The sequence below is a fragment of the Paenisporosarcina sp. NPDC076907 genome, from assembly GCF_050269735.1.
Classification (GTDB): Bacteria; Bacillota; Bacilli; order Bacillales_A; family Planococcaceae; genus Paenisporosarcina.
In genome coordinates this window covers 1-115343 of the sequence record NZ_JBNNIX010000005.1, presented here as the reverse complement: position 1 = coordinate 115343, position 115343 = coordinate 1, and the positions used below count along the sequence as shown (strand labels likewise).

122 protein-coding genes, 8 tRNA genes, 1 rRNA gene, 4 pseudogenes, 1 riboswitch and 2 other annotated features (1 of these 138 running past the window's edge) are annotated in these 115343 nt (G+C 40.0%); of the genes and pseudogenes, 40 read left to right on the top strand and 95 right to left on the bottom strand.

Features of this window, described 5'->3' with window-relative positions:
* The 6 genes from ACQKEV_RS14890 to ACQKEV_RS14865 form a co-directional block, all read right to left on the bottom strand.
* Positions 1-154, bottom strand: the 5' end (the start) of a protein-coding gene (locus ACQKEV_RS14890) for an MmcQ/YjbR family DNA-binding protein (RefSeq protein WP_427447263.1). Its footprint begins 206 nt before the window's first position; the window shows 154 of its 360 coding nt (coding positions 1-154); its start codon is at positions 152-154; the stop codon falls past the left edge of the window.
* Between the two features lies 1 nt (position 155).
* A complete protein-coding gene (locus ACQKEV_RS14885) occupies positions 156-1016 on the bottom strand; it encodes a GNAT family N-acetyltransferase (protein WP_427447265.1) in 861 nt (286 codons plus the stop codon).
* 231 nt (positions 1017-1247) lie between these two features.
* Positions 1248-2078 carry a twin-arginine translocase subunit TatC gene (gene tatC, locus ACQKEV_RS14880; protein WP_427447267.1) on the bottom strand — a complete coding sequence of 277 codons (831 nt, stop codon included), beginning with the start codon at positions 2076-2078 and terminating at the stop codon, positions 1248-1250.
* A gap of 12 nt (positions 2079-2090) precedes the next feature.
* Positions 2091-2291, bottom strand: coding sequence for a twin-arginine translocase TatA/TatE family subunit (gene tatA, locus ACQKEV_RS14875; RefSeq protein WP_269925885.1), 201 nt, complete (start codon positions 2289-2291; stop codon positions 2091-2093).
* 18 nt (positions 2292-2309) lie between these two features.
* Positions 2310-4022 (bottom strand): GMC family oxidoreductase, encoded by a 1713-nt coding sequence (locus ACQKEV_RS14870; RefSeq protein WP_427447269.1) that lies wholly within the window; start codon positions 4020-4022, stop codon positions 2310-2312.
* Positions 4023-4039: 17 nt separating this feature from the next.
* Positions 4040-4789: a gluconate 2-dehydrogenase subunit 3 family protein gene (locus tag ACQKEV_RS14865; protein ID WP_427447271.1), complete on the bottom strand. Its 750-nt coding sequence runs from the start codon at positions 4787-4789 to the stop codon at positions 4040-4042.
* A 138-nt stretch (positions 4790-4927) separates the two neighbouring features.
* Between ACQKEV_RS14865 and ACQKEV_RS14860 the strand changes: the two genes are divergently transcribed.
* The 6 genes and pseudogenes from ACQKEV_RS14860 (at position 4928) to ACQKEV_RS14835 (ending at position 9364) form a co-directional block, all read left to right on the top strand.
* Positions 4928-5572, top strand: a complete 645-nt coding sequence (locus ACQKEV_RS14860) for a hypothetical protein (RefSeq protein ID WP_427447273.1) — start codon at positions 4928-4930, stop codon at positions 5570-5572.
* Between the two features lie 156 nt (positions 5573-5728).
* The gene (locus ACQKEV_RS14855) at positions 5729-6316 is read left to right on the top strand and encodes an RNA polymerase sigma factor (RefSeq protein WP_427447275.1); all 588 of its coding nucleotides are present in this window, start codon (positions 5729-5731) and stop codon (positions 6314-6316) included.
* Entirely contained in the window at positions 6297-7058 is a 762-nt protein-coding gene (locus ACQKEV_RS14850; protein ID WP_427447277.1) for an anti-sigma factor, read from the top strand. Before ACQKEV_RS14855 ends, ACQKEV_RS14850 begins: the two co-directional genes overlap by 20 nt.
* 54 nt (positions 7059-7112) lie before the next feature.
* Entirely contained in the window at positions 7113-7253 is a 141-nt protein-coding gene (locus ACQKEV_RS14845; RefSeq protein ID WP_427447278.1) for a hypothetical protein, read from the top strand.
* A 103-nt stretch (positions 7254-7356) separates the two neighbouring features.
* Positions 7357-8718 (top strand): annotated as a pseudogene (locus ACQKEV_RS14840) (copper amine oxidase).
* A gap of 4 nt (positions 8719-8722) precedes the next feature.
* Positions 8723-9364: a class F sortase gene (locus tag ACQKEV_RS14835; RefSeq protein ID WP_427447280.1), complete on the top strand. Its 642-nt coding sequence runs from the start codon at positions 8723-8725 to the stop codon at positions 9362-9364.
* A 16-nt stretch (positions 9365-9380) separates the two neighbouring features.
* Here the strand turns inward: ACQKEV_RS14835 and ACQKEV_RS14830 are convergent, their stop codons facing one another.
* The 5 genes from ACQKEV_RS14830 to zupT form a co-directional block, all read right to left on the bottom strand.
* Positions 9381-9929, bottom strand: coding sequence for a DNA topology modulation protein (locus ACQKEV_RS14830; RefSeq protein ID WP_427447283.1), 549 nt, complete (start codon positions 9927-9929; stop codon positions 9381-9383).
* Positions 9910-10281: a VOC family protein gene (locus tag ACQKEV_RS14825; protein WP_427447284.1), complete on the bottom strand. Its 372-nt coding sequence runs from the start codon at positions 10279-10281 to the stop codon at positions 9910-9912. The genes ACQKEV_RS14830 and ACQKEV_RS14825 overlap by 20 nt, the downstream gene beginning before the upstream one ends.
* 43 nt (positions 10282-10324) lie before the next feature.
* Positions 10325-10666, bottom strand: a complete 342-nt coding sequence (locus tag ACQKEV_RS14820; protein WP_427447286.1) for a DUF6054 family protein — start codon at positions 10664-10666, stop codon at positions 10325-10327.
* Positions 10667-11166: 500 nt separating this feature from the next.
* On the bottom strand, positions 11167-12384 hold the full coding sequence (locus ACQKEV_RS14815) for an MFS transporter (RefSeq protein ID WP_427447287.1): 1218 nt from the start codon (positions 12382-12384) through the stop codon (positions 11167-11169).
* Positions 12385-12661: 277 nt separating this feature from the next.
* Complete coding sequence (zupT, locus tag ACQKEV_RS14810; RefSeq protein ID WP_427447413.1) at positions 12662-13471, bottom strand: zinc transporter ZupT; 810 nt, start codon at positions 13469-13471, stop codon at positions 12662-12664.
* A gap of 167 nt (positions 13472-13638) precedes the next feature.
* On the opposite strand from zupT, the gene ACQKEV_RS14805 reads away from it, so the two are divergent.
* On the top strand, positions 13639-13764 hold the full coding sequence (locus ACQKEV_RS14805) for a hypothetical protein (RefSeq protein WP_427447290.1): 126 nt from the start codon (positions 13639-13641) through the stop codon (positions 13762-13764).
* A gap of 152 nt (positions 13765-13916) precedes the next feature.
* On the opposite strand, the gene ACQKEV_RS14800 is transcribed toward ACQKEV_RS14805, so the two are convergent.
* On the bottom strand, positions 13917-14567 hold the full coding sequence (locus tag ACQKEV_RS14800) for a uracil-DNA glycosylase (protein WP_427447292.1): 651 nt from the start codon (positions 14565-14567) through the stop codon (positions 13917-13919).
* Positions 14568-14623: 56 nt separating this feature from the next.
* Positions 14624-15244, bottom strand: a complete 621-nt coding sequence (locus ACQKEV_RS14795) for a phosphatase PAP2 family protein (RefSeq protein ID WP_427447294.1) — start codon at positions 15242-15244, stop codon at positions 14624-14626.
* Positions 15245-15419: 175 nt separating this feature from the next.
* On the opposite strand from ACQKEV_RS14795, the gene ACQKEV_RS14790 reads away from it, so the two are divergent.
* Entirely contained in the window at positions 15420-15764 is a 345-nt protein-coding gene (locus ACQKEV_RS14790) for a general stress protein (RefSeq protein WP_427447296.1), read from the top strand.
* 60 nt (positions 15765-15824) lie between these two features.
* Here ACQKEV_RS14790 and ACQKEV_RS14785 read toward each other — a convergent pair whose 3' ends face one another.
* Both ACQKEV_RS14785 and ACQKEV_RS14780 read right to left on the bottom strand, forming a co-directional pair.
* Entirely contained in the window at positions 15825-16682 is an 858-nt protein-coding gene (locus ACQKEV_RS14785) for a DUF6612 family protein (RefSeq protein WP_427447298.1), read from the bottom strand.
* A gap of 477 nt (positions 16683-17159) precedes the next feature.
* Positions 17160-18647, bottom strand: a complete 1488-nt coding sequence (locus ACQKEV_RS14780) for a peptide MFS transporter (protein WP_427447301.1) — start codon at positions 18645-18647, stop codon at positions 17160-17162.
* A 259-nt stretch (positions 18648-18906) separates the two neighbouring features.
* Here ACQKEV_RS14780 and ACQKEV_RS14775 point away from each other — a divergent pair, with 259 nt between their 5' ends.
* Positions 18907-20619 carry an ABC transporter ATP-binding protein gene (locus ACQKEV_RS14775; protein ID WP_427447302.1) on the top strand — a complete coding sequence of 571 codons (1713 nt, stop codon included), beginning with the start codon at positions 18907-18909 and terminating at the stop codon, positions 20617-20619.
* A gap of 49 nt (positions 20620-20668) precedes the next feature.
* On the opposite strand, the gene hflX is transcribed toward ACQKEV_RS14775, so the two are convergent.
* The 6 genes from hflX to ACQKEV_RS14745 form a co-directional block, all read right to left on the bottom strand.
* Positions 20669-21940, bottom strand: coding sequence for a GTPase HflX (gene hflX / locus ACQKEV_RS14770; RefSeq protein ID WP_427447305.1), 1272 nt, complete (start codon positions 21938-21940; stop codon positions 20669-20671).
* 289 nt (positions 21941-22229) lie between these two features.
* Complete coding sequence (locus ACQKEV_RS14765) at positions 22230-23765, bottom strand: solute symporter family protein (protein ID WP_427447307.1); 1536 nt, start codon at positions 23763-23765, stop codon at positions 22230-22232.
* A complete protein-coding gene (locus tag ACQKEV_RS14760) occupies positions 23762-24121 on the bottom strand; it encodes a DUF485 domain-containing protein (protein ID WP_427447310.1) in 360 nt (119 codons plus the stop codon). Before ACQKEV_RS14760 ends, ACQKEV_RS14765 begins: the two co-directional genes overlap by 4 nt.
* A 156-nt stretch (positions 24122-24277) precedes the next feature.
* Positions 24278-24952, bottom strand: coding sequence for a VOC family protein (locus ACQKEV_RS14755; RefSeq protein WP_427447312.1), 675 nt, complete (start codon positions 24950-24952; stop codon positions 24278-24280).
* Between the two features lie 118 nt (positions 24953-25070).
* Positions 25071-26555 carry a sodium/proline symporter PutP gene (gene putP / locus ACQKEV_RS14750; protein WP_427447313.1) on the bottom strand — a complete coding sequence of 495 codons (1485 nt, stop codon included), beginning with the start codon at positions 26553-26555 and terminating at the stop codon, positions 25071-25073.
* 157 nt (positions 26556-26712) lie between these two features.
* Positions 26713-28347, bottom strand: a complete 1635-nt coding sequence (locus ACQKEV_RS14745; RefSeq protein ID WP_427447315.1) for an AMP-binding protein — start codon at positions 28345-28347, stop codon at positions 26713-26715.
* Between the two features lie 172 nt (positions 28348-28519).
* A riboswitch (FMN riboswitch) is annotated at positions 28520-28664 on the top strand.
* A gap of 608 nt (positions 28665-29272) precedes the next feature.
* On the opposite strand from ACQKEV_RS14745, the gene ribE reads away from it, so the two are divergent.
* From ribE to ACQKEV_RS14720, 5 genes are all read left to right on the top strand, one after another.
* Positions 29273-29902 carry a riboflavin synthase gene (ribE, locus tag ACQKEV_RS14740; protein WP_427447317.1) on the top strand — a complete coding sequence of 210 codons (630 nt, stop codon included), beginning with the start codon at positions 29273-29275 and terminating at the stop codon, positions 29900-29902.
* Positions 29903-29914: 12 nt separating this feature from the next.
* Entirely contained in the window at positions 29915-31108 is a 1194-nt protein-coding gene (locus tag ACQKEV_RS14735) for a bifunctional 3,4-dihydroxy-2-butanone-4-phosphate synthase/GTP cyclohydrolase II (RefSeq protein ID WP_427447318.1), read from the top strand.
* A 12-nt stretch (positions 31109-31120) separates the two neighbouring features.
* Complete coding sequence (ribH, locus tag ACQKEV_RS14730; RefSeq protein WP_427447320.1) at positions 31121-31588, top strand: 6,7-dimethyl-8-ribityllumazine synthase; 468 nt, start codon at positions 31121-31123, stop codon at positions 31586-31588.
* Positions 31589-31666: 78 nt separating this feature from the next.
* Positions 31667-32197 (top strand): histidine phosphatase family protein, encoded by a 531-nt coding sequence (locus ACQKEV_RS14725; protein ID WP_427447321.1) that lies wholly within the window; start codon positions 31667-31669, stop codon positions 32195-32197.
* Positions 32198-32475: 278 nt separating this feature from the next.
* Positions 32476-33636: a class I SAM-dependent methyltransferase gene (locus tag ACQKEV_RS14720; protein ID WP_427447322.1), complete on the top strand. Its 1161-nt coding sequence runs from the start codon at positions 32476-32478 to the stop codon at positions 33634-33636.
* Between the two features lie 84 nt (positions 33637-33720).
* Here the strand turns inward: ACQKEV_RS14720 and ACQKEV_RS14715 are convergent, their stop codons facing one another.
* Genes ACQKEV_RS14715 through ACQKEV_RS14705 form a run of 3 tightly spaced genes read right to left on the bottom strand, consistent with a single transcriptional unit; the run spans position 33721 to position 35857 of the window.
* Positions 33721-34374, bottom strand: coding sequence for a diphthine--ammonia ligase (locus tag ACQKEV_RS14715; RefSeq protein WP_427447324.1), 654 nt, complete (start codon positions 34372-34374; stop codon positions 33721-33723).
* A gap of 3 nt (positions 34375-34377) precedes the next feature.
* A complete protein-coding gene (locus tag ACQKEV_RS14710; RefSeq protein ID WP_427447326.1) occupies positions 34378-34869 on the bottom strand; it encodes a DNA topology modulation protein FlaR in 492 nt (163 codons plus the stop codon).
* Positions 34859-35857, bottom strand: a complete 999-nt coding sequence (locus ACQKEV_RS14705; protein WP_427447327.1) for a GNAT family N-acetyltransferase — start codon at positions 35855-35857, stop codon at positions 34859-34861. The genes ACQKEV_RS14710 and ACQKEV_RS14705 overlap by 11 nt, the downstream gene beginning before the upstream one ends.
* A gap of 104 nt (positions 35858-35961) precedes the next feature.
* On the opposite strand from ACQKEV_RS14705, the gene ACQKEV_RS14700 reads away from it, so the two are divergent.
* Together ACQKEV_RS14700 and ACQKEV_RS14695 are read left to right on the top strand one after the other, a co-directional pair.
* Positions 35962-36216, top strand: a complete 255-nt coding sequence (locus ACQKEV_RS14700) for a hypothetical protein (protein ID WP_427447328.1) — start codon at positions 35962-35964, stop codon at positions 36214-36216.
* A 116-nt stretch (positions 36217-36332) separates the two neighbouring features.
* On the top strand, positions 36333-37388 hold the full coding sequence (locus tag ACQKEV_RS14695; protein ID WP_427447330.1) for a GtrA family protein: 1056 nt from the start codon (positions 36333-36335) through the stop codon (positions 37386-37388).
* A 162-nt stretch (positions 37389-37550) separates the two neighbouring features.
* On the opposite strand, the gene ACQKEV_RS14690 is transcribed toward ACQKEV_RS14695, so the two are convergent.
* The 4 genes from ACQKEV_RS14690 to ACQKEV_RS14675 form a co-directional block, all read right to left on the bottom strand.
* The gene (locus ACQKEV_RS14690; protein WP_427447332.1) at positions 37551-38489 is read right to left on the bottom strand and encodes an HD-GYP domain-containing protein; all 939 of its coding nucleotides are present in this window, start codon (positions 38487-38489) and stop codon (positions 37551-37553) included.
* A gap of 149 nt (positions 38490-38638) precedes the next feature.
* Positions 38639-40180, bottom strand: a complete 1542-nt coding sequence (locus ACQKEV_RS14685) for an SPFH domain-containing protein (RefSeq protein ID WP_427447333.1) — start codon at positions 40178-40180, stop codon at positions 38639-38641.
* Between the two features lie 15 nt (positions 40181-40195).
* Positions 40196-40720 carry a hypothetical protein gene (locus ACQKEV_RS14680; RefSeq protein ID WP_427447334.1) on the bottom strand — a complete coding sequence of 175 codons (525 nt, stop codon included), beginning with the start codon at positions 40718-40720 and terminating at the stop codon, positions 40196-40198.
* A 284-nt stretch (positions 40721-41004) separates the two neighbouring features.
* Positions 41005-42084 carry a DUF2087 domain-containing protein gene (locus tag ACQKEV_RS14675; protein ID WP_427447336.1) on the bottom strand — a complete coding sequence of 360 codons (1080 nt, stop codon included), beginning with the start codon at positions 42082-42084 and terminating at the stop codon, positions 41005-41007.
* 266 nt (positions 42085-42350) lie between these two features.
* On the opposite strand from ACQKEV_RS14675, the gene ACQKEV_RS14670 reads away from it, so the two are divergent.
* The gene (locus ACQKEV_RS14670) at positions 42351-42971 is read left to right on the top strand and encodes a DUF47 domain-containing protein (protein ID WP_269925927.1); all 621 of its coding nucleotides are present in this window, start codon (positions 42351-42353) and stop codon (positions 42969-42971) included.
* A gap of 14 nt (positions 42972-42985) precedes the next feature.
* Positions 42986-43984, top strand: coding sequence for an inorganic phosphate transporter (locus tag ACQKEV_RS14665; protein ID WP_427447337.1), 999 nt, complete (start codon positions 42986-42988; stop codon positions 43982-43984).
* A gap of 40 nt (positions 43985-44024) precedes the next feature.
* On the opposite strand, the gene ACQKEV_RS14660 is transcribed toward ACQKEV_RS14665, so the two are convergent.
* The 5 genes from ACQKEV_RS14660 to ACQKEV_RS14640 all read right to left on the bottom strand — a co-directional run bounded on the left by ACQKEV_RS14660 (position 44025) and on the right by ACQKEV_RS14640 (position 47406).
* Positions 44025-44663, bottom strand: a complete 639-nt coding sequence (locus ACQKEV_RS14660; protein ID WP_427447338.1) for a pentapeptide repeat-containing protein — start codon at positions 44661-44663, stop codon at positions 44025-44027.
* Positions 44664-44696: 33 nt separating this feature from the next.
* Entirely contained in the window at positions 44697-45083 is a 387-nt protein-coding gene (locus ACQKEV_RS14655; RefSeq protein WP_427447339.1) for a YobA family protein, read from the bottom strand.
* A gap of 4 nt (positions 45084-45087) precedes the next feature.
* Positions 45088-46389 (bottom strand): RNA-binding domain-containing protein, encoded by a 1302-nt coding sequence (locus ACQKEV_RS14650; RefSeq protein ID WP_427447340.1) that lies wholly within the window; start codon positions 46387-46389, stop codon positions 45088-45090.
* An 88-nt stretch (positions 46390-46477) separates the two neighbouring features.
* Positions 46478-46939, bottom strand: coding sequence for a GNAT family N-acetyltransferase (locus ACQKEV_RS14645; RefSeq protein ID WP_427447341.1), 462 nt, complete (start codon positions 46937-46939; stop codon positions 46478-46480).
* The gene (locus tag ACQKEV_RS14640; RefSeq protein ID WP_427447343.1) at positions 46936-47406 is read right to left on the bottom strand and encodes a hypothetical protein; all 471 of its coding nucleotides are present in this window, start codon (positions 47404-47406) and stop codon (positions 46936-46938) included. Before ACQKEV_RS14640 ends, ACQKEV_RS14645 begins: the two co-directional genes overlap by 4 nt.
* A 104-nt stretch (positions 47407-47510) precedes the next feature.
* Positions 47511-47713, top strand: a binding site (T-box leader).
* Between the two features lie 43 nt (positions 47714-47756).
* On the opposite strand from ACQKEV_RS14640, the gene proS reads away from it, so the two are divergent.
* Positions 47757-49187 (top strand): proline--tRNA ligase, encoded by a 1431-nt coding sequence (proS, locus tag ACQKEV_RS14635; protein ID WP_427447344.1) that lies wholly within the window; start codon positions 47757-47759, stop codon positions 49185-49187.
* Between the two features lie 196 nt (positions 49188-49383).
* Here proS and ACQKEV_RS14630 read toward each other — a convergent pair whose 3' ends face one another.
* Positions 49384-49806: an NUDIX hydrolase gene (locus ACQKEV_RS14630; RefSeq protein WP_427447346.1), complete on the bottom strand. Its 423-nt coding sequence runs from the start codon at positions 49804-49806 to the stop codon at positions 49384-49386.
* A gap of 20 nt (positions 49807-49826) precedes the next feature.
* Positions 49827-50561, bottom strand: coding sequence for an SDR family NAD(P)-dependent oxidoreductase (locus tag ACQKEV_RS14625; protein WP_427447347.1), 735 nt, complete (start codon positions 50559-50561; stop codon positions 49827-49829).
* 214 nt (positions 50562-50775) lie between these two features.
* Here ACQKEV_RS14625 and ACQKEV_RS14620 point away from each other — a divergent pair, with 214 nt between their 5' ends.
* Positions 50776-51720, top strand: a complete 945-nt coding sequence (locus ACQKEV_RS14620; protein ID WP_427447348.1) for a 3-hydroxyacyl-CoA dehydrogenase NAD-binding domain-containing protein — start codon at positions 50776-50778, stop codon at positions 51718-51720.
* A gap of 431 nt (positions 51721-52151) precedes the next feature.
* Here the strand turns inward: ACQKEV_RS14620 and ACQKEV_RS14615 are convergent, their stop codons facing one another.
* The 11 genes and pseudogenes from ACQKEV_RS14615 to ACQKEV_RS14565 all read right to left on the bottom strand — a co-directional run bounded on the left by ACQKEV_RS14615 (position 52152) and on the right by ACQKEV_RS14565 (position 60866).
* Positions 52152-53819 carry a hypothetical protein gene (locus ACQKEV_RS14615; RefSeq protein WP_427447349.1) on the bottom strand — a complete coding sequence of 556 codons (1668 nt, stop codon included), beginning with the start codon at positions 53817-53819 and terminating at the stop codon, positions 52152-52154.
* A gap of 96 nt (positions 53820-53915) precedes the next feature.
* Positions 53916-54860, bottom strand: coding sequence for a dipeptidase (locus tag ACQKEV_RS14610; protein ID WP_427447351.1), 945 nt, complete (start codon positions 54858-54860; stop codon positions 53916-53918).
* On the bottom strand, positions 54857-55477 hold the full coding sequence (locus tag ACQKEV_RS14605) for an NUDIX hydrolase (RefSeq protein ID WP_427447352.1): 621 nt from the start codon (positions 55475-55477) through the stop codon (positions 54857-54859). Before ACQKEV_RS14605 ends, ACQKEV_RS14610 begins: the two co-directional genes overlap by 4 nt.
* Before the next feature lie 6 nt (positions 55478-55483).
* Complete coding sequence (locus tag ACQKEV_RS14600) at positions 55484-55963, bottom strand: tetratricopeptide repeat protein (protein ID WP_427447353.1); 480 nt, start codon at positions 55961-55963, stop codon at positions 55484-55486.
* Between the two features lie 9 nt (positions 55964-55972).
* Complete coding sequence (locus ACQKEV_RS14595) at positions 55973-56476, bottom strand: N-acetyltransferase family protein (RefSeq protein WP_427447354.1); 504 nt, start codon at positions 56474-56476, stop codon at positions 55973-55975.
* A gap of 12 nt (positions 56477-56488) precedes the next feature.
* Positions 56489-57109, bottom strand: coding sequence for an FMN-binding negative transcriptional regulator (locus tag ACQKEV_RS14590; protein WP_427447415.1), 621 nt, complete (start codon positions 57107-57109; stop codon positions 56489-56491).
* Between the two features lie 37 nt (positions 57110-57146).
* Positions 57147-57758, bottom strand: a complete 612-nt coding sequence (locus ACQKEV_RS14585) for a Type 1 glutamine amidotransferase-like domain-containing protein (RefSeq protein WP_427447355.1) — start codon at positions 57756-57758, stop codon at positions 57147-57149.
* A gap of 32 nt (positions 57759-57790) precedes the next feature.
* Positions 57791-58186, bottom strand: a pseudogene (locus ACQKEV_RS14580) (nucleoside 2-deoxyribosyltransferase).
* On the bottom strand, positions 58183-58395 hold the full coding sequence (locus ACQKEV_RS14575; RefSeq protein ID WP_427447356.1) for a YwbE family protein: 213 nt from the start codon (positions 58393-58395) through the stop codon (positions 58183-58185). The pseudogene ACQKEV_RS14580 and the gene ACQKEV_RS14575 overlap by 4 nt, the downstream one beginning before the upstream one ends.
* Positions 58396-58514: 119 nt before the next feature.
* Entirely contained in the window at positions 58515-59675 is a 1161-nt protein-coding gene (locus ACQKEV_RS14570) for a PstS family phosphate ABC transporter substrate-binding protein (RefSeq protein WP_427447357.1), read from the bottom strand.
* Between the two features lie 243 nt (positions 59676-59918).
* Positions 59919-60866 carry an ABC transporter substrate-binding protein gene (locus ACQKEV_RS14565; protein WP_427447358.1) on the bottom strand — a complete coding sequence of 316 codons (948 nt, stop codon included), beginning with the start codon at positions 60864-60866 and terminating at the stop codon, positions 59919-59921.
* A gap of 117 nt (positions 60867-60983) precedes the next feature.
* On the opposite strand from ACQKEV_RS14565, the gene ACQKEV_RS14560 reads away from it, so the two are divergent.
* The 4 genes from ACQKEV_RS14560 (at position 60984) to ACQKEV_RS14545 (ending at position 64478) form a co-directional block, all read left to right on the top strand.
* A complete protein-coding gene (locus ACQKEV_RS14560; protein WP_427447359.1) occupies positions 60984-61982 on the top strand; it encodes a FecCD family ABC transporter permease in 999 nt (332 codons plus the stop codon).
* Between the two features lie 3 nt (positions 61983-61985).
* Positions 61986-63023, top strand: a complete 1038-nt coding sequence (locus ACQKEV_RS14555; RefSeq protein ID WP_427447360.1) for a FecCD family ABC transporter permease — start codon at positions 61986-61988, stop codon at positions 63021-63023.
* Positions 63023-63688 (top strand): (2Fe-2S)-binding protein, encoded by a 666-nt coding sequence (locus ACQKEV_RS14550; RefSeq protein ID WP_427447361.1) that lies wholly within the window; start codon positions 63023-63025, stop codon positions 63686-63688. The genes ACQKEV_RS14555 and ACQKEV_RS14550 overlap by 1 nt, the downstream gene beginning before the upstream one ends.
* A gap of 151 nt (positions 63689-63839) precedes the next feature.
* The gene (locus tag ACQKEV_RS14545) at positions 63840-64478 is read left to right on the top strand and encodes a YIP1 family protein (RefSeq protein ID WP_427447362.1); all 639 of its coding nucleotides are present in this window, start codon (positions 63840-63842) and stop codon (positions 64476-64478) included.
* Between the two features lie 266 nt (positions 64479-64744).
* Here ACQKEV_RS14545 and ACQKEV_RS14540 read toward each other — a convergent pair whose 3' ends face one another.
* Positions 64745-65518: a LysM peptidoglycan-binding domain-containing protein gene (locus tag ACQKEV_RS14540; protein ID WP_427447363.1), complete on the bottom strand. Its 774-nt coding sequence runs from the start codon at positions 65516-65518 to the stop codon at positions 64745-64747.
* A gap of 280 nt (positions 65519-65798) precedes the next feature.
* Positions 65799-66656, bottom strand: a complete 858-nt coding sequence (locus ACQKEV_RS14535) for an STAS domain-containing protein (protein WP_427447364.1) — start codon at positions 66654-66656, stop codon at positions 65799-65801.
* 224 nt (positions 66657-66880) lie between these two features.
* Between ACQKEV_RS14535 and ACQKEV_RS14530 the strand changes: the two genes are divergently transcribed.
* Positions 66881-67327: an OsmC family protein gene (locus ACQKEV_RS14530; protein ID WP_427447365.1), complete on the top strand. Its 447-nt coding sequence runs from the start codon at positions 66881-66883 to the stop codon at positions 67325-67327.
* A gap of 14 nt (positions 67328-67341) precedes the next feature.
* Positions 67342-68133 carry an SDR family oxidoreductase gene (locus ACQKEV_RS14525; protein ID WP_427447367.1) on the top strand — a complete coding sequence of 264 codons (792 nt, stop codon included), beginning with the start codon at positions 67342-67344 and terminating at the stop codon, positions 68131-68133.
* Positions 68134-68245: 112 nt separating this feature from the next.
* Here the strand turns inward: ACQKEV_RS14525 and ACQKEV_RS14520 are convergent, their stop codons facing one another.
* From ACQKEV_RS14520 to ACQKEV_RS14505, 4 genes are all read right to left on the bottom strand, one after another.
* A complete protein-coding gene (locus ACQKEV_RS14520) occupies positions 68246-68551 on the bottom strand; it encodes a putative quinol monooxygenase (protein ID WP_427447369.1) in 306 nt (101 codons plus the stop codon).
* An 11-nt stretch (positions 68552-68562) separates the two neighbouring features.
* Positions 68563-69630: an ATP-binding protein gene (locus ACQKEV_RS14515; RefSeq protein WP_427447370.1), complete on the bottom strand. Its 1068-nt coding sequence runs from the start codon at positions 69628-69630 to the stop codon at positions 68563-68565.
* Positions 69631-69930: 300 nt separating this feature from the next.
* Positions 69931-70440: a GNAT family N-acetyltransferase gene (locus ACQKEV_RS14510; protein ID WP_427447372.1), complete on the bottom strand. Its 510-nt coding sequence runs from the start codon at positions 70438-70440 to the stop codon at positions 69931-69933.
* A 179-nt stretch (positions 70441-70619) separates the two neighbouring features.
* On the bottom strand, positions 70620-71138 hold the full coding sequence (locus ACQKEV_RS14505; protein ID WP_427447374.1) for a TraR/DksA C4-type zinc finger protein: 519 nt from the start codon (positions 71136-71138) through the stop codon (positions 70620-70622).
* Between the two features lie 126 nt (positions 71139-71264).
* On the opposite strand from ACQKEV_RS14505, the gene ACQKEV_RS14500 reads away from it, so the two are divergent.
* Positions 71265-72446: a YbfB/YjiJ family MFS transporter gene (locus ACQKEV_RS14500; RefSeq protein WP_427447375.1), complete on the top strand. Its 1182-nt coding sequence runs from the start codon at positions 71265-71267 to the stop codon at positions 72444-72446.
* Positions 72433-72804, top strand: coding sequence for a VOC family protein (locus ACQKEV_RS14495; RefSeq protein ID WP_427447376.1), 372 nt, complete (start codon positions 72433-72435; stop codon positions 72802-72804). The genes ACQKEV_RS14500 and ACQKEV_RS14495 overlap by 14 nt, the downstream gene beginning before the upstream one ends.
* Positions 72805-72888: 84 nt before the next feature.
* Here ACQKEV_RS14495 and ACQKEV_RS14490 read toward each other — a convergent pair whose 3' ends face one another.
* The gene (locus ACQKEV_RS14490) at positions 72889-73386 is read right to left on the bottom strand and encodes an N-acetyltransferase family protein (RefSeq protein ID WP_427447378.1); all 498 of its coding nucleotides are present in this window, start codon (positions 73384-73386) and stop codon (positions 72889-72891) included.
* A gap of 94 nt (positions 73387-73480) precedes the next feature.
* Here ACQKEV_RS14490 and ACQKEV_RS14485 point away from each other — a divergent pair, with 94 nt between their 5' ends.
* The 3 genes from ACQKEV_RS14485 (at position 73481) to ACQKEV_RS14475 (ending at position 75542) form a co-directional block, all read left to right on the top strand.
* Positions 73481-73927, top strand: coding sequence for a MarR family winged helix-turn-helix transcriptional regulator (locus ACQKEV_RS14485; RefSeq protein ID WP_424473038.1), 447 nt, complete (start codon positions 73481-73483; stop codon positions 73925-73927).
* A gap of 70 nt (positions 73928-73997) precedes the next feature.
* Positions 73998-75326 carry an NAD(P)-binding domain-containing protein gene (locus ACQKEV_RS14480; RefSeq protein ID WP_427447380.1) on the top strand — a complete coding sequence of 443 codons (1329 nt, stop codon included), beginning with the start codon at positions 73998-74000 and terminating at the stop codon, positions 75324-75326.
* A gap of 18 nt (positions 75327-75344) precedes the next feature.
* Entirely contained in the window at positions 75345-75542 is a 198-nt protein-coding gene (locus tag ACQKEV_RS14475; protein WP_427447382.1) for a hypothetical protein, read from the top strand.
* Between the two features lie 35 nt (positions 75543-75577).
* Here ACQKEV_RS14475 and ACQKEV_RS14470 read toward each other — a convergent pair whose 3' ends face one another.
* Both ACQKEV_RS14470 and ACQKEV_RS14465 read right to left on the bottom strand, forming a co-directional pair.
* Positions 75578-75823 (bottom strand): hypothetical protein, encoded by a 246-nt coding sequence (locus ACQKEV_RS14470; RefSeq protein WP_427447384.1) that lies wholly within the window; start codon positions 75821-75823, stop codon positions 75578-75580.
* A gap of 25 nt (positions 75824-75848) precedes the next feature.
* Positions 75849-76253: a GNAT family N-acetyltransferase gene (locus ACQKEV_RS14465; protein ID WP_427447386.1), complete on the bottom strand. Its 405-nt coding sequence runs from the start codon at positions 76251-76253 to the stop codon at positions 75849-75851.
* Between the two features lie 75 nt (positions 76254-76328).
* Between ACQKEV_RS14465 and ACQKEV_RS14460 the strand changes: the two genes are divergently transcribed.
* Positions 76329-76835: a hypothetical protein gene (locus ACQKEV_RS14460; RefSeq protein WP_427447388.1), complete on the top strand. Its 507-nt coding sequence runs from the start codon at positions 76329-76331 to the stop codon at positions 76833-76835.
* Positions 76836-76873: 38 nt separating this feature from the next.
* On the opposite strand, the gene ACQKEV_RS14455 is transcribed toward ACQKEV_RS14460, so the two are convergent.
* Positions 76874-77356, bottom strand: coding sequence for a DinB family protein (locus ACQKEV_RS14455; protein ID WP_427447390.1), 483 nt, complete (start codon positions 77354-77356; stop codon positions 76874-76876).
* A 145-nt stretch (positions 77357-77501) separates the two neighbouring features.
* Between ACQKEV_RS14455 and asnB the strand changes: the two genes are divergently transcribed.
* A complete protein-coding gene (gene asnB, locus ACQKEV_RS14450) occupies positions 77502-79349 on the top strand; it encodes an asparagine synthase (glutamine-hydrolyzing) (protein WP_427447391.1) in 1848 nt (615 codons plus the stop codon).
* A 57-nt stretch (positions 79350-79406) separates the two neighbouring features.
* Here the strand turns inward: asnB and ACQKEV_RS14445 are convergent, their stop codons facing one another.
* Positions 79407-80171 (bottom strand): MerR family transcriptional regulator, encoded by a 765-nt coding sequence (locus tag ACQKEV_RS14445; protein WP_427447393.1) that lies wholly within the window; start codon positions 80169-80171, stop codon positions 79407-79409.
* A 287-nt stretch (positions 80172-80458) separates the two neighbouring features.
* Here ACQKEV_RS14445 and ACQKEV_RS14440 point away from each other — a divergent pair, with 287 nt between their 5' ends.
* Positions 80459-81856 (top strand): amino acid permease, encoded by a 1398-nt coding sequence (locus ACQKEV_RS14440; RefSeq protein WP_427447395.1) that lies wholly within the window; start codon positions 80459-80461, stop codon positions 81854-81856.
* Positions 81857-81915: 59 nt separating this feature from the next.
* Here the strand turns inward: ACQKEV_RS14440 and ACQKEV_RS14435 are convergent, their stop codons facing one another.
* From ACQKEV_RS14435 to ACQKEV_RS14420, 4 genes are all read right to left on the bottom strand, one after another.
* Complete coding sequence (locus tag ACQKEV_RS14435; protein ID WP_427447396.1) at positions 81916-82284, bottom strand: DUF2188 domain-containing protein; 369 nt, start codon at positions 82282-82284, stop codon at positions 81916-81918.
* A gap of 322 nt (positions 82285-82606) precedes the next feature.
* Positions 82607-82759 carry a YjcZ family sporulation protein gene (locus tag ACQKEV_RS14430; RefSeq protein WP_424471785.1) on the bottom strand — a complete coding sequence of 51 codons (153 nt, stop codon included), beginning with the start codon at positions 82757-82759 and terminating at the stop codon, positions 82607-82609.
* Positions 82760-83272: 513 nt separating this feature from the next.
* The gene (locus tag ACQKEV_RS14425; protein ID WP_427447398.1) at positions 83273-83992 is read right to left on the bottom strand and encodes a YebC/PmpR family DNA-binding transcriptional regulator; all 720 of its coding nucleotides are present in this window, start codon (positions 83990-83992) and stop codon (positions 83273-83275) included.
* 180 nt (positions 83993-84172) lie between these two features.
* Entirely contained in the window at positions 84173-84337 is a 165-nt protein-coding gene (locus tag ACQKEV_RS14420; protein ID WP_427447399.1) for a hypothetical protein, read from the bottom strand.
* A 397-nt stretch (positions 84338-84734) separates the two neighbouring features.
* Here ACQKEV_RS14420 and ACQKEV_RS14415 point away from each other — a divergent pair, with 397 nt between their 5' ends.
* On the top strand, positions 84735-86399 hold the full coding sequence (locus ACQKEV_RS14415) for a formate--tetrahydrofolate ligase (RefSeq protein ID WP_427447401.1): 1665 nt from the start codon (positions 84735-84737) through the stop codon (positions 86397-86399).
* Positions 86400-86528: 129 nt separating this feature from the next.
* Here the strand turns inward: ACQKEV_RS14415 and ACQKEV_RS14410 are convergent, their stop codons facing one another.
* The gene (locus ACQKEV_RS14410; protein WP_427447403.1) at positions 86529-87920 is read right to left on the bottom strand and encodes a bifunctional metallophosphatase/5'-nucleotidase; all 1392 of its coding nucleotides are present in this window, start codon (positions 87918-87920) and stop codon (positions 86529-86531) included.
* A gap of 191 nt (positions 87921-88111) precedes the next feature.
* Positions 88112-88252: a DUF3953 domain-containing protein gene (locus tag ACQKEV_RS14405; RefSeq protein WP_427457956.1), complete on the bottom strand. Its 141-nt coding sequence runs from the start codon at positions 88250-88252 to the stop codon at positions 88112-88114.
* A 188-nt stretch (positions 88253-88440) separates the two neighbouring features.
* Between ACQKEV_RS14405 and ACQKEV_RS14400 the strand changes: the two genes are divergently transcribed.
* Entirely contained in the window at positions 88441-88824 is a 384-nt protein-coding gene (locus ACQKEV_RS14400) for a DUF5412 family protein (RefSeq protein ID WP_427447407.1), read from the top strand.
* Between the two features lie 37 nt (positions 88825-88861).
* Here the strand turns inward: ACQKEV_RS14400 and ACQKEV_RS14395 are convergent, their stop codons facing one another.
* From ACQKEV_RS14395 to ACQKEV_RS14385, 3 genes are all read right to left on the bottom strand, one after another.
* Complete coding sequence (locus tag ACQKEV_RS14395; protein ID WP_427447409.1) at positions 88862-89467, bottom strand: histidine phosphatase family protein; 606 nt, start codon at positions 89465-89467, stop codon at positions 88862-88864.
* 291 nt (positions 89468-89758) lie between these two features.
* Positions 89759-90694, bottom strand: a complete 936-nt coding sequence (locus ACQKEV_RS14390) for an IS3 family transposase (RefSeq protein ID WP_427457949.1) — start codon at positions 90692-90694, stop codon at positions 89759-89761.
* 14 nt (positions 90695-90708) lie between these two features.
* Positions 90709-91020 (bottom strand): transposase, encoded by a 312-nt coding sequence (locus ACQKEV_RS14385; protein ID WP_269925120.1) that lies wholly within the window; start codon positions 91018-91020, stop codon positions 90709-90711.
* A gap of 271 nt (positions 91021-91291) precedes the next feature.
* Positions 91292-91553 (top strand) — a binding site (T-box leader).
* Between the two features lie 61 nt (positions 91554-91614).
* Between ACQKEV_RS14385 and ACQKEV_RS14380 the strand changes: the two genes are divergently transcribed.
* On the top strand, positions 91615-92823 hold the full coding sequence (locus ACQKEV_RS14380; RefSeq protein ID WP_427448145.1) for an MFS transporter: 1209 nt from the start codon (positions 91615-91617) through the stop codon (positions 92821-92823).
* 108 nt (positions 92824-92931) lie between these two features.
* On the opposite strand, the gene ACQKEV_RS14375 is transcribed toward ACQKEV_RS14380, so the two are convergent.
* Positions 92932-93654, bottom strand: a complete 723-nt coding sequence (locus ACQKEV_RS14375) for a ZIP family metal transporter (RefSeq protein ID WP_427448144.1) — start codon at positions 93652-93654, stop codon at positions 92932-92934.
* Between the two features lie 122 nt (positions 93655-93776).
* Here ACQKEV_RS14375 and ACQKEV_RS14370 point away from each other — a divergent pair, with 122 nt between their 5' ends.
* Positions 93777-94394 (top strand): DUF899 family protein, encoded by a 618-nt coding sequence (locus ACQKEV_RS14370; RefSeq protein WP_427448143.1) that lies wholly within the window; start codon positions 93777-93779, stop codon positions 94392-94394.
* Between the two features lie 68 nt (positions 94395-94462).
* On the opposite strand, the gene ACQKEV_RS14365 is transcribed toward ACQKEV_RS14370, so the two are convergent.
* The 6 genes and pseudogenes from ACQKEV_RS14365 to ACQKEV_RS14340 form a co-directional block, all read right to left on the bottom strand.
* On the bottom strand, positions 94463-94804 hold the full coding sequence (locus ACQKEV_RS14365; protein WP_427448142.1) for a zinc ribbon domain-containing protein YjdM: 342 nt from the start codon (positions 94802-94804) through the stop codon (positions 94463-94465).
* A 245-nt stretch (positions 94805-95049) separates the two neighbouring features.
* Entirely contained in the window at positions 95050-95955 is a 906-nt protein-coding gene (locus tag ACQKEV_RS14360) for a hypothetical protein (protein ID WP_427457946.1), read from the bottom strand.
* A 73-nt stretch (positions 95956-96028) separates the two neighbouring features.
* Entirely contained in the window at positions 96029-97480 is a 1452-nt protein-coding gene (locus tag ACQKEV_RS14355) for an MBOAT family O-acyltransferase (protein ID WP_427448139.1), read from the bottom strand.
* A 241-nt stretch (positions 97481-97721) separates the two neighbouring features.
* Complete coding sequence (locus ACQKEV_RS14350) at positions 97722-99119, bottom strand: AMP-binding protein (RefSeq protein WP_427448138.1); 1398 nt, start codon at positions 99117-99119, stop codon at positions 97722-97724.
* Entirely contained in the window at positions 99112-99360 is a 249-nt protein-coding gene (locus tag ACQKEV_RS14345) for an acyl carrier protein (protein ID WP_427448137.1), read from the bottom strand. The genes ACQKEV_RS14350 and ACQKEV_RS14345 overlap by 8 nt, the downstream gene beginning before the upstream one ends.
* Before the next feature lie 119 nt (positions 99361-99479).
* Positions 99480-99620, bottom strand: a pseudogene (locus tag ACQKEV_RS14340) (Fe(3+) ABC transporter substrate-binding protein); the annotation flags it as partial.
* Positions 99621-99957: 337 nt separating this feature from the next.
* Between ACQKEV_RS14340 and ACQKEV_RS14335 the strand changes: the two are divergent.
* A pseudogene (locus tag ACQKEV_RS14335) lies at positions 99958-100128 on the top strand (cytochrome c biogenesis CcdA family protein); the annotation flags it as partial.
* Here ACQKEV_RS14335 and ACQKEV_RS14330 read toward each other — a convergent pair.
* The 13 genes from ACQKEV_RS14330 to ACQKEV_RS14270 form a co-directional block, all read right to left on the bottom strand.
* Positions 100089-100226, bottom strand: a complete 138-nt coding sequence (locus ACQKEV_RS14330) for a hypothetical protein (RefSeq protein WP_427457959.1) — start codon at positions 100224-100226, stop codon at positions 100089-100091. The pseudogene ACQKEV_RS14335 and the gene ACQKEV_RS14330 sit on opposite strands and share 40 nt — an antisense overlap.
* A 138-nt stretch (positions 100227-100364) precedes the next feature.
* Positions 100365-102167 carry a glutamine--fructose-6-phosphate transaminase (isomerizing) gene (gene glmS, locus ACQKEV_RS14325; RefSeq protein ID WP_427448136.1) on the bottom strand — a complete coding sequence of 601 codons (1803 nt, stop codon included), beginning with the start codon at positions 102165-102167 and terminating at the stop codon, positions 100365-100367.
* 538 nt (positions 102168-102705) lie between these two features.
* Positions 102706-103236 (bottom strand): chromate transporter, encoded by a 531-nt coding sequence (locus ACQKEV_RS14320; protein WP_427448135.1) that lies wholly within the window; start codon positions 103234-103236, stop codon positions 102706-102708.
* A complete protein-coding gene (locus tag ACQKEV_RS14315) occupies positions 103233-103829 on the bottom strand; it encodes a chromate transporter (protein WP_427448133.1) in 597 nt (198 codons plus the stop codon). The genes ACQKEV_RS14320 and ACQKEV_RS14315 overlap by 4 nt, the downstream gene beginning before the upstream one ends.
* The gene (locus ACQKEV_RS14310; protein WP_427448131.1) at positions 103823-105427 is read right to left on the bottom strand and encodes a gamma-glutamyltransferase family protein; all 1605 of its coding nucleotides are present in this window, start codon (positions 105425-105427) and stop codon (positions 103823-103825) included. Before ACQKEV_RS14310 ends, ACQKEV_RS14315 begins: the two co-directional genes overlap by 7 nt.
* A gap of 106 nt (positions 105428-105533) precedes the next feature.
* The gene (glmM, locus tag ACQKEV_RS14305) at positions 105534-106886 is read right to left on the bottom strand and encodes a phosphoglucosamine mutase (RefSeq protein WP_427448129.1); all 1353 of its coding nucleotides are present in this window, start codon (positions 106884-106886) and stop codon (positions 105534-105536) included.
* Positions 106887-106914: 28 nt separating this feature from the next.
* Complete coding sequence (locus ACQKEV_RS14300; RefSeq protein WP_427448127.1) at positions 106915-108204, bottom strand: CdaR family protein; 1290 nt, start codon at positions 108202-108204, stop codon at positions 106915-106917.
* Entirely contained in the window at positions 108197-109033 is an 837-nt protein-coding gene (cdaA, locus tag ACQKEV_RS14295; protein ID WP_427448126.1) for a diadenylate cyclase CdaA, read from the bottom strand. The genes ACQKEV_RS14300 and cdaA overlap by 8 nt, the downstream gene beginning before the upstream one ends.
* A gap of 225 nt (positions 109034-109258) precedes the next feature.
* Positions 109259-109885, bottom strand: coding sequence for a zf-HC2 domain-containing protein (locus tag ACQKEV_RS14290; RefSeq protein WP_427448124.1), 627 nt, complete (start codon positions 109883-109885; stop codon positions 109259-109261).
* 12 nt (positions 109886-109897) lie between these two features.
* Entirely contained in the window at positions 109898-110461 is a 564-nt protein-coding gene (gene sigW, locus ACQKEV_RS14285) for an RNA polymerase sigma factor SigW (protein ID WP_427448123.1), read from the bottom strand.
* 234 nt (positions 110462-110695) lie between these two features.
* Positions 110696-111601 (bottom strand): arginase, encoded by a 906-nt coding sequence (gene rocF, locus ACQKEV_RS14280; protein ID WP_427448121.1) that lies wholly within the window; start codon positions 111599-111601, stop codon positions 110696-110698.
* Between the two features lie 70 nt (positions 111602-111671).
* Positions 111672-112253 carry a GNAT family N-acetyltransferase gene (locus ACQKEV_RS14275; RefSeq protein ID WP_427448120.1) on the bottom strand — a complete coding sequence of 194 codons (582 nt, stop codon included), beginning with the start codon at positions 112251-112253 and terminating at the stop codon, positions 111672-111674.
* A 31-nt stretch (positions 112254-112284) separates the two neighbouring features.
* Positions 112285-113355: a citrate/2-methylcitrate synthase gene (locus tag ACQKEV_RS14270; protein ID WP_427448119.1), complete on the bottom strand. Its 1071-nt coding sequence runs from the start codon at positions 113353-113355 to the stop codon at positions 112285-112287.
* Between the two features lie 119 nt (positions 113356-113474).
* Here ACQKEV_RS14270 and ACQKEV_RS14265 point away from each other — a divergent pair, with 119 nt between their 5' ends.
* Positions 113475-114341: a LysR family transcriptional regulator gene (locus ACQKEV_RS14265; protein WP_427448117.1), complete on the top strand. Its 867-nt coding sequence runs from the start codon at positions 113475-113477 to the stop codon at positions 114339-114341.
* A gap of 65 nt (positions 114342-114406) precedes the next feature.
* Here the strand turns inward: ACQKEV_RS14265 and ACQKEV_RS14260 are convergent.
* The 9 genes from ACQKEV_RS14260 to rrf all read right to left on the bottom strand — a co-directional run.
* A tRNA-Ala gene (locus ACQKEV_RS14260) sits at positions 114407-114479 on the bottom strand.
* Positions 114480-114501: 22 nt separating this feature from the next.
* Positions 114502-114574: transfer RNA gene (locus ACQKEV_RS14255), tRNA-Lys, on the bottom strand.
* A 12-nt stretch (positions 114575-114586) separates the two neighbouring features.
* Positions 114587-114661, bottom strand: a tRNA-Gln gene (locus ACQKEV_RS14250).
* An 18-nt stretch (positions 114662-114679) separates the two neighbouring features.
* Positions 114680-114763 (bottom strand) — tRNA-Tyr (locus tag ACQKEV_RS14245).
* Positions 114764-114781: 18 nt separating this feature from the next.
* Positions 114782-114857: transfer RNA gene (locus ACQKEV_RS14240), tRNA-Val, on the bottom strand.
* Between the two features lie 95 nt (positions 114858-114952).
* Positions 114953-115027, bottom strand: a tRNA-Glu gene (locus ACQKEV_RS14235).
* A gap of 36 nt (positions 115028-115063) precedes the next feature.
* Positions 115064-115136, bottom strand: a tRNA-Thr gene (locus ACQKEV_RS14230).
* 7 nt (positions 115137-115143) lie between these two features.
* A tRNA-Asn gene (locus ACQKEV_RS14225) sits at positions 115144-115218 on the bottom strand.
* A 20-nt stretch (positions 115219-115238) separates the two neighbouring features.
* Positions 115239-115343 (bottom strand): 5S ribosomal RNA (gene rrf, locus ACQKEV_RS14220); the annotation flags it as partial.

The following is a 115343-nucleotide window of genomic DNA, read 5'->3' as shown; positions in this document are numbered from 1 at the left end:
TCAATGACAGGATTGGTGTACCCGATTGTTCATGACCAAACATAGCAAACATTTTCCCGCCGATTAAATAACGCTCCGCATCCCAGTCCTTCTGGTAATCAAACTTTGCTCCGTTATGTCCAGCACACCATGTTTTCAATTCACTAGTTTTCATCTCAATGCCCTTCTTCCGGTACAAATTCTACGTGAATGGAATCAGCGATTTTCCTGTAGCCGATTTCCTGATAAATTTTGTTAGACGTCGGATTCAACATATCTGTATAAAGCACACAGAAGTCATAGGTTTTGAGCAACTCTTCACTTCCTGCGGCCACCATCGTCCGCGCATATCCTTTTTTACGCTCCTCATGCGGGGTAAAGACGAATGATACTGTGACGCCTCGATCAGAAGGCCGCGATTTTTTCATCATCGATACAACTTTTCCATTGTCTTCCCAGAAGAATACTTCTTGGTCTCCAAGGATTCTCCTTACACTCTCGTTAATCACTTCGTGTGAAGAGTTTTTAAGTCCCGTATCTTGTTCAAAAGCTTTATACCACGTTGCAAGTAATGGAGCTTCGTCTTCCCTCGCATAGCGCCATGAACCCGGACTTTTATCTAAAGATCGATCTACTTTATCCAGTCGGTACAGACCTTGATCCATTAACACTCTCGCTTTACTTTTCGTCAGCTCCTGCCATTTTTCAGAAAAAGCATTTACAACATGCTTCACTCCGACAGCCGACGGTACAGGGATTTCTCTAGTGGAAATTTCTTGTGCTGCAAATGTCAAAATGTCTTCCATTTTTGTTTCATCCATAACAATTAGATTGAGAGGATGAGGGGGTGTCATTTGAAAAAGAGCCACGATTTGATCGTCCAACTCCACCGTAGCCATGAACGGATTTTCATAACGACCCGCTTTAATCCCCTGCAACACTCCGTAAAACAAACTATATAAATCTTCATTTTCCGTTAAATATGGCTTAGCTTTGTCCTCAAAATCCTGAGGATTCAGAAATACATTAAATTTCATCTGACAATATCTCCCTACTGTTTTTAATAGTAGATATTACACAAATCTTCTGTCAATGTCACTATCTTTTTAAGGAAAAAAGGTGGATTTAGGAAATGAAGCTTCATTCATTGCAACTTTTGGGATTTGGTTGCAACTTTCTCGATTTCATTGCAACTATCTTGATTTCGTTGCAACTTCTAGCATTTCGTTGCAACTAACCAATTTTCTCCTAATAAAAAAATCCATCTCCTAGTCTTGGGAGATGGATAATTCTTTTTTAGAAATCAGATTACGTTCTAATTTCATGACAATGATTATACTGATTTCGTACAACAAGATCATTGGAATCAACACCATGAAATCACTAATAAAGTCGGGTGGAGTCATGGTTGTCGAAATAATAGCCAGTATCACATAAGACCATTTTCGAACCTTCTTCATATTTTCTGATGTCAACACGCCTATGGCTGACAAAAACATTGCAATGATTGGCAGTTCGAAAAGGAGACCCAGTGGGACTGTCGTCATTAGTAAAAAGTGAATATATTCATTTGCTGAAACCATCACTTCAAAATTCACTTCTCCAATATTAATTAAAAATTGATAACTTAATGGATTTACAACAAAAAATCCAAAAGAAATACCAACTATAAACAGGACAAGCATGAGAGGAGAGTATAATCCAATAAATCGACTCTCCGTAAAGTTTAATCCTGGTTTAACGAATTGCCAGATAAAGTGAAAGATAAAGGGTAATGAAAATCCGAGAGACAGCGCACTGGAAATCGACATATAAAATTTCACCACTTCAAGTGGCCCTAACACGATTAATTCATTACCTCTAGTCACGTATGGAAACCATAGATTGATGGTTGATAATACAACAATGAAGAAAAATAGAAACACGGCCACACTTTTAATGATTTGTTTTCTCAAATCCGTTAGATGATCCACAAGGGTTCCTTCATCGCTTTCCAACGCACCTTCATCAACCATTTCAGTTGTTGCCCCTACTTCTTCTATGATTTTTTTGTCTAATGGACTAATTATTTTCTTGTTGTGATGTTCGTATGGGTCCATGAATTACACCTTCTATACGATTTCTGATTTCTTTTCTTCTTTTTTCACTGGTTCGTCGTCATCCATTAAACCTCTTGTAGACTTTTTGAATTCAGAAAATGTCTTTCCTACTGCTGATCCGATTTCAGGTAATTTTTTTGGTCCGAATACGATGAGTACAATAACGAGGATAATAATTAATCCTGGTACACCTATACTTCCTAATCCACCCATTGGTATTCCTCCTTTTGGTTATACGAGTGATCCACTCGTTTTACTGTATTTGATGACGCCTTCTGCGGCACGGTACGCAAGTGCGCCGACTGTTCCTGTTGGGTTGTAGCCACCATTGTGGGCAAAGTTCCCTGCCCCGACAACGAATAGATTTTCGGCATCCCAATGTTGCAGATAGTTATTCACTACCCCTTCTTCAGGAGTTAAACTCATGACCGTACCACCCGTGTTGTGCGTCGTTTGATAAGGGACAATATCATATTGATCAATGGCACCTCGATTAACTACTGTTTTCGCGCCCATTTCCTTCATGATCTCTCCCGATTTTTCACTAATGAATTTGTGCAACGCAATATCTTGTTTGGTGAAGTTATACGTAAGCTGCAATAATGGAACACCATACGCATCTTTATATGTGCCATCCAGAGACAAGTAATTCTCTTTGTGTGAAATCGATGCCCCTTGTGCACCTACTGATAAGGTTCTTGTAAAATTATGGATTGACTGTTTCTTAAATTCCGCTCCCCAAGTTGGCGTGTCAGGTAGAGCTACGTTTGTCGCAATAGGTCTGGAACCCGTTTGCGTAATGGAAATATTTCCACCATGAATGAAATCCAGATTACTATGATCGAAACTATCACCATTAAAATCATCAATTGCCATTCCTAATGCCCCAGCTCCCATGAACGTATTGTATTGATCATCGAAGAATCCAGTAGCACCCGGTAGGATTTGATAACAATAATTGCGCCCCAATGTCCCTTTTCCTGTATCAGGATTATATTGCTCACCGATTTTGGATACCATTAATAACTTCGTGTTATTAAATACATAACTCGTCAATACGACCACTTCTGCTGGTTGAATGAATTCTTCACCGGAGATTGTATCGATATAACGAACACCCGTTACTTTGTTGCCACTTTTCAATACTTCCACTACGTTTGATTGGAATCGAACCTCAAAATTGCCTGTTTTTCTAGCGGTAGGCACTACCGTAACTTCAGGAGACGATTTCGCTCCATACTCACAACCAAACCGTTCACAGAAACCACAATACTGACAAGCATTTATTTGTGCGCCATCGGGATTTGTATAAGGCTCGGACAGATTCGCCGAAGGCATCATAAATGGATGATAGCCCAGTTTACTCGTTGCAGATTCAAACTTCTTCAGAATAGGAGTCTTCTTCATAGGAGGGGTTGGATAGTCTGCAGATCGTTTCCCCCAATGCGGGTTTTTATTTTCACCTGAAATTCCTGCCGTTTTCTCGAACTTGTCGAAATATGGTTCCAGCTGATCATAAGTGAGTCCCCAGTCTTGTAAAATATAGTCGCTGGATAATTTATTCGGTCCATATTTTTTGTCCGTCATCGTTTTTATCTGAAAATCGTAAGGAAGAAATCTCCAGTTTTGTCCATTCCAATGCGTACCAGAACCCCCTAATCCCTCACCAAGCAAAAAGGAACCCATCTGTCTCATTGGCAGCGCAGGCATCTTGCGATTATTTCTGAAGGTCACGGTTTCTTTTGATAAGTTTTGCATCAATTCATAACGAATAGCATAACGATATTCGTCATGCACCATGGAAAAGTCTTCGGTTCCACGTTCTTGTCCACGCTCAAGCCCCACTACTTTCAAGCCTGCTTTCGTGCATTCTGCCGCAATGATACCGCCTGTCCATCCTACCCCGACAGTTACAACATCAACTTTTGGTAAAGTTTTCACCATTTCGCTTCCCCCTTTTCCTAGTGCATGCTACCAAGTGACTTTGGCTCGATTTTTTGGAATTTATCACTCTCAATCACATTGATATACGCCATCTGATGACCAGGGAATTCTTTCATTCTCCAACCATCCATATTGTTATTGCCGTTGTAGATCGGATCAGCGTATGCTCCTTCCAGAGTGGCTGCACGTAATAACTGGAAGAAAGCCCCGGAGGTTACACCACTCATGGCGACTTCACCTTTTTGAAATGCAGTCAAGATTTCATCCATTTGTTCGACTTCGATTTTTGAAAATCCGTTTTTAAAGCGTCCCTGGGCCTCTGCCTCTAGTTTCATGACACCTTGCTTGAAAATCTGCGCGCGGGTTAAACGGCTTTGGTACCCTTGTGTAGCCGCACCCACTGCAAAAGGTCCCTGCATATATTCTTTCGAGTTACTACCATACTGACCCGCCAATTGATTATCGATAAAATAAGGTACTCCAAGTTCAATGGCACCAGGCCCCAAGTCATCTTTTGGGAAGATTCGTTCCGTTGCATTAGCCAAGACTTGAAAGTCCCGGTCGTTTGTAAAGAACATACGCCCTTTGTTTAACGCGGCTTCTTGTTTATGTTCGCCAGACTTCTTGTCCGTTGGTGATGTCTTCGAATTGTTTGCATTATAACCGATCAATCCACCAAGGAGACTTCCACCAATCAGCGCTCCCGTTGCCACTCCCGAAGTTTTTAAAAAATCACGTCTTGAAAAATTTTTCGTTTTCTTTGCCATACCTTCACTCTCCTCAATTAAAATAGACTATCTTATAAATTTTTGGGTATATAGGATTGTAAATCTTTTGAATCCCTATTTTACTATTAAAGTAACGAATATTCAGAAATATTAAATCATCATTCAGGAGGATTGCTTATGCACACAAATCTAACGTTAAAAGAAATTCCTTTCTTTTTGAGATGGAAAGATGACAGTTTGGATGTTCAGTTTGAATACGATACTACCACCGCAGATTATGAACTCTCTCAAATATACAATGTCCAAATTGAGGAAGATTTAAACCGTTTTCAAGTAGTAGATTTACCTTCCTGGAAAGTGGCGTATACAGATGAAATAACCGCCATGCAACATCGTGTTTATTTTTATAGATCCACAGCTATTCTAATAATGTCGCTATTGATTCTTATTCCTGCTGTTTTCCTATATTTCTATCAAGATAATATGTGGGTTCTGATTGGCGGAGTTGCCTACACGCTCCTTTCTGTCTTCTTAGTCGAATCTTACAACCAAGCGTTATTAAATAAATTTCAATATCATTTTAAAAATCATTTGCAGCTGGAACAGCTTGTTGCAGCTAAATCGATTCCTTTTGAGCAGTTTGATCTCGACAAGGAGACTACACCTTTAGTTGTTCGGAAAGATTCTTACCCACCCATCAAGATTTCTAAGGTTGAGAAAGGCTCTATGAATGAAGTTCGTTTTACAATGACTGAAGAAGGCATCAAACCCTTTGCTAAGGTTACAGAAAACTTATTCAATACCCTTACTCAAACAACATAAACCTATAAATTGGAAAACCACTGTGGTTTTCCAATTTTTTCTGTTTTAAAGTGATCTTTTTATGGATTCCTTTCGTTTACCAAATGAGAGGAAGTTGTGCACACTTTCGACCTTCTGTATGATGTAAATAGAATGTTTGTACAGAGGGGGGTAAAAATGGATAATTTTACTGATTCGCAGTTGTATGATCGGCTAAGGTCAAAAGACCAATCAGCCCTTGAAGAATTGTATGATCGCTACGAACGGCTCGTTTATTCCTTTGCGTATCGCATGACTCAAAATGCGCAATTGGCTGAAGATACAGTACAAGAAGTATTTATAAAGTTGTGGAAAGATCACGCACCTTATACCGAAGATAAAGGAAAGTTTTCTTCCTGGCTCTTGACCATGACCCGCAACACTTCACTAGATGCCCTACGAAAGAAAGGCAAACAACAAGAAGTTGGCTTGCTCGATAAAGATGCCGAGCAAATGAAAGCACCGATTGATGAACTTCCTGAACAAATGCTGGAATGGAAAGAAAAAGGTACGATTTTGCGAAAAGCCATCGATCGTTTAAAAGACGATCAGCGCTCGATTGTGGAGCTTTTCTACTTCCACGGTTTGTCGCAGGAATCCATTTCAACAAAACTCGATATACCGCTCGGTACAGTGAAAAGCCGTATTCGATTAGCACTACAGCACTTACGAAAACATTTAGAATCAGAAAGGGGGATGTCACCAAATGGACCGTCAGATGTGTAATCAACTCGTTGACTATTTTAATGAACAATTGAGTGAAGTTGAAAAGCATGCTTTCGAAAAGCATCTTGCGAGTTGTGAAGATTGCCAAGTGGAACTGGCTGAGTGGCAAGCATTAACGGAAGATTTACCGTATGTTTCGGCTACAACCAATCCCCCTGAAGGCATGAAAGAGCGTATTTTAAGTGCTGTCTTTGAAGAGGAAACTACAAAAGGACCCGTAGCAAATATTGGACCTGGACCTGTACTTCCTGTTAGAGACATTGATTCACCATTTAAAAAGAATCGTGTTGTATCATGGTTCCCTGCAGTAGCCGCTGTTTTGATGCTATCCCTAGGGACTAATATTTTCTTGGCTTCACTCGTGAAGAATCAACAGGAAGATTTAGTTGCCCAAGGTGAAGCAGTTGATCAACTGCTTGCTTATGTGAACTTAAGCCCAGTAGAGGGGAATGCCTCCGGAACGGCTTCTATTGTAAAACATGGAGATGAAACTCGAGTGGTCGTACAAGCGAGCTCACTACCTGAACTATCCAATGACGAAGTGTACCAGGTATGGTTAATAGATGAAGAAGGACCTAAACGAGCAGGCACGTTCAAGTCTGATTCACAAGAAGGAGCAGTTGTCTTCACGTTGCCTGAAGGAATGGATCGAGATTGGACGCAAGTAGCCGTTTCTCATGAACCGAATGCAGAAAGTGAAACACCATTGGGCAATGTATTGATGGCTTCGAATTTTAAATAAACGTTAAATTGAGTGGGTTTTCGAACCTGCTCAATTTTTTTGTGCTTTTTTTGAATGATTGGGGCAACTTTGAGTCCGATTGGGGCAACTATGCATGCCATTGGGGCAACTATTGGTTTGATTGGGGCAACTTTCACGATCATTGGGGCAACTAACCAATTTCCTCCTAATTATGATGAACAACCCCCTTTTTAAATGGTTTTAAAAAATTTCTGAACAAAAAGTGATCCAAATCAAAACGGCTTTCGTTAGCTATTCGAAACCAAAACAAACCCAAACAAAAAGGAGAGAATTTAAAATGAAAAAACGTACACTATTAGCTGTTCCATTATCAATGAGTTTACTGGTACCAACTGCGGCTTTCGCACACGATCATGAAGGAAAGGCTTCTGAAGGGAATGTGGATACAAGCGTATCGACTCCAGCATCGGAACTTCGTTCATCTTTAGGTCATTTATTCACTGAACATGCTTTCCTTGCAGTTGAAACGTTGAAAAAAGGTGCAGATGGCACGGAAGACTTTGAAGCATTAGCTGGTGCATTAAGTAAAAATACAGATGACTTAACTGCAGCAGTATCTTCAGTTTATGGTGAAGAAGCAGGCGCACAATTCAAGACTATCTGGAGTTCACACATTGGGTACTTCGTAGATTATGCGACAGCAACAAAAGCCAATGACCAAGCCTGAAAAGATAAAGCAGTTGCTAATTTAGACAAATACATTGTGGAACAAGCAGCTTTCTTAGACACAGCTACGGAAGGTCGTTTAAAAGCTGCTGATTTAGAAGCAGGATTAAAAATGCATGTAGAACAACTGGTTTGGGCTTTCGACAGCTATGTCGCTGGAGATTATGAAACTTCTTACATGAACGAACGTGAAGCAATCAAGCATATGACAATGGTGGCAGCTGGAATGGCTACGGCTATTACAGATCAGTTCCCTGACAAATTTGAAAAATCAATGGCTGTAACGCCTGCAGCAGATTTACGCGCTTCACTTGACCAGGTATTTACTGAACACGCAGGACTAGCAGTAATGGCAATGCAAAATGGGGTAGATGGAGATCCTGACTTTGATGCATCTGCAGCAGCTCTACTAGCAAATGCTGATGATTTATCTGCAGCAGTCGCTTCAGTTTATGGTGAAGAAGGCGGAGCGGCATTCGAAGAAATCTGGAAATCTCATATTGGATACTTCGTTGACTACGTAACAGCAACTGCAAATGATGACCAAGCTGGTAAAGACAAAGCTATGGAAGAATTGGATGGCTATATCGTAGAGCAAGCGGCATTCTTAGCAGCAGCAACAGAAAATCGTTTACCAGCAGCAGACCTTGAAGCTGGTCTTACCGAACACGTTGACCAATTATTAGCAGCCTTCGATCAATACGTGGCAGGTGATTATGAAGCATCATACGCTTCACTACGTGAATCTTACGCGCATATGTTGATGCCTTCTAAAGGCTTATCACAAACAATCGTTGATCAATTCCCTGATAAATTCAGTGGACAGTCTATGCCAGACGGTATGCCTAAAACAGGTATGGGTGGCACAGCGGACCAAGATGGATTGCCTTATGAGTGGTTCCTACTTGGTGGTTTAATAGCAGCAGCTTTAGGTGGCGCATTCACATTACGCAGACGTTCAAACGAGGCGTAATCACGTGAAAAAGTTATTAAGTGTTGTACTGGGTACCTCGTTACTTCTATCGGCTTGTCAAGCGGAAGAAGCAAGCCCAGAGCCAGCGGTAGAAAAAGAAGAGGCTTCCAGTGAGGAAGCCTCTTCTTCTACAAAAGCAGCCTTAACTTTAAGCGACGGCCAACTAACTGCTTCCAAACTCATAAAAGATGAAAGACAGGGAATTGTCCCTTCCCGTCTTAAGATTCCAGCCATCAAGGTGGATGCACCCATTAACCCCGCTGGATTGACTGAAGGTGGGGATATGGATGTTCCGAATGATATCGTATCGACTGGTTGGTATAAAGAAGGATATATGCCCGGTCAACCAGGCAACTCAGTCATCGCAGGACATGTGGATGGTAAAAATGGACCTGCGGTATTTTACAACATTGGAAAATTAAAAACCGGTGATGAAATTATCGTCAATGCTGAAGATGGTTCTGAACTTATTTTCGTTGTGGACAGAGTTGAGATTTACCCTTTTGATGAATCCCCGCTAAGAGAAATTTTCGGTTTCAGCACTGGAAGTAGATTAAACCTAATTACATGTACAGGTGAATACAATAAGAAAGGTTCTTATTACGAAGATCGTCTTGTTGTTTACTCTACATTGAAAAATTCCTAAAAAGAGTGAATCGTCCTTAAGCGGATGATTCACTCTTTTCTATGTGCTCGATATGTTGTAACCATTGATTTACTTCTTTAGGTGACTTTAATGTAACGACGTCTGATTCTAATTTGGCTAACATTGATAACATCTCTGGTCGTGCATCTGTTGGATAGCGCCAAATCCATCTTACAAACTCCCAATCTATTTTTTCCGGACAATCTTCCCCCATATCCGGACGTGTTGTCCCGCGATACATCCACGCACGCTTACATGCGCGATAGAGGCAAAGGACATTTGAGAAATCAAGAAAAATGATAAGATTTGCATACTTTGCCCGTAATTCGATGGAAGAATCATAATTTCCATCAATAATCCACTCGGGCTTAGCTAATTCCTTCTCTACCCTATCCATAAATTCAGGGCGTGGCGAAGGTTTCCAGCCAGGTTGCCAAAACATGGCATCCAAATGGACAACAGGTAATCCCAACTTCTCCCCTAATAGACGTGATAACGTGGATTTCCCCGCTCCGCCCGAACCCACAATTAGGATTTTTCTATGATTAAGCTGCGTCTTCTTCAAATGAACAGACTCCAATCGTATTGCCATCTAAATCTTTAAACTGAAAGAATTCAACATGGCCTCCAGTTTGTACCGGTGTCGCATCAACACCCGCATCCAGCATGAAATGATGTGTAGCATGAATATCCGCTGTATAAAGATTAAACCACTCATGTTCTTTTGGTTTACTAGTACCCATTTGCGGGCTTCTCACGAGCGTAAAAGCTGTTTCTCCATTTCCGATATCCATCGCGGCATAACCCTTGACTTCATCGTGCCATCTCAAGGTAAATCCACACTTGTCTTCAAACCATTTGATTGAGCTGTTTGTATCCTGTACAGGCAAAAATACGGTGTCAATTCTTTTGAACATAGCCGACTCTCCCTTATCACAGATATTTGGTAGCTTTATTCTATCAACTAATAATGTGTTGTGCCAGCGCATTTTCCACACTATTCGCAAAACTATCGCCTGCTCCCCAATCAAATCTAAAGAACGGACTTTCTGAACTGCCAGAGGCTACCGCATGGACTTTGGTCACATCACCGAAGTTATCAATGGTTACTGTCATCGATGAGCGATTACCCGTTCGCATAAAGAATTTTTCCAGGACAAATACCACGACTTGATGGTCTCCTGAGTAGCGTTCATAGAAATCGACGAGTTTCCCCGAAATACTGCCCTTTATCACGCCATCATTAATTTTATTCATCGCCTCATCAGGGCTAATATTTATATTAAATTCTCTTATACTCAATTCCGATTCCCCCTTTTACCTGTTATACGGTTCCGGGGAATAAAAGGTTTCTGTACACTTCCACACAGAAAAAGAGATACTTATTTTAAGAATGTGCTGTTTTCAGACGTCAACTCTCGTTTTTTCAGACGTGACGCTTCATTTTTCAGACGTCCTCTCAGTTTTTTCAGACGTGAATGTCTAAAAGTCAGACTGAGATTCCTCAAGCAACCAATGGCAACATTCTTTCACAGAAAAACCCACCAAGTCACGGCGAGGCCACAACTGGTGGGGCCATTTGATGTTAAAACCTTTAATTGGGGTTGTTCGATTTGCTCGACAGCCATTTATGTAGAGTATTTATCTGCATACAACAAAAATACCATGAACACTGAGTTCACGGCATGTATATTTGTATACTTCATCTTCCAAAAAATGGACATCCACGATAGCAGATGCCCTTAACTAATTAGCTTTATTTCAAAAAAGAGGCCTCCTTTTAAAGAGAACCTCCCCACTAATTATTCAAGTTCCAACTGTTTCGTTTCTTTTCCTAAAAGCACAACTGCCAGAACACCAATTACGATTGCGATACAGAATATGCTAAACACCAAACCGATATCGTAACCCTTAGCTACAAGCGTCCCAACCAATAATGGCCCTAAAATCCCTCCGATTCGACCAACAGCTGCAGCCATTCCTGCTCCCGTTGCACGAATAACAGATGGATATTGTTCTGGTGTATACGCGTACAATGCACCCCATGCTCCTAAATTAAAGAAGGACAAAAATGCGCCTGATACAATCAGTAACATTGTCGTATCCGCATTTCCGAATACAAATGCGCTCGCTGCTGTACCCAGTAAGTAAGTGACCAACACAAATTTGCGGCCCGCTTTTTCAATTAGCCACGCAGCAGTGAAATATCCAGGCAATTGTGCAAATGTCATGATAAGCACGTACTCAAAGCTTTTAATTAACGTAAATTCTTTCATCACCATGACACTCGGTAACCATAGGAACATTCCATAGTAGGAAAACACGACAGTGAACCATAAAATCCATAACATTAAGGTCGGTTTCGCATAAGCTTTAGACCAAACCGCTTTAATGTTTTGTCCATAGGTACGTTCCCGCACTCGTTTTGCCGTAAATTGCGGCGAGTCTGGTAAATTCAATCGTAAGTAAATGGCATAAAGTGCTGGCAAAGCCGTGATAATTAAGGCGATTGACCAGCCATACTCTGGAATAACGAAATAAGAAATAATTGCGGCAATCAGCCATCCAGCTGCCCAAAAACTTTCCAACAATACAACAACTCGCCCACGTTCTTTTGCTTCCACACTTTCAGATACTAACGTAGATGCGACCGGCAGTTCCCCACCTAATCCCATTCCTACAAAAAATCTAAAAATCAAAAAGATGGTCAGTGATGTTGAGAATGCGGATAATCCACTTGCCACTGAAAAGAGAACAAGTGTCACGATAAAGATCCGTTTTCGTCCAACGCGATCAGCGAAAATCCCAAAAACAAGTGCTCCTACTGCCATTCCGATGGAGTTAACACTTCCGATCCATCCCATTTGTCCTGGAGTCAGAGCCCATTCATTGGCTAGGGCTACGATAACGAAAGATAAAATTCCAACATCCATCGCATCGAACATCCATCCAAGACCGGCAATTCCTAATAATTTATTACGGGAAATCGATTTATTCTCTTTTTCTCTAACTTTAGTCATTTGAACTCCCCTTGTCTTGACACGTGTCATATTCTATCTTTACACATCAGTATAGTTCTATAAAACCAATACTACAACTCTCTAAAGTGAAAAGTACAACTTTAACTCCCGATGGCTGGTTCTCAGTTTGACTTTCTGGAGTTGACGTCTGAAACTTTCGTTGTGACGTCTGAATTTTATGGGCCGACGTGTGAAAAATTGACTTAGACGTCTGAAAACCATAAAATGCGGATACCAAAAAAGCGAAATGATCTGTGTCATTTCGCTCCTCACCTTATTAAGCAATCAATAATAAACTCAATGCCATCACGGCCATCCCACCTACGACTCCATATATGGATAAGTGGGCTTCATCATACTTCTGTGCAGCCGGCAATAACTCATCCAATGAAATGAACACCATGATGCCCGCTACCGATGCAAAAATCATGCCGAACATGATGTCGTTCAAAAACGGCATTAAAATTAGGAACGCTACAATTGCTCCTACAGGCTCGGCCAATCCAGATAAGAACGACCATTTGAATGCTTTCTTTCGATTTCCGGTTGCATAATAAATGGGTACAGCAACTGCAATTCCTTCAGGGATATTATGAATCGCTACAGCGATTGCGATGGCCACTCCTAGGTTTGGATCTTGTAATGCCGAAACGAACGTAGCAATTCCTTCAGGGAAATTATGAATACCAATGGCCAATGCCGTGAATAATCCCATTCGCATAAGTTTGGTGTACTCTTCATTGGAAGGTTGAATGTCCATCTCTTCTACACCTTTCACATCATGTGGGTTTGTGGATTTAGGCAAAAGTTTATCAATTAATGCGATCAAGATAATGCCACTGAAGAATCCGATGACGGTCATCCAATAGCCTTGCGTAGAACCTAACTCATTAACCAAAGCATCTTTCGCTTTCACAAAAATCTCGATCATGGATACGTAAATCATGACACCCGCAGAAAATCCAAGTGCCAGCGATAAAAATTTAGTATTGGTTCGCTTTGTTACGAACGCTAATAAACTACCAATACCAGTGGCTAACCCTGCAAACAGGGTTAATGCCAAAGCAAATAATACTTGTCCTTCCATACGCTCAACTACTTTCTCTGACAACTGTTGGGTTAATTGTATGAGATAAGTTTTCTAACCGCAACTTCCTTTATGAAGAAACTCGGATAACTCGGATAATAAACTATTACTTAACTTTCTCAACTATAAGAATACCCCACTACGTAAAAACGAAGGATTATATACTCTTGGTTGTAAAAATCGACGTTGACGTAGGAATTATCGGAGTTGACGTAGGAAAAATCGGCGTTCACGTTGTAAAAACATCTTTTCGCGTGTTCTTCGTCTCGGTAAATCCTCGCTTGCACCAATAACTTTCTAATTTCGCGGTCTCATTCCTTAGAAAAGGTTTCTACTTATTGTCTTGATGAGGAGTACCCCTGTGATGAGTACCCTCAGGAGTCAAGATAAAGTAGACTGCGGGAATAGTGAAGTGTCGAAATCCACTCGAACGCACAGTTCGAGATCATACTGTTTTCTCCTTCAAATATTGACCGATTTTTTGCCAGTCCTCTTCAACTTGTTCTCTTAAAGAAGGTCTGTAAAAGACGGAAGCTGGGTGGAATGTGGGGACGATCATATAGGGTTGTGATGTTAAGCTAAACTGTTTGTCCTCAAGTTCATTTAAATATTGGATTGGTTGGATTAATTTTTGTCCATGTAATTCAGTTACCTTCGCTTTCTTTCCCAGTAATCTCTGTAAACCAATCGTACCTAGCGTAACAATTAATTGTGGTTGCAAATGTTGGATTTCATAATCTAGTAATGGTGCATGAGCCAGAATCTCGGCGGGCTTAGGCGCACGGTTGTATGTTCGTTTCACCATCGTGCCATCACGTTCTTTTTTTGTGCCCCATTTGTACGGTCGACTTCTGACAGGGCTGGTCATATAGACATCATCACGTGATAAACCTATACTGTTCAACGATTTCATGAGCTCATCGCCCGCCCGTCCGATAAATGGAATGCCAGTTTCTATTTCATTCTCTCCTGGCGCTTCACCAATCAACAGTAACTTTGGCGTGATGCTCCCGTGACTACGCACAAATCCTTGCACGTCGTATCCTTCAATACGTTTTTGTCCAAGTTCAACTAATTCATCCGGAATCGTAAACACTCCGTACCACCTCTTTCAAAAAGAGTCCTACGCCATTTCTCTGACGTAAGACCCGTTTATTCAGGCTGTGCCACTCTTTTTTTCATGTGACGAGTTCGCCACTCATACCAGATGACCACCAGTATGAAGAGTGAATAGCCACACATCCAACCTGCAACCACATCTGTCCCATAATGGTTATTACCCGCAATGCGCGATAAACCAATTAGCAAAGTAAAAGTTATTGCACTAAGCCAGATTCCGATACGCCATTTAGTAGATGCTCGATTTTCAGTTAAAAAATATGCATATGTAAAAATATATAGTAAACCTACCATTGCATGATTGGATGGAAAACTGAAAGTCGTCAATTGATGGGGAATATCTGGACGAGCCCGTTGAACCCATTCTTTAATGGCGAGATTTATAATATTCCCTCCACCTACTGTAAGAAGCACAAACAACATTCCCCGATAGTTTCTGCTTTTAAATGCAAGATAGACAATCAAGAGAACGGCTGCAGAAACAACCCAAATTGGTTCTCCAAAATAATGGAAGAATCGAATGAATTCATTTCCAATTAGTGCCTCTCCAATTTCCCCGTCAAATTCAATCATTTCATCGTGAGTAAAACTGAAAAACAGAGCAATGAAACCAATAAACGTGACAACCGCTAAAGGATAGAACCATTTTTTCATACCAATCACGCTCCTTATTAAAAGTTATCTTATCATATTCTTATAACTCCTTTCCCGTTAATCAACCTGTCGTCTAAGACTTTCGATTGAAATTTAGTTCATTCCGTTTAATTTTCCCCGAGAGTGGTAAAGTACTGTTGTGTCAGAATTAATGATTTGAAAGGAGATTTTTAAAATGAGTGTAACCTACAAAGAGTATTTAACAGATGATGAAGCAATTCGCGGAATTCAAGAAATTAAAGCCAAAGGTGTACATGAGGACGATATTTACGTACTTACTCATGAAAATCATCGTACAAATCAAGTAGCTGATATGGCAGATGCGAATACAGTCGGTGTTGCTGAACAAGGCTTAGGTACGTCCCTAGCAAATGTTTTCCGTAAAAAAGGAGACGAACTTCGAGCGCAATTTGAAGAGCTTGGTTTTAGTCAGCCGGAAGCCGAACGATTAGAAGAAAAACTTGATGAACATAAAGTGGTAGTGGTGGTTAAAAACTCACCAGCTGGATTTACTTATTGATCAACCAAACTCTATATGAATAAAACAGCCTTCCCGAGATATTCGGGAAGGCTGTTCTTTTTACATTTCTTCTGCGTTATCCAGTACTTCTTGTGGTACAACAATCTTTTTAATGCCATTGTAATTACTAAAAGTAGATTTCATATCTTGATATAGGTTCATTTCTTCCCCATCCATTGCCATCGTCATATCCATTACAACATTTAATGCTGTTGTATTGAATGTTTCTTTATCGATGAAAATTTCGTAATCCACTTGTTTAATAGTTAATTCTTTCAACATTTCCTGTTGATCTGAGCCTAGTTCCGGCATGGTTTCTGCTAATTGTTTTTGAATCAATCTATTAAACTTGTCACCAGAAGCAGACAAATTTAATATGTATTCCTTGTCATTTTGCTCAAATGTAAAGTCGTCCATAAATGTTTCTAAGTCTTTCAGTTGTTGAGACGGGTCTGCTTGTTTTTGTGAGATGGCCATCATCTGCTCGTACATATCCGCCGACAACTTCATCCATTGCTGTGACATGTTATCATGCGTAAAGAATCCATCTTCCGTCATATAGCTTTCCATTTCAATCTCTTGAGGCTGACCTGAAGACTCTTGACCAGGAATCATCGTGGATGTAGTCCCCTTTTGATGCATGCTCAAAGGATCGACAATTAAATCCATTGTCATTTTTGAAGTTGTATCCATCGCTACATCTTGCGCGGGAACTTCAATTTTTTGAACCATTTCTAGATTTGCACTAAGGCTTTCAATAGATTCAGATTGTGCTAATGACTTCTCAAATACTTGTTTCAGTGTTAAATCACTTGTATTTTCTTCTGTCGTATCGGAAGTTGGAGTTGCTGATGAATTACATGCAGCTAAGCTTAGCGCTAATGCGCCAGCAGCCATGAGTGTCATCCACTTTTTCATGTTGTCGCCACCTTTACCTCAATTTTCTTTCTTCTTATACAAGTGTATCTTGAAAAGGTTTCAATTGGAAATCTTTTTTGAGAGAAAGGGATTTTTTTCCTTTTGTTGAATAAATATTTTAAGGAGTGATTTCAATGAAGGATTTGGAAAAGGAATACCCGGTTTTAAAAAAAGACCGACAATATCGAATGCAAAAGCAGAATGAAAAAAGAGGAATTCTAAAATATCTAACAGTATTCTTCGACGTGATATTGAAAGTAATTTTTAGGTAGAAAAATTTTATTTTGCGACGAGTAACCGCAGGAGCAATAACTTTTTTTGCGACGAGTAACCGCAGGAGCAATTTTTCTTGCGACGAGTAACCGCATCTCGCAAGCGCAAATGCACACTACAAAATCAGATTTTTTATATTCCAGCACTCTTCAGTCCATACAAAAAAGCCTACCGATATCTATCGGTAGGCTTTTAACTGTTTGATTAACGTATGCCACGCATGAACTTCTCAATTTTTGGTGAAAGAATGTACATCGCTAAACCGATTAGCATTGCAACCGCACCGATGACACCGAAATAAACGATTTCACTTTCAGGATTGTAGAATTTCACGACTTGCGCATTGATTGCTTGAGCAGAAGCACTTGTTAAGAACCATAAGCTCATTGTTTGAGCCGCAAAGGCCGCTGGAGCAAGTTTCGTAGTTGCTGATAATCCAACTGGAGAAAGAAGTAATTCACCAAGTACTACTAGGAAGAAACTCAATACTAACCACCATGGGCTAACAAGTGTTTCAGTTCCGTTCATGTATGCTGGAATGATCATCACTAGGAATGACATACTCGCAAAGAATAAACCAAGGGCAAATTTCTTCGGAGTTGACGGTTGTTTAACTCCAAGACGTACCCATAACCATGCAAATATTGGGGCTAACCCAATAATGAATAATGGATTTAATGATTGGAACCACGCTGGGTTAATTTCCCATGATCCAAGCATCAAGTCAGTACGCTCATCTGCGTATTGAGCAAGGATGATTGATCCTTGTTCTGCAATTGCCCAGAAGACCATTGCAGAGATGAATAATGGAATGTAAGCGATAACACGAGATTTTTCATCTGCGTTCGTTTTTGAACTGCGATACATAACGATGAAGAAAACCGTAGGAATAACGATACCCAAGATTGAAACAATCATTGTAAAGACATCGATTGTCATGATTCCGTTAGTAATCAAGACATAACCAATAATCAAGATGGCAACTAATCCGATCGCAATACGCGTGAATACAGTTTTACGCTCATCTTTAGACATTGGGTTTGGAACAGACGATCCTGCAAGTCCAAGGTATTTCTTTTTCGTAATAACAAAAACAACTAAACCTAGGAACATACCGATTGCTGCAAGTCCAAATCCTAAATGGAAGCTATAGTCCATTCCGATAGTACCTACAACTAATGGCGCAAGGAAAGCACCCATGTTGATACCCATGTAGAAAATACTGAATCCAGAGTCACGACGAACGTCGTTATCCGAATACAAATCTCCCACGATGCTAGAGATATTCGGTTTCAATAAACCTGTACCAATAATGATTAAGGCCATTGAAATGAATAGTGTCGTAATTCCACCTGGTAATGCCAAGACTGCATGTCCTAGCATGATGGCTACCCCACCATAGAATACGGTTTTAGTTGTACCGAGCAGTCTGTCAGCAATCCAACCACCGATAATTCCAGACATGTATACAAGTGATCCGTATACAGCCATGATTGAGTTCGCTGTCGATTTGTCCAAACCAAGTCCACCTTGGTTTAGTTCATAGTACATATAGTAGAGCAGGATTGCGCGCATTCCATAATAGGAGAAACGCTCCCAAAACTCTGTGAAGAATAAGCTTAATAAGCCTTTTGGATGTCCAAAGAATCCTTTTTGAGGAACCGACTGGACGATTTCTTGTTTTGTCGCCATTCTTTTCCCTTCTTTCTTCTTGATTTTAATATATACACATTTCCTTTTTAGATGAATGTGCAAAATATACTGATAATAAAGGTCCGATTGACTTATCAGTAAAAGACAACTTTTACATTCTAACGTGCACTCTTTTAATTGTCAAAAAACATTCGGAACTTGAAATACTTTGATTTCCTTCGAATTCAGAAGTTTTCTTTCGTCTTTAGGACCTTTTTCCGTTATAATTTCCAGTACTAAGAATACAAGGAGAACTTATATGATTCAGAAATTTTTTTCTTACTATCGACCCCATAAACGACTGTTCATAATTGATTTCACCAGCGCCATTATTGTAGCCATTTTGGAACTAGCATTTCCTCTTGCAGTTCAGTGGTTTATCGACGAATTATTACCTACCGGGGAATGGGAACAGATTGTCACCGTCAGTGTACTCCTGCTTGCCGTCTATTTAATCAGTACCCTGTTGCAATTTATCGTCAGTTATTTGGGACACAAACTTGGTATCAACATTGAAACGGACATGCGTGAACAACTGTTCACCCACGTACAACGCCAATCCTTCCGCTTTTTTGATATTACCAAAACGGGTCATGTTATGAGTCGTATCACAAATGATTTGTTCGATATTGGCGAACTGGCCCACCATGGACCGGAAGATTTCTTTATCGCCATCATGACGTTTATCGGTGCATTTTTCATTATGTACAACATTAATCCTGAGCTTGCAATTATTGCGATTATTATGATTCCATTTTTGATTGTTCTTGTTACTTTCAGCAATATCAAAATGAATCAGGCTTGGAAGAACATGTACATAAAAATTGCTGATGTCAATGGACGTGTAGAAGACAGTGTTTCAGGCGTTCGTGTGGTTCAATCTTTCACAAATGAAGAGTTTGAAATCAATCGCTTCAAGCATGATAATGGGCAATTTAGACTAGCTAAACTTGTCGCTTACAAAGTAATGGCTGGAACACATTCCAGCATTTACATGATGACGCGCCTTATGACATTGGTCGTTTTAGTTGTAGGTGCATGGTTCACAGTCAATGGAAAGTTATCCTATGGAGAGCTTGTCAGCTTTGTCCTATTCATTAATGTACTAATTAAACCAGTGGACAAAATCAGTGCATTACTTGAGCTTTATCCGAAAGGAATGGCTGGATTTAGACGTTTTCTCGATCTAATTGAACAGGATCCAGAAATTGTCGATCGACCAAATGCAAAACAAGTAGACCATTTGCATGGCAATATTTCATTTAACAATGTCCACTTTAATTATGATCAACATCAAGAAGTACTGTCAGATATCAATCTCACTGTTAAGGCGGGAGAAACGGTTGCGTTCGTAGGTCCTTCCGGTGCAGGTAAAACGACCATTTGTTCATTAATCCCACGTTTTTACGATGTCACGGAAGGTGCCATCACAATCGATGGACTTGATATCCGTGACATGACCAAGCAATCATTGCGCGCACAAATTGGAATTGTCCAGCAAGACGTGTTCTTATTTACGGGAACAGTTCGCGAAAACATTGCATATGGAAAAAAAGACGCCACTGATGAAGAAATAATGGATGCTGCTAAAAAAGCGCATTTAGAAGAATTTATTTCCGATTTACCTAATGGTTATGAAACGCAAATCGGTGAACGCGGTCTGAAATTATCAGGTGGACAAAAACAACGTTTAGCTATTGCTCGTATGTTCCTGAAAAATCCACCGATTCTAATACTGGACGAAGCCACTTCAGCGCTTGATACCGAGACGGAAAAAATCATCCAGTCAGCTTTAAGCGAATTGGCCGAGAATCGCACAACACTTATTATTGCCCATCGTTTTGCAACCATACGTGATGCAGATCGCGTACTGGTCGTTACGAAAGAAGGTATTGCTGAAGAAGGTTCATACTCCGATTTAGTGGAAGCTGATGGACTGTTTGCTAGACTGCACAATATCCAATATCAATAAGTTGAATACAAACAAAAACGCATTCCCGGAAAATCGGGAATGCGTTTTTTTACTTATCGAGAACAAAATCATGGTACCGTTCATAATCGGCCTGTTTTAGTTCCACTTTTAATAATGTACCTTCTTCTTCATATTCAGATCCTTGAACAGAGGCTTGTTCGTTCAAATAAGACACGACATCTCCTCGGTCATACGGAATGAGCATTCGACACATCTTGTAGTCGGCAAAAATGTGTGTACGAATCAGTTCAATCAATTCATCCAGTCCTGCATCTTCTTTGGCAGAAATCCAAATATTATTTCCACTCACATGTGGATAATTGACACCTGCTAAGTCAGACTTGTTGTATACCTCAACTGTCGGAACGTTTTCAACCCCAACTGCCTGCAATGTTTCATTCGTAACGTCCATCATGTAACGATACTCTTCATTGGACACATCGACTACATGAAGAAGTAAATCAGCTTCTCTCGCTTCTTCCAACGTAGAGCGGAATGCTTTTACTAAATGCGTTGGCAACTTGCTGACAAATCCAACAGTATCGGTAAGTAAAAACTCTTTTTGATCAGGCAAACGGATTTGACGGACTGAAGTTTCGAGCGTTGCAAATAACATATCTTTTTCAAAAACTTGTTTGTCATCGATTTGCCCTGTCTTTGCAAGCATGCGATTCATGATGGTAGATTTCCCAGCATTCGTATAGCCCACAATCGATACTACTGGTACTTCGTTTTTCTTCCGTTGTTTTCTTTGCGTTTCGCGTTGGTCTTTTACCTGCTCTAGATCACGACGAAGCTTGGCAATCTGATCTTCAATTTTCCGTCGGTCAAGCTCAAGTTTTGTTTCCCCAGCTCCACGGTTTTTAAAGCCCCCACCGGTGCCCCCACCTTGACGACCAAGAGATGCACGCAGTCCTACTAAACGAGGTAGCATGTATTGAAGCTGCGCTAACTCTACCTGCATTTGAGCTTCTCTTGATTTAGCCCGTCGAGCAAAAATATCCAAAATCAACATGGTACGATCGATCACTTTACATTCCAGAGCCGCTTCCAAGTTACGGATTTGAGAAGGCGATAGTTCATCATTGAAAATGACCAGATTCGCATCCGCTTCATCAAAGAAAGCTTTGATCTCGTCGATTTTCCCTTTTCCTACATAGTGCGCAGGGTTAACACGATCCAAGTTTTGAGTTACTTCCCCAACCACTTCCACATTTAATGCGTCAGCTAAGTTGTGTAGTTCTTCCAAGCCATATTCAAAATGTTCGTCTTTGTTTAAATTAACGCCAACAACAATGGCGCGTTCCATTAATTCTTCCATTCATGAATTCCTCCTCATTGTCCTACTGAGAGAAAATCGAAATCATCCTTTTACTACCGTAAATATTAGACAGAAAAAGAGAGCACACGAGTCGCTCTCTTTTTCTGAAAAGTATATTGGTTTTCAAAATGGATAGACCTATCCCGATTAACCTGCCCAGTAGCAGTTCTTTGCTTTATTTAGTTTCATCGCAAAGTGTTCCATCGGAATTTGTAGTCAATCATCTGGAAAACCTCCGTTCCTTAAAGTATGTTTATCGTATCATATTCATTTGATTAGATACAACTTCTTACAATTGTCGGAAGCCACCTGTATTTGCTTTCACAGTTACTTCTGCAAATTTCTTAACGTCCGACTCTTTCGTCAGAAGCGTACCGAGCCATCCACCAATAAATCCAAGTGGTACTGATACAAGTGCAGGATTGGTCAGTGGGAAAATCGGATTCCCAGTAATGATAGCTGCACCTTCAACCGGATTCATGACACTTGGACTGATTGAAACAAGGACTAATGCAGATATGAGTCCTGTTGCCATGGCAGAAATGGCACCTGCCGTATTGAATTTTTTCCAGAAAATCGTATAGACAATTACCGGTAAATTGGCACTGGCTGCAATACAAAATGCGAGCGATACAAGAAACGCAACATTTAGGCTTTGAGCGAACAATGCCAAAATAATGGAGAATACGGCTACACCCACGGAAGCATATCTCGCTGCCAACATCTGTTCTCTGTCTGTCACTTTTCCTTTTTTTATAATCTGCCCGTAAATATCATGTGCAAATGCCGATGCACCTGATAATACAAGTCCTGCAACCACCGCTAAAATCGTAGCGAAAGCAACAGCCGATACAAATGACATCAGGAAATCTCCGCCTAAGTATTGAGCTAAAAGAGGAGCCGCCATATTGCCTGCTGGATTAGTAGAGACGATTAGATCTTGTCCTACGAAAGCTGCTGCACCAAATCCTAAGAAGATGGTCATGACATAGAAAATTCCAACAATCCAAGTCGCCCACATAACAGAACTGCGAGCTGTTTTAGCGTCACGGACTGTAAAGAACCGCATCAGAATATGTGGCAATCCCGCCGTGCCAAGCACAAGTGCAACCATTAAGGAAATGGTATCCAAAGGCATTTTGTACTTAACTCCTGGATTTAAGTAATCTGCGCCATGAGGAGTTGCCGTTTTCATGGACGTAAACATTTCAAATATATTGAAGTTGAATTCCTTCAATACAAGGAATGAAATGATAATAGTACCCGCCATAAGTAAGACTGCTTTAATAATCTGTACCCAACTCGTAGCTGTCATACCTCCAAATAATACGTAAACCGTCATCATGATTCCCACAAGTAACACGGCGACCCAATATGGTATATCAAAAAGCAATTGAATTAGTGCCCCTGCACCAACTAATTGGGCAATCATATAGAAAATAACGATGGTAATAGAACTTATTGCCGCTCCGGCACGAACTTTCTTCGCATTGAATCTGGTATTAATCATATCAGCAAGCGTGTACTTTCCAAGGTTACGCAAAGGCTCAGCAACGATAAAAAGAACGACTAAATATGCAACCAGGTAACCAATTGAAAATAGGAATCCATCAAAACCGTATAACGCAATGGCTCCTGCGATCCCTAAGAAGGACGCAGCTGATAAATAATCTCCTGCAATCGCAAGTCCGTTCTGCCAACCGGTTAATCCTCCACCAGCTGTATAGAATTCACTGGCCGTATTCGTTTTCTTGGCAGCAAAGTATGTAACGACAAGCGTCATGCCTACAATAATTAAAAATAAGATAACTACGATGGGATTCATTGGTTATCCTCCTCCTCGTAATTAAATTCTTTAAGCGTCTCATGAGCCATACGATCAAATTCAGCTGATTTTTTCATGTAAACGGTTACAAGAGTCCATGTCATGATGAATAGTCCAAGAGCATATACCCAACTCCAAGAAATGTCACCGATAAAAGATGCATTCAAAACATTTGTATACGAAATAATAATAGGAAATAAAATATAAAGGCCTAAAAATAATAGAGTACTAGGAATTAAAAATGCTTTTTTCTTTTTCAATAGATTGCGGAAACCGGGAGACTCTTCAATTTTTTTAAAATCGGGTAATGCTTTGCGCTCAATTTTCTTCGAATTTCGCTTTGTTGCTACTACCATTAGAAACACCCCTTTACTTTATTTTAATTTTCAGAATACATATAAAATTAAAACAATATTAAAATAGAATGTCAATCTATTTACTTCCATTCTCGAAGAATCATAGAGATTTAAGTAAAAAAACACATGCTTCGTCAGCATGTGCTTCATTACTCTTCAATTAATTTCAACATAAGAAAGACGTTCCTTGTCTTGAGTGCTTTCCAGGAAAACCAGCTCGGTGTTAGGTAAAATGATGGTGTTCTCCACTCGGTCAGTGCAAAGAAGACTTGTCCACATTTTGCTATGGTACTCGGGATTTTTCACAGCAAATTCACAGCGAGTAATCAGAAGTTGCTCATTGTACTCTTTCAGCGTTCCGTCTGCCCTTAAACTGTTCATTCGATCCTCAAAAGGTTCGTCCCATTCAATGAAGAATGGCATTGGCAATGTGTCTGATACTTCTTGTTCGATGAAAAGCATTTTCCACTTCCGGATAAATCCTGTTGATGTCTCACGTTCCGCATTCAATACTCCAGAGGTGGTCCATCCTTCCTCTTTCAACCTATTATTCAACCCCACAATATCTGTCGTGCGAAAACAAATCGTTCCCCAGCCTTCGCCATTCTCTAAATCATGCAATAATAAATTTGTTAGTGGATGATTCGCCTGTTTGGCAATGCCCATATGTTCCACTGATAGATATTCGATATAACTATTTTTCGTATAGGTTAATGCATTCACCGTTCCCCAATTTTTGTGCCGCCCACCCATTGAAGTACCTTTGCTTTTTCGAACATGCTCTTCCGGGGTTTGCTTACTGAAATATACAACATGATCCAGTTCAATCATTTTCTATACTCCTCTCTTTACTATTTCATATTATAAACAAGAAATATAATGAATTCCTTACCTCAAATGGTCTATTGGATAAAAAAAAATCCCACAACATATGTTGTGGGAAAAGATATTATTTTTCTTGCTTCAATAATGTAATTGTTTCATCGAATTCACGATCAATTTCTGTGTTTTTTCGGTACGTAACAAGACTTACAATAACCGCTACAATCAAGCATAGGATAAATCCTGGAACGATTTCATAAATCAAACCTTTAAGGGTTTCATTATTTCCCCAAATAACCACTGTAGTTGCTCCAACGACCATACCAGCTAAAGCACCCCAAGTAGTAAGCTTTCTCCAGAATAGAGATAGCAAAATAACTGGACCAAATGCAGCCCCAAAACCAGCCCATGCATATGCGACTAAATCAAGAATGGTTGTGCTTTGCTCCCATGCAATGAACATAGCAACTATGGACACAAAGAGTACGGCCAAACGTCCAAGTAAAACAAAATGCTTGTCTGAGCCATCTTTTTTAATAACAGCTTTGTACAAATCTTCAATCAATGCTGAAGAAGTAACAATTAATTGAGAAGAAATCGTGCTCATGACTGCAGCAAGTACTGCTGCCAACATAATACCTGCGATAAATGGATGGAAAATAACTTGTCCTAAAGCAATAAAGACTGCCTCAGGGTCACCAAGTGTTTCCCCAGCATTTTGCTGATAGTAAGCGATTCCAATCAAACCTGTAGCAATGGCACCAGCTAAACTTAAAGCCATCCAACCAATCCCAATACGACGTGCTTGTTTTGTTTCTTTTACAGAACTAATAGCCATAAAGCGTACAATAATATGTGGCTGACCGAAGTAGCCAAGACCCCAAGCGATTGAAGATAGGACACCCAATGCAGTTGCCCCTTCAACTAAACTTAATCGAGCAGGATCAACAGAACGAATGCTCTCTGCTGCTTCACCGAATCCACCAACCATGAATAACCCAATAGTAGGTACCAATATCAATGCCAAGAACATAATTAGCCCCTGAACAACGTCCGTGTAACTTACTGCAAGGAATCCACCGAACAGTGTATAGGCAATAACAACTGCCGAGACAATTAACAAACCTGTATGATAGTCCAAACCGAATGATTCGTCAAAGAAGACTCCACCGGCTACCATTCCTGATGATACATAGAATGTAAAGAATACCAAGATGATAATACCAGAAACAACACGTAATAAACGGGAAGTATCTTTCAAGCGATTTTCCAAGAAACTTGGGATCGTAATCGAATCATTCGAAACTTGAGAATACACACGTAAACGTGGTGCAACTAGCAACCAGTTTAAATAAGCTCCTACTGTCAATCCAATTGCGATCCATGCTTCTACCAATCCAGTTGCATAAATTGCTCCTGGTAGTCCCATTAATAACCAACCTGACATATCGGCTGCTCCGGCACTTAACGCTGTAACCGCAGGTCCTAAAGAACGTCCGCCTAACATGTAGTCTGTTAAATTGGCTGTTTTTCTGTAAGAGTAATAACCAATATACAACATCGCAGCCATATAAATGATAATTGCAATTAATTGATATACATAATCAGTCATGTTTGTTCCTCCTTTAAGAATGTTATGAGTATTTCAAAATTCATCATAACATGCAACTTGCAGAAGAACGAGAATATTTTTTTAGTAAGAATTGTCACAAAACATTGAATTACCAACGTTTTACAGGGTTTTTGTATTTCCCAGGAAATATGACATATTAAACGCTTAAACTCTTCTCTTTCGACATCTCACGCAACAGATACTTTTGTATTTTTCCAGAAGCAGTCATTGGATAGGATTCCGTAAACTCAATATAACGCGGAATTTTATGATGTGATATTTTCCCTTTGCAATATGAACGAATTTCATCAGCATCAACTGTTTCCCCCTCTTTAGCAATAATCCACGCCATTAGCTCTTCACCATATTTCGGATCTGGTACACCCACTACTTGGACGTCCTGTACACTCGGGTGTTGATATAAAAACTCCTCAATTTCGCGTGGATAGATGTTTTCTCCTCCACGAATCACCATATCTTTAATTCGTCCTGTAATTTCCAGATATCCTTCTTCGTCTAAAATAGCGATATCCCCCGTGTGAAGCCAGCCATCCTCGTCGATTGCCTCGCGTGTCGCTTCTTCATTTTTGTAATAACCTTTCATAACAAGATAACCCCGTGCACATAATTCACCTGGCATTCCTGCAGGCAATTCTTCTTTGGTTACAGGATCAATAATTTTCACTTCTACATGAGGATGTGGTTTCCCTACAGTCTTCACGCGTTTTTCAATCGCATCATCCGATTTCGTTTGGGATATGACAGGTGAACATTCAGTAAGCCCATAACAAATCGTTATTTCACTAGCGCCCATATCATCGATTACTTTTTTCATAACTTCAATCGGGCAAGTTGAACCCGCCATAATCCCTGTTCTCAGAGAAGAAGTATCAAATTGTTGATACTCAGGATGATTCAGCTCGGCAATAAACATCGTTGGTACTCCGTGAAGACCAGTACACTTTTCATCCTGTACAATCTGTAGCACCCGCTTAGGTTCAAATTGCTCCACTAATACCATCGTTGTTCCATGCGTGACAGCTGCAAGCGTACCCAACACACAGCCGAAACAATGGAAAAATGGAACTGGAATACATAAGCGGTCTTCCGATGTTAGATTCATATGGTCACCGATAATTTGACCGTTATTGACAATGTTCATATGTGTCAGCATAACGCCTTTTGGAAACCCTGTAGTTCCGGATGTATATTGAATATTTATCACATCATCTACTTCTAACGAGCCCAGTCTTTCGTCAAGATGCTTATCCGTTACGTTTACTGCATGCGCTTCGAACTCACTCCAGGAAAAAATACCAGGATAGTCATTTTCACTCATGACAATCACGCGTTTGAAGTAAGGGAGCTTCGCGCATTGAATATCCCCTTTGATCGATGATTTCAATTCAGGACAAACTGAATTAATAATTTCTATGTAAGACGTTCCTTTAAATTCTTCACCTAAAATAAGGGTGGTTGAATCCGATTGATTCAATAAATATTCTAGTTCTTTTTCTTGATAGTTTGTATTAACCGTCACGAGAACGGCACCCATTTTGCCTGTGGCATATTGACTCAATAACCACTCTCTTTTGTTGTCTGACCAAATGGCAACATGTTCACCTTTAGCAATGCCCATCCCCATGAACGCTTTTGCCAAAAGATCCGTCTCTTCATCAAATTCTTTATATGTTTTGCGTATTTGCTTCTCTGGATAGACGTACGCTTCTGTAGTGGGATACCGTTTCGCCATTTCCCGAACTACTTCCCCAACGGTTTGATGTTTTAACATGTTGCTTCCCCCTTTGAATGTCTTCAACACTATTATGTTATCACAAAATTCAGACGAATTGTAAAAGCAAAATCCATCTTTACCCATTCGTAAGCGATTTAAAAGTCACATGGTTGATGATTTTATGAATGCCTGCTAATTGTGCTACTATAAAAACGATAAGTAGTCGCTTTATATTCTTCGGGGCAAGGTGAAATTCCTTACCGGCGGTGAGCAAATGTAGATTTGTAAGTCCGTGACCCGGTGCTTGAAAAAGTAGCGGTGGAGTTGGTGCGAATCCAACACCGACAGTATAGTCTGGATGGGAGAAGAGTATAGAGAGGTTTATTTGTCATGCTCACGCATCGCTTCTTTTCGATTTGAAAATTCGAAAGGAGGAGCTTGTATCAATCAACAACTAAAGAACACATTTGAATTTCGCTTGGAGTCCAGCTTATCAATCCCGTGCTTGAAGTACATAAATGGCACTAAGTCTGAATTCCATATGACCGCTATTTCAAAAGCACTTGTCTTTTTTACGAAAGACAGGCTTCTTAAAGTTACCCATTTTGAAGTTCGTGCAGGTAAGTTCACACAAGAAGCGAAGCATCATAACCGAGTATTTTCACTTTGCGATACCATACACTATTCTTTTGACACAATCAGCTCAACTGATGCTAAAAACGAGTTTCGTTCTCCGAAATTACGCAATTTGTTACGTAATCGTTCAATAGCTCTTTTGAATTTCGTCAATAGAATCCATCATCATATCCCTTTCCCCACCACCTATCTGCCCCTTGGTGGAAAAAATTCTAATCCTTGTTACGAAAAGCTTTACAAAATATGTCTCTACAGGCGTATAAGATTGGCACCACTAATTAAATAATGGATAACAAAAAGGCTTTGATGTTCGCATCAATTCTCTCTTCATTAGGAGGTTGATTACTTGTTTACAGGAATCATTGAAGAAATTGGCACTGTCACTTCCATCAAACGTAAATCACATGCACTCGAATTATCCATTCGTGCAAAAGTGGTGCTAGTTGATGTAAAAAGAGGCGATAGTATCGCCGTAAATGGTGTTTGTTTGACGGTTTCTTCTTTTACACATGATACGTTTGTTGTGGATGTAATTCCAGAAACCTTCAATTCGACCACTTTAGCCAACTTATCATCGAATGCGCGTGTCAATTTGGAACGAGCCATGGCGGTAAATGGACGATTTGGCGGTCATTTTGTCAGTGGGCACGTTGACGGCATCGGTGTCATTCGCTCAATAAAAAAAGAATCCAATGCCATCACAAAAAAGATTGAAGTAGATAATAGCCTCATGAAATACATGACGCCAAAAGGCTCTGTTGCAGTAGACGGAACTTCACTTACTATTTTTGATGTAGATCGCTCTACGATAACGATTTCTTTAATCCCAACAACGCAATATGATTCGTTAATTGGGGACAAAAACGTTGGAGAAAAAGTGAATATCGAATGTGACATGCTCGCAAAATATACCGAACGTATCCTAACATCTAAAACTGGCATATCAAAAGAATGGCTACAAGATAAAGGATTTTAAAGGAGGTTTCTTATGTTTTATACGGTAGAAGAAGCAGTAGAAGCACTATCCAAAGGACAAGCCATCATTGTCGTTGATGACGAAGACCGAGAAAACGAAGGAGACTTTGTTGCGCTTGCTGAATTTGCAACACCGCAAATCATCAATTTAATGGCCACTGAAGGGAAAGGTCTTATTTGCGTACCAGTGGCAGAAGAAATTGCAAGTCAACTGGACATTGGGTTAATGACAGATCATAACACGGACCCTTTAAGTACTGCTTTTACAATCAGTGTCGACCATATTGACACGACGACTGGTATTAGTGCATTTGAACGTTCACATACCATTCTTCAAATGATCAATCATCAATCGACTCCATCCGATTTTAAACGACCAGGTCATGTATTCCCCTTAATTGCGAAAAAAGGTGGAGTCCTTAAGCGTGCCGGCCATACGGAAGCAGCAGTCGATTTGGCATTGCTTGCAGGTTCAGCGCCTGCGGGTGTGATTTGTGAAATTATGAATGAAGATGGCACAATGGCTAGACTCGATGATTTAGTTACCATAGGGAAACGATTAAATATCGGTATATTAACCATCGCTGAATTGATTGCGTACAAACAAAAGCATGAAAAACTGATTACCCGCGAAGTGGAAACTATATTGCCAACTGAGTACGGTGATTTTAAGGTGTTTGGATATACCGAAAAATTGACAGGTAAAGAACATATTGCCCTTGTCAAAGGCTCAGTTTCTGAAGAAACTCCAATTTTGACCCGGGTACATTCTGAATGTCTGACTGGTGATGTTTTTGCTTCCCGCAAATGTGATTGTGGTTCACAACTCCATGCCTCACTCAAACAGATTGAAGAAGCAGGCTCAGGCATTTTGTTATATATGCGACAAGAAGGCCGCGGTATTGGCTTAATTAACAAATTAAAAGCGTATGCCCTGCAGGATGAAGGGTTAGATACTGTCGAAGCCAATCAAAAACTTGGCTTTGAAGATGATTTAAGGGAGTACGGAATTGGCGCACAAATTTTGCGTGACCTGGGAGTACGTAAAATGATGCTCATGACAAACAATCCAAGAAAAATTGCGGGAATCGATGGTTACGGTTTGGAAGTAACTGAACGTGTGGCAATCGAAATCCCATCTCATACAGATAATGAAGGCTATATGAAAACAAAAAAATCAAAACTCGGGCATTTCCTGAGTTTATAGAGGAGCTTGTATATGACAACACATTTAGAAGGATATTTAGTTGGGCCCGATTTAAAAATCGGTATCGTTGTTGGACGTTTCAATGAATTTATCACGAGTAAACTATTAGGTGGAGCCGAAGACGCACTGAAGCGCCACGGTGTGGATGAAGCAAATGTGACGATTGCCTGGGTTCCCGGTGCTTTTGAAATTCCTCTGGTCGCAAAACAAATGGCGGCTTCCAAAAAATATGATGCCGTGATCACACTCGGCACTGTAATTCGTGGATCCACTCCTCACTTTGATTATGTATGTAACGAAGCAGCTAAAGGCGTTGCCAATGCTGGCTACCAACATGATATTCCAGTAATTTTCGGTGTTCTGACGACAGATACGATTGAACAAGCAATCGAACGCGCTGGAACAAAAGCAGGGAATAAAGGTTGGGAATCTGCCACGGCAGCTATTGAAATGGCAAATTTAATGAAAAAATTAGGTTAATGATTAGCCCTGAAGCTCTTTGCTTCAGGGTTTTTATTTCGTATACTTTTACAAATGGTTAAAAGGAGTGCTCGCCAAATGAAAACCCTATACCTCGTTCGACACTGTTCTGCAACCGGACAAGCTCCAGATGCCGATTTATCCGATTCGGGATTTGAACAAGCTGAAAAGTTATCTGCATTTTTTAGTGGAATTAAGATTGAAAAGATCATTTCAAGCCCATATAGAAGAGCTCAAGATTCAATTAAACCGACAGCAAAAGCAAAAAACCTACCGCTTACTATTGATGATCGTTTGGCAGAACGCACCTTGAGTACGTCTGATTTACCCAATTGGCTCGAGCTTCTTGAAGAGACATTCAACAATCTAGATTTGAAACTGACCGGCGGCGAATCTAGTCGAGAAGCGACAGCCCGTGCCATCGAAGTCTTAAATGAGGCGCCTAACAATACCATCCTCGTCACACATGGCAATTTAATGAGCCTTATGTTGAAACACTTTGATGATTCCATTGGTTTTCAGGAATGGAAATCACTTCGTAACCCTGATGTATATACGGTTACTATTGTCGCTAATGAAAGTAGCTTTGAGCAATTATGGAAAGATTGATTTCGCCCCTCCTATTCACTTCAAGTGATAAGGAGAGGCTTTTTTTCGAGTTTAGAGGGATTTGTGGGTTTCGTCCATTGGTGATAGGTTTATGTCCATTCACATTGGATTTCCGTCCATTCAGGTGGATTTATGACCAGTCACGCTAAGTTTATGTCCACTCACATCGAATTTCCATCCATTCACACTTTTGACATGGACTTTGCCTTCTATTCGAAAAGATATTCTGGCTGATGTGATAAACTAGCGTTAATAAACTTGAAGAGAAGGCGGTCTGTATGGAATATCAACAAATGCTCGACCAGTTAAGTGATTTGATTCATCAAAAACAGCTGATTTCTGCGACGATCAGCCAACCACGTGCCAAATCAGAAGAAGTTAAACGCGTAAAGCTCAAACCCATAGAACTAAAGGGTATCTATCATATTCAGTTTGAATACCAATACGAACGTATATTAAAACACGAGAACCTTGAACTTGATGCAGCAAATGAAAAATTGCATGCCTTACTTCAGCAATACAGACAGGTACAAGCTGATTTCCAGGAAGAAAAAGTGCATATTCAGCTTTCCAAAAAGTTTAAAGTATTGTGGAAGTCAGACCGGGTTGTCTCAAAAAAAGTGGTGAATCTTTCTCATAACCGAAAGAAAAACTATTTACTGGATGAAGATACATCCTACCCGTTTCTTGTTCGTCTTGGTGTTCAGACGCCAGATGGGAAGGTCAAAAAGCAAAAGCATGATAAATTCCGCCAAATCAATCGATTTGTCGAATTCATTGATGATGCACTGGACTACCTTCCGAAAGATCGTCCAGTTCGAATTTTGGACTTTGGTTCAGGGAAATCTTACTTGACCTTTGCGCTCTATCACTACTTGAGAATTGAAAAAGGTCTCGATATTCGTGTCACTGGACTTGATTTAAAAAAAGAAGTCATTGAAGAATGCCAACAAATTGCGGATGATTTGAATTATGACCAACTTGAATTCCTGGTCGGTGATATCAATGATTATAATGAAGAAACGTCGGTGGATATGGTTGTGACACTCCATGCATGTGATGTGGCAACGGATATGGCACTAGCTCGTGCTGTAAAATGGGGAGCAAAAGTGATTCTGAGTGTACCTTGTTGTCAACATGAGCTGAACACACAACTGAACAGTCCTGCTCTGGATGTTATGCTTCAGCATGGACTGGTGAAAGAACGGTTTGCCGCTCTAGCAACAGATTCTATCCGTGCGGAGGTGCTGAAACTTGTTGGTTATGATGCGCAATTACTCGAATTCATTGATATGGAACATACGCCAAAAAACATTTTGATTCGAGCTTATTTCCATGGTAAAAAATCAACACCAGAGGAACAGCAAAAATATCGTGCTTTTGTGGATTTCCTAAAAGCAAAACCGTTTCTTGAGAATGAATTGAAAGAATACCTATAAATCGACATACAAAAAGGCATTGTTTTTAAAAGACAATGCCTTTTTCTTGTATGAAATTACAAACAAATTAACATCTGCACAAACCTATAACTCAACACTCAAGAAAACATATTCTTCATTTTCCCTTACCTCGCCAAACTTTACAGGTACACGTGATGAAAAAATAGGACCATCAATGACGACTGTATGAAACTCCCCATTTTCTCCACATGAATCGATTCCCAGTGCTTCTAATTCATCCATCAGCTCACTTGTGAATGTTCGGCCAATGTAATCCCTGGGCATCATCCTTGTATTAATTACGACAATAACTGCTTCAAATCCAACCTCTAAAAGTTCCTCTAGTATCGACCGTCTCGGTTCTTGCCATAACGGATGAATAGGAATAATCTCTGATTTTGCACATGTTTTTTGTACCCATTCCAGATGTCCTTCAAGGTCGATATCACCAAAGACACCGTGAGTGATTCCCGCAGAACGACACTCGTCCATGGCATCGATAAACTTCATTTCGTAATCTTCCCATCCTGCTCCACGAATCATCAATGGTACATTCAGGCGATCTGCCTGAGCTTGTATCACTTTTAACGGCAGAGCATGTGACTTCGAGATTTCTTCATCTTCCTGGAACATCGTCAGTAATCTCTTGGGAATCATGCCTGACTGGATCGCGCGATAATAGGCCATGGCAGAATCCTTGCCACCACTCCATGAAGCAACAAACGATTTGTTTTCCATCTTTTAAACTCCTACCTCTTTCCCATCGCGAATCTCTACTGCCTTTTCAGGAGTATTGTTTACGATTTTTCGAACTTGTTTTTTATAGATTGTTTCGTATTGGTACGTCCACTTAAACATTCTCCCATACATTCTCCAAGTGGGTGTATAACTGGCTTGTTCAATTCCTCTTTTTTGTCTGAAGAATCTAAGGGAAATCCGATATAGACGGACAGAGAGACGCGGATGCAGGAAAATGATTTGATCCGCTTCCTCGAATGTTTTAAAGGACCATCCAAGGTGCGCGCCTTCGATAATCCATGTTGAATGGCTAAGAATATCCGCTAATTGGGCATCTCTTTTTTCTTCTGAATTTCGAATATCTCCGTCTACACTTCTGGACCATACCACATCATCCAATGAATGCATCTCAATTCCTTTTTGACGTGCAAGTTTTCTGGCGAGTGTGGTTTTGCCACTACCGACTGATCCTACAATACGTATTTTATTTCCCATGAGCCCACGCAATCCGATTATCAACCGTTCTTACCATGCGAATCATAAACGGCTGATATCCAAGCTTCGGCCAAAAATAGGATGCCAAGTGATTTGGCGTATGCCAGTCCGCTAATGCATATCTATAACCCATTTCTTTCAACTGCGCGTGACTCGTATCGGCAAGAGCTTTCCCTACTCCACGTCCACGGTATTGCGGATTAGTAGAAGCCGCTGGAAGATCCACTGTTTGTGCTGGTGTATACATATTGGATGAAGTATCCGCTTCGTAATAGACATGGAAACCTACAGGGGTTCCTTCATGCTCCCCAATCACCACAATTGCTTCTTCATCTTTTGCCAGTGCAGCATAACCACTTTTCACTTCCTGGAGCGATTCTTTCGTAATTGGATTCCAGGAAGGCGCAGCTGCTTGATGAATGCTGTTCCAGCGCGACATGCTTTTAAGCATTTCCGTATCATTCTCTGCCAATCGGCGAATGGTTATTGAATTGATTTCTGTAAGTTTTGCTTTCGGTTCATAATTTTGCAGGTCGAGGATGGCATATTTTTGTTCAAAACGAAAACCTTGTTCCAGCCATTCATAAACCAAGCGGTCGTAGCCTATGGGAACATAAACGATATGCTGGAAATATCCTCCTGCAATCCATTCTGCCCCTGCTTCTGCATACATTAAGCGGATCAACCTTGGATGCGCATCTTCAGCAATGGCCAAGCATGGATAATCGATGGTAATATGTCGGCCAGTTTTTGCATCTTCCTTAAATTCATAAAGCATATACCCGATTACTTGCTCATCACGGATGGCCACTATTCCACTAACGTATGGTTTCTCACCAATTTCACGAAGTAATCTTTCTGTTTCTTTTGGCTGCTCATAACGTTTTGGCAGGAATGGATAGTGATTTCGTTCAACTTGGTGCCGTTTTGCTAAAAGAGTTGCCATTGCCGAGTAATAATGTTCGTCCAGTCCTACAAATTGAATCATCAAAACTCCCCCTCATGTTTATTGTGTGATTCCTTGCCCTGCAGTCCCTTTCTCTCCGGTAAGCTACTTGCTATACTTGATAAAAAATAAAGAGGTGTTAATTCATGGCATTAAAACGTGTTGCTTATGGAGTCATTATGGCCGCTACACTTATTTTTGTAAGGTTCATTGATCATAAAATTTACGATATGCCTATTTTTGTGTCAATGCTTGTTGTAATAGGTATCATGGTTCTAAGTTATAAGCTTGTAGACCGATTTGCATTTTTCGACAGAATAATATCCAGAAATACATACTATTTACTAAATACAATCATCATTTCAGTATTGATACTCACTTTTTATATCATCGAATCCTAAAAGGACATCAGAACTTTTTTCCCTCTTTTAAAGATTCGACGGTATTTTAGAAGTTCCTTTCAAATTCTGCTTAAATTAGAACATTTTTGGGTAGTTATTGGGGAGGGGGAATTTGTGTGGACACTACTTGCGTACTCATCGCAGCTTATAAGCCCGACGATTCTTGTCGTCAAACGATCATTGAGCTAGTCGAAGCTGGCTTTTCAAACATTCTGGTCGTTAATGATGGTTCGGGAAAAAAATTCACTCCTTTCTTCGATAAAATTAATCAAATTCAGGAAGTGACAGTGGTTCATCACGCGGCCAATCAAGGAAAAGGCAGAGCGATTAAGACCGCATTTCATTACATATTAAACGAACAACCTACCATTCAAAAAGTAATTACAGTAGATGCAGACGGTCAACATCTCACGAAAGATATTTGCGCTGTACTACAAACTTCCAAAGAACATGATGGAATTATTCTTGGAGTGCGTAATTTCGACAAGGAAGACATTCCGTTTCGAAGTAGATTTGGAAACAAGTTAACCCGAAATTTGTTTCGCTATGCGACAGGTATTGGAATTACAGATACACAAACTGGTCTACGACTCTTTGCCAGAAAACATCTTGAGTGGCTATTATCAATCAAAGGGGAAGCTTTTGATTATGAACTGAATATGCTTGCCGAAACAAAAGATGCAGGTATTGCGATTCATGAAGTGGAAATTGATACTGTGTATTTAAATGGCAATGAATCTTCTCATTTCCAACCCATCCGATCCTCCCTACAGATTTATAAAGTCTTTCTGAAATTTGCGCTATCAGGTTTAGCTTCCTTTGGCTTAGATATGGGGTTATTCGCTCTATTTATTTGGTTATGGAAAGATGATACACCACAAATGTATATTATTCTGGCAACCATAATAGCAAGGGTCATTTCAGCAAGTTTCAACTACTCGATCAATCGCAAACAAGTTTTTGAAAAAGGCGACGAAAAGTCATTTGTGAAATACATGATTCTTGCCGCACTCATCATGGCACTATCTGCCGGAATGGTTCACGGTCTTTATTTCTTAACCGGAAAAGGCGAAATGATTATTAAGGGCATTGTCGACAGCGTGCTGTTTCTAGTAGGTTTCGTAATTCAACGGGAATGGGTTTTCAAAAAGAAAAAGCCAAAACACGTTTAATGTGTTTTGGCTTCAGACTGATGAAAAAGAAATGACTAATATAACAGTATAAAAGTTCGCGTTCTTCTTCTTTGCGCTCAATCAATAAAGAATGTGGTCGGCTATTTCTTCTTTCGCTTTCCGCGGACGAAACGCCAACCTCGGGCCAAGCGCTTCTACCGTCTATCTCCATTTAAATTGTTGTTCATGCAACAGGTTTAAAAATGCATCCACCACTACTGGATTGAACTGAGTGCCCCTGCCACGAATGATTTCCTGGATGGCTTCTTCAACTGTCAATGAATCACGATAGATTCGATCCGTGGTCATCGCATCGAATGAATCAACGACGGATACAATCGCCGCTTCCAATGAAATCTCATCTTCTTTTAAACCGTAGGGATATCCTTTGCCATCAAAACGTTCGTGATGCTCTTCGACAATAAATGCCGAATCTCTTAACCATTCAATTTCATGCTCTCGCATCATCTGAGCACCTAAAGTTGTGTGAGATTTCATGATTTCCCATTCTTCAGGGGTGAATTTCTCTTTTTTATTTAAAATTTCAAGAGGAATGGCAAGCTTTCCAATGTCATGAAAATAAGCGCCCCATCTGAGCATTCTCACACGTTCAATGGGCTGACCTAGTTTCTTCCATAGCTCAATAGAGTAATCTTTAATTCGCGAGCAATGATGAAAAGTGTAACCATCCACACGCTCTATGGAGGCAGCATCACGTTGTACAATTTCAGTGTTTCTAAAATTCCGTTCGAATATGCTTGCAGTCATTTCTACAAGAATTTCTACAGTCTCTTCCCCATAAAAAGATAATAACTCAGGATAAACGGAAGCATCCAAAGTATCACCTGCATGCAAAAAGAAAGTATCCCCTTCATATTGCACTTCAAGCTTACCTTGAACAACTGTGTACTTTTCTATTGCAGATTCTACATCTTCAGTTGAATAACGTACCCAAAATGACCGACGAGGTAATAAGGAGAATAGACTGTACCCGATTTCGTCAGATTTCCCTATGTAAGTTGATATGGCATGACCTACATTATTTCGGTGAAGAGAAGCTTTTTCTTTAATATCTATGATTTGCTCGATTGATAATGTCATAGGTACCTCCACACCGTACATGTTTATTCATAAATCTACTTATATTAACTTTACAATTTCATCCTCTATTTGTCATTACAAATCGTCCAAATTATCTAATTATTACCTTAAAACACCAAAAAGCTCTCCGCTTATCGGAGAGCTTAAAATTAGATGGATACGTGATCTTCCACTTTTTCTTGCTTTTTCTTGTCTTGCATTTCATAAGAGATTCTGTCTAAACTTGGACGCAATGTGCCTTTTCCTGAATAGTTTTCAAGCATTTCTTTCACATCAATACCTGAAGAAGCTTTCAACGTTTCCTGTAGAGTCGACATTAAATTCGTCGCATACGAAGTGACTTTATTGGCACCGCCACCTTCGCCACCGCCAGTATCTACTACTGTTATCTTGTCGATATTTGCCAATGGACTTGCGATTTGTTTCGCATATTCCGGCATCATGCGTACAATCATATCCAGTACAGCAGCTTGACCATAATGCTCAAAGGCTTCCGCAATTTTTCGTTTTGCTTCCGCTTCTGCAAGACCTTTCAAGCGAATAATATCCGCTTCTGTTTCACCTTGTGCACGTTCTGAGTCAGCTTTCGCCAATCCATCAAGTCGGACTTTTTCAGAATCCGCTTTCGCTCTTGCCTCAATACGATATTTCTCAGCATCAGCTTCAGCCATTTCACGGGATTTTGCAGCTGCAGCATTTTGCTCGATTGCATAACGATCTGCATCGGCTTTCTTTTTAACCTCAGAATCGTATTGTTTCTCGCGACGTAGAATTTCTTTTTCTTCAAGCTCGATTTGCTTTTGACGTTCGATGATGCGAATTTGCATTTCCTGCTCCATTACTTCTTGTTTCGAGACTGCCGTCTGGAGTTCGTATGCTTGGTCAGCACGGGCTTTGGCAACATCTTGTTCGCGACGATACTCTGCCACTTTCAATAAATTCTCTTTTTCTGCCAATGCAATCTCAGTCGCTCTTTCAATTTCGGACTTCTGCGCTTCTTTTGCTGCTTCCGCGCGCTTGATACGTGTTTCTTTGTCTGCTTCTGCTGTTGCAATATCTGCATCACGTTTGACTTGAGCAATACGTGGTTTACCTAGAGAATCCAAGTAGCCATTTTTGTCCCTTACATCCTTAATTGTGAACGAAACGATAATCAGACCCATTTTTGCCAAATCTTGAGAAGCGACACGTTGTACTTCCTGTGAGAATTTATCACGGTTTTTGTAGATTTCCTCCACCGTCATCGATCCTAAAATGGAACGCAAGTGACCTTCTAGTACTTCTTTAGCTTCATTTTCACGATCTTCTTTTGATTTCCCTAAAAATTGCTCTGCGGCCGTTGCGATTTCAGAAATTGAACCGCCAATTTTAATAATTGCCGTTCCATCCGCCATTACCGGAACCCCTTGCTCTGTATATACTTCCGGAGTCGTAACTTCCAGTTTGCTTGAAAGCAAGCTAAGTGGTTGCGCCTGCTGGAACACAGGGAATACAAATGTACCGCCGCCACGAATGATTTTGATTTTATTTCCTGATTCGTCTGTATGCACTGTTTTTGACCCTAAATAACTTCCTGTAACAATCAATGCTTCGTCTGGACCAACTGTCTTGTATTTCGTTACGTACACACCAATAATGGCTACCAATACAAACGCCACTATCCCCACTACAACCAACATATTCATATCCATGTTCATTTCCCCCATCTACTTTTTATTAAAAACGAAAGGTTCGTATTCTCTAACAAGAAACGTTCCTTCCTCTACTTCAATAACTAACACTTCTTTTCCATAGTCAATTTCTTCATTGTCATATCCTACCGCTCGCTTATTTATAAGCCCGCCTACTGTTTCGATGACAATCTCACCGTAACCGTCAGTTGGTATAGGTGTAATGACTTTGCCAACTAAACCGGCTAACGATTCATCCGTATAAGCCATTGACACTTCGGCGGATGACATGGGCAGTAAAATAAAAATGTACAGTAAGTTATCCAAAACCACGCCCGCAACCAGACTTGTAAACAATACAATCCAGCTACCCCAAATGGTGGAGACTTCAAGTACATATCCAGTGGCTGAAACAAAAGTGATGAATGCCATTAAAACAGTCGGATTTAAAAAAGGAATACCTTCCCCAATCCCTTCAGCAACATCTCCAAAAAACACATACAGAATAGTTGCTGCCCCAGCAATGAGGAGTACATACATATAGATTTGTTCAAAGGACATCCAATCACTCCCATTTAATGAATTCTTTAGTGATACTATACTTACGGAGTAAAATAAGAAAAGTTTCATTTTTCCAAATAATTTATTTTGTCGATAGATTTGAATGGATATAGTGACCGTTATTTTATTAAATGGTGGATCGAGCTCGGGGTTTGTTCACCAGCAACAAGAAGTCTCTTGTGTAAGTTGATGATTTCTCTAGTGTGAAACGGATTGAGCCTCACTTGAAGACAAAAATAAAAGCACATGTGCAACTCAATCTAGAGTCCGCGCATGTGCTACTTTCAATTATATCCACGTTCACCGTAAGGCTGCTTCTCAACACACCAGTTTTCTTTAGCTTCTGCTAATTCTTCTTTTAACTGTCGAGCAGATTTCCCTTCCGTTTCAATGGACTCCAACACTTCAAACTGAAATGCATCTTCACCGAATAACTCCCAATCCCTCTGCAAGTCTTTATTCATTAACGTGCCGCCATTCAGTTCGAATTTTAATCCATTTTGTCTTTTTAAGTTAAGTGTTGAAGCAATATACATTTTTCCATTTTCTTTGTTCGTTACACAATATACACCGGCAATCGTCTTTTCTTCCTTAACTTGTTGCTTTAATTCTTTCTTCCGGTCAGCATCCAATCCTTCTTTTTCTTTAACCCAATAAGATGATCCATCTGTTTTTCTCTCTAAAAAGTGATACATAACTAAATATCTTCTAACAAATGTATGATCATCAAACACTTCTTTAATAAGTGCATTTACTTCTCTTTCGGTATAAATTTTACCAGGTTGAAACTTCTTCACTATTTCACACAGAACGATGAAGCGATGCTTTTCCTGTAAGTTGAATGTACGAAGTTTTCCATTGGACCAGTTCTTCTTCAATACTTCCCTATATTCTCGTTCTGTTATATGGAAAGGTTCCTCAGTTAATATTGTATCTTCTTTACTTTGTGCGCTTAGCTTATACCCCTCTTCCATCAGACTCATCAAGGTTAAATACACTTTCGCTTGCCGTTCTTTCTTTTTTAAAGAAAAACGGTGATTCCTTACTGTGGATGCACTTCCTATTTTCAGCGTATCTTGTATTTCACGGTCTGATTTCCCTTCAAATAAGAGGTGAAGCACTGCCTTCTGTTGATCGGATAAACCTGTAATTTCTTTATCTTGTTCCATTAAGTAAGCAAATACTGACTCATGCTCTTGTTTAATATGTAATTGCATAAATTTCAAAGCTTCATAAAAATTTTCTCCTACCGGGTAAATAAGACCTTTTTCGATACTTTTGTTACACATTAGACACATAAATGAGTTTTCAGATTCAATAAACCCATTTTTCATTTCATTTATATTCGCATCTATCAAATTCATTTCATAAACACTTCCTTTAATTGTTTTGTTTATTGTAGATAATAATAACTTTTGTTTAATTAACTTGCAATACTAATAATTCTGGACACTTACTAAAAATTAAGATTCTATTGTATTAAAACTAGTTTCTTCTAGACTTCTTTATATTACGGCATTGTAAAGATTCTCAAAGTTGAGTAAAAAGTGTTTAGATTTATTGAAGATTTTGATATGATGTGTGAGGTTATTCAGATAACCTATCCTATTTAAAGTCCAGGAGGCTTTCTATGTTTAGTTCAAAAAAACAAGACCCATTCTTCACTGCTTTACTTGGAATTGCAGAAACAGTGAGAGAAGCTACACATTACGCGGATGATTTTAAAATTGTCAGTGTTTCAGATTTGAAAGAACTTAGCATCAAATTAAAAAACTATGAAACTGAAGGCGATAAATTAATACATGATTTGATTTTAAAGTTAAATAAATCATTCATGACACCTATTGAGCGTGAAGATATTCTTTATTTAGCCAATAAAATGGATGACATTTTAGATGGCGTAGAAGCATTTGCAGCTTACTTAGAGATGTATTCTTTAATTGACATTGACGATTCAATGCGTACTTTCCTTCATTACATTGTAAAAAGTACGGATGAGATCGTGAAAGCAATGGAATTATTAGCAAATAAAAAACTTCTTCAAATGCGTGAACATGCAATTTTAATTAAAGATTACGAACGCAAATGTGATGAAGTATTACGTACATCTATAAAACAACTTTTCATTAATGAAAAAGATCCAATTCGTATTATTCAATTCAAGGATATTTACGAACAGCTTGAAGACATCGCAGATTATTCTCAAAATGTGGCAAACACAATTGAGACAATCATTATGCGTAATGCATAGGAGCGTAATCAAACATGGATGTAGTACTTATATTAACAATACTGGTTGTCATTTTTGCCCTAGCGTTCGACTTTATTAACGGTTTTCACGACACAGCAAACGCGATTGCGACTTCGGTCTCAACGCGGGCACTATCCCCACGTGTTGCGGTAATGTTAGCTGCTGTCATGAACTTCATCGGCGCATTAACTTTCACAGGTGTCGCTAAGACAATCTCGAAAGATATCGTAGATCCGTTCATGCTTGAAAACGGCTCACTTGTTATTCTTGCTGCACTATTGTCCGCAATTGCCTGGAACTTAATCACTTGGTATTTCGGTATTCCTTCTAGTTCATCGCATGCATTAATTGGTTCGATTGCTGGTGCTGCTGTTTCGGCGGCTGGTCTAGGCATATTAAATTACGATGGATTTTTGAAAATTTTGCAAGCACTATTAATTTCACCATTCTTAGCTCTTGCTGTCGGATTTTTAATGATGTCATTGTTTAAAATATTATTCAAGAAAAACACTCTCTACAAAACAAACAAAGGCTTCCGCTTTTTCCAAATCGGAACAGCGGCATTGCAATCATTTACTCACGGTACAAATGATGCACAAAAAGCAATGGGTATCATAACGATGGCTTTAATCGCTGCTGAGTTACAATCAACAGACGAGATCCAAACATGGGTACGTGTTTCTGCAGCCATTGCAATGGGTCTTGGAACATCTATCGGTGGATACAAAATTATCAAAACGGTTGGTGGAAAAATCATGAAGATCCGCCCGGTTAACGGGGCGGCAGCTGATTTATCATCTGCATTAATTATTTTCGGGGCGACGACAATTCATTTGCCAGTATCAACGACTCACGTTATTTCTTCTGCAATAATGGGTGTTGGTTCTGCTCAACGTGTAAAAGGCGTTAAATGGGGCGTTGCACGTAAAATTGTATTAACTTGGGTTATCACACTTCCAATTTGTGCAATACTTGCCGGTATTTTCTACCAATTCCTAAATTTATTCTTTTAATTTTAAAAAGCTGTCCGCTCAAGTTACGAGCGGACAGCTTTTATTGTTTAACGATTAGTCCCAATGATTTTGCAAAACCGAGCGCTTGTTCAGTTGATACGGTACAACCGGATAATTGATCAACACTTACTGTTACTTGTTCGTAGGTACACGTACTGAGATCCACATCCGCTAAACTCGTATCAGTGAAATTAGCACCGTCCAATGGGCATTCCTCGAATACCACTTTATCAAAAGTACAATTGAAGAAGTCCGCTTTATTCAATGCGGTTTGTTGGAATTTCATTCGCTTCATTTTACTAAAACTAAATACAGTGTAATTTGCTACACAATTATTTACTAAAGTATGTCCAAATCGACTTTCTGTACACTGAACACCAACTAGCTTGGAGTGATGAAATTCTACACGATGAAACACTGAATCTCCAAAATCCACATTAGATAAATCACATCGCTCAAACTTGCAATCAATAAATTCCACTTGATCGAAGCATACCCCTTCAAATGAAACGTCCTGGAAAATAATCTGATCAAAACTGAGTTTGTTTTCAGGTAATTCCAATACATTCCAACACGAAACAATTCCCCGGGAAATAAATCTCTCTTCTTCAACTTCAATTAAAGTCGAAATGTCTAATATTTCGAGTTGCTCAGGAATTTTCGGCTTGTCAATTTTCATTGTTGTGCCCCCTTTACAAATAATTCTACTGCATTATTTTTGAGATTCTTCATCAATGACTAGTACACTAGTAGCACTCGCTTGGCCGGGATAGGTTTCCGACACATGGCTATACGAGATTCGGACAGTATCGAATTCACTTACTTTTTTTGCTTGGTCAATGGATAATGAAAACCAAATGGCCTCACTTGCACCTTCGAGCATTTCTTCCTCAGTTAAATCTTTTAACTCAGCTTCGTCTTTTCCACTGATGACCAAAATACGTGCATCCTCTTTTTGAGCTACTGTGCCTTCAATCCAACTGGCATTTTCATTTTGCGTTTGATTGTTTTGGAAAAACACAGAAATAGATATGACGACAGCTGCTATCGATACGAGCGCAATGGCGACGATCATTAAGACGGCTTTCTTACCTTTCATAACTTTATTCCTCCTGTTTGTTGATGGCTAAGGTATAAATTCTTCCTTTTCTTTCTCCCTCAGCTACCAGTAAATTCTTTGTCACCATATCGCGTACAATTTGAGTCACTCGAGACGGAGAAACACCTAATATTTGTTGGAAATCGATATTTTTCGCTTGTTTGCTTTCCAACAAGTGATTCAAAATCGCTTCTTCATGTGTTAGCTCCTGATGTACTTTTGTTGGGTTGTTTACAATTTCTTTTTGTTCAATACGTTGAAGTCGGATGACTACACTATCTTTTTGAACAGAAAACTTTGGTTTCTCATCTCCATCGTTATAACTATCGAAAATACGACGCATTCCGTCTCCACGGCCCTCTGTCAAACCTAAATCGACAAACAAAGCATGCAACAGTGGATTTCTGCGAACGATTCTGGCTCCTTTTTTTACGGAGTCTATCGACAAGCCTTCCACTAATGTTCCTGGTGATGCCACTTCGACACGGTTTGCAAATAAAATAACCGATACATCACCTTCCATCGAATAATCCCGATGTACGTAAGCATTCACTACACTTTCCTGAAGCAGTATATTTGGATAAGTTGAGTGAACCTCTCTCAACCCTGCCATGATTCGACTGAATTGTGTCAGTATCGAACCTGAAAAATCACTCGCTTGTTGGCAGAAAGAAGTAGATCGATCACCACTGTATTGTAGCAACACTCCACGGGATTGAGAAGAATCCGCCAGCCAAGTACCCAATCTTGTTAAAACAAATTCACCATTATTCCAACGAATTGCATTGTAAGATGCCAATACTTCTTCTAAATTATCTTCTACCTGTGCAAATCTGCCTTTTACACAGTTCAAAGTTTTTACAAAATCGACAAACCCTAAAAAGTCTTCACGACGGAAAGTGATATTGGTTAATGCATTTTCTGTTTCGTCTAGTTGTCGCAAACTGATAAAACGTTGAACTTCTTCTGCTGTTTTCAGTAAGCGTTTCTTGGTTCCATATCGAACATAAAGTTCCTCAAACAACGTGGATCTCTTTCGGTACACATGGCCTGTAGCTTTAACGTTTACTTCTAATATGACATGGTTATCAATATGCACATGATTGACATCAACCATCGGCAAAGGTTCGACCATTCTGCTTAACTGATCATATAGTGCCGTTTCCTCTGCTAAAGGGTTTTCCAATCCAATAATGCTCTTTTCGTCTTCCATTCCAATTTTCAGCGTACCACCGGTTCCATTGGCAAATGCGATAACTTCTCGATACAGCTTGTTCGTTACCTTTTCTTTGTATTCAATATTCAACCTCGTACACCACCTATCGATAATTGTTTCTACTAGTATATCGATAATAGATACATTGTTCCAAAGAAAAAAGAACTAGGAATTTATCCTAGTCCTCAAATGTATAGCAAAGTCGAATCATATCGCGGCACAACAAACCATTTTCAACAATCGGTTCATCGTAATTCCGCGTAAAGTAGTCGAAGTCTATACCGATTATACGAAATCCGCATTGCTGATAAAGTTTCAATTGCTGAATACTTGAATTACCTGTCCCAATTTCAACTTGTGCATACCCTCTTTTGGAGGCTTCGTTTATTGCGTGGGCAATCAATTGTTTGCCATATCCTTTTCCTTGGAAATTTTCATGGACAGCTACATTCATAATTTCAACGACGACTTTCTTCGTTTCCATCAGAACATATGCACCGATGGCTTTGCCTGACTTTTCGCCCACGTAGACGTTTCCACTTTTTAGGTATTCTTCAACAATAGCACGTGAAGGATCCGCCAGCAGCAATAACTCCCACGGCGGCGTTTCCTCTTTTGTTAATTTTCTAATGTCCATCATTTAGTTGATGTGCGGAATCCTTCACTCAACAAATACTCTTCTGCTTCTTCAAATGAACCGTAGCTCTCTTCCAGGTTGTGTGTGTGGTAAATGTTCCACAGTGTATCTTCCTGAATCAGCTTTAATTCCTGGCCTTCACGATTTTTCCATACTTGCTCTACGTTCAGTACTTCTTCTTCATAATGTTCTTCTTCAGATAAAATTCCGATAGAATCTGTAATCATTTCACGAAGCTCAGCTTCAGTCGCTTCACGAATGTTGATCATGCCTTTACTGTCCGATTGATATTTCTTCAAATCCCCTACAAATACAAATCCGTTACCGTTCGGATGCAAATGGTAAACGACCGTTTTTTTATCATATAGACTATCTTCAAAGTGATAGTTCAAACGTTTTAATGATACTTCCTTTTTAGTCAGTTTAGGGTAAGATTCAATGATTTCTTGTTTTTGTTCAAATGTTAGCATAGTGCGCCTCTTTTCATTATGGTTCTTTGGCTCATTATATCACAAGAGCTCATAAAATTTTGTTGACATGTTAAATCATTAGTCGCTATAATCACAGAAATAGTTTAACAACAGTGATAAGGACCAGTATAGAAACGTGTGTTTTTTTAGAGAGGGAGTTGCAAGGTGAAAGACTCCTAAAAACCACTTCTTGAACCTACCTTTGAGTTCGAAGTCGAAAGATATTCGCGGCGACAGCCGTTAACATGTTTGAGTGTGAAGCTTTGCTTCAAATGAGGGTGGTACCGCCATGAACATGGTCCCTCGTTTGTCGCAGAGCTTTTTTTATTCTAATTAAAGGGGTGTTTCTAATGAAAAAAGAGTTTGTACAAAGTGTTACGGCGATGGATGATGACTTCGCTCAGTGGTTTACGGATGTTGTGACAAAAGCGGAGCTCGCGGATTATTCAAGCGTGCGTGGGTCAATGATTATACGTCCTTATGGTTACGCAATTTGGGACAATGTAAAAGAAGCGTTGGATGCACGCATTAAAGCAACGGGTCACGAAAATGTCTATATGCCACTCTTCATTCCAGAATCTTTATTGCAAAAAGAAAAAGATCATATTGAAGGATTTGCACCTGAAGTCGCTTGGGTGACGCATGGCGGCAACGAAAAATTAGCGGAACGTCTATGTGTACGACCAACTTCAGAAGTATTATTTTGTGAGCATTTCAGCAATATCATTCATTCTTATCGTGACTTGCCTAAGCTTTACAATCAGTGGTCCAATGTAGTCCGTTGGGAAAAGACGACGCGTCCGTTCTTACGTACGCTAGAGTTTTTATGGCAAGAAGGACATACAGCGCATGCTACTGATGAGGATGCGCAAGTAGAAACCATCCGTATGTTAGATGAATATGCGATGCTTTGTGAAGAATGGCTTGCCATTCCAGTTGTAAAAGGGCAGAAAACGGATAAAGAGAAATTTTCCGGAGCCAAATTCACATATACAATCGAAACATTGATGCATGATGGAAAAGCGCTACAATCAGGCACTTCCCATCACTTCGGCGATGGCTTCGCACGTGCTTTCGATATTAAATATCTGGACAAAGAAGGCAAGCAACAATATGTTCATCAAACATCATGGGGATTCACAACCCGCATTATCGGGGCCATGATTATGGTGCACGGTGACGATCGCGGTCTTGTCATGCCTCCAAAAATTGCGCCAACACAAGTGATGATTGTGCCAATTGCACAACATAAAGAAGGTGTATTGGATTATGCGTACAGCTTGAAAGACCGATTATCAGGTAGTGCCCGAGTCGGAATAGATGCATCGAATAAAAAACCAGGCTGGAAATTCAATGAATACGAAATGAAAGGAATTCCAATTCGCCTGGAAGTTGGACCAAAAGATATCGAACAAGGTCAAGTCGTGTTGGTACGACGCGATACTGGTGAGAAGCTTGTGGTGTCTGAGAATGAACTGGAAGATAAACTGACGACATTGCTAGAAGACATTCAGAACAATTTATTTAACAAAGCTTTGTCTCACAGGGAACAACATACGTCGGTAGCGAAATCTTTTGATGAATTTAAACGTGTTATCGTAGAAAATCCAGGCTTCATCAAAGCGATGTGGTGTGGAGAGGTGGCATGTGAAGAGTTCATAAAAGAAGAAACTTCTGCAACGTCACGTTGCATCCCATTCGAACAAGAAAAGCTTAGCGATACTTGCGTTTGCTGCGAAAAACCAGCTGAAAAGATGGTTTATTGGGCTAAAGCATACTAAAAACAGTGAAAGCCTTCCCCACTTGAATGTGCGGGAAGGCTTTTTTCATCAAGACCATTCTGTCTTTGATATTTCGTTGCAACTTTTCGGATTTTGGTTGCAACTTTCGTGATTTGGTTGCAACTTTTAGGATTTGGTTGCAACTTTCGTGATTTGGTTGCAACTATCCATTTTTCCCCTAATTACGAGAGCCTACTCAACAAATTTCCGGTGCCTTAACCAGCAGTTCCTTCAAGAACGCCACATCCTCAGGATAACTCATCTCTAACGAATCCAATTCATCCGCAGATTTCCAGGCAATCTCCAGAATAAATTCATCCGGGTCCTGCAAGGTTAACTCACCGCTTACCCGCTTCACCAAGAAATACTGTATATCATAAGAAATCCCGTACTGTGCATTCATTCCGTTTTTGTCCTGAAGTTTAGACACAATTTCAACGGTCAAACCAGTTTCTTCTTCAAATTCTCGGATACAAGCTTCCTCAAACGTTTCATTGCCTTCGATTCCACCTGAAGGAACGGTCCATTTTGGCTCTTCATCTGGTGCAGCTTGCAACACCATTAATAATTGATTTTCTTCATTGATGCACACGCCTGCGGCACCTTTCCACTGAAACATAGACAAACCTCCTAATACATTCAATGTTCGTAGATCATTTTGCGCGTCATGCCGCCGTCCACGACCAAATTAATTCCTGTGACAAAATCGTTTTGTGGATCGGTTAAATACAGACAAGCCTTGGCAATATCGGATGGTTTACCCACCCTACCGGACAGATGTTGTTCATGGTCAATATCGCGAAGTTCGCTGTAATCCCCTGTTTCAATCCAGCCCGGTGAAATTGCATTGACTGTGATACGATGCTCCGCAAGAGATGCTGCAAGCGCATGGGTTACCGCGACAATTCCGCCTTTCGTTGCTGCGTATGCTTCGGAATTCGGTTCAGACATAGACGCGCGAGTAGAGGCAATATTGACGATTGATCCGCCACTTTCCTGCTCACGCATTTGCAGCGCAGCTTCGCGCGAACATAAAAAAACACTGCGTAAATTTGTATTAATTACGTCATCCCACTCCGTTATCGATAATTCAAAAAGCGGTTTGAAGTCGCTCTTCCCTGCATTATTAATGAGGATATCGATCCGACCGAATGCTTTTAATGTTTCTTTCATCAGATTTATAATGTCGGCTTCTTTTCTTACATCCGTTTTAACAAACACACTGCCAACAAGCTGTTTACTGACTTCTCTACCTAGCTTCTCGTTCACATCAGCCAGGACGACCTGGGCACCTTTTGCCACATAAGCTTCGGCAATTCCGCGACCTATGCCGTGTGACGCGCCAGTAACAATAACCACTTGTGATTGATTCATAATAGAATTCCACCTTTCATCTGTAACCTAACGAGTCCACCATTCCGTAAACACAACAATTCCAATGACCACGGCAAATGCCAATATGTAAAACCACTCGGGTACACCACCAAAACTCATCATCATCCACATCCTTTACCCATTCAAAAAATTCTCACAAAGGAACTATTTAAATATGATAACATGGTTTTAGTTAAAACTAGGAGGTTGAGCCATGACGCGCATACATAGTGATTTACACCGTTTCAATCCTGTGACCGTAATTGGGGCAGGAACGATTGGACTTTCGTGGGCGACTTTATTTTTAGCACACGGGCTGACGGTAAGATTATACGATCCACGACCGGATTTGAAAGAAGTGACTGAGCAGCATTTCAAATCCATTGAATCTACATTAGCATTACTCAACCTGCCTCCTAAAGGCTTTGAATCCCGATTAACATTAACGTCTGACCTTCAGCAAGCTGTGACGGGGACATCAGTCATACAGGAAAACGGGCCAGAACAATTAACGCTTAAACAGGAACTTTTCGCCGATATCGAAAAGTATGTGGAACCACATACTCTGTTGCTTTCTTCTTCATCAACCATTCCGGCAAGCGATATTTCAGCATTAATGAAAGACAAAACTCGTATGCTGATTGGGCATCCATTCAATCCGCCACTTGTGATGCCGCTAGTTGAAGTGGTGCCAGGTCAATTCACCTCAACTGAAGCAGTCGAAGATGCACTTGTCTTTTACCGCGCACTCGGCAAAGCTCCTCAACATATCCAAAAAGAAGTCTTTGGTTTCGTTGCCAACCGTTTGCAGTTTGCCATGATGCGGGAGGCGATGTATTTAGTAGATGAAGGCGTCGTCGCAATGGAAGACGTAGACGAAATCGTCAAAGATTCAATCGGGTTACGCTGGGCCGCTACCGGACCGATGCTTGGCATGCATTTAGGTGGGGGGCAGGGTGGTATGGAATCATTCATGCGTCATCTAGGTCCGACCATGGAAAAAAGTTGGGATGCTCAAGGAAATCTCAAGATGGATGAGGAAACCATATCAAGTTTAGCTAAGAAATCACGTGAATCGTACGGCCATTCAACCATAGATGAACTTGCGCAAATACGTGACGAAAAGCAAATGGCCATTTTAAAAACAAGGAATAAATAAGGTAAAGGCTGTCTCAAATTACTGAGACAGCCACAAACTCTAGACAAACAAGAAATTGAGTGTATATAACTGCACTATAGAAAATGCAACAAACTGTTGATTTCCTTTACGGCGGACGCGTTTCGCGGGCACGGCTTCAGTCTCCTCATCACTACGTTCTTGCGGGGCCTTCAGCTCATGCTGTTCCCGCTGAAGTCGCCGCCCACTTCAATTAACAGATCAGCATGTCTCTGCAAACTAGCTAAATAGGCATGTGGTTGGCTATTTCTGAAGACTCCTGCGGAAAAAACGGAACAAGCTTGACCCCACAGGCAGAGCCGAGGAGGCAAGCGTTTCGTCCGCGGAAAGCGAAAGAAATAGCCGACCACCCTCTATTTTGATTGAGTGCAAAAAAGAAAAGGCTGTCTCAAATTACTGAGACAGCCTTTCTATTATTCCAAACTGGTTATCTTCATTGCTTTAACAGGTAAGAAAATTTCGCCTGTATTCAAATAAGTCACGCTCACTTGATCGCCCTCTTTTAGGTAGACCGCCATAGGTTCCACATCTGTGGAAACCAAGTAATTCGCTCCATTCGTCAACATGAACGATACCAGCGTGGAATCACCCACTCGCTCTTTGTATACCCGCTCCACGTTCCCGGTAGTTGTTGCTTCTTCTGCTTTAGAACTTCCATTCACGCTACTACCACCACGTTGCAATGCTGTTTTATATAGCTTCAATGCTTCGTTCGGTGTATTCGCAAAAGCGGAAATTTCCGGATTTGCTGCAGAGACGATAAAGTAGTTTTGTAAAAATCCATTGGCATCCAGTACTGGCGTCAACCAGCTTGCTTCCCCGTAGAAATTGTACAAAATCGGCATTTCACCTGACCACTTTTTCTCGATGAATTTCTTTTCAACGATTTGAAGGGCACCATATGAATCCATATATGATTCTTCCATATTACCTGTATAATAAGTCGCTTTCCCTGTTCGTGCATTCGTCAATGAATACCCGAGCATGGAATCCACGCCTTCTTTTGGACTGGTGAAATCAGTGAAGTAATACATTTCGCCGTCCTCATTAAAAATAGGACTGACATTCGCTTCCGTTCCTTGATCGGAAGGCAATTTCACATCTTTCTTGCCGAATAAACTGTTCCAGAATCCGTGAACGTAATTTCCGAAATAGCCATTTTGCAAACTCACCACTTCTGGCGAAACCGATCCATCAATGAAGGCTGGCGCTTCGTTCAATGCATAGGTTTTGATGTCACCGGATTGTGGATTAACCACAGCTACTCCCCTCACTTCAAAACCATTGCGCGCAGATACGAATTTCCCGAATGAACGGATATAATGCGGTTTACCTTCGTCATCAATTTCAAGCTGCATGTCGCCGTGGAAAATCGTTTCCGGCAGCTCTAGACGTAAATGGCGTGCAACATTTTTTTGGAAGAAGGAAGATGGTGTATACGTCATTTCTGCTTTCACAAACTTCGGATTGTCCGATGAATCAGTTGCACTCATCGTGAAGTAACCTGGGGTGGTGTCCCCATTCACCCATTTAAAGAAACCAGAAAACTCGACTGGCGCAATATAAACAAAGGCATCATCCACTTTTTGAATTTGCAGTCTGCCTAATTCGTAATAACTCGTATTCGGCACTTGACCAAATGCCTTTTTCATTTTGTTGCGTGCGAATTTTGGTGGAACACTTGCAGGTGTTTCCTTTTCATCAAAGGCTTCGATTTCGACTTCTTGTTTCATTTGTGCGGAGTCGAATTTTTCATCTGCGTTAAACAACAAAGCACTTAACATGTAGCCCCCAAATACAAGGGCTGCAAGGAAAAGCACCCCTTTAACTAGACGTACTTTCCCGGTTGCTGAAAATAAGCCAAGACCTGTCGCCAAAATGGCAAGCGGCCAAAGAGCGGACAGATTTCGATCGATATTCGTTACATAATAGAAAGTGAAGATAATAATTACTAATCCAATAGCAGTTCCAACAATACCAGCGACAATTCCTTTGCGTTTTTCTTTAGGCAACGTCAGCGGCATAATCAGTAATGCAGCAACAATCGCAATCACGATGCTATAAAGGAATGTTAATCCCATTTACTTTCCTCTTTTCTTGAATGTTTTCTATTCTTTAATACGATTGAAGCTTTTAAAAGTTTCAAGGAAAGTGCTATCCAAACAAAAAAGCGACTGCTAACTAGTAGCAATCACTTTTTGAATGTAGTTTTTGAAATTGTTTGAGGCAATTCCTCGAACCTCTTCTTCGGTAAAATATTCACTTAGAGTCTTCACCACATTCTGCGTTTCACTTGCATCATGCAACCCTTCGACAAAGACACTAATGCCATCAAAATCTGAGCCCAGTCCTAAATGCTGAACACCTACTAACTTCGAGAAATGAGTAAAGTGATGCATCAAGTGTTCAAGTGTAACTGGATTTGCCTCTTTGTGGATAAACGGTGGATAATACACGATGTGTATGTGTCCTCCTTTATCGACCAAGGCTTTGGCTTGTTCATCGGTTAAATTTCGTGGATGGTCACAAAGGCTTCTTACATTGGAATGGCTGGCAATCAAATGTTTCGCTTTTGCAATTACATCCCAAAATGACTGTTCATTCAAATGGGATACATCAATCAAAACATTATGCTCATTCAATAATTCCACTACTTCACAGCCGAATGGCGTCAAGCCTAAATGAGATGGTTCATCCGCTCCATGTGCCACCGAATTGGCATGATTCCAAGTAAGACCTACGAGCTTCACCCCTGCATTGAGCAAAGCTTTCAACTTTCCAAGGTCTTCTCCAAAAGCATCTGCACCTTCAAGTGTTAGCACAGCACCGATTTCATTCTCTCCTAGTTGATCAATCTGCATCCAATCTGTAATGTGGACCATTTCTGGATTCGGAGCAAGCACATGTGTATGAAACAATTCAACTTGACGAAGAGCAGCCATGAACTTTTCATTTTGAGGTACTTCGGGAGAAATGAATATGGCAAAAAACTGCACTTGGACTTCCCCAGCAATCAATCTATTTTTATTAGCTTGCAGACGTTCTGCATTTTCATAGGGAAGCAATTCATCCGTTATCGATAATTTATATAAAACATCACAATGTAAATCGATGACCTTCATATCATGCCTCCTATATGATTTATTGATTTCAATACTTTTCCCATATATTCTTGGCTATGCGGTACAAAGTCTCCAATCTTCACGTTGAGCGATGAATGGGTAATGGAATTAGAATGTATACAATGCATTGCTATATGGTCAACCTCACGCTTGTATAAACTTATCACATCATTAATAGGTGCTGAATATATGGCACTGACTTCTTCTTCCTGTAAACGGAAAGAAGGACTACCGCGCCCGATAATGTATACATACGTATGCGCAAATTCAATATCAATAAAATTCCTTTGCACAATGCTGTCTTTCAAAATACCTATCGGTCTAAGATCTTCCATACCAAGATCAACACCGAGTTCTTCCTCTACTTCACGAATGCCATCACTTACTTTTTCGTGAGCTAATAGATGCCCAGCTGCTGTTATGTCCAAAAGACCTGGGAAATCTTTTTTCAAATTGCTTCTTAGTTGGAAATATAGGTGGGGCACGCCATTAATCTTTTGGACAAACCAACAATGAAAGGTTTCATGCCATAGCCCCTCTTGGTGAACCATTGCTCTTGTGTTTTCCCCGACCTTTTGATGCTTTTCATCAAAGACTGCCAAAAGTTCCTTTTCCAAGTCATTTCACCACGTTTTATTTAATTTGTCCTTATAAAACTGAATGGCATTTCCATACCGTTCGATGTTTTTATCTCGAGTAGTGGTTGCTACCACGCTTAGCAATGTTTCCATTGCGAGATCATGTTCATTTAAATTATGTAACGTCATCGCAAGGAACACAGGTATTGCCTTATTTTCAGGAAATTCAGCTATACCTCTTTCAAAAACGGACCGGGATTTAGCGTATTCACCAATCACGCGACAAGTACTTCCTAACCCTACAAATGCCCCTTCTCTTTCGTGTCCAATTAATCCATTCTCAAGAGCTTGTTCATAATAGGGAACCGCTTCTCTTTCCAAGCCTTGAACGTCGCAAGTCCACGCACACTGGTATAGAATCGCTGGATTGTTTGCGTCATTCAATAATAAACCTTTCAATATCGGCAAAGCTTCTGATGCTTTCCCTCTCTCTCTTAGTTGAATAGCCCGTTCTAAATTATTCACTTTTCTCACCTACCACTCAAGACTCATATATAATTCGTCGACATACTTATGATCTGTTTTCATTGCATGATGCTCGAGACCAAAAGTTTTAAATCCGGCTTTTTCATATAGTCTAATTGCAGGTGTATTTGTTGCTACAACTGTTAAATTCATTTTTTCGACTCCCGGCCAAGCCTTGGCATGTTCAATCGTTTCATTCAATAACGCTTGACCGATTTTCAGTCCACGAACTCGAGGGGTGACATAGACGGCTACTAAATTCACACGATGACGCAATTTTGGAGCTCCTTCACCTACTACGGTCATCACACCGACCAATTCATTATCGATAAAGGCGCCTAATGATGAACTTCCTGCTGCATCTAAATTGGTAGCTGTCCGTTCGATTGGATTGGTTCGGGACATGGCCTCTTCGTATGTTGTCGCAAAAGCCTCAGGATTTTGCTGCAAAGCTTCCAATCTTAACTGCAAATATTTTAACGCATCTTCACCTGTCAATTTGCGGATTTCCATTTTGGTTCCCCTTTACTCATTGCCAATCATTTTTTTCTTCATCCATTTTGAAATGGCTTTTTCATCAGACTTATTTACTTTACGAAGTGCTTCAATTACACGCTCTACACATTCTTTTGGATGATTTTGACTTAGCTTTGCTTTACCTTCAACTTTATCGATAGAAATGGTAAACCCCATTACTCCTTTCGATAAAGAAGAAATATAAGCAGGGTCTACATCCAATAAGTTATAAGCACTCGTTGGCTCCTCGTACTTTTTAGTTAAAGCCACCATGGAGTGCCATAATCTTGGATCTCCTTCTTTTAGAAGCTTCACTTTCCCTGCAACTTGAACCGTTACATAATTCCATGTCGGCACTGTATTTTGAGTCTCATACCAGGAAGGCGAGATATAACAATGGGGTCCTTGGAAGACAACCAGTACTTGCTGATCTTCAATATCTATCCATTGTTTATTTCCTTTTGCAAAGTGCCCAATGAGCTCCGTTTTATCTTCGCTTAGTAGCAGTGGGAGTTGTGTCGCAGTCAATGAACCTTCATGAATTGAAGTAAGTGTAGCAAATCCATATGCTTCTATTACTTCATTTATTTCTTGCCGATCATTCATTTCAAAATATGATGGAGTGTAAATAATTAGTCCCTACCTTCTATTTGACTTGCGGTGCTAATTATTTCACACCTAAATAGCGGGTCGTTAAAATCGATTCTTTATCTTTGTCCACCCGGTATCCTTTAGCATGCTCGCGTGAACTCACAATTTTATGCAATTCTTCATCTAAAAAGTGTAAAGCAACCCCGTCATAATGCGGACAGTGACTGCCACGTAGAATTCCTAAACAGGATATCGGCTCTAGCTCGGCTCCATAGGAATCTGTAATACCATCTTCAAACCAACAAAGCGATCCTGCACTCAAACCTGCAAGAATTGTTCCTTTTTCATAAGCTTGTCGAATCGCAACATCGATTTCCCACTCACGCCACAAAGTCATTAAGTTCTTGGTATTGCCTCCGCCTACGTACAATATATCCTGTTCCATAAGGAAATTCTTAATATCGCGCGTATGGGGCTTGAACAAGGACAAGTGCGTAGGTTCACACTCCTCCATACGGAAGAAATTATAAAATCGTTCGATATATCCTTCCGCATCACCACTTGCAGTTCCAATGAAACAAACTTTCGGATTCTCTTTCGCACATTGTTCCAGAATATAACGATCTAACAAAGGATTTTCCGGCTCCATTGAGAAGCCTCCGCCACCTAAGGCAATTACTTGTCTCATTTCGTCATCCTCCATCCTATAAATTGGTTTTTCTACAATTTGATACTGTTGCTTAGTATGTTGGAAATTAATTCTTCGACAGAGCCTGCGCAAATCTGCACTTCAGGTAAATGGTAAAACGTACTCGTAGTCTCTATATCCATCGCTTCAAAGTTCGGCGAGTATAGGAAAGTTTTCTTCTGTCATGCAATGGCCATCCCTAGTTCTATATGACTTCCTTTGCCACCCGGTAAGATCACAATTACGACATCTGAATCAGCCACCGCCTGTTTTTCCAGCGTTCCTATTTCCTGCAACGCTTCGAGAGAACAGGCACGATTATTTTGTGTCCAATCATAGGTGTGATGCCATCCATTCTTCATGAGTTTTTCACTTACGACTCTTACAATTTCCTTGTTTTGAAAGCTGGATGCTACATAAAATTTCATACTAATTTATCTGAAGATAAAATATCGCATACTCGTCCAACTTGACCATCTTCTAAACGGACTTTAATGCCATGAGGATGACGTGCCGAATTGGTAAGTAAATCCTTAACAACCCCTTTTGTTTTCACACCTGTACGTTGATCTTTTTTCAAAATCACATTTACTTCAAGCCCAGGTTTCACGTCTGCGCGATTTTGACCGTTTGCCATCTGTCATCACCCTTTCATTTGTTTAATATTTTATCATAAAAAAAGACATACACTCCGACAATTCTGAATTGTCAAAGTGCAAGTCCCTTTTGTTCATTCTTTATACGAAGAATCATCTATTATTTGATCGGTACATACCCTGTTTTCTCTACCAACTCCTGACCTTCCACCGAAAGAATCCAATCAATGAATGCTTGCGCATGTGGGTTGGTCGTTCCAGCAGTAATTGCGTAGAATTCTGCCGTTATCGGATATGATTCAGAGCGAATGGATTCCTTATCAGGATAGATCCCATCCACTTTCAGCAATCGTATATTTTCATTTTTCACCATTTCCGTAGAGAAAAAGCGGAAAGTATAGCCGATTGCATTTTTGTAGTTTTTGTATTCGGCCACTTCATTGATGACCCCGCCCATGCCCGATGCAATATCTTGAGATGGCGCTTCCATCAACTCCTGGTCGCCCATGAATTTTTCAATTGCAGTTTGGCTTCCGCTATCGGCTGGACGCTGGAAGGCACGAATTTTATCGTTTTTCCCACCAACCTCTTTCCAGTTCACCACTTCCCCCGAATAAATACTCCGAATTTGATTACTGGTTAAACCTTCAATCGAATTGTTTGCATGGACAAAAAATACGAATGCCTCACGTCCGATTGGCGTCATGTTTAGTGTGACACTCTTCTCTTTCGCATGTTTAAGTTGCGCATCAGAAGGCCCTGCCACAAAGATTATATCTGCTGTGCGATTGATTAAATTTTTGTATGCCTGATCTGTTTTAGTTGCCCTAACCGTTGGATCAAAAACTTTATAAACTTTTTGGGGATAGGTAGCTTGAACAAATGAAGAATACAAAGGATACAGTGCCGTGGCACCATCCAAACGCAACAAGTTGTCTTTAGGTAATTGCAACGTCGCTTTGTGATCCAACGAAACCGCCTTAGTTCCTGGTGTATTCGGTTCATATTGCTCTAAATCCACTTCTGCATTTACACGATCCATATTCGCATGATATGTATCATAAGCAAGCTTTCCACCAACTACAATCCAGAGGACCACTAATCCAACGAAAAAGAACTTACCTGGATGCTCTCTGTCGGACAATCTAATAAGCAAATACTTCAGCAGCATATATACGGTTGCGCCGCCTGTTAATATAAGTGGGATGTATTGTCCTTTTCCATTCAAAAGAGTGAAGAGTACAAATAAACCAGTGAAAATGACCAACACTATATTAATGAGCAAACTCAAAAATTTATTTGCGGTATGTGAAAATTTCATGTTTTCCCTCCTATTTCCTCTCTTAATCTACCATGTATTTACACATTTTAGTGTAAGAGATTATCTTGGTTGTAGAATTTATGAGTGACGTAGGAAAAAACGGGGACCACGTAGGAATTATCGAGGTTCACGTAGGAAAAATCAGAGTTCACGTAGGAATCAGCTGTAACATAAGCCTAGAATGCAATCTCCATAAAAAAACTGCCCTCCGGATCAGAAAATCCATAGGGCAGTCTAGCTTACTTATTCGAAATGTTTTTCTAAATCGTCCAACATCAATTGAGCAGCCAAGTAGCCACCTGCAGTGTTCCAAATCGTGTCGTTCACTTTGAAGACTTTGTTGGCCTTAGCAACTTCAAGATTTTGGAACAATGGATCGTTAATCCATTCTTCTTCTAATTTCGTTGCCTCTTTGTCGCCCGTTTCATATGTGAAGTAGAACATGATGTCGCCGTCCATTGCTGGAATACGTTCTTTTGTTACGCCTTTTTCAGCGAAGTCCGGTAAGTCTTGCTCAGCAGGACGTGCAAATCCAAGCTGCTCTAAAATAACACCAGAGAATGAATCTTTATGGTAAATACGCACATCACCAGCCATAAAACGTACCATAGAAACTTTTTGTTGTGTTTTCTCGCCTAATGATGCTTTCATTTCTTCAATGCGATTATTATAAGCGTCCAATTTCTCTTGGCCCACTTCTTCTTTATTGATTGCTTTTGAATATAGTTTGAAATTTTCCTGCCAGTCACCGCGCAAAGTTTCTGCAAATACAGTTGGGGCAATTTTGTTTAACTGTTCGTACACTTTTTCCTGACGCATTTTATTACCGATAATCAAATCCGGTTTAAGTGCTGCAATCGCTTCAAGTGAAGGTTCAGACTCATTTCCTACCGGCTTCGTATCTTTTAATTGTTCTGCTGTATGCTCATACCATGTATCTCCCGTGAATGCTTCCACAGCTCCAACAGGCGTTACGCCCATTGCAAGTAAAGCTTCCACGCCTTCGTTCGTCAATACAACGATTCGTTTCGGTTCGCCTTTAATTGTTGTTTCACCCATTGCATGAGTAACTGTATAACTTTCTTCTTTAACCTTATCTTCACCACTTGTCGGTGTTTTTTCATCTGTTTTGCCACATGCAGCCAAAATCATCAGCATGAAAGCCATTAATAAAAGACCAAATTTCTTCATGATCGTTTCTCCTTTTTATCATTCAATTGAGAATGAAAATCATTTACACTGAGTACTTTATATGCTACGATTTTATTTGTCAACTAGTGAATTTAAATAAAATTTCAGGGGTCTTTTATGATACATACAAATAGTAAACGAGGATGGGGCATTGCAATTGGATTGTCTGCCATTCTTTTTCTCATGGGTGCAAGTCTAGTTTATGGTTATACCGATACCACCTGGCGGGATGCCTACCTTTCTTTTTTCAATCCGAGTGGATCAAATGAGCATCTTATTATCAGGGATGTGCGATTTCCCCGTTCTCTAATCGCCGCATTCGTTGGTGCCTGTTTAGGCGTTTCTGGGGCCATTATGCAATCAATCACACGAAACCCCCTATCTTCACCTAGTATTCTTGGTGTAAATGCAGGTGCCAGTTTCTTTGTAGTTGTGGGCGTCGTTTTCCTGTCCGTGCAAAGTCTGCAATCTTATATGTGGCTGAGTTTTGCAGGAGCCAGTTTCGCTTTTCTGCTGGTGTTTTTATTAAGTAGTGCTGGCCGAGAAGGACTGACACCGCTCAAATTGACATTGGCTGGGTCCGCCATTACCGCCTTATTTGCTTCCTTTACGCAAGGATTGTTGGTTCTAAATGAGACTGCACTTGATCAAGTATTATTTTGGCTTGCAGGTTCAGTGGCTAACCGACCGCTCGACTTACTAATCAGTGCATTGCCTTATATGGCCGTCGCATTGACGGCTACTTTCTTGCGTGCAAAAGAGCTGAATGTATTGAGCATTGGTGACGATGTAGCAGTCGGGCTAGGTCAACGTACGATTTGGATTAAGTTTTTCTTTGGTACATGTGCTGTTATTTTGGCAGGGTGTGCCGTAGCTGTCGCTGGTCCTATTGGCTTTGTCGGTATTATTATTCCCCATTTAATCCGTTCATTAGTCGGGCTAGACCATCGTTGGATTCTTCCTTATTCAGCTATAGGGGGAGCTGCACTTCTATTGTTGGCAGATATCGGAGGTCGTTATGTCCTCATGCCTCAGGAATTACCTGTTGGTGTTATGACGGCTCTTATCGGTGTACCGTTCTTTATTTTTGTCGCTCGTAGAAAGCTGGGGATTTAACCTATGAAAATTATGAATCGAATAGATTTTACTCGTCACCCAGTGATTGCGACTGTCCTTGTGTTTGTTGCAGTTGGCATCGTTATGCTGATTTCTGCGGGTTCTGGAGAATTTCCACTCTCACCGTCTAAAGTACTTGCTGCTTTGTTTGGTTACGGGGAAGAGTTCGACCGCATCATATTAATTGATTTTAGATTACCTCGAATTATGATGGCTCTTTTTGTCGGCATGGCACTGGCTGTATCCGGTGCCATTCTGCAAGGCATTACGAAAAACCCACTGGCATCACCTGATCTAATAGGTGTAACAGCAGGTGCATCATTCGCTGTTGTTTTATTTCTAACCATGTTTTCAGATGAAAATAATGCCTTGACCGTCAGTATTCAGTGGTTGCCTTTATTCGCTTTTTTAGGTGCAACTCTGACCGCCTTAATCGTCTTTGCACTTTCATGGAAAAACGGAATCGCCCCGTTTAGACTTCTTTTAATCGGGATTGCTGTTGCCGCTTTCATGCAAGCTGGGACGACCATTTGGATTTTAATGGGTCCTATTTATCAAGCCAGTCAAGCCACGATTTGGACGACAGGCAGTATTTATGGTGCCAATTGGTCTCAAGTTTCGGTGTTGATGCCATGGGCTCTGTTATTGATTATGATTTCTCTCTTGCTCCGTCGACAAATGAATATCTTGGAACTCGGCGATGATATTGCAACTGGCGTTGGATCAATGGTTCAACGAAACCGAATTATTTTACTGTTAATTAGTACAGGATTAACCGGTGTAGCTGTTGCATTCGCTGGTGGCATTGGATTTGTCGGGTTGCTTGCCCCCCATATTGCCAGAAGGATCGTGGGTCCTAAATTTCAATCAATGGTGTTATTTTCAGCGGGAGTAGGTGCACTGTTTGTCCTTATAGCAGACTGGATTGCCCGTGTAGCCTTTGCCCCAATTGAGGTGCCAGCAGGTGTCTGGACAGCAGCAGTTGGTGCACCGTATTTCATTTTCTTATTAATGACGCAACGGAAAAAAGGTGGAGCTTAATGGCAAGCATCCTAACGAATGATATGACATCCAAATTCCGATGGCACACGGACAAAGACGCGTTGTACACGTTAACGCTTGGTCAATTGTTTGATTCCCAAGTTCGTGAGCATCATTTTTTAAAGCTAATGAATGAGTTTGGAAGTCCTTCAATGGCGCATGCCGCTTCCATGACTGCGAAACGAATCGGTTATATGGCGGCTCTCATGATTTATGTACGTATCCAACACCATGTATCGATTAACCCGAAAGAGTGCCGCTTCATCACAATCGCTGATGAAGCGACAAAAGCAGGTTGGTTGCCTGTCTACTCGTTTCCACTAAAGGAATCTGCCTCCTCAGAGACGACGGCACTGGAGTGGATTGTAAAGGTATTATATAATGCGACGCTCATTCCTTTGGTTGATTTGTTGGCAAAGGAAAAAGGGATTTCACGTGTCGTCCTCTTCGAAAATATTTTTACTTATATTAAATGGATCTTTGTAACCCATCTTCAGGATTCCGTTACTTTTCAACAATTGGTTGATATACCAACTGTCGAGTTCGATTCAAAACAGCATCCGTTGTCTTTGTATGCATCTAATGATGAGGACACTCGAAAAACTTGCTGTCTTTATTATCAGACTGTAGGTGCTGTCAAAGCGTGCAAAACCTGCCCACTATAAAAAGCTTGAGCCATCCCGCGCTCAAGCTTTTTATTAACTCAAAGGATTCCCATAATTTGTATCGAATACATATAGGTGGCCTTCGTATAAGTCATAAAATATTTTCATCTGTGTATACATAAAAGATGAGACTCAGAGAGGGTGAACGTTTTTGCAACCTGATCATGTACATAATGGGGAAAAGATACATCCGTTTGTATCAATATGGTTTTCAACAAGAAACACAACTAGGTATGTTTTGGAGAATAGAAATTTGGGCTATGCTGTTACGCTTGCCGCAATTGCCGGAATACCCTTGGTATTGAGCGCGGGCAGTCAATACATGGAACAATATTCTTTCCCTATTTGGATAGTAATAATCGGAAGCTTATTATTAGGTCCACTCTATGGTCTTCTCTCCTGGGGGATATCCACTTTACTTTTCACCTACATTGGCAAGTGGATAGGCGGAGTAGGAACTCTTCAGGGAATGGGAAAGGCAATGGGGGTTGTTTTTATCCCAGCTATTTGGATGACTCCTTTTTGGATACTTGAAACCGCTATATCTTTCAATGAACCCAGCATTCTCAATGGAACGACTGGTGCTTCAGCTACTGGCTTGATTTGGATAGTTTTTTCCACTTTAATTACGCTCGCCTATTCAATTTTCATGATTGTGATTCAAAGTCGAGCGATTGGTGAAGTACATGAATTTTCTAGTTGGAAAGGATTTGGCACTTTAGTTATTCCAGCAGCCGTTACGCTAGGAATCCTTTTTATGATCTCCTCGATTTTTCTCTTGATCGTATAATGGATAAAATAAGGTAAAAAGCTTGAGCCATCTTTTGCTCAAGCTTTTTGTTTGGGTTTTGGGACTTTTAGTGTCTTTTCAGACGTGAACGCTTTTATATCAGACGTGACCTCTTATTTTTCCGACGTGAACACCAAAATTTCAGACGTCACTCGCTATATTTCAGACGTCGCGTTCCTGACAGGAGTCCGTAACCCTACTTTTTCTTCATATTTACTCTTCTCCATAAAAAAAGATGAGCACATGGCTCATCTCTTTTCACACAATTAATCTAAGACTTTAATTTTGACTGTTTTTCGACCCCAATTTAGAGCGTCTTGCTCATTAGGCATGAATAAATCAATGATATTCCCTTTAATAGCTCCGCCAGTATCGCCAGCGATCGCTTCTCCATAACCTTCAACCCATACACGTGATCCCAATGGAATGACAGATGGATCTACTGCAATGACTTTTTGATCTGGGTTTGCACGCAAATCAATACCCGTTGCCGTAGTACCAGAACATCCCGGGCAATAAGCCGTGTATGCTGTTGCTGTTACTGTCATCTCTTTATCTGAAGCTGAAGTTTGTGCGGCAGCTGGTGCCGGAGCAGATGCTTTAGCTGTTGATTGAGATTGAGCCGGAGCTTTTGCTGTATTAGAAGCAGGTTTTACAGTTGTATGTGCAGAAGCAACTTTTGTTCCTTGCAATACTAACTGGTCACCTGGGAAGATTAAATCACCTGAAATATTATTCCATTTCTTTAATTCATCCACTGACAAGTTGTGCTTTTTAGCGATTTGGAAAAGTGTATCACCTTTTACAACAACATGTTGTTCTACTTCGGATTCTACTATAAGTTCTTCTGATGGATATATAAGAGTAGACTCTAAGTCGTTCCAATCTTGTAGATCTTGTACGCTAACATTGTTATCTTGGGAAATCGACCACAATGTATCTCCTGATTTTACCGTATGGACGCTAGATGCAGATGCTTGACCTGCTGCCCCTACTGATAGTACTGCAATTGCAGTTAGTGCAACGATTTTCTTTTTCATAAATGAATTTCCTCCTTTTCACTAACGACCACTAGCATACCACCCGCTCATTGCAGATCAATTGCAAAGCTGTGTTTACCAGTTATCAATTGTGTGACAACATTTAAATTTTTGATACATTTGTAATAAATACATTTATGCCCAATTATTATATACTTTATCCATAATCATCTATTTTTCTTACATTTGACCATTTACATTTTCGTTTTTCACGCTCTAATATCGGGTTTCTTCTATATATAGAAAAAAACATCTTCCCCTTTGGAAAGATGTTTTCGTATTAATTACTTTTTACCAGTGTAAACCCTATCCGTTCGAGTGCACGCTCTAAGGTGGATTCAATGATTATATCTTTTAAATCTGCGTGTACTTGTATAGCATTCAGCGCCATTTTTGGCTGAAATCCTGTAAGTATTGGTTTCACGCCGATAATCCCTAGTATATTTGCCAATTTCAAAAGTGCTTCACTTACAGTAGCGTTAATATGAGTCACTGCAGATAAGTCGATGATTAAATAATCCAAATCATATTCCTGACTCTTTGCTAGTGCAGTATGGATGATGTTTTGTGCCCGGCGCGCTGTAATTTCACCGATAATCGGTAATATCGCCACGCCTTTTGTTACTGGTACTAAAGGGGCTGACAAAGTTTGTATTTGTTGATTAGCTTTATCAAGTTCAAGGACATATGTAAGCAAGGATGCCATAGTCTCAAATATTTCTATATGTTGATCTGAAAAATTAATGTTATTCGTATCTAAACCGCATATGGTTCCGTAGTTATCTCCATTTTCATAATAAATTGGAATACCGATGAATGAACCGCTTCCCAAATTCTCCGTCACTTGTAGAGGCTGAGACAAATCGTTTTTCGTTATATCTTCAATGACTAAAATTTCTCGTCCATGATCTACACTTAATTTACAATAGGTATCTTTAAAAGGGAGTTCATCCCCTTCATCTACTAGAACTTCTTGGTTGTTAACCGCTTTGACAATCCGATTAGTTTTCTTATCGTTCTTCGCGATGAATATGGTATTCATATCCACGATTTTACTAATCATTTTTAGAATACTGTCGGCTGCATCATCAAAGTTTTGGAAACTCTTACCTTTTAATGTTAGCATACGCTCTTCCATCAATTTACAAACCCCTTTATACGAACGAAATGTATAGTAATTGTAACATTGTTTGAGCTAGGGCTATAGCATAAAGATACAGATTAATGATAGAAATTGAAAACCCTCCTTTCCTATTCCCGTCTTACCTCTACTGGTAAATCATCAAATAGCTTCAATTCATTTTCCTGCTATTTTTCATCAATTTCCATTACACTAAAAAAGACAACCTAAGGAGGAAGTACATGGCACTCCATTCTTTTCATTTAACTGCAAATTGGCCGGGTCTTCGTAATGACGTAGGCACACTTAATACTGCAAACTTACATACCAAAATTTCAATTCCACCTGAAATGGATGGTCCAGGTATTGGAACAAATCCTGATGAAATGTTATTAGGGGCAGCCGCTACTTGCTACATTATTACGCTCGCGGCTATGCTCGAACGAAGCAATATTGAAAAAGAAAGTTTGACGATGACGTCTGAAGGCATCGTTGATATTACCAATGGAATCATCACGTATAAAAAAATAATTCATCGTCCCCATCTTGTTTTATGTTTAGAAAAAGATTTGGATGTAGCTCGCAAACTGACGCAGAAAGCCGAAAGCTCTTGTATGATCAGTCGGGCATTAAAAGGAAATGTGGACATTGAATTGGAAACCAACTTGGAAGTAATTAATCACGATTAGAGAAGAGGGATTAGATGGATTTACAGTTACAAGATAAAATTGTTCTCGTAACCGCATCGAGTAAAGGTTTGGGGAAAGCAACAGCTTTGGAATTTGCAAAAGAAGGAGCTACCGTTCTTTTATCGAGTCGAAATGAGGAGACATTGTCTAACACAGTCAAAGAAATCAAGCAGCTGACAAATAATCCGAAAATCTTTTACAAGAAATGTGATATGGCTTCAGATGAAGAACTAGATGCACTTTTCTCATGGATATCAGAAGAGTTCAATGCCGTGGATATTTTAGTAAACAATACTGGGGGACCAACTGCTGGGGGATTCAAAGATGTAACTGATGCGGATTGGATGACCGCCTTTGAGAAAAACTTAATGAGTTATATCCGTACGACTCGTGCTGTCTTACCTCACATGCAATCAAATGACTTTGGACGCATCATCAATATTTCCTCTTCTTCAACAAAAGAAGTGATTGATGGATTGATTCTTTCCAATACGTTCCGCTCCGGTATGGTTGGAATGACGAAAAGTCTCGCACGTGAATATGCAAAACATAATATTTTAATTAATACGATTGGTCCAGGACGTATTGCAACTGACCGTGTCGCTGAACTTGATCAACTGGCAGCAAATCGACAGAACACCTCGATAGATGAGGTTATCAAATATAGCGAAAGTCTTATTCCCATGGGGCGTTATGGACAGCCCGAGGAATTTGCAAAGGTTGTTTTATTCTTGGCTTCCCCTTTAAATACGTATTTGACTGGTCAGTCGCTTGTGATTGATGGTGGTATGTTAAAAGCATTATAATTTTTTCGCACCAGTCTTTCATGGATTGGTGCTTTTTTCATTTAAAATCCTCTTTTTCAAAAAAAAAAAAAAATCCATTCTCAAATTAGAACGGACGGGTGACTGAAATCTATTAAAGGCCTTTTCCACCTAGTGGGGAAAACGTATTCATCGTATTCATTCCCTTAATGAGAGGGCGGCCTTTTTCTATTAAGTTTCTTATTGCATCAAGTGAGAGTGATGATTGATGCGCTTCTGCGTTTTGCCAAACTTCAGTTATCCAAATCCCGTCTGGTACTTCTTCTTTTACACTAACAATATAAAGCTCACACTCTTCTAGTGTATTCATTGCCTCTGCAGCTTCCAACAAAATAGTGACTAATTCATCACGTTTACCTTCAACCGTTGTGATCTCTCCAAACATACCAAATCTGCTCATCGATTACTCCTTTACATACCAACTGGATATTGTGGTAATTTCAAATGGAAGGTTGTCCCTTGACCCACCACACTATTTACAGTCATTTGGCCACCATGGTCATTAATTGTAGTAAAAACTTGTGTTAAACCCAATCCAGTTCCATCACTTTTACTTGAATAGAAAGGAGTGCCAAGTAAATTTAGTTTATCTTTTGGAATACCTACTCCTGTATCACTGATTTTCACATGGACAAGGTCATCTTGAAAGTAATGCTCAATTCGAAGTTTTCCTTTTGATGGCATTGATTCAATTGCATTTTTTATCAAATTAAAAAACGCTTTTAAATATAGATTTTTCTTGCCATATATATGTTTTCTGCAATCCTTAATGTCCATCTCAAGTTCAACGTTGTAAAGCTTGTCCTGAAATAGGAAGACAATTGAATTTAACTCTTTACAGACGTCAATTTCGACTATCTGTTCTTCATACAGATTCGGTCTGGATACTTGAAGTAAGTTTTGCAATGTATCGATTGCCTTTTCCAGTTCGGTTTCCATCGTGAATAAGTATGGATGTGAATTATTTTCTTTCAATAATTGCAGGAAACCTTTTACTGATGTAAGTGGATTTTTCACTTCATGTGCGATTCCAGCAGCAATTTGCCCAATTGAAGCCAATTTTTGTCGGTCGTTTAACATTTTTTCTGTTTCTTTTCGAACAGTGATATCCCGCAAAACGGTTTGAATGGCCCTTCTCTCGCCGAATTGTACCGGATGACAATATAACTCAACATCAACCAGCGTCCCGTCAAACCGTGTAACGGTTTGTTCGATTAAATTCGTCGGTTCGTTCCCAATCATGGCTTTTTGAATTCTTCCCTGAATCATATCCTTCATATCGTCCTGAAAGAAGTTTAAGATGTTCTTGCCAATGAATCCCTCTTTTGGTCCACGAAGAAAATTTGCGCCCGATTGGTTAATGTAAAGAACGGTATGATCAACATGAATAATGATGGTTTCAACGGAGTATTCAATTATCTGACTATACATGATTTCACTATTTACTTTCGATTCCATAGACTCTAACACTTGATTCATGATTCGGCTCCATTCTACATTGGACTGGGCAAATATGTGAAGGATATCTAAAAAAACCGTTACAAAATGGTAATTATTCCAAAAAAGATTCAAATTAATATGAATTTTCACTTAATTATATCCATTGTAACTGATAATTTCATGAATGAAAACATATATTTACCATTTTTAATGTAAATATCAATGATTTTGATCGTTTGCATTTAAAATAATAAGGAGTATGTTCTCAATTTCTAATAATTCCACATTTTTTCAATATATCCTCTATCTTATTACCTAGTAAGGATTATAGGTATTCTACTAGTTTTCCTTAACTGAAATCCAAAATCTTCTTTTCATTAAGCCCTCTTCAGTGATAAATATATCTTCCTCAAATCCTCCGTTGTTCATAATGACTTTTGCAGAACCGATGTTGTCTTCATCACATGTAATAAGAACTTGTTCAATTTGCAGTTCTATACACTTTTTTAAAGCTTCTTGTAATAAACGGGTTGCGTATCCTTTGTTGCGTTCACTTGGACGAATTCCGTAACCGATATGTCCTCCGATTGTCCGCAAAAACTCGTTTAGTTCATGACGAATATCAACCATCCCAACTATTTGATTCTGACTATCTATTAAAAAATAATGGGAGCTTGGAACCCAAGGAATTTCTCCTTTCGCACGTAAGTCCAGTGCGAATAAAAACTCATCATATGTATCAAAACCCGATAACTCCATACTACTTGGAACCATTCGATCGGATCCCCACTCCGTCATGTACTCTTCATGTTGTTCTTTCCACTCAAGCGATGGTCTCACCAATCTCATTAAAGTTCCTCCAAATCAATTAAACGTATAATCCCCAAAATAGTTACAGGATATTTTATGATAATTTAAATATTTTTATTTCTCCCATTATATGTGAAAAGAACCACTTTTGAATAGAGTCAAATCGGTTTACAAATAAATTAAAAAAGCGAGAATTCCTAGGAATTCTCGCTTACATGTTATTTTTTATAAAAGTTTTTTTGATCCTTTTTCACTGCATCCTGCGGTGAGTCAGATGAACCGAAATTCTCAACATCATCGAAACTGTCTTCATAATCTCGGACACCCCCTTGATCTTTTAGAGGATGTTCCGTAGAAGAACCAAGGATGTCTTCTTCAGGTGGGCGACCATCCCAGCCGAAATCATGATTGGCATGTTCAATGCATGTACGAGCGGTCGGCAATGCTTCCATTCGTTCAAATGGAATGTCTTCCCCACATACAGCGCAAACACCATACGTTCCATTTTCAATTGCTTGCAACGCTGTTTCAATTTGCTCGACTTCTTCTTCTTTATGCTGTTCAATTGCCATTTCTGTATTTTGATCAGTTAAATCCGTCGCGTTATCTGCTGGATGATTATCATAATTGGATAACTCCGTTGTTTCTAAATGGTGGTCTTCATGAAGACGATTTTTCACATCTTCCAGTTCTTTCGTCAGTTGGTCTTTTAATTTTTTTAATTGTTGATCCGTCATAAGTATTTCCTCCAAGTTCTTTTCGCTTTCCCTATCTATTTCCTTTATTGTGAAAATCAAACCTTCTTTTGAAATTTTGAATGAAAGGCGTATGATTATAGAAGAAAACTAAAGGGGGAACTCGCCTTGTCTAAAAATCCTTATCTACTTGTCATCGGTGGCGTTTTTGCTCTGTTTATAGCCATGAGTATCGGCCGCTTTGCCTATACACCCATCCTACCTTTTATGCAACAGGACACTGGCTTCTCTACACGGTTTGCAGGCTATTTAGCTTCAAGTAACTATGCTGGTTATTTAGTAGGTGCTGTAATTGCTAGCATCGTTCCTTTAAAGCGTCATCGCGCCATTTATTTACGCATCACCATTATCATTAGTATTTTACTAACGTTAGTCATGGGACTTACATATAGTCATACTGTGTGGATGGTCTGGCGATTCCTGTCAGGCATTACAAGTGCACTGGTCTTTGTTCTTGCATCCAGTTTGATATTGGATCAATTGGCTAAACAACGGAAACTAAGCCTGGTCGGTATCATGTATGGAGGAGTTGGTCTAGGAATTTTCGTATCAGGACTGCTCGTTCCACTATTAATTAAGAATTTCCAGTATGAAGGTGCCTGGATCGGACTTGCCGGGTTGGCAGCAGTATTAAGCATCATCGTCTTCTTAACCGTGAAAGAAGACCACTCTGAACCAGTTGTCGTTTCAGCTCCTGAACCCCCAACAGCTTCCAAAACACCCAAATGGTTACCTTGGTTGCTCGTTGCATATGGTTTGGAAGGATTAGGCTATATCGTAACAGGTACATTTATCGTAGCAATTGCTGAACACACCCCTGCTTTCAGTGGGAACGCGACAAGTGTTTGGGTATTAGTTGGTTTGGCAGCAATCCCTTCTTGCGTCATTTGGGCTTATTTTGGCAGTAAATATGGCTATATGTTGTCGTTAATGATTTTATTGATCTTTCAGTCGGTCGGCATCGCACTGCCTGCCCTATCAGAGTCCTCTACAAGCTTTTATGTCAGTGCTATTTTGTTTGGGGCTACTTTTATGGGGGTCACCACTCTTGCCACAGCCTTTGCACGTAACAAAAATCCCCATGGCAGTGCGAGAGTGATTGCAATTATGACCACAATTTATGCACTCGGACAAATGAATGGGCCTTCAATTGCAGGAGTTTTAGCTACCGAAACAGAAAGTTATTCATTAGCACTTGTTGGTGCAGCTTCTGTAGTATTTGTCGGTGCACTCTTCTTAATGCCTTTAATTAAACATGAAAGGTTGGAAACTAATAATGATGTTAATTAAACATATTGACCATATTCAACTGGCTGCTCCAGTAGGTAGTGAAGATACTGCACGTTCTTTTTATCGCGACGTTCTTTCATTAGAAGAAGTTGAAAAGCCTGAAAGCCTGAAAAAGAATGGTGGCGTTTGGTTTTCAAATGGCCATGTTCATCTTCATATAGGGGTAGAACAATCGTTTGTTCCTGCAAAAAAAGCGCATCCTGCCTTTGAAGTAAGCGATTTAGAAGCTTTTGCATCACATATCCGCAATAAAGGCATATCGGTTACAACGGATGATCAATTACCTGGAGCTAACCGCTTTTATGTAAGTGACCCGTTCGGAAATCGCCTAGAATTTTTGGAGTGGTTGGAAAAATAAATGAAAATTGTAAAGGTAAACGTGACTTCTGAGCAGTTAAGGAGTCACGTTTTTTAGATTATTATTATTTGGGCTTGTAATGAATTACTCTACACCTACAAGTGTACTGCGTTTTTCCAAAAGCGTATTATCACGCCATACACCATCCATCTTTCCTAATCGCTCGTGAACCCCCACTTCTCGAAAACCGCAGGATTTATGGAGTTTGATGCTGGCTTCATTTTCTGGAAAAATGACTGCTTTTAATGTCCAGTAACCATTTTTCTCAGAAACGTTGATCAGTTCCTGCAATAAACGTTTTCCGACACCTTTTCCTTTCGCATCTGGATGTACATATATGCTGACTTCACCCACTCCGGCATATACAGGACGCGCTGAAGTGTACAGCACTTTCGCCCAAGCCAATACTCGATTGTGTTCTTCTACGACCAAATGACAGTCTGGATGGGATGTTTCCATCCATTTTTCATAGGACGGTGCCAGAGTTTCAAATGTGGCATTTTTCGATTTAATGCCTTCTTCGTAAATCTCTTTTACTTCTTGCCAGTCAGTAGCACGCATGTGACGAATTGTTATGGACATTTTCATACCTTCTTTATTCGTTTTATTTTTTATTTTAGTTTTTAGTTGCATTTTGCAAACAATTAGCATATAACTATATTAAAGAGGTGGAATCATGGAAAACAAACGTGAGTTATTTCAAGTATTAACCCGTCGCTTCGGCCTTTTGAATAAAAATTGTTGCGCAATTGGTGGAATTGATATTTCAGCTGTGCATAGTCATATTTTATACGAAATTGATAAACAACATGAACCAACCATGCAACAAATCGCAGAATTACTTGCAATTGATGTAACGACATTTAGTAGACAAATTCAAACCTTGATAAAAATGGGACTGGTCACAAAATCCCCTTCCCTTGATGATAAAAGATATTACATTTTATCCTTAACGACTCAAGGCAAATTCATGGCTACGGCAATTGAAACGTCAATGAATAATTACTTAGATGAAATTTTCTCACATATGAATGAATTTGAACAAGAAACAGTTTTGAGATCGATTAAAGTATTGAACAATGCCATGGCAAAATCAAGCGTGTGTTGTACACCTATTATATAAGAGAGAGCACTCTTGCTCTTCCTTTCACCATATACTTGCAAATTACAAATAAAAGAAAAGAGGAAGCAATATGACAAACGAAAAAATGAGTTTTAACATCTTAACGAATTGCTGTAGTTCTCCTAAACCAAAAGAAGAGGCGTCTGCTTTGCCAACAGTAATCATCGGTGCAGGTCCAGTCGGTTTGGCGGCAGCTGCACATTTGGCAGCTAAAAAAGAACCATTTTTGATGATCGAAGTCGGCCCTACAGTTGGGCATAATATTTTAAAATGGGGGCACGTCCGTTTATTCTCCCCTTGGCAATACAATATTGATAAAGTGGCTTTGAAACTTTTGGAAGATAGTGAGTGGAAGGCACCCGTCATGAAGCGATTACCTTTCGGCAAAGATCTTGTGGAAGATTATTTGATTCCGTTAGCTAATCTGCCTCAAATTAAACCATTTATCAAACTCAATGCAAAAGTAGTGGCAATCAGTAAGCAAGGATTGGACAAAATGAAAGATGCCAACAGAGACCAACAGTCATTCATCCTGTATATCGAACAAGAAGGAAATACGGAAAGAATTGAAGCAAAAGCTGTTATAGATGCATCTGGTACATGGGCTCAACCGAATCCTGTGAATGCAGATAATGTATGGACTAAAGGAGAAGAATTGCTTTCAGCTCATATCTCGTACGGCATCCCAAATATTAAAGGAACAGAACGGTCTAAATTTGAACAGAAGCGTGTTGCCGTTGTCGGCGGCGGTCATTCCGCAATCAATACGATCTTAGAATTGGCTGAATTAGAAGGAACAGAAATCGTCTGGATTCTGCGCAAAAATCGTGTAGAGGAAGTGTATGGTGGAGAAGCCCGTGATGCACTGCCTGCAAGAGGTCAATTGGGTTCACGTATTCACCAATTGGTGGACAGTGGGAAAATTAGCGTCCATACCCCTTTCCTTATAAACGAAATCGTGCAAGACAATGGCAAATTAACGATTCATGGCACTATGAGAAATGAGAAATATTCAATTGATACAATCGATGAAATTATCTCAAATACTGGATCACGTCCTGATTTCAGTTTCCTACGCGAAGTTCGCCTCGACATTGATGCTGCTACCGAGAGCGTATCTGCCTTGGCGCCACTCATTGATCCAAACATTCACAGTTGTGGCACTATCCGCCCTCACGGAGAAGCCGAACTTCGCCAACCAGAAAAGAACTTTTATCTTGTAGGCGTGAAGAGCTATGGACGTGCACCTACATTTTTGATGGCTACTGGCTATGAACAGGTCCGTTCCATTGTTGCCCACTTAACAGGAGATCAGGAAGCAGCAAAACGCGTGGAACTTGATTTACCTGAAACGGGTGTTTGCAGTACCAATATCGGTGGAAAAAGTTCGTGTTGTTAACAACTTGGAGGGGTTAATGTGGTCGTAAACAAGGGCGGAAATTTATCAGTGGGTTATTTTATTGCATATATGAATTTAATTATGCAAGCGAAGCAGTGCTCAATTATCTGTGCTCAACAATTTATGCTGGAGAAATTCTTCAAAGGAAATCCAGACCACTTTGGACCAGTAACCTATAAGTCTTTTATTAAAGCAGCGAGTGATATTAATAAGTGATGAATTTTGGCATAGGTACCCTAAAATTCGGGTATCTATGCCTTCTTTTTACTGTCTTTTTCATTGCCACGTTTAAAATTTCCTGTAATCTTCGCAAGGGCCAACTGGATTTCTTTATCTGTTTCAGACTCTTGAATCTTTGAAAGCAACCTCTCTGCTTCCTTACCTTTTACAATTTTGATTTCTTTCCCCTTGAAGTTGATAAATACTGAATTATTTTTACTTACTCGATAACTAAAAACTTCTTCATCTAGACGATTCCGTTTATCAATATTGTTCATCTTTCAAAACTTCCTTCGTAGTTAGTTACTTCCATTCAGGTAATGTTTTCCGGAACCCGCAAAAAGGTCTGAAACCATGTTGCTCATAGTAAGTATGTGAAGTGGTGCTTGCCAACATTTCCATTCGGGTTGTTGGGTATTGATTATGTACGAACTTAAGCAACTGTTGGCCAACTCCCTGGCCCCGTAACTGTTCACTGACGATTAGTTCACAAATGTAAAGCGTGATTGCCTGGTCGGTAATCCCTCTTACATAAGCAACTATTTCCTCTGCTATTGTTGCTACATAAGCTATATTTGAATGCTCCCACGCTTTTTTCGTATCTTCCTCTTTTTCTACGAGGTTACTCCACCCCTCCAGTTGATTCAATTGTTTAATGGAAGGATAGTCATTCGATTGATAGGGACGGATATTTATTAAAGTTTTCATTTTATCACCCCAAACTTATATTTGTTTATTTTTTATATTGTTGTATGATTTAACTATACGGTCTATGAAGGGTTGATGCAACAGATGTTAAAGAACGAGAAGTTGACCATCGTCGCGTTTTTTCTGGCAATTTCAGAAGGGATTTATTATACATTCAAGGCAAGGGATTATGCTTACATGGAAGACTACATGATCCACATTGCACTTCTCATCACCGTCATTTTACAAACGCTATTCTTATATATTTTCCCAATAGAGCCACATAAACAAAAACGCAAAAATGGCGTGCTTTTTATTTTATATGGAATCTTGATTGGTTTACCGATTTACTACTTCATCATACAACCTCAATACACCTTTCATGAAGCTGAATTTTTAATTGAACAAAAAGAAAAAGTAGAGCTACTTAACAAAGACAATGTTGAGAAATTCACCTCGGATCATTTTGGCTGGAGGAATAGAAAAATAATTGATACTGTCGGCAACAAACAACTTTATTTGGTATCTGCCATCCAAAATGACAAATTGCATTACTACACCGTTGAGCCAAGAACAGGTGAATATTTCCTCATCGAACCTTGAATATCCCATACGCTACCCCTTAGCAGTATGGAAACTAATCAAGGTTCTAAATTTGTGAGTCCTTTACCAATCAAATTTGCAGATACAGGTTTTTTCCCTATTTCCCTAGACCAAACGGATAACTGCCCGATATGGTGAATTTCATGTGCAATAACATGACGCATGATTTCTCCGCGCGTAAAAATTTCCTCTGTTCCATCCTGGCTGAATTCTCGCACTTCATTATTTTCCATTTGATGATTCCATGAAAGGACAAACTCCCCCACTTCTTTCTTAAAAAGGACATCCAACTCCTTCACCCGCTCTAGACTTTGATACTCGTCAAAATTTTCTTGGAAATCGGGCTTTCCTTGCATAAGTCGAATCCAACTCCACTCCACATCAATAATATGGAATAGGGTATGCAAAATTCCACCAACGCCACCCGTGCGAACTTTCAGTAATTCATCCAAAGGGACTTCCTCACACCATTTATACCATTCTTCTCTAATCATCCAATTGTATTGAAACAATGTTTGCATAAACATGCTCCTTACGTGTTTCGTTCTCATTTCAATCAATTCGACAGGCAGTCAAGAATCTCCTCGTATGAGCATTATTGCGTTTTTTGCATAGGCTAGAAAGATGGAAATAGAAGAGTTAGTGATGTAGAAGGGATGAGAGTTAATGTGTGGTATTACAGGATGGGTGCATTTTGGACGCGACCTACGAACGCAGGCATCGATAGTGGAAAACATGACAAAAACATTGGCCAAACGGGGACCTGATGACGAAAATGTCTGGTTGGAAACACATGCGGTTTTTGGTCATCGACGATTGACGGTTGTTGATCCAATCGGGGGAAAACAACCAATGACGAAAGCACATCATGATAACCGCTATACACTTTGCTATAACGGTGAATTATATAACACGGAAGATATTCGAAAGGAACTGTTGAGAAAAGGTTACTCCTTCTCGGGGCACTCTGATACCGAAGTATTGCTGACTTCCTACATTGAATGGAAAGAGCAGTGTGTGGACTATTTTAATGGAATATTTGCCTTTGCTATTTGGGATGAGAAGGAACAAAAAGTGTTTATCGCACGCGATCGTTTAGGTGTAAAACCGCTGTTTTATTCCGAACATGGTGGAAGCTTACTTTTTGCATCCGAAATTAAAGCTCTTCTTGCCCACCCGGATATGAAAACACAACTGTCCCGTGAAGGATTAGCAGAAGTGCTGGCTGTAGGACCATCCCGAAATCCTGGTTCAGGAGTCTTCCACGGAGTGAAGGAATTGCGACCCGCTCACGCGTTAACCGTTTCACGTCAAGGTCTTCGTATTTGGCGCTACTGGAACGTCAAAAGTGAACATCACACAGATTCTGTTGATGAAACAGCAGAAAAAGTTCGTTTCCTTGTAACGGATGCCGTCGAACGTCAACTAGTATCAGACGTACCACTATGCTCCTTTTTATCAGGCGGGGTGGATTCCAGTGCCATAACAGCCATTGCAGCCAATCGTTATAAACAAGAAGGAAAAGGACCTTTGCATACTTACTCCATTGACTACGAAGACAATGCCAAATTCTTTAAAGCCAATGAATTTCAGCCGAATGCGGATGGCCCATGGATAGATAAAGTCGTCAATACATTCGGAACCGTTCATCACTCGTCCATCATTACGCAAGATCAACTAATCGATCATCTGACTGAAGCTGTCCATGTTCGTGATTTACCGGGTATGGCCGATGTCGACTCTTCACTATTGTGGTTTTGCAGAGAAATCAAACAAGATTTCACAGTAGGCCTGTCTGGAGAATGTGCGGACGAAATCTTTGGTGGGTACCCATGGTTTCACAATGCCAATGATTTAAACGGCACTGGGTTTCCTTGGATGCGATCCACAAATGAGCGGGTATCCTTATTGAAAGATGATTGGCGCCAGAAGCTAAAACTTGAAGATTATGCCCGTCATGCTTATGAACAGAGCGTTGCTGAAACTCCCCGACTCGATGGCGAATCCAGTATCGAAGCAAAACGGAGAGAAATGTTTTATCTTAACATGGTATGGTTCATGACAACACTTCTTGATCGTAAAGACCGGATGAGTATGGGAGCTAGTTTGGAAGTACGCGTTCCATTTGCCGATCACCGGCTTGTTGAATATGCCTGGAATATTCCTTGGGAAATAAAAATGGCGGGAAATAGAGAAAAAGGGATCTTGCGCAAAGCGTTAGAAGGCATGTTACCGAACGAAGTTCTTTACCGTAAAAAAAGTCCATATCCAAAAACGCATAATCCGTATTACACGGACCGTGTCCAAGTTTGGTTAAAAGACCTATTAAATGATAAAAATTCGATTCTCCATGAGCTTTTTGAGGGGGAACGGTTAAATGAATTAATTGATTCGAAAGGGACTGCCTTTAAAGTCCCTTGGTTCGGTCAATTGATGTCTGGACCACAACTTCTTGCCCACCTCGCTCAAATGCACGTGTGGTTTAAAGATAACAAGATCCAACTAATTGATTGACGTATTCAATACCTGAAAGAGCAGATTGAAGTCGAAGTGACTCCATCTGCTCTTTTGTTATGGCTTCATACCGGTGTAAATTTGAATGGCATCTCTAAGAAATGCTGCCGTTCCAGGTTGTTCATTATCATAATAGGCAGTAAATCGTTCATCATCCACATACATCTGCCCGAGTCCTGCGTGAGCTTCCTTGCTATACGTTGGCCAATAATACATAAGCCATTGTTTATGAAGATCCGCCGCTTTTTGGGCAAGGTCACTGGCAGGATCCCCCGTCTTGAAAGCTTCCGCTAAAGTTGTGACAATTTCATTGGCAAGCTTTGTGACTTCATCGTACTGTGCTTGGGTCATGTTTTTTACTTTGCTATTTGATTGGTTGACCGTGTCATCTCCATATTTCGCACGAATTTCTTTGCCATATTGTTGTTCATTATCATCTACCATCTTTTGTTTGAAGCCTTCGAATTTCTCATCGTTCGTCATTGTACATCCCCCCTCTGCTGAAGATATCGTTTTTTCCACGTTGGCAATTAGTAAATCCAGTTGTTGTCGTTTATCGAGGAGTTGTGAACGGTGTTGATTCAAGGCTTTCACACCATCGAATGAAGGGTTGTTCACGATTTGTTTGATGTGTTCGAGACTTAAACCCAGTTCTTTATAAAACAAGATTTGCTGTAACTTATTGACTTCCGCTTGGCCATATATTCGATATCCTGATGAATTGATTCTCGCCGGCTTGAGAAGATCCATCTCGTCATAATAGCGCAAAGTGCGTGAACTGATGCCAGATAATTTCCCTAATTTTTGAACTGTGTATTCCACCTCGTCACCTCCTCTTGATTTCATCGTACACCTTCACGTTACGTCAATGTCAATCGGAACAATCAATAAAATTTAGAGAAAAATCACTTTCGCGCACTACTATAGTAAAACATTCCAATTGACTTATCATATGAACGTATCTATATTAGTACAAGTGAATAAATATAGCCCTCATCAGCTCATGATGAGGAAGTGGTCGTGAAAAACATTAATAACTTGATGTAATCCTATTTTAGAAATCATATTTTCCGGGTAGATATAGAATGAATTGAAAGGAGCATACGCTTATGAATACGGACAAAAAATTAGGCTTATGGATTTTAACTGCATTAGTAGTTGGAAATATGGTGGGATCCGGCATTTTCATGCTGCCCCGCACGTTGAGTGAAGTAGCAAGCCCAGCCGGCGTATTATCCGCATGGTTAGTTACAGGATTTGGCGTGCTGATGATTGCTTTAGTATTTGGTAATCTAGCGCTGAGAAAACCTGATTTAAATGGAGGCCCTCAGATTTACGCCAAAGAATTATTTAAACCTGGCAGTAATGCTTCCACGTTATCTGGATTTATGTCTTCTTGGGGATATTGGATTGGTAATGTGGCCGGTAATGTGGCCATTATCACAACGTTTGCCGGTTACTTAACAACGTTCTTCCCTGTTTTAGTCAATCAGGCTGAACTGTTTACAATCGGTGGTTTCACTTTAAAAGTCGGGAATGCCCTGACCTTTACGGTTTGTACGCTCTTGTTATGGGGAGTGCATTATATCATCCTGAACGGCCTTGAAAATGCCGGAAAGATTAATTTTATTGCCACAGCTACAAAAGTAATTGGATTCATTTTATTTATTGTGATTGGTTTATTCGCGTTTCAAAAGGCGAATATCCTTCCTTTTGTTGCGCCAAGATATGATGAACTTGGAAACTCTATTGGTCTTTTGGGACAAGTGAATGGTGCAGCAGTAGCTACTCTTTGGGCATTCGTTGGCGTTGAATCTGCGATTGTTTTCGCATCGCGTGCAAAAAAACCAATCGATGTTAAGCGTGCAACAACGATCGGACTTCTTATTGCTCTTACCATTTATGTCGGCATTAGCACGCTCGTGTTAGGAATGTTAAGCCATGATGCGCTCATCGCATCTGATAAGCCACTAATTGATGCCATTTCAACAGTGTTGGGACCAGTCGGTGGAAAAATTCTTGCCGCAATCGGTTTGATTAGTTTATTCGGCTCCACGATTGGATGGGTCATGCTTAGTGCTGAAATTCCTTACCAGGCAGCTAAACAAGGGTTGTTCCTTCCTTCATTCGCTAAAGTGAATAAGAAAGGGATACCAGTCTTTTCTTTGGTAATCACTAATTTACTTGCACAGGTGTTCATATTCTCTACGGTATCAAATACGATAGCAGCCGCTTTTGATTTCATCATTATCGTTGCTACACTGTCCTACTTAGTTCCATACTTCATCTCTTCCGCTTTCCAGTTAAAGCTTGTCTTTACTGGTGAAACGTATACGAATGGAAGAAGTAGAATTACGGATGCGATTATCGGTGTTCTTGCTACCCTTTACTCCGTTTGGGTTATTTATGCTGGTACAGCCGATCTTAAGACATTTACATTTGGTGTCCTATTATTGGCCAGTGGAATTCTGTTCTACAATCGTGTTAAAAAAGCGAACAATATTTAATACACAAAACGCCCACTTCATTTTATTGATGAAGTGGGCGTTTTATTATGGTTTAACCTTCAATCATAGTCATACATCGTATCCTGCAATGAATTATCTTCATGATATATTTTCAGTACCCCATTGTGGTCGTTCACATATGGTTTTGCCTTATCCAGCAACTCTTGTTTAGTTTCAGCTACGAAAATTGCTTTACTCCCCGAGTCTTTCTGAAGTTGCCACCCCTCCGAATGCTTCAATACTTTATATACTTCTTGTTTCTCATCCCCACCGACATATTCTCGGGCTTTTTCAGTGGCGATGGCAATGGCTCTGCCCTCTTCCATTCCATCCCGAAGAAGGGCATTGGCAATTTCAATGGCTTTCTTGCGAACGGGTGTGTCCAAGTTCTTAAAAGAATCCGGGTAATCATTATTGTTCCAAGGCATGCGCAAAACTCCTTTTTACATGTAAGGTTCCCATAGAACGTCCCTTCAAAACACTCCTGAGGAAAGTTGGGTGCCGATTTTGTGCAACCTGGAATGCGATTCTGTCTACCTGGAATCCCAAACTGTCTACCTGGATAACAATTCTGTCTACCTGGAACCTCAAACTGTCTACCTGCACACGTTGGCAGTCTACGAAAGTGATATAAATAGACAAAAACACAAAAAAGAGTGCGGGTTAGGCACTCTTTAAATAAATGGGAATTTTTCAGGGGAAATGCGAGTGCATATAACCGTCGTACTAGTGAAGGAATTTCCTATTTATTTAGCATTTCTTTTGGAAAGTTGCCCCGATGATGATGAGTAAAATGAAAAGAACTACAATTAATGCAAAAGTACTCCCTCTACGAGAGCCGTGATCGTAACCACCACATGGTCCATAGCCACCACATGGGCCGTAACCGCCGTAATAATCCATGATAAAGTCCCCCTTTCCTTCAAAGATTCTTATTATGATATGAAGGGGATTTGTAGTGACCTAGGGATTTAGCGGAGAAAAAGGATTTTACTTTTCAGGAAAGCAGATTCTTTTTAAGGCACTTTGCTCATTCATTGACAAAAACGACTGCATATGCAATAATAGCTTAGTTAACAAGTGAGATAGCAAATAGTATTTGAAATTCTGGCATCTACTCGATGTTTTTGATTAAACTTATTCACACTGGCGCGACTATAGGGTCGCAAGGACGTAAAAGAAGGTAGGGTTTACGTTGCTTAAGGAAGACTTCCAGTGGACAAATGACCGCGGCACGGAAAGCAAGGAACACTTTCTTAGGAAATTATTCCCCGAACTATTCGGGATGAAAAATATCATTCAGAGCTTATGTTATCTTATATAATAAGGGACATACCCAATCGGGTATGTCCCTTTTCCAATATAAAACCGTACCGCTACAAGGTTTCCCTGGGATTGGTACGGTTTTGTTATGATTTATTCGCCTAGATCCACATTGTGATAGACTTGTTGCACGTCTTCCAAGTCTTCAATTGCATCAATCATTTTCTCGAATTGCGCTTGCGCTTCCGCTTCAAGTGTAATGTCGTTTTGCGCAAGCATCGTCAGTTCAGCAACTGTGAATTCAGTAATTCCAACGCTCTTGAATGCTTCTTGAACAGCATGGAATTGATCAGGCTCAGCGTATACAATCACTGATTCTTCTTCTTCCAATACGTCACGCACATCAACGTCGGCATCCACTAACAATTCAAATACTTCGTCAGCCGATTTACCTTCAATCCCAATTACAGCCGTTGCATCAAACATGTATGCAACCGATCCGCTCACACCCATGTTGCCGCCATTTTTACCAAATGCCGCACGTACATCCGAAGCTGTACGGTTAACGTTATTTGTCAGTGTTTCAACGATGACCATCGAGCCGCTTGGACCGAAGCCTTCATATCGAAGTTCATCGTAATTTTCTTCTGAACCGCCTTTTGCTTTTTCAATGGCACGGTCAATGATTGTTTTTGGCACACTATACGTTTTAGCTCGCTCAAGAACGACTTTAAGTGCACGGTTTGATTCCGGATCCGGTTCACCTTGTTTAGCTGCCACATATATTTCTCGGCCAAATTTTGCATAAATACGACTTGTATTTGAATCCTTTGAAGCTTTCTTTTCTTTAATATTATTCCACTTACGTCCCATATCGTATCACTCTCTTTCACGTATATGTATCTATATCATACTATTACTAAAACGGTAGCTGATGACTTGCTTACTGTTGCATTATACACCAACAGACATGGAAGTTTCGAGTGAAATCTCATCCGCCTGACTTCTAAGATGCCATTAAAAAAGCGAACTCTAGAGAGTCCGCTTTTGTTTTTAGAGACCTTCAGTACCGATACGCGGTTGAGTGACCACTGTCTCCGTATTTTCATTCTTTTCTTCTGAAACATCATTTGAAGAAAGTTTTACATTCTTTTTTTCCGTTTCCTTACGTGTCTTTATTCTTTCATCTTTTTTCTCTTTGTTCTTGGGATCAAACATTGGTACACCTCCTCAAAATTTGTTTGTTTAGGTTAGGTATACCCGTAATCAACTTTTATCACACTTCCTATACAATGGCAGATTTTATTTTCCAAAATCCGATACCTTTTTAGACTATTTTGGAAGATGTCCTTTCTTATAAATAGTTTTTTCTCGGAGTAACCAAAAAGACGAATGTTCTTCAATTAAAATAATTAAATCGTTCGATATTGAACTTGAAAATCACTTGAATCAAAGGGTTTTGTAAGTTAATATTGTCAAATAGAGATTTTAGGAGTCATTTCACAAAGAGAGATGGTTTTTAACTCGTAAGCAAACTTAACAGAAGAAGAACAATTTTACTCATCAGAATCATTTAATGGTTTTAATAAAAGGAATTAGGAAGGTTGGGAAATTCATGACGTTTACAGACTTATCGATCGCAACGAACGCAACTATGTTACCAATCCAGGAAATCGCCGATAAAGCGGGAATTCCTAGAAAAGCACTTGAACTTTACGGTAATTTCAAAGCTAAAATTGACGTTTCTTCCCTGCCACCTGCAACGAAAAATGGAAAAGTCGTTTTAGTTACAGCGATTAGTCCCACACCAGCAGGAGAAGGAAAATCGACTGTAACAGTCGGATTGGCTGACGCTTTTAACCAGTTGAACGAATCGGTCATTGTGGCCTTGCGTGAACCTTCTTTAGGCCCTGTTATGGGCATGAAAGGCGGCGCAACAGGTGGTGGCTTTGCACAAGTATTGCCAATGGAAGACATCAACCTCCATTTCACGGGTGATATACATGCCATCACGACTGCCAATAACGCCTTATCAGCTTTTATCGACAATCACTTACATCAAGGAAATGAACTGAATCTCGATCCACGAAGAATTGCCTGGAAACGCGTACTCGATATGAACGACCGCGCATTAAGACAAATTACCATCGGATTGGGTGGTCCAATGCAAGGAGTTCCGAGACAGGATGGGTTTGACATCACTGTCGCTTCAGAAATTATGGCTGTCCTATGCCTTGCCACTTCTTTGGAAGATTTGAAGGAGAAGCTTGCGCAAATGGTCATTGCGTTCACATACGATAAAGAACCCGTAACGGTTCGTCAGCTAGGTGTAGAAGGTGCTTTGACAATGCTATTAAAAGACGCTTTCAAGCCGAACTTAGTTCAAACGATTGAAGGAACTCCTGCCATTATTCACGGTGGTCCTTTTGCCAATATTGCACATGGCTGCAACTCCTTGATGGCAACTAACACAGCAAGAAGACTAGCGGATATCGTCGTAACTGAAGCAGGGTTCGGAGCGGATTTAGGTGCAGAGAAATTCATGCACATCAAATCCAGAAAAGGGAATTTCCATCCTGATGCCGTTGTCATTGTCGCAACGGTTCGCGCATTGAAAATGCATGGTGGCGTCGAGAAAAATGAATTGACGCACCCAAATGCTGATGCGGTTAGACGAGGAATGACCAATTTGGCTAAACATGTGGATACCGTCCGTCAGTTTGGCATTGAGCCTGTCATCGCTTTGAACCGTTTTATCACAGATCAAGAAGATGAAATGCAAGAGATTATGGATTGGGCTAAAGTAAACGGTGTGAATATTGCTTTGACGAATGTTTGGGAGCAAGGTGGTAAAGGTGGACTTGAGTTGGCCAAGCTCGTGCAAGAGGAACTTATTAAACCGACCGATTTCAAGTTGCTGTATGACGAAACAGATTCCGTAGAAGAGAAACTGCGGGTGATTGTCCAGCAAGTGTACGGTGGAGCGGGCGTTCAACTGACAGATAACGCAAAGAGGAAACTAAATGAACTGAAAAAATATGGTTGGGACGCGCTACCTATTTGTATGGCGAAAACACAATACTCTCTTTCAGATCAACCTTCCCTTCTCGGACGTCCTGAAGGCTTCACGATTACAATTCGCGATATTATCCCAAAACTTGGCGCAGGATTCCTAGTCTGCCTCACGGGTGATATCATGACGATGCCAGGATTGCCAAAACAACCTGCTGCGCTAAAAATGAATATTGACGCAGAAGGCAATGCTGTCGGGTTGTTTTAACGTACTGTTTTATTAATAAGAAAAAGCACGGATTTCGCAGAGTCTCTTCTAATGAAAGGGACCCTCCAAAAACACGTGCTTTTTTATTTGAACCTAATCGCTGAACTTAAAAAATGTTTTGTATTACATTTATGCATTCACGGTCTTTAGCTGTTTCCACCGTTTTACTTTTGCCCGCTCCACAAAGTCTGATTGATTTGCGTACTCACGAATAACGTCTTTGATTTCTTCCGCGCTGTACTGATCATTTCGGTTATGAGCAAGTGATGGATAACCCGAACCACGTTGTAAATAATCGGAGCTTGCCACTGAATACCAAATATCATCTTCCATTTCGCGCTCACCTATCATCACACGTTTAATCGTTTTGCCGTCGTGTACAATTTCTGCGCCTGAAATGTGCAGTCTGCCGACGAATTTCCCTCTAAATCCAGGGCCTCTGCCGTCAGCCAAACAAACCTGAGCATCTAATGATTGCTCTAACGCCAACTTGATGTCTTTGCCTTTCACTTCAAATGAAGTAGGGTTTAAAGGAGAAGGACAAATCTCAATCAACTTCTTATTGGAGAGATTGTGGAACAGACCTGCATTCGCAATGCCACTGTTCATTAAACCGATCTCGCAACCCAACATGTCTTTTAATCCATCAGCAATTAGATTCGTTAATGGGTTTTCTTCCAACACATCATGCCAAAGAGGCTCTTCAAGATCATATAGCGGCTGACTCAATACCGTTATGGCTTTTGCTTTATTTTCTTTCAAAATAAATACGATTCGTTCATCGATCTCTTCCTGTTTTGTCGGAAGAGTAGCTGAATACAGTAATTCCACGCTGTTATCTTCACTTACTTCGATGTCCACAATTCCTAAATATTCTCCGTAATTACCGGCACTGTTCATGATTGTTCCATGAGCAATTTTTGCTTCACTGTAAAGCTGGTGATCATGCGCAGACAGGATAATATCGATTTCTGGAATATCTTTAGCAACATCTTCATCAGCCGTAGTCCCTATATGGCTCAGTAATATACATAGGTCATAGTGTCCTTCATTGCGTTTAATTTCGTTTGCTATCATCTCTTTATACGGATATACGTGGATTCCTAAACCTTCATTGAAAACCCCCATATCCGGGGATGAGCCGGTAATCAAAATACGAAGACCATTTTTCACCACAATTGTACTCGAAACTACTCCCTTAAGGTTACTCAATTCTTTTTTCACCAAATTGTTGCTGATAAATGGAACGGAACTATGACTCGCCATATGCTCGAGCGTTTCCACACCGTTGAACATTTCGTTGTTTCCTATGGTCAGTGCGTCATATCCTACTTCTTCTAGCAATTCGATAGCAGCGATGCCTTTAGTCCCTTGCAGTTCAATGCTCTTAAAATCCGCAAAATCTCCTCCATCGAGTACAATCGTGTTTTCATTTTTATACATTGAAATAAGTGTGGACATTCTTGAAAAATTATCAAAGTTACTATGTAGGTCATTGGTGTGCAAAATTCGTAATTTCATGATGTTCCCCCAATTTTTCTCTTTAATAGATGATTCTAGTTATCTTTTCACATTCCTTTATATAAAACGTAATAGCATCATAAAATGGCTTGTGACATTCCATATGCTTCTTTAAATACCCATTGATCCAATAAATGCTGCTAATTTTCAACCGGCATCCTAGCTGCCTTTTTTAATGTTGGACAGAAATATTACTTTATAAGAAAACCTTGTAGGGCAACAAAAAACACGAAAAATGAAACGATAATACTTAAAAAACCCCACGCTGCTTTTGGTTTTTTCTGAAATCCTTCTATTCCAACAACCATCATATTCGCCCCTAGGAACAGCATTATGACTGGAAGTAGCTCAAAGTTTTTGGTGATTAAACTATAGATTGATAGTGTCAGCACGAGAATTGAGAAAATAAATCTACTTATTATTAACAAGTGCATTCCCCTAACATCAGAAAAGATATTTTTATTACGACGGAAACCATTTTCTCACGAATACGTTTCTTACTTAAAGAGGAGTGGAAACCATGACTAACAAGCAAAGGACAGTATTAAAAGTAGCGGCATATTTTTGTTTGCTTTTCGGTTCTCTAATATTAGGTTTATTTCTGATCGTAAATCATTTGTTCTTTAATATTAATCGGATACCTCAGGGTGATTTGCTCGCTGAGGAAGTTTCCCCTACCCGAGAATATACAGTCCTGACTTATGTAATCAATAGCCATTCTACAGTTGCGCCAGCTGTCAGAGGCGAAGTGATTTATCATAATAAGAACGATCAAAAACGAAATATGTATTGGTCCTACCGTATGGAAGAAGGCAAGATTGAGTGGATTAACGATCATACAGTCGCCATTAATGGGATGAACCTCGATGTTCGTAAGGATACATACGACTTCAGAAAAGACTAAGGCTTTCAATTGAACATCACTTGTTCAAAACAACATCTTAAATCCCGTTAAGATGTTCCTGCTTATTTAGGAATCTGATGATTCGAGCGTTCTCTTTTATTTCAAGTAAATGAATGCCTGTATCTCCTGTTGGAAAAATGAATTCACTATTCATCGGTTGTTTGAGAAATGCTTTTAATAAATTTGAAATCGTTCCACCGTGAGAAACAATAGCAACTCGTTCATAATGTTGGTATTCATACAAGATCTTATGGAAGATGCCATCAACTCTGAAACGGAATTCTAAATCAGATTCACCATCTTGAATGGGAACATGAGCTGGTCTTCCGCCTTCAGGTAAAGGGTATTTATTCGCCGCTTCTTTTCTTGATAGTCCAGCAAGTACTCCATTGTTAAATTCCATCAAATCATTCTCTACGATTAATTCGCAGCCTATTGATTCTTGTAAAAGGGTGGCTGTCCTTTTAGCCCTTTTTAATGGACTCGTTAGGATGATGCTTGGTGGATAATGCTGTTCTATGTAGGTTGCCATTTTACTCGCTTGCTTCTCCCCCTCCTCCGTTAAGGGAAAGTCCGCTCTACCTTCATGTACACCTAATAAATCCGCTTCTGATTCTCCATGCCTTATGATTAACAGTTCCATAAAAAAGCCTCCCTTTAAAAACACATACTTAGATTGTGGCATGTATTGTTATTTATTTACAATGAAATTTTTTATTTATTTTAATAATTATTCAACTTTTGCTGTGCATTTATATAGAATCACTAAGACAAAGAGTTCCAATTCGCTTTGGACTTTAATCAACCCCACTATTGACTTGAAAATGGCGTTGACGTAGGAAAGATTAGCGTTGACGTAGGAAAAATCGAGGTTGACGTAGGAATTTTAGGAGTTCACGGTTTGGCCCCCTCTATTTAGACACCATCTTTAAAATTAAAGACTAATCTCATGTGAATGGCCATTATTTTCTTGAAAACGTTCTAAAAATTGGCAAGGTGAAAGGTAGTTTAAGCTTCCATGATATCGTCGTTCATTGTAAAAATCGATAAATACATCCAATTTTTCATATGCATGATCAAAACATTCAAAGTCGTGTTGCTGAAAACATTCTCGTTCTAGGATGCTATGAAATGATTCGATATACGCATTTGAATTCGGCGATTTTTTGGGAATTCGTTCATGATAAATCCGTTTATCCTCACAAAAATCGCCAAAGTGTTCGCTTACGAATTGTGGACCATTGTCTGTCCGAATGATCAATCGTTTCTCTTGTTCATCGTCCTTGGGACGAGGGACGTTACGACGTATCAAGGAATCTTGAATCATATTGGTTATACTAGTAGCTTTACAATCAGATCCTCGATAATAGCCAACGATAGAACGATCAAAAACATCAATTGCACTTGCGACAAAGAAGAAACGACCACTTTGTTCGATAGATCCATATTTAATGTCTAATTGCCACATCTCATTTGGACCTGTAATAACGTGATTTCTTGCCAAACGCCGTGGGTGTTTGCTTTTCTTCTTGCGCTGCGGCAAGAGGATGCCCATCTCTTTGCAGAGGCGATATACCTTCTTTGCGTTGATTTTTAAATCATACACAGTCTTTAAGTGGTAGGTAAGTTTTCGGTAACCATACACGCTTTCTTCACCCTCAATCGCTTCCATCAGAAACTCTTGAATCTGTTCATCCGAAATTCGCTCTTCCTTGTTGGTTAAGGAAAACCCCGGACACGGACGTCCACGCACTTCCTCTTTTTCAGGATTTTGAGCGACCGGCTTATAGTAAAACATGGAACGGGTTATTCGAAGGAATTTCATCATCCGTTTAATGGGAAACCCTTCTTCATGCCATTCTTTTACCATCTCCAACTGTCCCTTTACACTAAAGTGTTTTTTTTTACGATTTCTCGCAAGAAGGCAACTTCAAGTTCTTTTTCACCCAACAGCTTCATGGCCTGATCATACTTCTTCTGGAGCTCGTCATGAGTAGGCTCATCCGAAAGGATGGAAATATCCTCTTTTTCCATTTGATCGCCAACCTCATCTTGGTATTCAATCATCCACTTTTTTAACGTTGAACGATCGATTCCAGCTTTTCGTGCAATGGAAGCATTGTTTCCCGTCTCTAATGCCATGCGAACATATTTCTTTTTCACTTCTTCAACTACGGCAATTTTCTTATTAGGCATTTCTTTCCCCTCCTATTCGATTTAAACATCCGCTCACAAGTTTGGTTATATTGTAACTCGCTTACTTTATGGTGTCTAAAACTTTAAGGGGGCTTAAGAGTTCACGTAGGAATAATTGACGTTGACGTTGTAAAAGCATCTTTTGGCGTTTTCTTATGGAGTGGTAGATATCAGTTTAGGGATCAGCCTATAGTTTGTTTTCCATAAGAAAGTTGAGTATTTAGAAAAAATAGATACCAAGAAGAGATTCCTTATGTTATGATATCCAAAATTAAAAGCAATGAAGAGAACAGTAAGTCATCTGAATTCTTTAACAGAGAGTCTGGTAGCTGAAAAAGGGTAAGCATTCACTGATTGAAACAAGACTCTGAGCTTCACATGGGAACCTTGAGTTATAGGGGGATGGTGTGACGGTAGCTTCCGTTAAAGAGCTCAAGTATAAGCATGAAATTCATGCCGTACTTGAAAAGGTTTTGATGGTGACATCAGAACAAACTGGGGTGGTACCACGACATGTCAATCTCGTCCCCAAGACAAATCGTCTTGGAGGTGGGATTTTTTTGTTTGCTAAAAAAAATGTCGGAGGGAAAATGAATGGAATTATGTAAATGGAAATACAATGCTTATTATTTAAGTGCCGTCGGAATAGCGAATATTGGGGGATGGATCTATTTATTGGCCATCAACTTAATGATTTTTGAAAGGACAGGTTCTGCAGCGGCAGTTGCGGTACTGTATATGATTAAACCTTTTGCATTTATGCTGATGGGATTTTGGGCGGGCAGTGTGATCGATCGCGTTTCAACGAAGAACTTGATGATTGTCCTCGATGTAGTGCGTGCATCACTGATTTTATTCATTCCTTTTCTAGATTCCATATGGACTATCTATGCAGTTGTAATGATTATTCAAATGGCAGGTGCCATGTTTGGGCCAGCCTCTTTTACCTATATGACGATGTTATTGCCGGAAGTCGAGCGAAAACAATTCAACGCCAAGCTTAGTTTTGTTCATTCTGGCGCGTTCATCTTGGGTCCTGCTATTGCGGGGATATTATTTATGCTAGGCTCTCTTGAAATGGCGTTGTTTGTGAATACTGGTACGTTTTTATTGTCGGCTGGATTGATCTATTTGCTTCCGAGACAAAACCGTAGAGACTCATCTGAATCTACAAACTTTACATGGGGGACTATCGTAAAGGATTGGCATTTAGTCTGGAATTTCAGTAAAATGGCTTTCCCTTTTGTTGTCGTGTATATGATCTTTCAAATGGTCATGTTGTTAACTGCTGCGCTCGATTCAACTGAGGTGGCTTTTGCCAAAGAAGTTCTTCATTTAACGGATGCTGCCTACGGTTCACTTGTAAGTGTGGCCGGAATTGGATTCTTAATTGGTGCAATTAGTACGAATATGCTAGTCAAGTTCACTTCTGCCAAACAGTTAATGTGCAGTGGAACCATTTTGGTGTCCATTGGTTACGTAGTATATAGTTTTTCAACGAACTACTTGATGGCAAGTAGCGGATTTTTCATTCTTTGTTTCTCATTAGCCCTGGCAAATACGGGTTTCACGACCTACATCCAAGAAAACATTCCGATTGAAATGATGGGAAGAATATCCAGTTTATATGGAATGGTGGTCTACACTTTGCAATTGTTAGCTGTTCTGGTTATTGGAATAGCGGCACACTGGTTTTCGATACAAGCAGTCGTAATCGGTGGTTCCCTTATGATGTTAGTTATTTCTCTGTTCCTGATTGTTTCAGTAAACCGTCTATCCTCATCCAAATTGGCAATAGGTTAACTCGGTAAATATGTTCTCCAACACAAATATCCCCGCTGCTTGTTTTTATCAGCGGGGATTTATTAATTTTATGTTCACTATCATTACTTACTAGTTACTGTGAATTTATTAAATTAAAGTGAAGTATGCACCAATCAAACAGAAGCCAAGAAGCGTCATCATGAAAATTTTTATAAACGTGGTCTCATGAATGGACTCAATCAGAATTTCTTTTATTGTTACCATATAAATCATCCCAATGGACAGGCTGATAAAAGCAGACCAGAGAAGCGGATTAGGCATCTCTAAATTACTCCCTATAAAAGCACCCGCTCCCACTGGTAATGAAACGAGCACAGAAAGTAGTAGCATGGTCCTTTTGTGAACACCCGATATCAGTAATGGTGTAAAGACAATCAACCCTTCCGGAATATTGTGAAGGAGGATCATTTGGAGGATAGATCGAGATAAACTAGTGTCCTGAACAGCTCCTAAACTTATTCCTATAGGAATGTTATGTATGGAAATGCCGACTAGCAGCATCAAGCCTGTGTAAAAAACGGCTGGCTTTTTGCCATCCCTTCCTCTCACGTTATGTAATCTGAAGAATCCGTGCAAAAAGTTGAACAAGAATACTCCTGCTAAAACTCCTGCAATAAAAGTAAACCAATTGCCGAGCTCAATAGCTTCTGGTGCGACTTCAAAACTCAGTAACCCAAGAATCAACCCAGCACATAAGCAAAGGACAGCATCCGTGTTCTTCTTCAGTCCCTTAATCCCCCAAGCCATGATTCCTCCTAAACCAAAACCGATGGCAGTAAATATTGTGCCCATCGCCAAAATTGAAGACATTCAAATCACCCTCACGTTCCTTGTCTCTATGTTTATATGGGTTATGGCAGATATTTATGAAACCTTCCCCCCTGTTTCTTAGTGGAGCATGAGCTCTAGAAATACAGGAGATTTTTATGTTTATGGAGAATACATCAATTACTTGCCAACCAGAAAGGGTGCTCGGAATGTTAAAAATCAATTCTGAAATCGAAGAACTAGAGAAAGAAATCATGGAGAAAAAGCAACTTTTAAAGACATTAAAAAAAGCTGCTCCATATACTCTTGTAAAGAACTATGAGTTTTTAACAAGTGACGGTCAGTCCATTACTTTACTTGAACTTTTTGGAGATCGAAATGAATTAATTGTGGTTCAAAATATGGGGAAATCCTGTTCCTATTGCACGATGTGGGCGGATGGCTTCAGCGGAGTGTACGATTATCTTGTAAGTAAGGCACCTTTTGTTTTAGCTACTCCTGATTCTCCGGAAGTGCAGCAATCGTTCGCTAAAGAACGAAACTGGCCATTTCCGATGGTTTCTACGATAAACAATAGTTTCAAAAAGGATATGGGATTTGAAAAAGATGGCTACCAACATCCTGGTGTCTCAACCTTTATAAAAGAGGACGATGGCTCCATCTTTTTGGTAGCTAACGATGTTTTTGGACCCGGAGATGATTATAGCTCTCCATGGCACTTCTTTGATTTGTTAGATTCAGGTGTTAAAGGTTTTAAACCAAATGCCGTGAAAAAAAGATGACGAATCAATCATTATAAAGAAAAATCCGCTTGCTCTTAAATCGAGTAAGCGGATTTCCTATGTGATATTTAGTTCTTCTTAACAAATTCCGATTTCAGCTTCATCGCTCCAAAACCATCAATTTTACAATCGATATCATGGTCACCATCAACCAGACGGATACTCTTCACTTTTGTTCCGATTTTTAAGACAGATGAACTTCCTTTAACTTTCAGGTCTTTAATGACGGTTACAGAATCACCATCATTCAATACATTGCCATTCGCATCTCTAACCACTTTATCTTCTACACTATTTTCATTTTTCGATTCCAACGTCCACTTATGTGCACATTCCGGACAAACCAACATAGTCCCATCCTCGTAAGTATAGGCTGAATTGCAGTTTGGGCAATTTGGTAAATCTGACATAAATTCACTACCTCCAAGCAATAATATTCATTTTATAGGTAAGAATCATTTGAGAACCTTATTAATTTGATCACATACAAGTTCTATTTGATTAATCATACCAATTATACACCTCTCCCCCTTTTCAATTCTCTTCCAGAAAATGATAGCATAAACTTTGTTACACCCCGTTTAAATGGGCATCAATAGAAAATAAATCTTCCTTGTTTAAATAAGCTAATATCCATAATAGTAATATAAATCGCTCATAAATAGCCAAGTTTCTTGAGGTCCTTGTATACTATCCAAGAAAACTTTTTTCTTCCCTCTTTGTTTAAATGATCTGGATCGATAAAGTAATCTTTGTTGTCCAAGAATCTCTGGTCACTCATATAATTTAAAAAAGGAACATCTAATTCAAGAGCTTTTAAGTACTGAAAAACAAGTCTGTTCATTACTTCTTCATTGAAATACTCTTGATAAGACTGTTGTACTGGCTCCATGGTTAATATTACTCGGTACCCCTTCTCGCTACAATAATCTACCATCTCTCTTAACTGCTTCACATTTTGTTCAATGCTATTGTTTTCAACGGCTTCGTTATATTGTGCTTCTACGTGCTCATATTTTCTTTCCGAATAGTTTTTGCCGTTATTTGCCCAAGGTTGATGAGCATTCCATTTAAAGTTTTTCAATTTACCCGACAGCGCAGAGTTAAAACGCCCACTATTTAACCCAGGTAAGTACAAGTAACTGTAATAATCTATTAATCGAAAAGGTTCAATTTCTTTGCGATCCAAAACGTTATAATAATTTCCTACGTAATTGGCCCTAGAATTTGCGAAAGTAATTTGAGAGATGGAAATGATGACTACACCATCAGGTTTAAGATACTTGCCATACTCTCTCAACAATTTAAAGTCGTACTGAATCGTCTGAGCAGGTAGTGCTAAGTCCAGATGGGACAAGCCAGTAGGCTTAAAATTGTAACCATACATTGAATGAGATGCACCTAAATTGATGATATCAACTGGATGTGGATGTTTCTTAAACGCCAGTATTGCATGGTTGATGTTGTAATCATGAGAATGTTTTACAAAGCTATTTACTGGCATAAACAATAGTAAAACAACTGTAATGATAATTGATAACTTAATAAATAAACGTCCCATAGCAAATCCCTTCAATACACTGCTCATTTTACTAAAATTACTAAATAGCTAACAAATGTAATTTGAATTTAGATTAAAATCCACCATAAACAAATCCATTACCCGAAACACCGAATATAAGGACTGAAACGATGATGAAGATATAAAATGCCAATCTAGCGAATATCGACCGCTGCGATAGCCATTCCCATGTTGAACCATTTTTTCTTTCGATATACTGAAATACTTGTAAAATAATAAAGAAAAAAATGAAAATCACTAAATCTAGTAGCGAAAATATTTCAAATGCTTTAACAATTCGCGATGGTCTCCAAGAGTTAATTGTTAAGAAAAGCTGTGCATTTTCAAATGCATGTGTAACGGAATCCGATCGAAAAAATACTCTAGAAAAGCAAACTAGCAGGAAAGTTATTGTAATTTTCACCCATTTATGTAGCACTGGACTTCTATCCAATTGACTAAATGAAGCCATTTTCCCCCGAAAATGTTTTGTATAATCTCCAAACACGCGATAAAACCCATGTATTAGACCCCAGAAAACAAAATTCCAAGCGGCTCCGTGCCAAATGCCACTTACTAAAAAAGTAATTACAATTGCTAAATAAATTTCACTTCTCTTCTTTTTCCCCTTACACAACGGGACAAAAATATAGTCCCTAAGCCATGTAGAGAGCGTTATATGCCATCTACTCCAAAAATCCGATATCGAAACTGCAAAGTGCGGTTGCTTAAAGTTTTCTGTCAAATTTATCCCTAGCATTCTTGCACAACCGATGGCAATGTCACTGCATGCTGAAAAATCAGTGAACAATTGTATCGAGAATAGAATAGTAGCTAGTACAATTTGTGAACCAGTCGGGTCAGGACTATCGAAAACACTAGATACAATTGGAGCTAGTCGATCTGCAATTAATGTCTTCTTAAAAAAACCCCATGCGATTCGCTTCATCCCATAGTTTATATTTTCATAATTTAAATTCTGTTCAATTTTAAATTGCGGAAGCAGTTTCTTAGCACGTTCAATTGGCCCCGCAACCAATTGTGGGAAAAATGCAAAAAATATTGAAAAGTAGCCGTAATGTCTTTCGGCCTTTTGCTTTCCATAGTAGATATCCACAAGATAGCTTACTGCTTGAAATGTATAAAATGAGATGGCTAGTGGCAGGACAATTTCGTGGTATGGTACGGTATAATTCCAATCCATGTAATTTGCAATCGCTCGAAGTGAGTCATTTACAAAATTAAAATATTTAAACCAACCGAGAAAAAACAATAATACGGAAATACCTACTAGCATGACTTTTTTCTTCTGTTTTTTTGTCTCCTGTTTTTCAATAAGAATTCCAGTAAAATAAGTAATGGCTGTGCTTGCAAGTAGTAACGGGATAAATTGGATACTCAAAATAGCATAAAAAACGTAACTTGCTATTAATAAAAGAATCCATCTCAATCGATGTGGGATTAAATAATAAGTAAAAACGATTATTGCGAAAAATAGGAGAAATTCAATTGATATAAAAGTCATTCAATCACCTGATTAAAAATAAACTAAAGATTTTCAAATTCGAGGAAAAAAATAATTCTAAAGTTGTCCAAGTTGCAGCAACCCCTGAAATGTATCAACGAAACGCTTAACAATGAATAAAGCATATACTTCTGTAGGTTTAACGTTATTTCAATATTTCTCCTTGAAAGTGGCACACTCTTTTTCGTATTTAAGGTTTTGTCACGTGTATCACATTTTCTGTCACGGTTTCAGGTGGTTATTACTTATCCATATTAGGTAACTCGGAATAGAGGATTTTTCCAAAATGATTACGTGGGATTTCCTCAATTCTCATAATCTTAAAGCCCTTTAAGTTTAATTTTTCCTTAATTATTTTTTTAATTTGAACACAATCTTCTTTTAATGTGTAAATATACATTTGGTCATCCGTCCCAGCGCAGATACAATCATGACCATACTCATTTAAAAGTCCTTCAACTTCATCAAGGCTGATACGGTTTCCATAGACTTTAATCATTCTTTTGATTCGGCCCGTTATAAAAAAATAACCATCCTGATCAAAGTATGCCATATCACCTGTGCGCAAAATACCGTTGTTTTCATCTTTTTTCGAAAGATCGAATAATGACTCAGCATACCCTAAAGATACATTTGCTCCTTTGTATATCAATTCGCCGATAACGTTAGGCGCTGTAATTTGATTGCCATTGTCATCTTCAAGAAACAGCTCTCCTCCAGGAATAGCAATACCAATACTTCCGACTTTATCAAGATTTTTTTCACAGGGTAAATAGGTCATCCGGGCCGTTGCTTCAGTTTGACCGTACATGGTGAAGAACTGAATCCCTTTTTGCCGACAGATTTTAGCAAATTTGTTCGATAGAATGGAGCTTAATTTTCCGCCTGCTTGAGTTAGTTTTTTAAAACTTGGAAGATCAAACTCTTCAAACTTCAACCTATTAAGCATCTCATACACGAAAGGAACTCCTCCAAAAGTTGTTACTCGTTGCTCTTTACATAAGTCCCAAAATTCTTTTTTTATGATAGATGCATCCGTTACAATTATCGTCGCCCCACATATAAAATGACTATTGATGATAGAAAGACCATAGGAGTAATTCATTGGAAGCGTTGTTATAGGTTTATCGTCTGCATTGATGTTAAGGTACTCCGCTATGGATTCAGCATTTTTGAAAATATTTTCATAACTTAAGCGAACAAATTTGGGGCTCCCCGTACTTCCAGATGTTGTTAAAAGAAGCGCAAGTTGTTCATCAAGATCATGTTGGAAAAATGTCGGACTTCTAAATAATGTGTAATCTCCAAATACAAATGAACGATCCATTACTTCTAATAGGTCTTTATTTTCACTACTCGCCCAAATGTATGTAGGCTTATAAAGATTAATCAGTCTTCGCAACCGATCGATATGAATGGATGCATCCAAGAGTACAGGTACAACACGACCTCTAATAAAGCCTACGTAGCCAAATAAAGACTCTTTATTATTTGAACATAAACAAAAAACGAGTGTTCTTTCACCTACTTTACCGCAGATATCGTCAGCAATTTCTAACATTTCAGAGTAAGAATATTCTGCTTCAGCATATACAGCGGTGCGGTGCCCAAACTCCTCAAGTTTTTTGAAACTATTCATTAATAAAGTCCACTCCCAACCGTTTTAATAGCTCCATTCCTGACTGGTAAGAATTGAACTCGGTAATCCATTCAAAATCTATTGAGACATCAAAAATATCTTCTATCTCAGCAATGAGTGTCATATGTCCAATTGAATCCCACCCACTTGTTACTCCTAGTGCTAAATCTTCATATACATCATCTTCTTCCAAGTCCAACGCATTGTTAAATGCATTTCTATACTTTTCGATATTTCTCATTATATACACCCTTTCAACAACTATTTTCTCATGCATCTGTGTGAAGATCTTGTTAGCTCAAACAGTTTCTATATCTGACAAATTTTCTAGGGTTCAGCAACCATATCTTGAAGATGATGCTCACTCTTAATGCGCTCTAGTAACTCATCGGGCTCACCTTTAATGATATTTACTTTAATACCAGTTTCTTTTTCGAATTCTTTATATAATGCATCATCAACATCGTAATGACGGCTTGTATATAAATTTACTTCCTTTGACTCTTCCTGAGAGCTTTCTTTAAATATTTTAAATGAAAATGATTATCATAATCAATTATAAGGCTATGAGAAGAAAAGTCAATATAGTATTTTTTTACAATATTGGAATTCCTTCCTCTTTTTTCACAATCGAAATAAGTAAGCAAAGGGTTAGCCGAATCATGATTACTGATACAGTTTACTACCACCCTTTTTTAATCCCGCTGCATTAAAAAATCACCTCAAAGAATAACTAAAGAGGTGATTTTTATCAAACTTCATTACAAATTATCAATCTTTATTATAAACGATCAATGTTTTTTACAAAGCTACAATATATGATTGGCACAGCATGCAAGGTTATCTGGGTTCAATTTTAATTGGTGTAGGTTTTGCGGCAGGTTGGACCCCCTGTACAGGTCCAATTCTTGCCGGAGTAATGGGATTAGGATTAACGAATCCAGAAAAAGGGCTTTTATATACGCTCATTTATGTACTAGGATTCTCTGTTCCATTTTTAATCATGTCGGACGGAATATACTCGCTTAATTCTCCCTGGCCACTGTCTTCTTTTAAATAACGTGCGATTTTTTCTTCCGTCCATCTACTCTTTCTTTTTGCCACCACATTTAACACAATCCCCTTTTAGTGAAAAAAGAAATCGTATTTAAGGTAATAATTACCTCAAATACGATTATAAATATATCATAAATAGTATATAACTTTATTATTCAAGAACAGGTCAAAATGTGTTTGCTGAAATTTCTACTCAACCGTTACAGACTTAGCCAAGTTACGTGGTTTATCCACGTCACAGTCGCGGTGAAGCGCTGCGTAATAGCTAATCAATTGTAAAGGAATTACGGAAACTAATGGTGTTAACAATGGATGAACTTTTGGCAATACCAGTGTGTCGCCCTCTTCTTCCATACCTTCCATTGCAATGATACATGGGTTTGCCCCACGTGCCACTACTTCTTTTACGTTTCCACGGATGTTCAAACTTACCGCTTTTTGTGTTGCTAAAGCGAAGATTGGTGTACCATCTTCAATTAGAGCAATTGTTCCGTGTTTCAATTCGCCACCTGCGAAGCCTTCAGCTTGGATGTACGAAATTTCTTTCAGTTTTAATGCGCCTTCCATGCTCACACAGAAGTCCAAGTTACGGCCGATGAAGAATGCATTACGAGTAGTTGACAGGAAGTCACGAGCGATTTGCTCCATTTCTTCTTTCGAATCAACCATTGCTTGAATCGCATTCGCTACGATGCCAAGTTCTTGAACGATATCAAATTCAACTGTGCGTCCTGCTTTTTTAGCCGCTACTGCTGCTGTAAGTGCAAGAACAGCGATTTGTGCTGTATAAGCCTTTGTAGAGGCTACAGCAATTTCTGGACCTGCATGTAGTAACAACGTGTGGTCTGCTTCACGAGAAAGCGTAGAGCCTTTTACGTTAGTAACTGTTAATGTCGGGTGACCCAACTCTTTAATTTTCACTAATACTTGACGGCTATCTGCTGTCTCACCTGATTGTGTGATGAACATGAACAATGGTTTTTCAGATAGTAACGGCATGTTGTAACCAAATTCACTTGAAATGTGAACTTCTACTGGAATGCCAGCGATTTTCTCGAAGTAATCTTTCCCAACTAAACCAGCATGGTAGCTAGTTCCTGCTGCGATAATATACATACGATCCGCTTCATTTAAAGCAGTCAAGATTGCTTCATTGATTTCAAGCTCGCCTTGTTCGTTCTGGTAAGCTTGGATGATTTTACGCATAACTGCTGGTTGCTCATCAATTTCTTTCAGCATGTAATGAGGGTATGTGCCTTTTTCGATATCGCTCATATCCAATTCAGCTGTGTAAGCATCACGCTTCACTACTGTGCCATCTAATTTTTGAATTTCAACAGATTCTTTTTTCACGATTACCATTTCTTGATCATGAAGCTCAACGTATTGGTCTGTTACTTGTAACATTGCCATTGCATCAGATGCTACAACATTGAAGTCGTCACCAAGACCAACTAATAAAGGGCTTTTGTTTTTAGCAACATAAATTGTTTGAGCTTCTTCTGAATCCAATAACGCGATTGCGTACGAACCGTGCAATAAGCCAAGTGTATGACGGAATGATTCACCAGTAGTCATGCCATCGTTTGAGAATTTCTCAATCAACTGCACGATAACTTCTGTATCCGTATCGGACTTCATTTCCATCCCAGGTAAATATTCTTTTTGAAGTAAGTGATAGTTCTCGATTACTCCGTTATGAACCAGTGTATAGCGACCTGATTCACTTTGGTGTGGATGGGCATTCAATTGGTTTGGTACCCCGTGAGTTGCCCAACGAGTGTGTCCAATCCCAGTTTTTGCGTGCACATCATTTTCCACAGCTTGACGTAAGTCAGCAATGCGACCTTTTTCTTTAAAGACCGTTACACCGTCTTCGTTACGCACAGCAATACCCGCTGAATCGTATCCACGGTACTCCAATTTTTCCAAACCTTTTAATAAAATTTCTTTTGAATCTAACTCTCCAATGTATCCTACAATTCCGCACATAATTTAAAATCCTCCAATAATTTAATCAAATTAAAATAAGCGTCCTGCTAAGCGAGCAGACGCTGTTCCTGTGCCCTCTTCTTCCTTTAATCGCAAAATCACTTCTGCGTTTTAAGAATCAGAATTACGACCGGGCATCGCGGCCGGGAGGTATCCGCCGAATCTTCGATACTCCTCCTCCTCGTCTGCTGAAGATCCATTTCCGTCCGATTTCTTCAGCTCTGGCGCTATCATTGTTTTCCGATTTTTTGACGTGCGTAAATTCACTCCTTTTGCACGGGGACGTTTAAGTAGTCAGTTGTCAATGACTTACAATTCACGTCAGCACACCTATCATACTGAATTCACATTCATACGTCAATACAGTACATACCCTCAATATATTCCAAATAAACATGAAAGGCTAATAAAACCGCCCGTTAAAATTTACCATCCATTTTCTCTTGTATAAATAAGCAATCTCTAGATTTTCATTACCGACAAAGAGATTCGACGTGCAGCGGGAAAATAAAAAAGAATCGCATTTAAGCGACTCTTTTTATAGTCCGGTTATAGCCCCAAATACCAATGCTAACGCAATGACAAAAGCTGGGTGCAACTTCACTTTTTCCAATAAAACGAAACTTGCTACCATTAAAAACAAAGTGTAACCGGGACCAATGCCTGCGACAGACTCCTGCGCAAACTGTATCGTCATAAAACCAAGCAGAATGGCGATTACCGGACGGATGATTTTTGTTAAGTTCTTTACTTCCGGTTCGTCCTTGTACTTCAGTAGAATGACCATCATGCCGATCATCAGGAGTAAAGATGGGGCAACGCTTGCAAATATTGCAACAATAGATCCTAGAACGCCCGCTTCCGTATACCCAATATACCCCGCCATTTTGGTGGCAATGGGACCAGGCAAGGAATTGCCAATCGCGACCACTTCACTAAATTCTTGCGTAGTCATCCATTCATAATTCCCTACGACTTCATGCTCAACCAATGGAATTGAAGCTGGACCTCCTCCATAACTGAGAATGCCGGAAATGAAAAACGCTAAAAACAAGTGCCAATAAATCATGCTTTCCTCCTCCTTTTCAGGAGTGGTGAAAAGACAATGATAATACAACCTAAAATGACAATCGCCGGATGGATTTGTAAACCTTCTATTAGAATGCCAGCCACCACAATTATTATGAGGGCGCGCATCCAACCAAGTGTCTCACCCGACTTTTTGATGAAATCCCAAGTCAATATGGCAAGCATGACAGCTACAACAGGCACCACCGATGCCGACATATGCTGAACCCATGGGATGTCTTTATACGTTTGTAGTAAACCTAAAAAGACAATCATTAATAAAACGGTAGGTATGACAGATGCCGCTAAGGCAATCAAGCATCCCCAGGCACCAGCGACCCTGTAGCCAATATATCCAGCCATTTTAGTAGCAATAGGACCTGGCAACGTGTTGGCAAGCGCGAGCGTGTCTCCGAACTCATCATCTGTCATCCATTCATATTTTTTCACGACTTCCTGATGAACCAAAGGAATGGAGGAAGGGCCTCCTCCAAAGCCAAGCATACCGATTCGGAAAAAAGCCAAGCCAATATTGCGGTGAAGTATGCGACGTGGACGTTCGGAAACTTTCTTCACCACTGTGCGTTCTACCAAGCGGCGATGGCTCCGTCCGTTCGGGATTCCGTGCCACCTTGAAGCACACCTGTTTCAGGGTTTCGCCAAATGATTTGTCCACGTCCAAAACTGCCACCATCCGAATTCACATGAATATCATGTCCTTTTCTTACAAGACTCTGCACCAAGTAGTTCGGAAACTCTGGCTCAACATGAACGATCTTGCCTTTCATCCACTGCCAGCGCGGCATGTCTAACGTAGCTTGTGGATTTAACAGGAAGTCGACTGTATTTGTAATCACTTGGAAATGCCCCTGTGGCTGCATGTAGCCACCCATCACACCAAACGGACCGACAGCCTGACCGTCTTTCGTTAAGAAGCCAGGGATAATCGTGTGAAACGTGCGTTTGCCTGGTTTCAAAACGTTCGGATGCGTTTCATCCAATGAAAAATCATGTCCGCGGTTTTGCAATCCAATTCCTGTGCCGGGAATGACAATACCCGATCCGAAGCCCATATAATTGCTTTGGATATAGGAAATCATGTTTCCTTCGTCATCCGCAGCGGCGAGATAAACCGTCCCTCCTTTTGGCAATTCATATGCTTCTGGGTTCGCTGCCGTTTCCCCAATGACACTCGCTCGTTTCTCGGCGTATTCATCCGAAAGCAAATGTTCAACACTGACAGGCATTGCTTCAAGTTCTGTAATGAAAGCCTGACCATCTGTAAACGCCAGTTTCATCGCTTCGATTTGTTTGTGGAATGTGTCCGCATCTTGCCAAGTCGGTGGATCCAGTTGTTTGAAAACGTTCAACGCCATCAATGCAACCATCCCTTGCCCGTTCGGCGGAATTTCCCAGACGTCGTAGCCACGGTAGTTAGCAGAGACTGGCTCGACCCATTGCGGTTTATATGTAGATAAATCTTCTTTCGTTAAGTACCCGTCATGCTTTTTGAAGAATGCATCGATTTTGTCAGCAATTTCGCCTTCATAGAAATCACGTGCATTCGTTTCACCTATTGCTCGTAATGTTTTGGCATGACCTGGTGAAGACCAAACTTCGCCAATTTCAGGTGCCCGACCATCCGGAGCGAACGTTTTGAACCAGGCAGTAAATTCTTCCGTCGTGAACGTTTCTTTATACTTCTTATAAGCTGATTTCCAATACTTGCCGAGAATCGGTGACAACGGGTAGCCTTCTTCTGCGTAGCGAATCGCAGGAACAAGCACGTCTTTTAATGGAAGCTTTCCAAATTTTGAGGATAGCTCAGCCCACGCCGCCGGTACACCAGGAACTGTAACCGGGATGACACCGAAGACCGGCATCTTTTCATGACCTTTCTCACGGATGGCTTCAGCAGAAATCGATTGCGGTGCAGGGCCAGAAGCGTTAAGACCATGCAACTTGTCCTTTGTCCATACGAGGGCAAATGCATCGCCGCCGATGCCGTTTGAAGTTGGTTCTACAACGGTCAAGGCTGCTGCTGTTGCAATGGCAGCATCGATTGCATTGCCGCCTTTCTGCAATATTTCAAGTCCAGCCTGTGCTGCAAGTGGCTGTGAAGTTGCAACCATGCCTTTTTTCGCGAATACAGTATGACGCTTCGCAGCAAATGGGTGGTGTAAGTAATCCATCGTATCTTTCCCCCTATAACTTCTAAATAAAGTCTTTCGACTATCGTAACTTATTTCATGTCAAAAAGAAAAGACCAGCATCAAAAAGACGCTGGTCTCTAAAAAATTATTCTGCTAATCCCATTTCAGTACGCACAACATCAGCAATGCGTTCTACGTAACGTTCGCAATCTTCTTTCGTTGATGCTTCAACCATTACACGCACCAATGGTTCCGTACCTGAAGGACGTACCAAGACGCGACCATTCCCAGCCATTTCTTGCTCAACTTCTGAAATGACAGCTGCTACTTTGGCATTATCTGTCACACCATGTTTGTCAGTTACACGAACATTGACAAGTTTTTGTGGGAAAATCGTCATCTCAGCTGCAAGTTCAGACAGTTTTTTGCCGGTAATCTTCATGATGTTCACCAATTGAAGACCTGTCAGTAAACCATCACCCGTTGTATTATAATCTAGGAACACGATGTGTCCAGATTGTTCTCCACCTAAGTTGTAGCCATTGTTCTTCATTTCCTCAACTACATAGCGATCACCAACCGCTGTTTGAACGCTGCTCATTCCATGAGACTCAAGAGCTTTATAGAAGCCCATATTGCTCATCACTGTAGAAACAACTGTATCACGCTTCAAACGACCTTCGCTATGCAAATGCTTCGCACAAATGTACATGATTTGGTCGCCATCTACGATTTGTCCTTTTTCATCTACTGCAATCAGTCGGTCGCCATCGCCATCAAATGCAAGCCCTACGTGAGCGCCTTTATCCACGACAAATTTAGCCAACACTTCAGGGTGAGTTGATCCAACACCTTCGTTAATGTTCAAACCGTTCGGAGATGCACCCATTGTAGAAAGGTCCGCATCAAGATCAGCAAAAACATGTGTTGCTAAAGATGACGTTGCACCGTGTGCGCAGTCCAAAGCAACATGAATGCCAACAAAATCTTCATCCAATGTTTGCTTTAAGTAACTGATATATTTTTGTCCGCCTTCAAAATAGTCCGTAACAGACCCTAAATCTCCTCCAACAGGACGTGGCAATTCATCTACTTCTGCATCAATAAGCGCTTCGATTTCTGCTTCTTGATCATCCGAAAGTTTGAAGCCATCAGAACCAAAGAATTTGATTCCATTATCGGCAACTGGGTTATGCGAAGCAGATATCATAACGCCCGCTTCGGCACTCATCACCCGTGTTAAGTAAGACACACCTGGCGTACTGATAACGCCTAAGCGCATGACTTCTGCACCTACTGATAAAAGACCTGCTACAAGTGCACCTTCCAGCATATGTCCAGAAATGCGTGTATCTCTTCCAATTAAAACTTTCGGACGACCTGTACTCCCTTTTGTTAACACGTATCCACCAATACGACCTAATTTAAATGCCATTTCTGGTGTTAGCTCGCTATTTGCAACGCCTCGTACCCCATCAGTTCCAAAATATTTACCCATTTATCTATTCTCTCCTTCAAATCCAAACTTAAGCTCGCATGACTTCCACTGTGACGGAAGGTGAAGACACCGTCCATGTCACATTTCCAGGACCTTCAACGGTGACATCCAATAGATTTTCACCGTTTTCTGCTGCGCTTGCATCTACATATACTTGAAAATCCTTTGCAGTCAATGTATCAATATATGAACTTTCTCCTCTTACGGTCAAGAGGACTTTGCCACTGTCAGGCTGAGTGAAAGAAAAACGATCCTCTTCAGCCAACCCTTTAACTTCTACATTGACGCCAGCAAATTCACGGGCTGTAGTTTTCACTTCTGTTTCTTCATCCGTTTGTCCAGCTTGAGCTGACTCATCCAGCACTGGCTCTTCTTCAGGCGCTGGTGTCACATCAACTAATACTTCTAGTTGAGATTCAGAAACTCGTGTTGCACCTTTAGGGACCGGTATTTTTAATGTGAGTTCTTTCGATTCTTCGAGCTTACTCACGTCTACGTCTACCTTAATTGACTCCAAGGCATCAACAACTGACCTATTCCCATACACACGGACATTGCCAACTGATGGCGTTAACTCATTAATGACTACGCCTTCTTTTGGTGGCCCGATTTGCCTCAAGTCAATTGGTATCTCTCGACTATATTCTTCCATGGCAATCGTGACGTCCACCTGAGCAGGCTCTATCGTAACATTTAATTTAGATAAATCCTTATCTAACACTTTTACGCTCGCTTCTTGGGTAAAGGTTTTATTGAGCCCTGGCTCTCCCCCAACGGTTGCTTTTACAAAACTGATACTTTCAATCACACTTCTAGGACCCGTTATTAAAACGCGTTCCGGATTCGTTTTCATCCCCGTCACGATAAAGTTTTCAGCCAACAATCGTTCGTTGAATTCTGCATCAACCCGCATTTCCCGGGTGATTTTTTCTTCAATGTTTACTTCGATATACGACGGATCTAAAGTGACTTCGAGTTTTTCCGAAACATTCTCCACTTGCAGCATGACATTATGCTCATCCATATTTAACGTGCGTAAATCAACAAAGACGGTAAAGTCTTGCAGTTGTTTTGCTGATTGTACAAGTGACGTAGGTCCTTTTATCGTCATATCGACGGTCTCAGGAACTCCCGTGACCACTAAGTTCTCATCATCATAATAAACTTCCACCGGCACATCACGAATAATGTCCGTCATGTTCCCGTTCGTTGCTGCATTCAAATTTTCTTCATCGGATTTAATCGTCAAGAACAAAAGCATGGCGAGAAGCAGCGCCGTGATTCTTAAAAACCAAGGGCTATCCATCATTTTATCCATTCTTTTTCCCCCTCCACGTCCATTTTGAAGTACTGACCATTTCAGGCTCAGGTCCAAACCACACTTTGCGCAAGCGTGTTTCAAATTCTTCAATGGATAGATTTCGGTGAAGGTCTCCGTTAGAGGTTAAACTAACCGCCCCAGTTTCCTCGGACACAATAATGGTAATAGCGTCTGTCACTTCGCTAATACCCAGTGCTGCACGATGACGTGTACCAAGATCTTTAGAAATGAACGGACTTTCGGATAAAGGCAAATAACAAGCAGCTGCCGCTATTTTATTTTTTTGCATAATCACCGCTCCATCATGAAGTGGCGTATTAGGTATGAAAATATTAATCATTAATTCCGAAGTAATTTCAGAGTTCATTTTAATACCGGTTTCAATATACTCTGTCAGCCCGGTTTCACGTTCAATCGAAATCAATGCACCAATTCGGCGTTTCGCCATATAGCTTACAGATTTCGTCATAGCTTCAATTAACCGATTCTGCTCTTCTGCTTCTTGAAGGCTCGTGCGGGCGAATAATTTGCCTCGACCAATCTGTTCGAGTGCACGTCGTAGCTCCGGTTGGAAAATAATAATAATGGCAAGAAAACCCCAGTCAATGATTTTTTGCATCATCCAACCAAGTGTATCCAATCCAACTGTCTGCGTGAGCACCCGGACAATTATGATAACAAAGATTCCTTTTAATAATTGGACTGCTTTCGTTCCTTTTATCAAAGTGAAGATCTTATAAATGACAAACCACACGAGTAACACATCAAGTATATTAACGAGCACGTTTACCGGCGTCAAATCTGTAAATTGGTCAATAAACGGCATGTGGCATCCCCCACTTTTCATCACATATTCATATGGAATCAGTATAACATAAACATCCAGCGTTCTGCCTGTTGCAGAGAAAAGCACGGATGTTGGAAAAGTCCTGGATTATTCCTATTGGCGTTTTTAGTACTTCTATTTGCATTCAACGCTTTCAGACAGGAAGCCATCAAATTTCCCTGTTCTTTCGTATATAAAAGAAAAAGCCCACCCTCAAGGGTAGACTTATTTATCTTCTTTACCATTTACAAGTGACGCTACGTCTTTCGCACCGGCTTTAATTTTGTACCAAAGCCAATCGAACACTTGGTTAATTTCTTCTATTTCGCCAGTTACATTAGCTGTTGAGGCCATATACTGTCCATTAATTACCGTTACATTGCCATCTACTTCTCCGTCAATTTGAAGGTCACCGTTTTTGACAACCAAGTCCCCTTTGACAATCTCTCCAGCAGGAACGATTACTTTTTCTCCTTCAACCACAAGGTTTGGTTGTTTTGTGAATGAGAAATGTTGGTCTTCATTGAAACTCGAGAAGAGTGAAGCACTCATTAATATCATAAACAAGGCTGCAGCCGTCAATAATGGATGGCTGTGGAACCAACGCTTCATACCGACTTTTGATGTTTCTTTAGGCAAACGTGACGTCACGCCTTCCGCAAAACCACTGGGTGCAGATATATGTGATGCGCTCTGAACGAACGCAGCAACTTTACTTAACTCATGCATGTGCTGCTGACACGATGGACAACTGGCTAAATGGGTTTTGAGCTCCTGCTCATGCTCACCGCTGATGTCGCCATCCAAATATTCATGCATATAGTGAACGATCTGTTCTGGGCATTTGTTCATCGTGAATCCCTCCTACATGTTACTCAATTGCTTTCTGAGCGCCTCGCGCCCCCTGTGGATGCGGGTTTTCACAGTTCCAAGCGGCATTTCTAAAATTTCACTGATTTCCTGGAGCGGCAAATCTTCCATATATTTCAGTACAATCACTGCACGGTACTTATCCGGCAAGCGACTAATTTCATATTGAACACGGTCTTGCATTTCCATTTTCATTACCTGATCTTCCGGCAACTCTTCAGACGCGGCGATTTGTGAATACATGTTTAATCCTTCTGTGCCTGAAACCTCTGCATCTAAGTAATAATCTGGTTTCTTCTTTCTTATACGGTCAATACACAAATTGGTTCCAATTCTGTACAACCAAGTTGAAAATTTTCGTTTTGTATCAAACGTATGAATGTTAACGAATGCGCGGACAAATGCTTCCTGTGCAATATCCTCCGCTTCATGTCTGTTTCCAAGCATACGAAAACAAACCCGATATAATTTATCCTGGTATAGTTCGACAATCTCCGCGAATGCATTTTGATCGCCTTTTAATACTTCTTTTATTCGTTTGTTGACCAAAGCATCCATGGTGATTTCCCCTCCGCTCATGCGGCTGTCTTACTTATACGGTTTAAAGTCTAGACAGGTTTCATCTTTTTTAATATCTTTTATTATATCAGAAATATTTTCAAGATACTTACAATTGATAAAAAACTTCCCTATAGATAGACGCCCATTTATGATGTTTAGTTGCACTGAAATGAAGAAAAAACTGTTCAACCTGTAAGCATCATATGCTTGGTTGAACAGTTCGATTTTACCTTATAATAATTTTTCGCCGAACAGTGAGCCCATTAAAGCTACAGCTACATCAGCCGTTTTATTTTTTTCATCAAGAATCGGATTTACTTCCACAAATTCAGCTGATGTGATTAGTTCTGAAGAATAGAGCATTTCCATCGCTAAATGACTTTCACGGTAACTGATTCCACCTGGTACAGGCGTTCCAACACCCGGTGTATAAATTGGATCAATTCCATCTAAATCTAGAGATAAATGGACACCATCCACTTCACGGTCTTTTAAATACCACATCGCTTTGTTCATGACTTCCGTCATCCCAAGCTTATCGATATCATGCATCGTGAATACTTTTATGCCTTTTTCTTTGATTAATTCACGTTCACCTGGATCGATTGAACGCGCCCCGATAATGACAACATTTTCAGGTTTGATTTTTGGAGCAAACCCACGGATATTCACCAATTGCTCATGACCCAATCCAATACTGACTGCTAAAGGCATACCATGAATGTTGCCAGAAGGTGACGTATCTCCCGTATTTAAATCTGCATGTGCATCGTACCAAATAACTCCTAAATTTTTATAACGGTCGCCTAAACCTGCTAGCGTCCCAATGGCAATACTGTGATCCCCACCTAAAATAAGAGGGAACTGACCATTTTCCATCACGTCATGAATTTTATTTGCTAAAGTCGTACTTGCATCTGTTACTTCTTTTAAGTTGCGTAAGTTCGTGTCCGTTGGAGCCGTTTTTTCTGCCGCTGCAATGTGAATATCGCCTTCGTCAGTTACTGTGTGACCAATTTCCTCTAAACGTTCGACTACACCTGCATAACGAATTGCACTCGGTCCCATATCAACCCCGCGACGATTTTGACCCAAATCCATTGGTACCCCGATTAAAGATATATTTAATTTATTCATTATTTTATACCTCCCCATTTACTTAGGTTTATTGTAAATCAAGAGGTACACTTGGCTCAACTGCACATCATTATGAATAATTATTCATATTTTCATTCAATTGATTTTTAATCAATGGCCACTCATTTTCAATGATGGAATAAACGACGGCATTGCGCGGTTTTCCAGTCGAGCGAATTCGTTCATTGCGCAAGATTCCTTCTTTTTTGGCCCCTAATCGTTCAATCGCTTTTTGAGAAACTAAATTTTCTTCATCTGTTTTCAATTGCACACGAATCATACCAAGTGTTTCAAATGCATAAGTAAGCAACAGCAACTTAGACGTCGTGTTAATATGGGTTCGTTGAAATGATTTGCCATAAAAAGTAGCGCCTATTTCACATGTTTTATTCGAATGATCAATGTCATAGATACGTGTGGAACCATATAGTTCATCCGTTTCAGTATTGGCTACAACAAAAACAATGGTGGAATCCGTTGATTGCATCTGTTCATAGCCAGAGCCCATCCATTTATCAAACTCATCCATGTGTTGAATTTGGTTAAGCATGTAGGTAAACGTTTCAGTTGTCGTTAGTTTCCACAGACGTTCGATATCGGTTTCTTGCAGCGGTCGTAATGTCACATCATCATGCATTAATAACACACTCATACTCCACAACTCCCCAACAACTTTTTCACTATCATACAAAAGTTTTTCCGATATATACAGACTGTGGTCTGAATATTGTATTGTCTTCTGCTTGTTCCATGGCATGAGCAGTCCAACCTACAATTCGAGCAACACTAAATGTTGGGGTAAAGAGGGCAGGGTCCAGGTTAATCGCTCGCATGATGGCAGCTGCATAGAACTCTACGTTTGTGTACAACTTTCTCCCTGGTTTATGTTCATTCAACAGGTGAATTATTTCTTTTTCAGCATACGTAGCAAGATCCAACCACGTATCTTTTCCTTGAAGGGACAAACATTTTTCCCTAAGTACAATCGAACGGGGATCTTCCGTCTTATAAATTCGATGGCCGAATCCCATGATGCGTTCTCCTCTGGCAAGCTTTTCTTCAATGACCGGACGAACGCCTTCCGGAGACTTCATTTCATCTAACAAAGCAAGAACGCCTGAAGGTGCACCTCCGTGTAATGGACCTTTCATCGTACCGAGTGCCGATACAATCGCGGATGGAATATCCGACTCTGTTGAGATCGTGACTCGTGCTGCAAAGGTCGACGCATTCAACCCATGCTCCATTGTTAATAACAAATATGTTTCAAGTGCTTCTACTTGTGCAGGGGTTGGGGATATCCCTGTTAATAAGTATAAAAAGTTGGCAGTATGTCCTAGATTTTCTTGTGATGTCAAGGGCTCAAAATTTTGTTGTCTTCGATAATATTTAGCAACAATTACCGGAAGAGCCGCTGTTAAAATAACCGACTGTTCATATTGGGATTTTTGCAGGAATGACGGGGTTCCATAGGCTGAAACCGCTACTTTTATTACATCCATCACTTGTAAATTAATCGGTAATTGTTGCAGTAAATTCGATACATGTTCAGGCAGTTCTCTTCCTTCTTTCAATAATAGGGAAACCGGTTCTTTTCTTCCTGTCCATAAGTATGTGGACAACTGTTCAAATGTTGCATTTGAAACAATTTTATCCACAAGTTCTCCACGGTAGCGCAATTCACCTTTTTCTCCATCCACTGATGCAATTTTCGTATGAACGGCCACAACGTCTTTTAACCCTTTTTGAAACATACTATCGCCTCCTATAAGAGGAGTATACGTCGAAAATTTGATTATAAAAATTAAATAGTTATAATTAACTTAATTAATTTTATTAATTAAAGGATGTGTTGATTATAGAAATACAATGGATGAAAACATTCATTATTGCCGCAAAAACCCTAAACTTTCGAAAGACATCTGAACAACTTTTGATGTCACAACCGAGTGTCTCCGTACACATTCGATTACTAGAAGAGTATTTAGGAATTCCATTATTCGAACGCAATAAAAACCGGGTAACACTAACGGATGCTGGGAAAATATTTGTGGATAAAGCGGAAAAACTTCTTCAACAATATGAAGACAGCATTCAATCCATACATGCATATAAGCAAGGATTTAGAAGAAATTGGACAATCGCCATCTCACCTTTGCTAGCCGAAACCATATTACCTCATATCTTGCGATCATTTATGCGCCAACATCCTGACTTGGAAATTACCATTCGTGTAGAAGAATCCCATCTTATTGAAGAACTTGTGGATAAAGAAGACGTCCATTTGGGGATATCCGCATTAAATTCGACTTATAAACATATTGAATCGATTCCCATTTTTGAAGAACCTCTTCTTTTCATTGCTCCTGTGGATATCTATGATGATGAAAGTGGGCCAGCGTACGAGGAAATGGAGTATTTACAATCTTATACACTTTTTACCCACCATCATCCCGTGTTTTGGGATGACGTGTTGATAAAGTTGAGAAAACAAGTAACCGGCTTGCGCACGATGAAAGTGTCACAAGCACATATCACCAAACGTTTCATCCAGGAAGGGCTCGGCATTTCATTCCTTCCCCATTCCATTGTTAGACGCGAACTGCTTGAAGGCAGATTGATGAATGTCCATTTTAATTTATTTGAATTACCGAAAGTCACAACTTATGTGGTCGTAAAGAAACAAGGGGAACTTGAGAAAGAGTTCATTCAACTGTTATCCTCACATTATTTTGGATAATTCTATATTTCAGAAATACAAAAAGACGTTTGGAATCATTACATTCCAAACGTCTTTTTCAATTATGGAGCCTAGCGGGATCGAACCGCTGACCTCCTGCGTGCAAGGCAGGCGCTCTCCCAGCTGAGCTAAGGCCCCGAAAAAAGGATAAATAAAAAAGTGAGCCATGTAGGATTCGAACCTACGACCCTCTGATTAAAAGTCAGATGCTCTACCAACTGAGCTAATGGCTCGTACAAGAGTTATGGCTGGGGTACCTGGATTCGAACCAGGGCGTGACGGAATCAAAATCCGTTGCCTTACCGCTTGGCTATACCCCATTAATAAAATGCGAAAAATGGTGGAGGGGGGCGGATTCGAACCGCCGAACCCGAAGGAACGGATTTACAGTCCGTCGTGTTTAGCCACTTCACTACCCCTCCAAGGGTAATATAAAAATATGGTGGAGGATGACGGGCTCGAACCGCCGACCCTCTGCTTGTAAGGCAGATGCTCTCCCAGCTGAGCTAATCCTCCTGGGTAATATTAAGTAAACTTCGCAATTATGTGAAGGAAATGCTCTTTCCTTGCTTTGCTGCGTCGTCGCATTTTGTCATCATCGTATGACAAAATGGTGACCCCTACGGGATTCGAACCCGTGTTACCGCCGTGAAAGGGCGGTGTCTTAACCGCTTGACCAAGGGGCCGTTATGTATAATACGAGTACTGTATTTTTGGAAAAAAGCTTCCAACCGGGCTCGAACCGGTGACCTCTTCCTTACCATGGAAGCACTCTACCTGCTGAGCTATGGAAGCAAGAAAGTGGCTCCGAAGGTAGGACTCGAACCTACGACCAATCGATTAACAGTCGATTGCTCTACCACTGAGCTACTTCGGAATAAAAGTATAAATAAAAAAGCCTAGCGATGTCCTACTCTCACAGGGGGAAACCCCCAACTACCATCGGCGCTAAAGAGCTTAACTTCCGTGTTCGGTATGGGAACGGGTGTGACCTCTTTGCCA

Bases quoted from the DNA above. Each gene is read 5' to 3' on its own strand.
- ACQKEV_RS14885 (WP_427447265.1), bottom strand. From the start codon at position 1,016: ATGAAATTTAATGTATTTCTGAATCCTCAGGATTTTGAGGACAAAGCT.
- tatC (WP_427447267.1), bottom strand. From the start codon at position 2,078: ATGGACCCATACGAACATCACAACAAGAAAATAATTAGTCCATTAGAC.
- tatA (WP_269925885.1), bottom strand. From the start codon at position 2,291: ATGGGTGGATTAGGAAGTATAGGTGTACCAGGATTAATTATTATCCTC.
- ACQKEV_RS14870 (WP_427447269.1), bottom strand. From the start codon at position 4,022: ATGGTGAAAACTTTACCAAAAGTTGATGTTGTAACTGTCGGGGTAGGA.
- ACQKEV_RS14865 (WP_427447271.1), bottom strand. From the start codon at position 4,789: ATGGCAAAGAAAACGAAAAATTTTTCAAGACGTGATTTTTTAAAAACT.
- ACQKEV_RS14860 (WP_427447273.1), top strand. From the start codon at position 4,928: ATGCACACAAATCTAACGTTAAAAGAAATTCCTTTCTTTTTGAGATGG.
- ACQKEV_RS14855 (WP_427447275.1), top strand. From the start codon at position 5,729: ATGGATAATTTTACTGATTCGCAGTTGTATGATCGGCTAAGGTCAAAA.
- ACQKEV_RS14850 (WP_427447277.1), top strand. From the start codon at position 6,297: ATGGACCGTCAGATGTGTAATCAACTCGTTGACTATTTTAATGAACAA.
- ACQKEV_RS14845 (WP_427447278.1), top strand. From the start codon at position 7,113: ATGATTGGGGCAACTTTGAGTCCGATTGGGGCAACTATGCATGCCATT.
- ACQKEV_RS14825 (WP_427447284.1), bottom strand. From the start codon at position 10,281: ATGTTCAAAAGAATTGACACCGTATTTTTGCCTGTACAGGATACAAAC.
- ACQKEV_RS14815 (WP_427447287.1), bottom strand. From the start codon at position 12,384: ATGACTAAAGTTAGAGAAAAAGAGAATAAATCGATTTCCCGTAATAAA.
- zupT (WP_427447413.1), bottom strand. From the start codon at position 13,471: ATGGAAGGACAAGTATTATTTGCTTTGGCATTAACCCTGTTTGCAGGG.
- ACQKEV_RS14795 (WP_427447294.1), bottom strand. From the start codon at position 15,244: ATGAAAAAATGGTTCTATCCTTTAGCGGTTGTCACGTTTATTGGTTTC.
- ACQKEV_RS14790 (WP_427447296.1), top strand. From the start codon at position 15,420: ATGAGTGTAACCTACAAAGAGTATTTAACAGATGATGAAGCAATTCGC.
- ACQKEV_RS14785 (WP_427447298.1), bottom strand. From the start codon at position 16,682: ATGAAAAAGTGGATGACACTCATGGCTGCTGGCGCATTAGCGCTAAGC.
- ACQKEV_RS14780 (WP_427447301.1), bottom strand. From the start codon at position 18,647: ATGGCGACAAAACAAGAAATCGTCCAGTCGGTTCCTCAAAAAGGATTC.
- ACQKEV_RS14775 (WP_427447302.1), top strand. From the start codon at position 18,907: ATGATTCAGAAATTTTTTTCTTACTATCGACCCCATAAACGACTGTTC.
- hflX (WP_427447305.1), bottom strand. From the start codon at position 21,940: ATGGAAGAATTAATGGAACGCGCCATTGTTGTTGGCGTTAATTTAAAC.
- ACQKEV_RS14765 (WP_427447307.1), bottom strand. From the start codon at position 23,765: ATGAATCCCATCGTAGTTATCTTATTTTTAATTATTGTAGGCATGACG.
- ACQKEV_RS14760 (WP_427447310.1), bottom strand. From the start codon at position 24,121: ATGGTAGTAGCAACAAAGCGAAATTCGAAGAAAATTGAGCGCAAAGCA.
- ACQKEV_RS14755 (WP_427447312.1), bottom strand. From the start codon at position 24,952: ATGATTGAACTGGATCATGTTGTATATTTCAGTAAGCAAACCCCGGAA.
- putP (WP_427447313.1), bottom strand. From the start codon at position 26,555: ATGACTGATTATGTATATCAATTAATTGCAATTATCATTTATATGGCT.
- ACQKEV_RS14745 (WP_427447315.1), bottom strand. From the start codon at position 28,347: ATGTTAAAACATCAAACCGTTGGGGAAGTAGTTCGGGAAATGGCGAAA.
- ACQKEV_RS14735 (WP_427447318.1), top strand. From the start codon at position 29,915: ATGTTTTATACGGTAGAAGAAGCAGTAGAAGCACTATCCAAAGGACAA.
- ribH (WP_427447320.1), top strand. From the start codon at position 31,121: ATGACAACACATTTAGAAGGATATTTAGTTGGGCCCGATTTAAAAATC.
- ACQKEV_RS14725 (WP_427447321.1), top strand. From the start codon at position 31,667: ATGAAAACCCTATACCTCGTTCGACACTGTTCTGCAACCGGACAAGCT.
- ACQKEV_RS14720 (WP_427447322.1), top strand. From the start codon at position 32,476: ATGGAATATCAACAAATGCTCGACCAGTTAAGTGATTTGATTCATCAA.
- ACQKEV_RS14715 (WP_427447324.1), bottom strand. From the start codon at position 34,374: ATGGAAAACAAATCGTTTGTTGCTTCATGGAGTGGTGGCAAGGATTCT.
- ACQKEV_RS14710 (WP_427447326.1), bottom strand. From the start codon at position 34,869: ATGGGAAATAAAATACGTATTGTAGGATCAGTCGGTAGTGGCAAAACC.
- ACQKEV_RS14705 (WP_427447327.1), bottom strand. From the start codon at position 35,857: ATGATTCAATTTGTAGGACTGGACGAACATTATTACTCGGCAATGGCA.
- ACQKEV_RS14700 (WP_427447328.1), top strand. From the start codon at position 35,962: ATGGCATTAAAACGTGTTGCTTATGGAGTCATTATGGCCGCTACACTT.
- ACQKEV_RS14690 (WP_427447332.1), bottom strand. From the start codon at position 38,489: ATGACATTATCAATCGAGCAAATCATAGATATTAAAGAAAAAGCTTCT.
- ACQKEV_RS14685 (WP_427447333.1), bottom strand. From the start codon at position 40,180: ATGGATATGAATATGTTGGTTGTAGTGGGGATAGTGGCGTTTGTATTG.
- ACQKEV_RS14680 (WP_427447334.1), bottom strand. From the start codon at position 40,720: ATGTCCTTTGAACAAATCTATATGTATGTACTCCTCATTGCTGGGGCA.
- ACQKEV_RS14675 (WP_427447336.1), bottom strand. From the start codon at position 42,084: ATGAATTTGATAGATGCGAATATAAATGAAATGAAAAATGGGTTTATT.
- ACQKEV_RS14670 (WP_269925927.1), top strand. From the start codon at position 42,351: ATGTTTAGTTCAAAAAAACAAGACCCATTCTTCACTGCTTTACTTGGA.
- ACQKEV_RS14665 (WP_427447337.1), top strand. From the start codon at position 42,986: ATGGATGTAGTACTTATATTAACAATACTGGTTGTCATTTTTGCCCTA.
- ACQKEV_RS14660 (WP_427447338.1), bottom strand. From the start codon at position 44,663: ATGAAAATTGACAAGCCGAAAATTCCTGAGCAACTCGAAATATTAGAC.
- ACQKEV_RS14655 (WP_427447339.1), bottom strand. From the start codon at position 45,083: ATGAAAGGTAAGAAAGCCGTCTTAATGATCGTCGCCATTGCGCTCGTA.
- ACQKEV_RS14645 (WP_427447341.1), bottom strand. From the start codon at position 46,939: ATGATGGACATTAGAAAATTAACAAAAGAGGAAACGCCGCCGTGGGAG.
- ACQKEV_RS14640 (WP_427447343.1), bottom strand. From the start codon at position 47,406: ATGCTAACATTTGAACAAAAACAAGAAATCATTGAATCTTACCCTAAA.
- proS (WP_427447344.1), top strand. From the start codon at position 47,757: ATGAAAAAAGAGTTTGTACAAAGTGTTACGGCGATGGATGATGACTTC.
- ACQKEV_RS14630 (WP_427447346.1), bottom strand. From the start codon at position 49,806: ATGTTTCAGTGGAAAGGTGCCGCAGGCGTGTGCATCAATGAAGAAAAT.
- ACQKEV_RS14625 (WP_427447347.1), bottom strand. From the start codon at position 50,561: ATGAATCAATCACAAGTGGTTATTGTTACTGGCGCGTCACACGGCATA.
- ACQKEV_RS14620 (WP_427447348.1), top strand. From the start codon at position 50,776: ATGACGCGCATACATAGTGATTTACACCGTTTCAATCCTGTGACCGTA.
- ACQKEV_RS14615 (WP_427447349.1), bottom strand. From the start codon at position 53,819: ATGGGATTAACATTCCTTTATAGCATCGTGATTGCGATTGTTGCTGCA.
- ACQKEV_RS14610 (WP_427447351.1), bottom strand. From the start codon at position 54,860: ATGAAGGTCATCGATTTACATTGTGATGTTTTATATAAATTATCGATA.
- ACQKEV_RS14595 (WP_427447354.1), bottom strand. From the start codon at position 56,476: ATGGAAATCCGCAAATTGACAGGTGAAGATGCGTTAAAATATTTGCAG.
- ACQKEV_RS14585 (WP_427447355.1), bottom strand. From the start codon at position 57,758: ATGAGACAAGTAATTGCCTTAGGTGGCGGAGGCTTCTCAATGGAGCCG.
- ACQKEV_RS14575 (WP_427447356.1), bottom strand. From the start codon at position 58,395: ATGGCAAACGGTCAAAATCGCGCAGACGTGAAACCTGGGCTTGAAGTA.
- ACQKEV_RS14570 (WP_427447357.1), bottom strand. From the start codon at position 59,675: ATGAAATTTTCACATACCGCAAATAAATTTTTGAGTTTGCTCATTAAT.
- ACQKEV_RS14565 (WP_427447358.1), bottom strand. From the start codon at position 60,866: ATGAAGAAATTTGGTCTTTTATTAATGGCTTTCATGCTGATGATTTTG.
- ACQKEV_RS14560 (WP_427447359.1), top strand. From the start codon at position 60,984: ATGATACATACAAATAGTAAACGAGGATGGGGCATTGCAATTGGATTG.
- ACQKEV_RS14555 (WP_427447360.1), top strand. From the start codon at position 61,986: ATGAAAATTATGAATCGAATAGATTTTACTCGTCACCCAGTGATTGCG.
- ACQKEV_RS14550 (WP_427447361.1), top strand. From the start codon at position 63,023: ATGGCAAGCATCCTAACGAATGATATGACATCCAAATTCCGATGGCAC.
- ACQKEV_RS14540 (WP_427447363.1), bottom strand. From the start codon at position 65,518: ATGAAAAAGAAAATCGTTGCACTAACTGCAATTGCAGTACTATCAGTA.
- ACQKEV_RS14535 (WP_427447364.1), bottom strand. From the start codon at position 66,656: ATGGAAGAGCGTATGCTAACATTAAAAGGTAAGAGTTTCCAAAACTTT.
- ACQKEV_RS14530 (WP_427447365.1), top strand. From the start codon at position 66,881: ATGGCACTCCATTCTTTTCATTTAACTGCAAATTGGCCGGGTCTTCGT.
- ACQKEV_RS14525 (WP_427447367.1), top strand. From the start codon at position 67,342: ATGGATTTACAGTTACAAGATAAAATTGTTCTCGTAACCGCATCGAGT.
- ACQKEV_RS14520 (WP_427447369.1), bottom strand. From the start codon at position 68,551: ATGAGCAGATTTGGTATGTTTGGAGAGATCACAACGGTTGAAGGTAAA.
- ACQKEV_RS14515 (WP_427447370.1), bottom strand. From the start codon at position 69,630: ATGAATCAAGTGTTAGAGTCTATGGAATCGAAAGTAAATAGTGAAATC.
- ACQKEV_RS14510 (WP_427447372.1), bottom strand. From the start codon at position 70,440: ATGAGATTGGTGAGACCATCGCTTGAGTGGAAAGAACAACATGAAGAG.
- ACQKEV_RS14505 (WP_427447374.1), bottom strand. From the start codon at position 71,138: ATGACGGATCAACAATTAAAAAAATTAAAAGACCAACTGACGAAAGAA.
- ACQKEV_RS14495 (WP_427447376.1), top strand. From the start codon at position 72,433: ATGATGTTAATTAAACATATTGACCATATTCAACTGGCTGCTCCAGTA.
- ACQKEV_RS14490 (WP_427447378.1), bottom strand. From the start codon at position 73,386: ATGTCCATAACAATTCGTCACATGCGTGCTACTGACTGGCAAGAAGTA.
- ACQKEV_RS14485 (WP_424473038.1), top strand. From the start codon at position 73,481: ATGGAAAACAAACGTGAGTTATTTCAAGTATTAACCCGTCGCTTCGGC.
- ACQKEV_RS14480 (WP_427447380.1), top strand. From the start codon at position 73,998: ATGACAAACGAAAAAATGAGTTTTAACATCTTAACGAATTGCTGTAGT.
- ACQKEV_RS14470 (WP_427447384.1), bottom strand. From the start codon at position 75,823: ATGAACAATATTGATAAACGGAATCGTCTAGATGAAGAAGTTTTTAGT.
- ACQKEV_RS14465 (WP_427447386.1), bottom strand. From the start codon at position 76,253: ATGAAAACTTTAATAAATATCCGTCCCTATCAATCGAATGACTATCCT.
- ACQKEV_RS14460 (WP_427447388.1), top strand. From the start codon at position 76,329: ATGCAACAGATGTTAAAGAACGAGAAGTTGACCATCGTCGCGTTTTTT.
- ACQKEV_RS14455 (WP_427447390.1), bottom strand. From the start codon at position 77,356: ATGCAAACATTGTTTCAATACAATTGGATGATTAGAGAAGAATGGTAT.
- asnB (WP_427447391.1), top strand. From the start codon at position 77,502: ATGTGTGGTATTACAGGATGGGTGCATTTTGGACGCGACCTACGAACG.
- ACQKEV_RS14440 (WP_427447395.1), top strand. From the start codon at position 80,459: ATGAATACGGACAAAAAATTAGGCTTATGGATTTTAACTGCATTAGTA.
- ACQKEV_RS14435 (WP_427447396.1), bottom strand. From the start codon at position 82,284: ATGCCTTGGAACAATAATGATTACCCGGATTCTTTTAAGAACTTGGAC.
- ACQKEV_RS14430 (WP_424471785.1), bottom strand. From the start codon at position 82,759: ATGGATTATTACGGCGGTTACGGCCCATGTGGTGGCTATGGACCATGT.
- ACQKEV_RS14425 (WP_427447398.1), bottom strand. From the start codon at position 83,992: ATGGGACGTAAGTGGAATAATATTAAAGAAAAGAAAGCTTCAAAGGAT.
- ACQKEV_RS14420 (WP_427447399.1), bottom strand. From the start codon at position 84,337: ATGTTTGATCCCAAGAACAAAGAGAAAAAAGATGAAAGAATAAAGACA.
- ACQKEV_RS14415 (WP_427447401.1), top strand. From the start codon at position 84,735: ATGACGTTTACAGACTTATCGATCGCAACGAACGCAACTATGTTACCA.
- ACQKEV_RS14410 (WP_427447403.1), bottom strand. From the start codon at position 87,920: ATGAAATTACGAATTTTGCACACCAATGACCTACATAGTAACTTTGAT.
- ACQKEV_RS14405 (WP_427457956.1), bottom strand. From the start codon at position 88,252: ATGCTGTTCCTAGGGGCGAATATGATGGTTGTTGGAATAGAAGGATTT.
- ACQKEV_RS14400 (WP_427447407.1), top strand. From the start codon at position 88,441: ATGACTAACAAGCAAAGGACAGTATTAAAAGTAGCGGCATATTTTTGT.
- ACQKEV_RS14395 (WP_427447409.1), bottom strand. From the start codon at position 89,467: ATGGAACTGTTAATCATAAGGCATGGAGAATCAGAAGCGGATTTATTA.
- ACQKEV_RS14390 (WP_427457949.1), bottom strand. From the start codon at position 90,694: ATGGTAAAAGAATGGCATGAAGAAGGGTTTCCCATTAAACGGATGATG.
- ACQKEV_RS14385 (WP_269925120.1), bottom strand. From the start codon at position 91,020: ATGCCTAATAAGAAAATTGCCGTAGTTGAAGAAGTGAAAAAGAAATAT.
- ACQKEV_RS14380 (WP_427448145.1), top strand. From the start codon at position 91,615: ATGGAATTATGTAAATGGAAATACAATGCTTATTATTTAAGTGCCGTC.
- ACQKEV_RS14375 (WP_427448144.1), bottom strand. From the start codon at position 93,654: ATGTCTTCAATTTTGGCGATGGGCACAATATTTACTGCCATCGGTTTT.
- ACQKEV_RS14370 (WP_427448143.1), top strand. From the start codon at position 93,777: ATGGAGAATACATCAATTACTTGCCAACCAGAAAGGGTGCTCGGAATG.
- ACQKEV_RS14365 (WP_427448142.1), bottom strand. From the start codon at position 94,804: ATGTCAGATTTACCAAATTGCCCAAACTGCAATTCAGCCTATACTTAC.
- ACQKEV_RS14360 (WP_427457946.1), bottom strand. From the start codon at position 95,955: ATGGGACGTTTATTTATTAAGTTATCAATTATCATTACAGTTGTTTTA.
- ACQKEV_RS14355 (WP_427448139.1), bottom strand. From the start codon at position 97,480: ATGACTTTTATATCAATTGAATTTCTCCTATTTTTCGCAATAATCGTT.
- ACQKEV_RS14350 (WP_427448138.1), bottom strand. From the start codon at position 99,119: ATGAATAGTTTCAAAAAACTTGAGGAGTTTGGGCACCGCACCGCTGTA.
- ACQKEV_RS14345 (WP_427448137.1), bottom strand. From the start codon at position 99,360: ATGAGAAATATCGAAAAGTATAGAAATGCATTTAACAATGCGTTGGAC.
- glmS (WP_427448136.1), bottom strand. From the start codon at position 102,167: ATGTGCGGAATTGTAGGATACATTGGAGAGTTAGATTCAAAAGAAATT.
- ACQKEV_RS14320 (WP_427448135.1), bottom strand. From the start codon at position 103,236: ATGATTTATTGGCACTTGTTTTTAGCGTTTTTCATTTCCGGCATTCTC.
- ACQKEV_RS14310 (WP_427448131.1), bottom strand. From the start codon at position 105,427: ATGGATTACTTACACCACCCATTTGCTGCGAAGCGTCATACTGTATTC.
- glmM (WP_427448129.1), bottom strand. From the start codon at position 106,886: ATGGGTAAATATTTTGGAACTGATGGGGTACGAGGCGTTGCAAATAGC.
- ACQKEV_RS14300 (WP_427448127.1), bottom strand. From the start codon at position 108,204: ATGGATAAAATGATGGATAGCCCTTGGTTTTTAAGAATCACGGCGCTG.
- cdaA (WP_427448126.1), bottom strand. From the start codon at position 109,033: ATGCCGTTTATTGACCAATTTACAGATTTGACGCCGGTAAACGTGCTC.
- ACQKEV_RS14290 (WP_427448124.1), bottom strand. From the start codon at position 109,885: ATGAACAAATGCCCAGAACAGATCGTTCACTATATGCATGAATATTTG.
- sigW (WP_427448123.1), bottom strand. From the start codon at position 110,461: ATGGATGCTTTGGTCAACAAACGAATAAAAGAAGTATTAAAAGGCGAT.
- rocF (WP_427448121.1), bottom strand. From the start codon at position 111,601: ATGAATAAATTAAATATATCTTTAATCGGGGTACCAATGGATTTGGGT.
- ACQKEV_RS14275 (WP_427448120.1), bottom strand. From the start codon at position 112,253: ATGAGTGTGTTATTAATGCATGATGATGTGACATTACGACCGCTGCAA.
- ACQKEV_RS14270 (WP_427448119.1), bottom strand. From the start codon at position 113,355: ATGTTTCAAAAAGGGTTAAAAGACGTTGTGGCCGTTCATACGAAAATT.
- ACQKEV_RS14265 (WP_427448117.1), top strand. From the start codon at position 113,475: ATGAAAACATTCATTATTGCCGCAAAAACCCTAAACTTTCGAAAGACA.